The 84,598-nt window shown below is 71.4% G+C and carries 80 protein-coding genes and 1 pseudogene; 54 read left to right on the top strand and 27 right to left on the bottom strand.

Annotated elements, in window-relative coordinates; genetic code table 11:
* Nucleotides 1-261: 261 nt before the first annotated feature.
* Nucleotides 262-1,041 (bottom strand): class I SAM-dependent methyltransferase, encoded by a 780-nt coding sequence (locus tag AB0F81_RS03460; RefSeq protein ID WP_360190246.1) that lies wholly within the window; start codon nt 1,039-1,041, stop codon nt 262-264.
* Between the two features lie 245 nt (nt 1,042-1,286).
* Between AB0F81_RS03460 and AB0F81_RS03455 the strand changes: the two genes are divergently transcribed.
* Entirely contained in the window at nt 1,287-2,411 is a 1,125-nt protein-coding gene (locus AB0F81_RS03455) for a histidine kinase (protein WP_360190243.1), read from the top strand.
* The gene (locus AB0F81_RS03450; RefSeq protein ID WP_360190240.1) at nt 2,402-3,040 is read left to right on the top strand and encodes a response regulator transcription factor; all 639 of its coding nucleotides are present in this window, start codon (nt 2,402-2,404) and stop codon (nt 3,038-3,040) included. Before AB0F81_RS03455 ends, AB0F81_RS03450 begins: the two co-directional genes overlap by 10 nt.
* Nucleotides 3,041-3,162: 122 nt before the next feature.
* On the opposite strand, the gene AB0F81_RS03445 is transcribed toward AB0F81_RS03450, so the two are convergent.
* The 3 genes from AB0F81_RS03445 to AB0F81_RS03435 all read right to left on the bottom strand — a co-directional run bounded on the left by AB0F81_RS03445 (nt 3,163) and on the right by AB0F81_RS03435 (nt 7,020).
* A complete protein-coding gene (locus AB0F81_RS03445; protein WP_360190237.1) occupies nt 3,163-5,691 on the bottom strand; it encodes an FtsX-like permease family protein in 2,529 nt (842 codons plus the stop codon).
* Nucleotides 5,691-6,449 (bottom strand): ABC transporter ATP-binding protein, encoded by a 759-nt coding sequence (locus tag AB0F81_RS03440; RefSeq protein ID WP_360190234.1) that lies wholly within the window; start codon nt 6,447-6,449, stop codon nt 5,691-5,693. Before AB0F81_RS03440 ends, AB0F81_RS03445 begins: the two co-directional genes overlap by 1 nt.
* Nucleotides 6,450-6,576: 127 nt before the next feature.
* On the bottom strand, nt 6,577-7,020 hold the full coding sequence (locus tag AB0F81_RS03435) for a hypothetical protein (protein ID WP_360190231.1): 444 nt from the start codon (nt 7,018-7,020) through the stop codon (nt 6,577-6,579).
* 163 nt (nt 7,021-7,183) lie between these two features.
* Between AB0F81_RS03435 and AB0F81_RS03430 the strand changes: the two genes are divergently transcribed.
* The 4 genes from AB0F81_RS03430 (at nt 7,184) to AB0F81_RS03415 (ending at nt 9,386) form a co-directional block, all read left to right on the top strand.
* On the top strand, nt 7,184-7,747 hold the full coding sequence (locus AB0F81_RS03430) for a GAF domain-containing protein (protein WP_360190228.1): 564 nt from the start codon (nt 7,184-7,186) through the stop codon (nt 7,745-7,747).
* A gap of 138 nt (nt 7,748-7,885) precedes the next feature.
* Entirely contained in the window at nt 7,886-8,668 is a 783-nt protein-coding gene (locus tag AB0F81_RS03425; RefSeq protein ID WP_360190225.1) for a hypothetical protein, read from the top strand.
* A gap of 41 nt (nt 8,669-8,709) precedes the next feature.
* The gene (locus AB0F81_RS03420; RefSeq protein ID WP_360190222.1) at nt 8,710-9,039 is read left to right on the top strand and encodes a hypothetical protein; all 330 of its coding nucleotides are present in this window, start codon (nt 8,710-8,712) and stop codon (nt 9,037-9,039) included.
* Nucleotides 9,036-9,386 (top strand): hypothetical protein, encoded by a 351-nt coding sequence (locus AB0F81_RS03415; RefSeq protein WP_360190219.1) that lies wholly within the window; start codon nt 9,036-9,038, stop codon nt 9,384-9,386. Before AB0F81_RS03420 ends, AB0F81_RS03415 begins: the two co-directional genes overlap by 4 nt.
* A gap of 16 nt (nt 9,387-9,402) precedes the next feature.
* On the opposite strand, the gene AB0F81_RS03410 is transcribed toward AB0F81_RS03415, so the two are convergent.
* Together AB0F81_RS03410 and AB0F81_RS03405 are read right to left on the bottom strand one after the other, a co-directional pair.
* Nucleotides 9,403-10,200, bottom strand: a complete 798-nt coding sequence (locus tag AB0F81_RS03410) for an alpha/beta fold hydrolase (protein ID WP_360190216.1) — start codon at nt 10,198-10,200, stop codon at nt 9,403-9,405.
* 51 nt (nt 10,201-10,251) lie between these two features.
* A complete protein-coding gene (locus AB0F81_RS03405) occupies nt 10,252-10,731 on the bottom strand; it encodes an LURP-one-related family protein (protein ID WP_360190213.1) in 480 nt (159 codons plus the stop codon).
* An 84-nt stretch (nt 10,732-10,815) separates the two neighbouring features.
* Here AB0F81_RS03405 and AB0F81_RS03400 point away from each other — a divergent pair, with 84 nt between their 5' ends.
* From AB0F81_RS03400 to AB0F81_RS03390, 3 genes are all read left to right on the top strand, one after another.
* The gene (locus AB0F81_RS03400) at nt 10,816-11,202 is read left to right on the top strand and encodes a DUF6394 family protein (RefSeq protein WP_360190210.1); all 387 of its coding nucleotides are present in this window, start codon (nt 10,816-10,818) and stop codon (nt 11,200-11,202) included.
* A gap of 7 nt (nt 11,203-11,209) precedes the next feature.
* On the top strand, nt 11,210-12,970 hold the full coding sequence (locus tag AB0F81_RS03395) for an NAD-binding protein (RefSeq protein ID WP_360190207.1): 1,761 nt from the start codon (nt 11,210-11,212) through the stop codon (nt 12,968-12,970).
* 189 nt (nt 12,971-13,159) lie between these two features.
* Complete coding sequence (locus AB0F81_RS03390; protein ID WP_360190204.1) at nt 13,160-14,008, top strand: formate/nitrite transporter family protein; 849 nt, start codon at nt 13,160-13,162, stop codon at nt 14,006-14,008.
* Between the two features lie 13 nt (nt 14,009-14,021).
* Here the strand turns inward: AB0F81_RS03390 and AB0F81_RS03385 are convergent, their stop codons facing one another.
* Nucleotides 14,022-14,441: a hypothetical protein gene (locus tag AB0F81_RS03385; RefSeq protein ID WP_360190201.1), complete on the bottom strand. Its 420-nt coding sequence runs from the start codon at nt 14,439-14,441 to the stop codon at nt 14,022-14,024.
* 129 nt (nt 14,442-14,570) lie between these two features.
* Entirely contained in the window at nt 14,571-16,640 is a 2,070-nt protein-coding gene (locus tag AB0F81_RS03380; protein ID WP_360190198.1) for a galactose oxidase-like domain-containing protein, read from the bottom strand.
* 120 nt (nt 16,641-16,760) lie between these two features.
* Here AB0F81_RS03380 and AB0F81_RS03375 point away from each other — a divergent pair, with 120 nt between their 5' ends.
* A complete protein-coding gene (locus AB0F81_RS03375; protein ID WP_360190195.1) occupies nt 16,761-18,104 on the top strand; it encodes an MFS transporter in 1,344 nt (447 codons plus the stop codon).
* A 10-nt stretch (nt 18,105-18,114) separates the two neighbouring features.
* Here AB0F81_RS03375 and AB0F81_RS03370 read toward each other — a convergent pair whose 3' ends face one another.
* On the bottom strand, nt 18,115-19,188 hold the full coding sequence (locus AB0F81_RS03370) for a bifunctional NAD(P)H-dependent oxidoreductase/GNAT family N-acetyltransferase (RefSeq protein ID WP_360190192.1): 1,074 nt from the start codon (nt 19,186-19,188) through the stop codon (nt 18,115-18,117).
* Nucleotides 19,189-19,488: 300 nt separating this feature from the next.
* Here AB0F81_RS03370 and AB0F81_RS03365 point away from each other — a divergent pair, with 300 nt between their 5' ends.
* Nucleotides 19,489-23,994, top strand: coding sequence for a HAMP domain-containing protein (locus AB0F81_RS03365; protein WP_360190189.1), 4,506 nt, complete (start codon nt 19,489-19,491; stop codon nt 23,992-23,994).
* Here the strand turns inward: AB0F81_RS03365 and AB0F81_RS03360 are convergent.
* Both AB0F81_RS03360 and AB0F81_RS03355 read right to left on the bottom strand, forming a co-directional pair.
* On the bottom strand, nt 23,952-25,601 hold the full coding sequence (locus tag AB0F81_RS03360) for a TlrC/CarA/OleB/SrmB family ABC-F type ribosomal protection protein (protein ID WP_360190186.1): 1,650 nt from the start codon (nt 25,599-25,601) through the stop codon (nt 23,952-23,954). The genes AB0F81_RS03365 and AB0F81_RS03360 overlap by 43 nt on opposite strands.
* A gap of 108 nt (nt 25,602-25,709) precedes the next feature.
* Nucleotides 25,710-26,747, bottom strand: a complete 1,038-nt coding sequence (locus tag AB0F81_RS03355; RefSeq protein WP_360190183.1) for an alcohol dehydrogenase catalytic domain-containing protein — start codon at nt 26,745-26,747, stop codon at nt 25,710-25,712.
* 70 nt (nt 26,748-26,817) lie between these two features.
* Here AB0F81_RS03355 and AB0F81_RS03350 point away from each other — a divergent pair, with 70 nt between their 5' ends.
* The 7 genes from AB0F81_RS03350 (at nt 26,818) to msrA (ending at nt 32,161) form a co-directional block, all read left to right on the top strand.
* Complete coding sequence (locus tag AB0F81_RS03350) at nt 26,818-27,447, top strand: hypothetical protein (RefSeq protein WP_360190180.1); 630 nt, start codon at nt 26,818-26,820, stop codon at nt 27,445-27,447.
* A 67-nt stretch (nt 27,448-27,514) separates the two neighbouring features.
* The gene (locus AB0F81_RS03345) at nt 27,515-28,054 is read left to right on the top strand and encodes an RNA polymerase sigma factor (RefSeq protein ID WP_360190177.1); all 540 of its coding nucleotides are present in this window, start codon (nt 27,515-27,517) and stop codon (nt 28,052-28,054) included.
* Complete coding sequence (locus AB0F81_RS03340) at nt 28,051-28,851, top strand: hypothetical protein (protein WP_360190174.1); 801 nt, start codon at nt 28,051-28,053, stop codon at nt 28,849-28,851. Before AB0F81_RS03345 ends, AB0F81_RS03340 begins: the two co-directional genes overlap by 4 nt.
* A gap of 11 nt (nt 28,852-28,862) precedes the next feature.
* Nucleotides 28,863-29,663 carry an ATP-binding cassette domain-containing protein gene (locus AB0F81_RS03335; RefSeq protein ID WP_360190171.1) on the top strand — a complete coding sequence of 267 codons (801 nt, stop codon included), beginning with the start codon at nt 28,863-28,865 and terminating at the stop codon, nt 29,661-29,663.
* Complete coding sequence (locus AB0F81_RS03330; protein WP_360190168.1) at nt 29,660-30,982, top strand: hypothetical protein; 1,323 nt, start codon at nt 29,660-29,662, stop codon at nt 30,980-30,982. Before AB0F81_RS03335 ends, AB0F81_RS03330 begins: the two co-directional genes overlap by 4 nt.
* Nucleotides 30,979-31,584, top strand: a complete 606-nt coding sequence (locus AB0F81_RS03325) for a hypothetical protein (protein WP_360190165.1) — start codon at nt 30,979-30,981, stop codon at nt 31,582-31,584. The genes AB0F81_RS03330 and AB0F81_RS03325 overlap by 4 nt, the downstream gene beginning before the upstream one ends.
* A gap of 73 nt (nt 31,585-31,657) precedes the next feature.
* Nucleotides 31,658-32,161, top strand: coding sequence for a peptide-methionine (S)-S-oxide reductase MsrA (gene msrA, locus AB0F81_RS03320; RefSeq protein WP_360190162.1), 504 nt, complete (start codon nt 31,658-31,660; stop codon nt 32,159-32,161).
* Between the two features lie 43 nt (nt 32,162-32,204).
* Here msrA and AB0F81_RS03315 read toward each other — a convergent pair whose 3' ends face one another.
* Entirely contained in the window at nt 32,205-32,666 is a 462-nt protein-coding gene (locus AB0F81_RS03315) for a methyltransferase (RefSeq protein WP_360190158.1), read from the bottom strand.
* Between the two features lie 136 nt (nt 32,667-32,802).
* The gene (locus tag AB0F81_RS03310; protein WP_360190155.1) at nt 32,803-33,975 is read right to left on the bottom strand and encodes a DUF418 domain-containing protein; all 1,173 of its coding nucleotides are present in this window, start codon (nt 33,973-33,975) and stop codon (nt 32,803-32,805) included.
* A 221-nt stretch (nt 33,976-34,196) separates the two neighbouring features.
* Between AB0F81_RS03310 and AB0F81_RS03305 the strand changes: the two genes are divergently transcribed.
* From AB0F81_RS03305 to AB0F81_RS03295, 3 genes are all read left to right on the top strand, one after another.
* Complete coding sequence (locus AB0F81_RS03305) at nt 34,197-35,168, top strand: GntR family transcriptional regulator (protein ID WP_360190152.1); 972 nt, start codon at nt 34,197-34,199, stop codon at nt 35,166-35,168.
* 43 nt (nt 35,169-35,211) lie between these two features.
* Entirely contained in the window at nt 35,212-35,637 is a 426-nt protein-coding gene (locus AB0F81_RS03300; protein ID WP_360190149.1) for a DUF234 domain-containing protein, read from the top strand.
* A gap of 132 nt (nt 35,638-35,769) precedes the next feature.
* Nucleotides 35,770-36,693: an aminoglycoside phosphotransferase family protein gene (locus AB0F81_RS03295; protein ID WP_360190146.1), complete on the top strand. Its 924-nt coding sequence runs from the start codon at nt 35,770-35,772 to the stop codon at nt 36,691-36,693.
* On the opposite strand, the gene AB0F81_RS03290 is transcribed toward AB0F81_RS03295, so the two are convergent.
* On the bottom strand, nt 36,690-37,517 hold the full coding sequence (locus tag AB0F81_RS03290) for a peptidoglycan-binding protein (protein WP_360190143.1): 828 nt from the start codon (nt 37,515-37,517) through the stop codon (nt 36,690-36,692). The genes AB0F81_RS03295 and AB0F81_RS03290 overlap by 4 nt on opposite strands.
* A gap of 121 nt (nt 37,518-37,638) precedes the next feature.
* Here AB0F81_RS03290 and AB0F81_RS03285 point away from each other — a divergent pair, with 121 nt between their 5' ends.
* The 5 genes from AB0F81_RS03285 to AB0F81_RS03265 all read left to right on the top strand — a co-directional run bounded on the left by AB0F81_RS03285 (nt 37,639) and on the right by AB0F81_RS03265 (nt 42,733).
* Nucleotides 37,639-38,718 (top strand): histidine kinase, encoded by a 1,080-nt coding sequence (locus tag AB0F81_RS03285; RefSeq protein WP_360190140.1) that lies wholly within the window; start codon nt 37,639-37,641, stop codon nt 38,716-38,718.
* The gene (locus tag AB0F81_RS03280) at nt 38,715-39,389 is read left to right on the top strand and encodes a response regulator transcription factor (protein WP_360190137.1); all 675 of its coding nucleotides are present in this window, start codon (nt 38,715-38,717) and stop codon (nt 39,387-39,389) included. The genes AB0F81_RS03285 and AB0F81_RS03280 overlap by 4 nt, the downstream gene beginning before the upstream one ends.
* Before the next feature lie 58 nt (nt 39,390-39,447).
* Nucleotides 39,448-40,806, top strand: a complete 1,359-nt coding sequence (locus tag AB0F81_RS03275; protein WP_360190134.1) for a prolyl oligopeptidase family serine peptidase — start codon at nt 39,448-39,450, stop codon at nt 40,804-40,806.
* A gap of 23 nt (nt 40,807-40,829) precedes the next feature.
* A complete protein-coding gene (locus AB0F81_RS03270; RefSeq protein ID WP_360190131.1) occupies nt 40,830-41,498 on the top strand; it encodes a hypothetical protein in 669 nt (222 codons plus the stop codon).
* A 116-nt stretch (nt 41,499-41,614) separates the two neighbouring features.
* A complete protein-coding gene (locus tag AB0F81_RS03265; protein ID WP_360190128.1) occupies nt 41,615-42,733 on the top strand; it encodes a hypothetical protein in 1,119 nt (372 codons plus the stop codon).
* A gap of 177 nt (nt 42,734-42,910) precedes the next feature.
* On the opposite strand, the gene AB0F81_RS03260 is transcribed toward AB0F81_RS03265, so the two are convergent.
* From AB0F81_RS03260 to AB0F81_RS03250, 3 genes are all read right to left on the bottom strand, one after another.
* Nucleotides 42,911-43,999, bottom strand: coding sequence for a glycoside hydrolase family 19 protein (locus AB0F81_RS03260; protein WP_360190125.1), 1,089 nt, complete (start codon nt 43,997-43,999; stop codon nt 42,911-42,913).
* A gap of 88 nt (nt 44,000-44,087) precedes the next feature.
* Complete coding sequence (locus tag AB0F81_RS03255; RefSeq protein WP_360190122.1) at nt 44,088-44,942, bottom strand: sigma-70 family RNA polymerase sigma factor; 855 nt, start codon at nt 44,940-44,942, stop codon at nt 44,088-44,090.
* Entirely contained in the window at nt 44,915-45,742 is an 828-nt protein-coding gene (locus tag AB0F81_RS03250; protein ID WP_360190119.1) for an alpha/beta hydrolase, read from the bottom strand. Before AB0F81_RS03250 ends, AB0F81_RS03255 begins: the two co-directional genes overlap by 28 nt.
* A gap of 86 nt (nt 45,743-45,828) precedes the next feature.
* Between AB0F81_RS03250 and AB0F81_RS03245 the strand changes: the two genes are divergently transcribed.
* From AB0F81_RS03245 to AB0F81_RS03150, 20 genes and pseudogenes are all read left to right on the top strand, one after another.
* Nucleotides 45,829-47,103: an ROK family protein gene (locus tag AB0F81_RS03245; protein ID WP_360190116.1), complete on the top strand. Its 1,275-nt coding sequence runs from the start codon at nt 45,829-45,831 to the stop codon at nt 47,101-47,103.
* 363 nt (nt 47,104-47,466) lie between these two features.
* Entirely contained in the window at nt 47,467-48,708 is a 1,242-nt protein-coding gene (locus tag AB0F81_RS03240; protein WP_360190113.1) for an extracellular solute-binding protein, read from the top strand.
* Nucleotides 48,709-48,710: 2 nt separating this feature from the next.
* On the top strand, nt 48,711-49,658 hold the full coding sequence (locus tag AB0F81_RS03235) for a sugar ABC transporter permease (protein WP_360190111.1): 948 nt from the start codon (nt 48,711-48,713) through the stop codon (nt 49,656-49,658).
* An 11-nt stretch (nt 49,659-49,669) separates the two neighbouring features.
* Nucleotides 49,670-50,503, top strand: coding sequence for a carbohydrate ABC transporter permease (locus AB0F81_RS03230; protein ID WP_360190108.1), 834 nt, complete (start codon nt 49,670-49,672; stop codon nt 50,501-50,503).
* 66 nt (nt 50,504-50,569) lie between these two features.
* Entirely contained in the window at nt 50,570-51,637 is a 1,068-nt protein-coding gene (locus AB0F81_RS03225; protein ID WP_360190105.1) for a Gfo/Idh/MocA family oxidoreductase, read from the top strand.
* Nucleotides 51,638-51,660: 23 nt separating this feature from the next.
* The gene (locus AB0F81_RS03220; protein ID WP_360190102.1) at nt 51,661-52,566 is read left to right on the top strand and encodes a hypothetical protein; all 906 of its coding nucleotides are present in this window, start codon (nt 51,661-51,663) and stop codon (nt 52,564-52,566) included.
* Nucleotides 52,563-52,883 (top strand): hypothetical protein, encoded by a 321-nt coding sequence (locus tag AB0F81_RS03215; RefSeq protein ID WP_360190099.1) that lies wholly within the window; start codon nt 52,563-52,565, stop codon nt 52,881-52,883. The genes AB0F81_RS03220 and AB0F81_RS03215 overlap by 4 nt, the downstream gene beginning before the upstream one ends.
* Nucleotides 52,880-53,749: a thioredoxin family protein gene (locus AB0F81_RS03210; RefSeq protein ID WP_360190096.1), complete on the top strand. Its 870-nt coding sequence runs from the start codon at nt 52,880-52,882 to the stop codon at nt 53,747-53,749. The genes AB0F81_RS03215 and AB0F81_RS03210 overlap by 4 nt, the downstream gene beginning before the upstream one ends.
* A complete protein-coding gene (locus AB0F81_RS03205; protein ID WP_360190093.1) occupies nt 53,746-54,726 on the top strand; it encodes a TIM barrel protein in 981 nt (326 codons plus the stop codon). Before AB0F81_RS03210 ends, AB0F81_RS03205 begins: the two co-directional genes overlap by 4 nt.
* Complete coding sequence (locus tag AB0F81_RS03200; protein ID WP_360190090.1) at nt 54,726-55,103, top strand: DUF6379 domain-containing protein; 378 nt, start codon at nt 54,726-54,728, stop codon at nt 55,101-55,103. The genes AB0F81_RS03205 and AB0F81_RS03200 overlap by 1 nt, the downstream gene beginning before the upstream one ends.
* Complete coding sequence (locus AB0F81_RS03195) at nt 55,100-56,572, top strand: GMC family oxidoreductase (RefSeq protein WP_360190088.1); 1,473 nt, start codon at nt 55,100-55,102, stop codon at nt 56,570-56,572. Before AB0F81_RS03200 ends, AB0F81_RS03195 begins: the two co-directional genes overlap by 4 nt.
* A complete protein-coding gene (locus AB0F81_RS03190; RefSeq protein WP_360190085.1) occupies nt 56,569-58,068 on the top strand; it encodes a GMC oxidoreductase in 1,500 nt (499 codons plus the stop codon). Before AB0F81_RS03195 ends, AB0F81_RS03190 begins: the two co-directional genes overlap by 4 nt.
* Entirely contained in the window at nt 58,065-59,432 is a 1,368-nt protein-coding gene (locus AB0F81_RS03185; RefSeq protein ID WP_360190082.1) for an MFS transporter, read from the top strand. Before AB0F81_RS03190 ends, AB0F81_RS03185 begins: the two co-directional genes overlap by 4 nt.
* Nucleotides 59,429-60,358, top strand: a complete 930-nt coding sequence (locus tag AB0F81_RS03180; RefSeq protein WP_360190079.1) for a sugar phosphate isomerase/epimerase — start codon at nt 59,429-59,431, stop codon at nt 60,356-60,358. The genes AB0F81_RS03185 and AB0F81_RS03180 overlap by 4 nt, the downstream gene beginning before the upstream one ends.
* A complete protein-coding gene (locus tag AB0F81_RS03175) occupies nt 60,355-61,314 on the top strand; it encodes a sugar phosphate isomerase/epimerase (RefSeq protein WP_360190077.1) in 960 nt (319 codons plus the stop codon). The genes AB0F81_RS03180 and AB0F81_RS03175 overlap by 4 nt, the downstream gene beginning before the upstream one ends.
* The gene (locus AB0F81_RS03170; protein ID WP_360190074.1) at nt 61,301-61,702 is read left to right on the top strand and encodes a DUF6379 domain-containing protein; all 402 of its coding nucleotides are present in this window, start codon (nt 61,301-61,303) and stop codon (nt 61,700-61,702) included. Before AB0F81_RS03175 ends, AB0F81_RS03170 begins: the two co-directional genes overlap by 14 nt.
* The gene (locus AB0F81_RS03165; protein WP_360190071.1) at nt 61,699-62,697 is read left to right on the top strand and encodes a TIM barrel protein; all 999 of its coding nucleotides are present in this window, start codon (nt 61,699-61,701) and stop codon (nt 62,695-62,697) included. The genes AB0F81_RS03170 and AB0F81_RS03165 overlap by 4 nt, the downstream gene beginning before the upstream one ends.
* A 2-nt stretch (nt 62,698-62,699) precedes the next feature.
* Nucleotides 62,700-63,470, top strand: coding sequence for a TIM barrel protein (locus tag AB0F81_RS03160; RefSeq protein WP_360190068.1), 771 nt, complete (start codon nt 62,700-62,702; stop codon nt 63,468-63,470).
* Nucleotides 63,467-64,477 (top strand): sugar phosphate isomerase/epimerase family protein, encoded by a 1,011-nt coding sequence (locus AB0F81_RS03155; protein WP_360190065.1) that lies wholly within the window; start codon nt 63,467-63,469, stop codon nt 64,475-64,477. Before AB0F81_RS03160 ends, AB0F81_RS03155 begins: the two co-directional genes overlap by 4 nt.
* A gap of 283 nt (nt 64,478-64,760) precedes the next feature.
* Nucleotides 64,761-65,792, top strand: a pseudogene (locus tag AB0F81_RS03150) (ROK family protein); the annotation flags it as partial.
* On the opposite strand, the gene AB0F81_RS03145 reads toward AB0F81_RS03150, so the two are convergent.
* Nucleotides 65,747-67,120 carry an MFS transporter gene (locus tag AB0F81_RS03145; protein WP_360190062.1) on the bottom strand — a complete coding sequence of 458 codons (1,374 nt, stop codon included), beginning with the start codon at nt 67,118-67,120 and terminating at the stop codon, nt 65,747-65,749. The pseudogene AB0F81_RS03150 and the gene AB0F81_RS03145 overlap by 46 nt on opposite strands.
* Nucleotides 67,121-67,232: 112 nt before the next feature.
* Here AB0F81_RS03145 and AB0F81_RS03140 point away from each other — a divergent pair, with 112 nt between their 5' ends.
* The 4 genes from AB0F81_RS03140 (at nt 67,233) to AB0F81_RS03125 (ending at nt 72,459) form a co-directional block, all read left to right on the top strand.
* The gene (locus tag AB0F81_RS03140; protein WP_360190059.1) at nt 67,233-68,168 is read left to right on the top strand and encodes a LysR family transcriptional regulator; all 936 of its coding nucleotides are present in this window, start codon (nt 67,233-67,235) and stop codon (nt 68,166-68,168) included.
* A gap of 117 nt (nt 68,169-68,285) precedes the next feature.
* Nucleotides 68,286-71,309 carry a glycosyl hydrolase gene (locus AB0F81_RS03135; RefSeq protein ID WP_360190056.1) on the top strand — a complete coding sequence of 1,008 codons (3,024 nt, stop codon included), beginning with the start codon at nt 68,286-68,288 and terminating at the stop codon, nt 71,307-71,309.
* 71 nt (nt 71,310-71,380) lie between these two features.
* Nucleotides 71,381-71,713 carry a PadR family transcriptional regulator gene (locus tag AB0F81_RS03130; RefSeq protein WP_360190054.1) on the top strand — a complete coding sequence of 111 codons (333 nt, stop codon included), beginning with the start codon at nt 71,381-71,383 and terminating at the stop codon, nt 71,711-71,713.
* Complete coding sequence (locus tag AB0F81_RS03125; protein ID WP_360190051.1) at nt 71,713-72,459, top strand: hypothetical protein; 747 nt, start codon at nt 71,713-71,715, stop codon at nt 72,457-72,459. The genes AB0F81_RS03130 and AB0F81_RS03125 overlap by 1 nt, the downstream gene beginning before the upstream one ends.
* Before the next feature lie 45 nt (nt 72,460-72,504).
* On the opposite strand, the gene infA is transcribed toward AB0F81_RS03125, so the two are convergent.
* The 3 genes from infA to AB0F81_RS03110 form a co-directional block, all read right to left on the bottom strand.
* Nucleotides 72,505-72,717 (bottom strand): translation initiation factor IF-1, encoded by a 213-nt coding sequence (gene infA, locus AB0F81_RS03120; protein ID WP_360190048.1) that lies wholly within the window; start codon nt 72,715-72,717, stop codon nt 72,505-72,507.
* Nucleotides 72,717-73,451, bottom strand: a complete 735-nt coding sequence (locus tag AB0F81_RS03115; protein WP_360190045.1) for a GNAT family N-acetyltransferase — start codon at nt 73,449-73,451, stop codon at nt 72,717-72,719. Before AB0F81_RS03115 ends, infA begins: the two co-directional genes overlap by 1 nt.
* A 145-nt stretch (nt 73,452-73,596) precedes the next feature.
* Nucleotides 73,597-74,487 carry a helix-turn-helix transcriptional regulator gene (locus AB0F81_RS03110; protein ID WP_360190042.1) on the bottom strand — a complete coding sequence of 297 codons (891 nt, stop codon included), beginning with the start codon at nt 74,485-74,487 and terminating at the stop codon, nt 73,597-73,599.
* 122 nt (nt 74,488-74,609) lie between these two features.
* Here AB0F81_RS03110 and AB0F81_RS03105 point away from each other — a divergent pair, with 122 nt between their 5' ends.
* Nucleotides 74,610-75,596 carry an aldo/keto reductase gene (locus AB0F81_RS03105; protein ID WP_360190040.1) on the top strand — a complete coding sequence of 329 codons (987 nt, stop codon included), beginning with the start codon at nt 74,610-74,612 and terminating at the stop codon, nt 75,594-75,596.
* Between the two features lies 1 nt (nt 75,597).
* On the opposite strand, the gene AB0F81_RS03100 is transcribed toward AB0F81_RS03105, so the two are convergent.
* From AB0F81_RS03100 to AB0F81_RS03090, 3 genes are all read right to left on the bottom strand, one after another.
* Nucleotides 75,598-75,954, bottom strand: coding sequence for a hypothetical protein (locus AB0F81_RS03100; protein ID WP_360190037.1), 357 nt, complete (start codon nt 75,952-75,954; stop codon nt 75,598-75,600).
* 112 nt (nt 75,955-76,066) lie between these two features.
* Nucleotides 76,067-77,743 carry a ThuA domain-containing protein gene (locus tag AB0F81_RS03095; protein ID WP_360190034.1) on the bottom strand — a complete coding sequence of 559 codons (1,677 nt, stop codon included), beginning with the start codon at nt 77,741-77,743 and terminating at the stop codon, nt 76,067-76,069.
* On the bottom strand, nt 77,740-80,529 hold the full coding sequence (locus tag AB0F81_RS03090; protein WP_360190031.1) for a PQQ-dependent sugar dehydrogenase: 2,790 nt from the start codon (nt 80,527-80,529) through the stop codon (nt 77,740-77,742). The genes AB0F81_RS03095 and AB0F81_RS03090 overlap by 4 nt, the downstream gene beginning before the upstream one ends.
* A 218-nt stretch (nt 80,530-80,747) precedes the next feature.
* Between AB0F81_RS03090 and AB0F81_RS03085 the strand changes: the two genes are divergently transcribed.
* Nucleotides 80,748-81,629, top strand: coding sequence for a bile acid:sodium symporter family protein (locus tag AB0F81_RS03085; RefSeq protein WP_360190028.1), 882 nt, complete (start codon nt 80,748-80,750; stop codon nt 81,627-81,629).
* Here AB0F81_RS03085 and AB0F81_RS03080 read toward each other — a convergent pair.
* Nucleotides 81,607-82,086, bottom strand: coding sequence for a hypothetical protein (locus tag AB0F81_RS03080; protein WP_360190025.1), 480 nt, complete (start codon nt 82,084-82,086; stop codon nt 81,607-81,609). The two genes, AB0F81_RS03085 and AB0F81_RS03080, sit on opposite strands and share 23 nt — an antisense overlap.
* A 99-nt stretch (nt 82,087-82,185) precedes the next feature.
* Between AB0F81_RS03080 and AB0F81_RS03075 the strand changes: the two genes are divergently transcribed.
* Complete coding sequence (locus AB0F81_RS03075) at nt 82,186-82,659, top strand: GNAT family N-acetyltransferase (protein WP_360190022.1); 474 nt, start codon at nt 82,186-82,188, stop codon at nt 82,657-82,659.
* 7 nt (nt 82,660-82,666) lie between these two features.
* On the opposite strand, the gene AB0F81_RS03070 is transcribed toward AB0F81_RS03075, so the two are convergent.
* Together AB0F81_RS03070 and AB0F81_RS03065 are read right to left on the bottom strand one after the other, a co-directional pair.
* Entirely contained in the window at nt 82,667-83,227 is a 561-nt protein-coding gene (locus AB0F81_RS03070; protein ID WP_360190019.1) for a hypothetical protein, read from the bottom strand.
* Between the two features lie 86 nt (nt 83,228-83,313).
* Complete coding sequence (locus tag AB0F81_RS03065; RefSeq protein WP_360190016.1) at nt 83,314-83,973, bottom strand: lytic polysaccharide monooxygenase; 660 nt, start codon at nt 83,971-83,973, stop codon at nt 83,314-83,316.
* A gap of 99 nt (nt 83,974-84,072) precedes the next feature.
* Between AB0F81_RS03065 and AB0F81_RS03060 the strand changes: the two genes are divergently transcribed.
* Complete coding sequence (locus AB0F81_RS03060; protein ID WP_360190014.1) at nt 84,073-84,537, top strand: FAD-dependent oxidoreductase; 465 nt, start codon at nt 84,073-84,075, stop codon at nt 84,535-84,537.
* Nucleotides 84,538-84,598 lie beyond the last annotated feature (61 nt).

The following is an 84,598-nucleotide window of genomic DNA, read 5'->3' as shown; positions in this document are numbered from 1 at the left end:
GCAGCCGCCCCGTGCGGCTGACACCCAGAGTCCCCTCACCCCACACGAAACAGCCCTCAACAGCAGCCGCCCCGTGCGGCTGACACCCAGAGTCCCTGCACTCCCTCGGAAACAGCCCTGAGCGGCAGCTGACTGGAGGGCTCCGGGGTGGGCTCTTCCTGCCTCGCACGGCTGGTCACAGCAGACCTGGCGTGGAAGCTGCTCTAGAGGTGAGCAGCGCGAGCGTAGGGGGAAATCGGCACGCCGGTTCCCCGCTCCGCTTCAGTTCTCGGCTTTCCTTTTGGCGAGCAGCTGCAGGGCGTTCGCCGGGTTGGCGTTCATCGTTTGGACGGCGATCTCGCGGGTGGCGGCGATCGCGAAGCTGTCGCGCAGGAGATCATGCAGCCACTCGGCGCTGTGGTGCCGGCAGACAGCGCCGTCGCTGGTCTCGAAGACGCCGTAGGTGCCGTAGGCCGCCGCGTCCCGTTCGTATCGGGCCACGTTGCGCCGGTCGGCCTGCAGCAGCAGATCGCTGACATACAGCAGACCGCCCGGCCGGAGAACACGGGCGAGCTCACCCACGAGTTGCTGCTGTCCCGCATCGCTGGGGACGCAGGTGAGCACGGCGATGAGAAGCACCGCGTCGACGCTGCCGTCCGGGTACGGCAAAGCCGGCGGGTCGAGCAGCACGCGGAAGCCGAGTTCGGGATGACTGCACCGGGCGCGTTCGATGAGGCTCGGCGACGTGTCGACGCCCTCCACGTCGCGGAATCCTTGCTGCCGCGCCAGCCCGGTGACCCGCCCATAGCCGCAGCCGTAGTCAACGATCCGGGCCGAGGCGGCCAGCCCCGACAGCCAGGTGAAGTCGATCGGATGGGTGAAGGTCTTCGCAGCGCCCGAGGTGTCCCAGTAACCGCGTTGATTGTCCAGCTCCGGCACGCCAGCGATCGTCTCATGCGGAATCACTGCGACGGCCCCGTCAGAACGGTCCGCCGTCGTACGCATCCCGGATTTTCTCCCCGTGCAGATCCGCCGCCGACCTGTAGAACGTGCCGCCTTCATTCGCTTGAGCGCCGCGATGGCCGGGTGTGGCGGCAGAACCGCGCGGCAGTCGTGGAACCGGTCGGCGCAACAGGGCGCTGAGCAGCACATACAGCCTCCCGGTGTCGACCGTCACCACGCCCGCCAACGCCCAGTTCGACGTGCCTCGATGCACAACCGGACGCCAGCCCGTACCTGCTGGTGCCGAGCGACACTGGGAGGCCTGTGGTTCGTGCATCGAGTGCCGTTCCAGGTACAAGTGGAGCGTGCTGAAACGGGGTGTGCGGGCTACGGGTTACCTGCTGGGCACGCTGGGCACCGCCGCGGTGACGCTGGTGGGGCTGCCGCTGTTGTGCGTGCCCGCCGTCGGGCGGCCGTGGGCAGGCCGGCACCGCCGGTGGGCCGGGCGGATCCGCGGCGTCACGGTGCCGCCGGGCCAGCCGCTGCGCCGCTGGTACTGGGTCTGGCTTCCGGCACACGTGGTGGCCGGGCTGGCCGCCGGGCTGCTCACGGTGCTGGCCGTCGGCAACCTGCTGACCGCCATGGTGGTGACCCCGCTGTGGTGGGCGTTCCCGGCCGACGAGCCGGCCAAGCTCTTCTTCGACGTGCCGGTGCGGGACTGGGGCACTGCCCTGGCCCTCGGTGCGGCGGAGATCGTCGTACTCTCCGCGGTGGTGTTCCTGCTGTTGCCGCTGCTGGCCGACGGGTATGCCAGGGCCACGCTGGCACTGCTGGCCCCGTCGCCGGCCGAGCGGCTCGCCGACCGGGTCGAGGTGCTGACCCGGACCCGGGCGGACGTGCTGGAGGCGCACAGCGCCGAACTGCGCCGCATCGAACGGGACCTGCACGACGGCACGCAGGCCCGGCTGGTCGCGATCGCGATGCGGCTGGCGGTGGCCCGGGACGCGCTGCCGGACGACCCGGCGCTGGTGGATCGGCTGCTGCGGGAGGCACACGAGAGCACCGAGGAGGCAATGACCGAGTTGCGGGACGTGATCCGTACGATGTACCCGCCGATCCTGGCCGACCGTGGACTGGCCGGCGCGCTCCGCACGGTGGCCGCCCGCAGCGGGATCCGCACCGACGTGGAGGTCGGCGAGTTGGGGAAGGTGCCGGCGGCGGTGGAGGCGGTGGCGTATTTCGCGGCCGCTGAGGCGCTCACCAACGTGACCAAGCACAGCCGGGCCGATGCGGCCGTGGTCCGTGCTCACCGGCACGGCGACCAGCTCTCGATCGTGATCCGCGACGACGGCGCCGGCGGTGCGGACGAGGCGGCCGGCAGTGGCCTGGCCGGGATCCGCCGCCGGGCGGAGGCTCTGGACGGCGTCGTCACCGTTTCCAGCCCGCCGGGCGGGCCGACCACACTCACCGTGGAGTTGCCGTGCGGGTAGTCATCGCCGAGGACAACGTGCTGCTCTCCTCCGGCCTGGAGCTGCTGCTGGCCCGCCGCGGTTTCGAGGTCGTGGCGACCGCCACCGACGCGGACGCCTTCCTCGCCGCGGTCGGCGAGCACCGCCCGGACGTGACGATTGTGGACGTACGCCTGCCGCCGTCGTTCCGCGACGAGGGCATCCGTGCCGCGCTGCGCGCCCGCCGCGACCATCCCGGTCTGCCCGTGCTGGTGCTGTCCCAGTACGTCGAGCACGAGTACGCCTCGGAGCTGCTCGCCAGCGCCCCGACCGGGGTGGGCTATCTGCTCAAGGACCGGGTGAGCCGGGTCGACGAGTTCGTCGACGCCCTGCGACGGGTTGCCGCCGGCGGCACCGCGCTGGATCCGGAGGTGGTCGCCCAACTGCTGAACCGCCGCAGCGACCCGCTCGCCACGCTGACCCGCCGGGAGCGGGAGTTGCTGGCATTGATGGCGCAGGGACACGACAACGCCACGATCGCGGCCCGGCTGTTCATCACCGACAACGCGGTGCACAAACACATCAGCAACATCTTCGCCAAGCTGGGCCTGGCAGCCACCGACAGCGGTCACCGCCGGGTGCTCGCCGTCCTCGCCTACCTGCGAGCCTGACCGCCACCCGAGCCCGACTAGGAAGTAAACGAGCCGCAGCCCGCCGCCCGAGCCCGACGGCGAGTCAGCGGGCCGCAACCCGCCACCCGAGCCCGCCGAGCGCGTCAGCGAGCCGCAACCCGTCACTCGCGTACGCCGATCGCGTCGACGGGCTGGGGCCGCATGGCGAGCCGAGTCGCGATCATGATGCCGGACCAGCCGAGCAGCGCGGCGACACCGACGATGCCCAAGTAGGCCAGCGGTGGGACGGAAGGCAACACCGTCCGGGTCAGCCCGAGACTCGTACCGATCAGCGCCGGAATCGCGGCCAGCGTGCCGATGAGGACGGCCGCAACCACGATGATCCGTGTCTCGCTGCGCATCATCGCGCGCACCTGCCGCCGGGTGGCGCCGACCAGTTGCAGCAGGGCGAACTCGCGGATGCGTGCCGCGGTGGCCATCACCAGCGTGTTCACGACGGCAATCGCCAGATAGCCGAGCAGAACCGCGTTGAGGAGGTAACCGACCGCCGACTCACCGGCGGCGGCTTCCCGCTGTGCGGCGGCGAACGCCTCACGGTCGTCGACCCGAACCGTCGGAAAAGGCTCGACGGCGGAGCGCAGCTCATCCGCCGCCCCATCAGCCGCCGCGACCAGCATCGCGAAGTCCAGCCGGTTGGTCGTGTGCTCCAGGACCAGGTCGTGCGGCAGGGTGACGTCGCCGAGGCCGAGTCCCCGCTCGTAGACCGCCACCACCGTGGGCCGGATCGGCGTGCCGTCACCCAGATACAGATCGACGGTGTCACCGAGCCCCACGCCGAGGGTGCCGGCCGCGATCCGGCTCACCGCCACCGTGTCGCCCCGCAGCCGCGCCACGTCGCCGTCGAGCACGTCGGGGTCCATCGTTTCGGCGAGCCGCTCGCCGCTGACGCCCTGCACCGCATAGGGCCGGAACTGCCGGTCGTCCCCCGAGCCGAACGTCGCCAGTGCCCGGGTGCGCACCACCGGGGTGACCGCCGAGACACCGGGCACACCCCGCAGCACCTCAGCGATCTCGGGCGACAGTCCGGCCGATGTGGACGTGACGACATAGTCCGCACGCAGCCCGTCGACCGCCTGATCCCGCGCGGCCGCGCTCGCCGTCGTACCACTGAACAGCTGGCCGGCGGCGAGGGTGATGCCCATGATCAGCGGGGTGGTCGCGGCGGCGAGCCGCCGCGAGTTGGCGTGCGCGTTCGCCGTTGCGAGGAACCCGCTGGCGCCCGCCCGGCGGTTGAGCCACGGCCCGAGCAGTGTGACCGCACCGCCGAGCAGCCGCGGCCCCAGCAGCGCGATGGCGAAGACCAGCAGGAACGCCGAGAAGGCGGCGCTTTCCGCGGCCCCTTCGCCGGGAAGCTCCAGCGGCAGCCAGATCGCGGCGGCGAGACCGGCCGGGATCAGCAGCACGCCGACGGTCAACCGCACCCCTCCGAGCTCGGGCGGTTCCACGGCGGCCTCGCCGAGCGCGTCCACCGGCTTGAGCTTGGCCGCACGCCGCGCGGCTATCCAGCCGCCCGAGCGAGCGGCGACCAGGCACAGCACGATCGCCACCAGGACGGGCAGCGGCCCGATCGTCAGTGCGAAATCCCCGGGTACGGCGCCGACCAGCACGAACGCCTCACGGAGGAGGATGCTCAGCCCGATGCCCGGGATCGCCCCCAGCACCGCCCCGAGCGTGCCCACCACCGTCGTCTCGGCGGCGATCAGGCCGAGCACCTGTTTCGGGGTGGCGCCGATGGCTCGCAGCAGTGCCACTTCGCGCAGCCGCTGCCGCACCGACAGGGCGAGCGTGCTCGCCACAACGATCATGATGATCAGGACCATGCTGCCGCCGAACGCCAGCGCCAGCTCGCTGACGAACGACCGTGTGCTGCCGATGTCGAGAAATTCCGCCTCGCTGCGGTCGCCGCCGGTGTGGACGACCACCCCGGGAACGGCCGCCTCGATCGCATCCGCCAGCTGTGCGCCGCCGGCACCGGGCGCGGCCAGCACGCCGATCGTGTCCACCCGGTCTGGTCGGCCGGTCAGTTCCCGGGCCCGGTCGTCGGTGAAGAACAGCGCAGACTGCCGGCCGGTTTCTCCGCCGGGCAGGCCGGCGATGCCGCTCACCCGGTAGGTCGAGGCGTGGGAGCCGACCGCGAGCCGAACCGATCCACCGACGGTGACGCCGGCGCGCTCGGCCAGCGCGGCATCCAGCGCGACCTCCTCCGGCCCGGCCGGAGCCCGGCCGGCGGTCATGGTGAACGGGGCGAGCGCCGCCGACTGCCAGCCGTGCCCGAGCGCCGGGGCTCCCTCCCCCGTCAGGACGCTGACCGGCACCGAGACGTCGGCGATCGCCGCCCGCACGCCCGGCACACGCGCGATGTCGCCGACCCGGCCGACCGGCAGGGTGGCCCGCTCGCTGAACCGCGGATCCACGTCGTCGGCCACCGGCAGCGCCTGCGGAGCGGCGACCACCAGATCGGCGGCCCGGTAGCGCTCGGCCGGCACACCGGCTCGTTCGCTGCTCTCCAGCAGGATGCCGCAGGCCGTGATCACCGCTGAGCCGAACAGCACCGCGACGAACGCGGCGACGAACCCGCCCCGGCGTCCCCTGATCGTGCTCCAGGCCAGCGCCAGCGTGCGCCTCGACATCACGCCGGCTCCCCCAGGTGCGTCATCCGCTCGGCGATCTGCTCGGCGGACGGGCGGACCATCTCGCCGGCCAGCCGTCCGTCGGCGAGGAAGAGCACGGTGTCCGCATACGCCGCCGCGACCGGATCGTGCGTCACCATCAGGACGGTCTGCCCGAGCTCGTCGACGATCCGCCGCAGCAGCGCCAGAACCTGCCGGCCACTGCGGCTGTCCAGCGCGCCGGTCGGCTCGTCGGCGCAGACCAGGTCGGGCTGGTTGACGAGGGCCCGGGCGATGGCCACCCGCTGCTGCTGCCCGCCGGAGAGCTGACTCGGCCGCCGGTCGCGATGCTCGGCGAGCCCGACCGCGGCCAGGACACGCGCCAGGTACTCCTCGTCGACCGGCCGCTCGGCAAGCCGGACGGGCAGCGTCACGTTGTCGGCCACACTCAGCGCCCCGAGCAAGTTGTACGCCTGGAAGACGAACCCGATCCGATCACGCCGCAGCTCGGTCAACTCGGTCTCCGACAGGCCGGACAGGTCGGTGTCCCCGAGCAGGACCCGCCCGGACGTCGGCCGGTCCAGCCCCGCCGCGCAGTGCAGGAACGTGCTCTTGCCGGACCCGGACGGCCCCATCACGGCGGTGAAGGACCCGCGCGCGAACCCGGTCGTCACCGCGTCGAGCGCACGGACCGATCCGTACTCCTTCGAAACCGCATCCAGTCGCACTGCGGTGAGCGTCTGCCCGGCATGGTCGGTGGTCGGTGACAGCAGTTCCATGCCGTTCGACGCTAGGCCGTAGGCGCGGCGGATCCGCTACCCCGAGCAACCGGGAATCTCCTACAGCTGGCTGTAGTGCCCGAGGCAAGCTGGTGTGCAGCGGACGGCGCCGCGCCGATGGTTGCGGTCAGCGCCAGACCGTGAAGCGAACCCGCTGCGGTGCGGGGTCGATGTAGTCGACCTGGTACAGCACTCGGAACTCGGTCCCGTCGGGCACATCGGTGGCCAGCACCGTGCGCTGACGCGGCCGTACGGAACAGGCCTGCACCGGCTCGCTGTAGGTGGCCTCACCGTCGGCGCCCAGGTACGCGATCAGGAACGTCTGGCATTTGTCGGCCGGATTGCGAACGTCGCGGATGTGCGAGACGGAGATGGTGGAGCAGGCGGAGTCCGGCACGGTCACCGGGGTGGAGGCGATCCGGCCGCCCTCGTAGAAGGCGGTGCCGGGCCGCGCCGGCGCACACCGGGATCCATCGGCGGTCGAGGGATGCGCAGCGGCGGCGGTCGCGGACGCGAGCAGGGCCGCGCCCGTCACGGTCAGGATGGTGATGATGCTTGCGGGTCTTCTCATGCAGCGAACAGTCCTCCGATCCCGGCAGATCATGACGAAGCGGCCGGACCGTGGCACGTAGCCGGGAGGCCGCCGGACCGGACACGGTGTGCGACATTCCGGCTCACCATGCTCACTACGCTCAATGTGACTGTGAGTGATCATTTGAATGAGGAGGGTTTCCATGAGGTGCAGCGGTACCTATGAGTACCTGGACAGCACCGGCCCCGAGGAGCAGGCACGGCTCCAGGCCGTACGCCGCTATCAGCTGGTGGACGAGCCGGTCGAGGACACGTACGAACGGATCGCGTTCATCGCCGCCGCGCTCTTCGACACTCCGATCGCGACGGTGTCGCTGGTCGAGCAGCATCGCGTCTGGCTGGTCGCCACCTACGGGCTGCCCGGCGTCCGCGAGGTCGGCCCCGAACCCGGCCTGTGCGGGTCGGCGATCGCGCAGGACGGCGTCTACGTGGTCACCAACGCGGCCACCGACCCGCGGACGCACGCGCATCCGCTGGTCCGCGGTGAGCTGGGCCTGCGGTTCTACGCGGGCGCGCCGATCCGCGCCCACGACGGCTACCGGCTGGGCACCGTCAACGTGATCGACAGCCGGCCACGCGAGGCGCGCGAACACCAGGTGACCGCACTGCAGCACCTGGCCGCGACCGTGTCCGACGAGCTCGAACTGCGCCTGATGGTGATCCGCAGTGCGATGGCCGAGCAGCGGATGCGCGACACGCTCAACTGAGCCAGGACTGCCCCAGGGGTCACATCGACACGCAAGCGGTTTTAGACCGCCTTCCACTACGATTCCTCGCCCATTCCCAGGGCTTCTCAGGGTGGGACGCGCACGTTCGCGGGTTACCGGCTTGCGTAAGATCCGACGATGCAACTGAGCAAAGTCCTGGAACAGCACATTGCCGTGTTCGGGGAGAGCGGCAGCGGTAAGACCGTTCTGCTCTCCTCTTTCTACGGGGCCACCCAGGAGCCGGAATACCTCAAGCGGAATCTGTTCCACATCCTGGCGGACGATATCGGCCAAGGGAATCGGTTGCACCGGAACTATCTGGGCATGAGAAATTCGGCGCAGGTGCCCCAAACCAACCGATTCTCCGCCACGTCCTACTCCTTCTCGGTCAAACTGCGCGACGACCCCAACGCCGCGACGATGAAGGCCAGGCCGTTCGACGCCGTGCGCCTCGTCTGGCACGACTATCCGGGGGAATGGTTCGAGCAGGGCGTGAGCGGGACTGAGGAGGCCCAGCGCCGGGTCGACACGTTCAAGTCTCTGCTGAGCTCCGACGTCGCTCTCCTGCTGGTCGACGGTCAACGGCTGCTGGACAACGCCGGCGAGGAGGAGCGATACCTGAAGTCGCTGCTGACCAATCTCCGCAACTCGCTGCTGTTACTCAAGGACGACCTGCTGGAGGACGGCAAGCCGCTCGTCGAGTTCCCGCGGATCTGGATGCTGGCGCTGTCGAAGGCCGATCTGCTCCCGGGCATGGACGTGTTCGCGTTCCGCGAGCTGCTCGTCGAGAAGGCCAGCGACGAGATGGAGGAACTGCGAAAGGTCCTCGCCGGACTGGTGGAGGGCAGCGACGCGCTGTCGGTGGGTGAGGATTTCGTCCTCTTGTCGTCGGCGAAGTTCGAGCGGGCCGGATCGAGCTGACCGAGCGGGTCGGGCTGGATCTGGTCCTGCCGCTGGCCGCCATGCTTCCCTTCGAACGGCACGTCCGGTGGACGCAGATGCAGCAAGTCCCTGGGAAAGTGCTCGCAAGTCTGCTCGCCGGCGCCGGAGGCCTGGCCGCCGGGCTGATCGGGCGCAAAGGGATCTCGCTGCCCGGCCCGCTCGGTCAGCTGATGAGTCGCTTCGGCCCGGATCTCGTGAACGAGGCGGTCAGGGTCGCCGGGGACAAACTCAAGGAGATGAACGCCGAGGCGCTGGTCAAGCATGAGTACCTGACCGCCACGTTGACCGGTTTCCGGATGGACCTGGACAAGGCTGAAGAAGAGCGCATCCTTTTCCGGAGCCTGCGATGAGTCTCATCTGGGCCACTCGTGGGCGGACCTGGGGTTTCCGGTTTCTCCTGAAAGGGGGATTCGAGGATCCGCTCCCGGAATACGACGCCGCCTTCTCCGGAGCCGGGGATGACCCGGAGATCTGCCACCGTGCCGGCGCGCGGGTAGCGCTGCGCTTCCCGGACCCCCAGGGCCGGAAAGACGCGGCCGGTCGGGTCATCCCGCATGAATTCGTCGTCTCCGGGCCCCTGACCGAGCAGATCGCAACCGTGGAGGACGGATTTCGGGTGATCTGGGGCCGGCCCGAGGTGGCCGGCGAATTCGAGCGAATCTGGCAGTCGCCCGAACCGCCTCCGGCTCACGGATGAGTCATTACGCCCCGGCTCATCCCGTGGTGGGCGGGTGGGACAGCGACTCACCGGGTGCCTCCCCGGCCGGCGTCGTCGCGGCCCACCAGGTGAGGACGCGGTCGACCACCGGCTCGGGGTTGCGCACCCAGTAGATGTGATCGTTGCTCGCGCCCTCCGGGACGTCCTCGTGGCGATAGAGCCACGTCGTCACCGACTCGGGCGCGAACAGGCGGTCGCTGAAGCGGGAGACCGCCGGCGGCGGCGCCAGGCGGTCGCCCTCCAGGGCGACCACCAGCGCGGGCGTGCCGACCGGCGCCGCGACCGGGAACGGGGTGCGGCCGGTCACGGCCATCCGGGCCCACTCACGCATCAGGGTGCGGGCGCCGGGACCGCCGAAAGCCGGCTTGGGCAGGTGGCCGAAGAGCGCGGTCAGCACGGGCACGATCACCCAGCCCATCACGACCAGGTGCGGGCCGCCGTACGGATAGTCCCGGTGATAGGGCAGGCACGTGCCGACCGTGACCATCCCGTCGGCCGGGAGCTGGTTGATCTGGTGGCCGGCGGCCAGCTGGCCGCCCAGGCTGTGACCGAGCAGGATCACCGGGCGGCCAGGCGTCCCGGCGCGCGCCGCGGCCACCGCCGAGGCGATGTCGGCGATCTCGTCGCGGTAGGACCAGTCATGCCGGCGCGACGCCGCGGGCGAGCCGGGTTCAAAACCGCGGCGTGGCAGGGCGCGGGCCGCCCAGCCGCGTGCCTCGAACGCCTCGACGAGCGGCCGGTAGTACCGCGAGCCGATGCCCATCGCGGGTGAGATCAGCACGATTGGCGTCAACGTGGTCGTTCCCTTGGTCCGGCGGAAGGATCAAGGCGCCACGGTAGCCGATCATGCGTCCCGGGACATCGCCACGTCCAGGGCCAGCACCGACGCCAGGATCAGCAGGTGGTCCTCGCCCTCGGCGATCCGCACGCCGTAGGTGTCGCGGATGCTGAACCAGCGCTTGGACACCGAGGCGACCTCGGCGCCCTCGCGTTCGATGGTGAACTCGTGGTCCAGCAAGTTGCCCGTGACCTCGAGGTCGCCCGGCCCCGGGACGTCGACGGTGAACTTCTCCCGGAACGGGGTGAACAGCTTCTTGCGCAGCTCAGCTGCCTTCTGGCCGCCGATGCTGATCTCGTACGTCGGGCGCAGCGCCACCAGGTGCCGGTGGACCTGGGCGAGTTCCTGGCCGTCGAGGTCACGGATGACGAGCCGATTCCGCAGGGTCAGCACCTTCCCGTCGACGCGGAGGAGCTTCTGACCGTTCTCGTCCGTGATGTCGAAGTCGTTGCCGATGTCGAAGAAGCGCTCCCGGATCAGATACATGTCCCCATCCTCGCGGCAGTGCGCCAGGCGTGCAGCGCGGCTACCGGGGCGTTAGCGTGAGTCGTCCGACTCCCGGGAGTGTTCATGAGTCTGGAAAAGGTGATCTTCGGGTTCTTCGTCCTGCTGGCGGCGACCCTGAACTTCGGCTTCTTCATCGGCGACATCGACGACCCGACGCTGCACAACGAGTACGAGTTGTTCGCCGCCGTGGTGGTGAACCTGATCGCCACCGTGCTGAAGTTCGGCGACCGCACCCAGATCGGCGCGGTGCACCTGGCCACCAGCCTGGTGGCCGACCTGCAGCTGATCGCGGCGACGCTGGCCTGGACGTGGGCGACGCAGATCTCCTCGAACGGCCTGGACGGCGAGGCGATGGCCAGCGTCGTGTCGCTGTCCGGCGGCGCCCTGCTGGCCAACATCGTCTCGGTGGTCCTGCTGGTCGTCGAGACCGTCTCCTTCCAGCGGCGCTGAGGCGACGATGTTCGGCCAGGACGAGGCCCGGCCCCGCAAGGCACGCCGGTGGACGCGGATCGCCGCGGCCGTGCAGGGCCCGCCCACCGTGTTCCTGATCCTGCGCCGCATGCGGGCCCCGTTGATCGTGCTGATCGCGATCTTCGCGATCAGCGTGCTGGGCCTCACCCTGATCCCCGGGCGGGACGACGCCGGCCAGCCGGCGCGGATGGGCTTCTTCGACGCGTTCTACTTCATGAGCTACACGGCGACGACCATCGGGTACGGCGAGATCCCGCACGAGTTCACCGGCGCCCAGCGTCTCTGGGTGATCGCGAGCATCTACCTCACCGTGATCGGGTGGGCTTACGCGATCGGGTCCCTGCTGACGCTGCTGCAGGACCGCGCATTCCGGCAGGCACTCGCCTTGCGGCGGTTCACGCGTACGGTGGCGCGCATCCGTGAGCCGTTCCTGCTGATCGCCGGGTACGGGCAGACCGGTCGGCTGCTGGGCCGTTCGCTGGACATCCTGGGCCGGCGGATCGTGGTGGTGGACACCAGCGCGGAACGGGTCGACGCGCTGGACATCGACGCCTACCGCGCCGACGTGCCGGGACTGGCCGGGGACGCCCGCAACCCGCGGACGCTGGACCATGCCGGGCTGGGCCACCCCTACTGCGAGGGGGTGCTGGCGCTCACCGACGACGACGAGGTGAACCTGGCGGTCACGATGACGGCCGCGCTGATCCGCCCGGACCTGCCGGTGATCGCCCGGACGGTGTCGCCGGCGATCGAGTACCGGATGGCCGCGTTCGGCTCCCCCACCGTGGTGAACGCGTTCGACCGGTACGGCGATCACCTGCGGATCGCCCTGCGCGCGCCGGCGTCGTACCAGTTGATGGTGTGGCTGGAGAGCGGGCCGGGCGCGCGCCTGCCGCGGCGGGGCCGGCCGCCGCGGGCCGGCCGCTGGGTGTTGTGCGGCTACGGCCGCTTCGGGCGGGAACTCACCGCGGACCTGCGCGCCGAGGGTCTCTCCGTCACGGTGATCGACATCGTGGCGGGTCCCGAGCCGGAGCCGTGGGTCGTCGTCGGCGACGGGTCGGAGCCGGGCGTGATGGCCCGCGCCGACCTGGTGAACGCGGTCGGTTTCGTGGCGGGCACCGACAACGACACCACGAACCTGTCGCTGGTGGCCGCCGCCCGGCGCATCAATCCGGAGCTGTTCGTCGCGTCCCGGCAGAACCGGCCGGAGACGGCGCCGCTGTTCGCCGCCATGGAGATCGACTCGCTGCTGGTGCCGGCCGAGGTGGTCGCGCACGAGATCTACGCGCAGTTGAGCACCCCGCTGCTGTGGCGGTTCCTGCGGGAGATGCCGGACCTCGGCGACCGGTGGGCCGCCGACATGATCGAACGCCTGCACCTGCACTGCGGCAACCGCCTGCAGGCGCTGTGGCGCACCACGCTGGACGCTGAGGACGCGCCGGCGCTCACCCGCTGGCTGCGGGACGGCCCGGCGACGATGCGCGACCTGCTGCGCCATCCCGACGACCGGGACCAGCGCCTCGACATCGTGCCGCTGCTGATCCTGCGGGACGGGCAGGCGACGCTGGGGCCCGATGACGACGTCGCGCTCCGGCCCGGTGATCAGATCCTGTTCGCCGGCCAGCCGTGGGACAAGCGGGCGCTGCTGGAGACGCTGACCATCAACTCGGTGAGCCAGTACGTCCTCCACGGCCGGCGCGTCCCGTCGAGCTGGGTCTGGCAGCGGCTGACGCATTCACCGCGCTGACCGGCGCGGTGTTACGCCGACGTTACGCAGTTCCCCATCAGCCCGTGACGCCGCGGTGAGCGCAACGTGACGGGAGCATCGATGCGCCGCAACACGCCGGAAATCGACGGTTCTCACACTACGAACCCGGGCGACCCGCCCTTTCCGACCAGTGTGGAGGAACGGCGCATGTACGTACCGCCAAGGGACTTGGCCATCAAGATGATCGACGCCGGTGAGGCGAAGGTCTTCATGTCCACCCGCGACACGTTGATCCGCGCCTACATGGCCGGCGCCATCCTCTCGCTGGCCGCGGCGTTCGCGGTCACGGTCAGCGTGCAGACCGGTGAGCCGATCATCGGCGCGATCCTCTTCCCGGTCGGCTTCTGCATGCTCTACCTGCTCGGCTTCGACCTGCTGACCGGCGTGTTCACCCTGGCCCCGCTGGCGCTGATCGACAAGCGCCCGGGCGTACGGCTGCGTTCCGTGCTGCGCAACTGGGGCCTCGTCTTCGTCGGCAACTTCGCCGGGGCGCTCACCGTGGCCCTGATGATGGCGATCATCTTCACGTTCGCCTTCACCGTCGACCCGAACGAGGTCGGCCAGGCGATCGGCAACATCGGCGAGGGCCGCACCGTCGGTTACGCCGACCACGGCGCCGCCGGCATGCTCACCCTCTTCATCCGCGGCGTGCTCTGCAACTGGATGGTCTCCACCGGGGTGGTCGGCGCGATGATGTCGAACAGCGTCACCGGCAAGGTGCTCGCCATGTGGATGCCCATCCTGGTCTTCTTCTACATGGGCTTCGAGCACTCGGTCGTGAACATGTACCTGTTCCCGTCCGGCCTGATGCTCGGCGGCGACTTCTCGATCATGGATTATCTGGTCTGGAACGAGATCCCGACGGTGATCGGCAACCTGGTCGGCGGCCTGACCTTCGTCGGGCTGACCGTTTACGTCACGCACGTCCGCACCGGTTCACGGAAGGGTTACCCGGTCTCGCCGGCGCCGCAGGGCTCAGCCAGCGTGCCGGAGAAGGTCGGTGCCGGCCGGTCCTGACCGGCACCGTTGATCAGCTGACGACGTGTGACGCATTGCCGCGGACCTGGTGAATCTGGTAGGTCTGCAGGGCTCCGGCCGGTCCGGGCGGAACGGTGAAGGCCCCGGACCGGTCGACCGTCTCCACGAGGACCGTGCTGAACTCCACCTCCTCACCCATCGACAGCCGGACGACCGGCACCAACAGGGTCATGGTCCGGCGGAACGCGTCCACCACGTCCTGGACGGTCACGGTGACCAGTTCGCCGACCGCGGTGCCGAGCCGGGTGATCTCGTCACCGCGGAAGTTGAGCTCGACCTCGGCGTCCCGGTAGGACAGCAGCGGCGCACCGGTGATGCTGGTGCTCGAGTAGTTGATGCGGATCGGTCCGGTGATGTCGAACTGGTTGGCGTCGGCAAGTGGCTTGGCGGCCGCCTCGGTGTCGTAGTTCATCGTCGCAGCGTGGCACGGTGGCGACCGGACCGTCCGACAGCCATCCGACAGCGAGTCGGATACCCGCCTGACGCGCGGCGGTTGGCGCTGCTGGTGGACCGCTTCAGCCCACCCGCCTGAGCAGCGCCGTCACCAGGTCCACTTCTGGATCGCGCTGCCGTTGCAGGTGGCGATGAGCAGCGCCGCCTTGCTGGCCGTCGAGGCCGGCGCCAGGCACAGGGTGGTGGCGGCGATCGGGCGGATCGTGCCGTCCGACCGGAACTGCCAGGTCTGCGCGGGTGTGCCGTTGCAGGTGTAGGCCCAGATGGTGCGCCCGGGTGTGTAACTGGCCTGCGGCACGTCGAGGCAGTTGCCGAGCACCCGCAGCGTGTTGTCGTCCGGCAGCCGGGTCAGCGCCTGCGCCTTGGTGTTGTTGCAGGTGTAGGCATGCAGGTAGGTGCGGATCGCGGTCGTCGCCTGCGGCACGTCGACGCACAGGCCGGCGTTGGTGCGCAGCGGGCTCATCAGCGGGTTCGGTCCCTTGGCGACCTGGACCATCTTCGCCACCGACGGGACGCCGGCCGCGTCGACGATGAACAGCATGTAGTAGCCGGGCGGCGCCACTCCCCCGTTCGGCGGGCCGGTGACCGTCAGGTTCGTGCCGCTCGTGGTGAAGCGCAGCGGCACATAGCGCTGGCCCTGGTCCACCCCGTGGGTCACGTCGGCGAGCCCGACCAGCCCGACCTTGCGGATGCCGGCGGCCTGCGGCGTCGAGACGGTGAAACTGCCGCCGATGCCGATGCCGGCCGGCGCCGTGGCGATGACCGGCCGGTCGGCCGGTGCGCCGCTGCCGTCCTTCTTGAACAGGTACGGCGGGCTGAAGTACTCGACGTTCTTCTCCAGATATCCCGCCTGCTGACAGGGCAGGCAGATCCCCCCGCCCCCGGTCATGATCCGCCCGTCCGGCAGCAGCGCGGCCGTCGAGTGGTACTGCCGGACCCGGCTCGCGCTGGACAGCACCGTCCACTGGCCGGTCGCCGGATTCCAGACCTCGGCCGCGGTCGCGGCGTTGCCCAGGTCGACCAGGCTGAACTCGGCACTGGTCATCCCGCCGGTGACCAGCACCGTGCCGTCGGGGAGCACGGTCACGTTGTGCTGGCGGCGCCCGGCCGTCATCGGCCCGGTCGGTGTGACCGCCGGGACGAGCCCGGCGTTGCTGTTCACGATCACGGCGCTGCGGGTGGGCACGTTCGCCACCCCGTTCTCGGTGATCCGGCCGCCGCCGACCACGATCGACTTGCCGATGTCGTACGTGGCGAAGCCGCCGTAGTCCCGGAAGATGTCGTCGCGCCGGCCGACCCCGGTGAGCGCGCCGACCCCCGAGGTGACCGCGATGTTCTGGGTGACGTAGGGCCCGAACAGTCCCAGCTGCGTGTCGGGCCGCGACCCCATGAACGGGTAGAGCCGCGCCATGTAGCTGGTGAACCCGGTGAGCGGCCGGACCGCGCCGTTGGTCTGATACACCTCGGCCGTCGACGGGCCGCCGCCGACGATGGCCTCCTCGCCGTTCGCCATCGTCGCGACCGACGGGTACCAGCGGGCGGCGGCCATGTCGTTGCCCCGGCTCCAGGTCTCCGCCCGCCAGTCGAAGACATAGGTCCGGACCGTGCCGGCGAGCTGGGCGTTCGCGTTGCCGCCGGCGATCAGGATGTTGCCGTTCGGCAGGTGTGCGAAGCCGGCGCAGAAGAGGTTGGTGCCCTGCAGGTCGACGCGGCGGAACGTGTCGTCGGCCGGATTCCACACCATCGCGCGGGTGAAACTGTGGTCCGGGTAGGACTCGGCCGGGTTGTCGCCGACGGAGTCCCAGATCAGCACCTTCCCGTTCGGCAGCACCGCCTCGAAGACCGGGACGACCTCGGTGGGGGTGACCCGGCTCCACTGGCCGGACTGCCCGGGGTCGGGGGCCACGGCCGCCATCGGCTCCGCGAGGCCGGGGCGCTCGCCGGTCTCCCGCTGGATCCGGTTCGCGTTTTCCCTGGTCCGCTGCTCGATGACCCGCATCGGTGTGCCGACGAGGTCCTGCGCGAGGTGGTCGGCGTCGTGGTGGTCGTGCACGTGGGCCGGCTCGCCGGCTGCCCGATGTCCCTCCCCGGGCAGGGCACCGAGCAGGAACACGGCTGCCCCGAGGCCTGCCGCAAAGAAGGCGCGACGCATACGCATCAAACACGACCCTCTGTGTTGGAACAGGGTGTGCCACCTTAACGCGCCATCAAGTCACCCATCAATGCCCCGGCACGTGTCCTCTAGCGAAACACCGTTTCCCGAAGGTAGGGTTCCGGCATGATCCAGTCCGCGCAGGTCAGACAGGTGACGGCCTATCCAGGGCAACCTCCGGTCGCCGTCCGGCGCGGTGCGGCCGCCCCGTTCGGCTGGTGGCCGGCGATCTGCGTGGCGCTCGTCGCCGCCATCGACCGGATCGAGTACAACCTGTTGGCCGGCGCCCTGCCGACGATCCAGGAGGAGTTCGGTTTCAGCGACAGCGCGGGCGGCGCGATCGCCACCGCCGGCGCGCTCGCCGCGATCGTGCTGCTGCTGCCGGCCGGCAAACTCGCCGACACCGGCAAGCGCACCTGGACCATCGCGGCGATCGTCGCGATCTGGGCGCTGCTCACCGTCGGCACCGGACTGGCCGGCACCTACGCGACGCTCTTCGCGGTGCGGGTGCTGCTCGGCGCGGCCGGTCAGCTCTACAACCCGCCGTCCTCCAGCCTGCTCGGTGACCTCTACCCGGGACCCGGCCGGGCCCGCGCCTACGGGTACGAGCGGATGGCCTACTTCGCCGGCCTGCCGATCGGGGTGATCGCCGGCGGCGCGCTCGCCCAGACCGTCGGCTGGCGTACCGGATTCTTCCTGGTCGCCGTGCCCGGCATCATCATCGCGGTGCTCGTGCTGACGGTCCGCGAACCGGTCCGTGGCCTCGGCGACCAGCTCTCCCGCTGGTACACCGACTCCTCCGCGGTGGAGCAGCCGGCACCCGAGCCGCCCGCGCCGATGCGGGCGCAGCTGGTGACGCTGCTGCGGATCCGCACCCTGCGCTCGGTGATCATCGGCCTGAGCATCCTCTTCTTCGGGCTCGGCGGCCTGTTCTTCTGGATGCCGTCGTTCTACGCCCGCGAGTTCGACCTGCCCGAGGCGTCCGCGGCGGCCATCGGCGGCGGCGCCGGGCTGGTCGGCATCGTCGCCGGCATCCTGGCCGGCAGCTGGCTCGGCGACCGCCTGCACCAGCACCGGGTCGCCATCGGCGGCTGGTCGCTGCTGTTCGGCACGGTCTTCCTGGCCGGCGCGGTCAGCGTGCCGGTCCTGGCGCCGCAGGCGATCTGCTTCACCCTCGCCAACGTCGGCTTCGCCGGGGCCATCGCCAACCTCACCGCCGCCAACGCCGACGTGGTCGCCGCGCACCGCCGCGGGCTGGGCTTCGCGGTGCTGCAGATGCTGGTCACCCTCGGTGGCGCCCTCGGGCCGTGGCTGATCGGCCTGGCCTCGGACGCCACCGGGTCGCTGCGCTGGGCCTACACGGTGGTGCTGGCGCCCCTGGTGATCGGCAGCCTGATCGTCCTGGGTGGACAGCGCACCTACCGCGACGACGCGGCGGCCGCTCTCGGGACGGTGCCCGGGCAGCGGTAGGACGCCCCGCTCAGCGCGTACCGGAAAGGTCCTTGGCGAAGGTGACCGTGCCCTCCGGGCCGGCGGCGGAAGCCGCCTGATATCCCTCGCTGCGGTAGAGGTCGATGTTGCCCAGGCTCTTCGCGCCGGTGAACAGCACCATCCGGCGGGCCTGCCGGCCCGCGGTCGCCTCGGCGGCGCGCAGCAGCCATCGGCCCAGGCCATGACCCCGCAGATCGGGTACGACGGCCAGCCGGCCCAGGTGGCAGTCCGGGCCGTCGTCCTGGGTCCGCACCATGCCCAGCAGCCGGCCGTCGAGCCAGAGGCCGAGCGTGTGCCAGCTCGCCAGCCACTCCGCCACCTCCTCGACCGACTCGTGCAGCGCCGGGATGGCCATGGTGTCGTTGCGCAGCGCCTCCTCCACCCAGCTGCACCGCTGCAGCACGGTCACCTGCGCCGCGTCGTCCGGGGTCAGCCGCCGAACGTAGCTTCCCGGCAGCGGGCCGGCCATCGCCCCGGGACGGCCGCTCTCCCGCATCGGCCGCAGCGAGCGCGCGAGCCGGACCAGTTCGTCGAGCAGGGCGACACCCTGCTGGTCACGGGCGGCGTCCGGGCACAACCGGCCGTCCCGCACCGTGTCACCGATCCGCATCGCGACGGTGGCGCCCAGCGGGACCAGGCACAGCGTCGACACCACCTGCTTGGCGTGCTGGACGGAACGGGTGCCGGCCGCGGTGTGGCCGTAGCTGACGAAACCGATCGGCTTCCACGCCCACTCGCTGCCCAGATAGTCCAGGGCGTTCTTCAGCGTCGCCGGCATCCCGTAGTTGTACTCCGGGGTCACCGCGATGAATCCGTCCGCCGCGTCGACGACGGCGCTCCACCGGCGGGTGTGCTCGTGCTGGTAGACGCCCGCGGACGGGTGCTCCTCCTCGTCGAGCAGCGGCAGGTCGAGGTCGGCCAGGGCCACCGGCACCAGCTCGGCGCCGAGCTCCGCGGCTCGTGGGGTGATCGCGTCGAGCAGCCACCGCGCCACGACGGGGCCGAGAGCGCCCGGGCGGGTGCTGCAGGTCAGGACCAGGACACGGAGCGGTTTCGTCGACATGGGAACGAAGGGTAGATGGATGATCGGTGGACCCGGCATCCCCCGCCCCGGCCCCGGCGGCACGCGAAGAGGCTTACCCCGGGAGTCTCGACTACGACGGCGGCCGCCGGCACGCACGGCCTGCCGCGGACCTGCCTCGTTTGCCGCGGCGACCAGCGGGTTCGCCCAGCACAGCGCGGCCGCCGGACGGGGGTGGGTCGCGCGGCTGTGCGATTGCCGCCCGGCGCGGTCTGCGCTACTCACTGTCGAGAGTTGTTTCCCGCCACCAGCGTGTGGCCGCCGGCTAGGGACGGGCTTTCGATGGTGCAGAGCGTGGTGGGCAAGCCGAGGCAGTCGAGCCGAGCTTCCCGGGCGGTGGCCGACGGCGACCTGCGGCAGCTCTTGGGCGGCCTGACCGCGGTGCGTGACGGTGACTTCCGTACCCGGCTGCCGGAGAGCGGTGACGGCCTGCTGGGCGAGATCGCGACGGTCTTCAACGGCATGGTGGACCAGCTGTCCCTGTTCACCTCCGAGGTGACCCGGGTGGCCCGCGAGGTGGGCACCGAGGGCCAGCTCGGCGGGCAGGCCGAGGTGCCGGGCGTCTCCGGCACCTGGAAGGACCTGACCGACTCGGTGAACGCGATGGCCGGCAACCTGACCGACCAGGTCCGCGACATCGCCCAGGTGGCCACCGCGGTCGCCACCGGCGACCTGTCCCAGAAGATCACCGTGGACGTGCGCGGCGAGATCCTGGAACTCAAGAACACCATCAACACGATGGTCGACCAGCTGTCGTCGTTCGCCGACGAGGTCACCCGGGTGGCCCGCGAGGTCGGCAGCGAGGGCCGGCTCGGCGGGCAGGCCGAGGTGCCCGGGGTGGCCGGCACCTGGCGCGACCTCACCGACTCGGTGAACTTCATGGCCGGCAACCTGACCAACCAGGTCCGCAACATCGCCCAGGTCACCACGGCGGTGGCCCGCGGCGACCTGTCCCAGAAGATCACCGTGGACGCGCGCGGCGAGATCCTGGAACTCAAGAGCACCGTGAACACCATGGTGGACCAGCTGTCGTCGTTCGCCGACGAGGTCACCCGGGTGGCCCGCGAGGTCGGCACGGACGGCCGGCTCGGCGGGCAGGCCCAGGTCAGCGGGGTGGCCGGCACCTGGCGCGACCTCACCGACTCGGTGAACTCGATGGCCGGCAACCTGACCAACCAGGTGCGCTCGATCGCCCAGGTGGCCACGGCGGTGGCCCGCGGCGACCTGTCCCAGAAGATCACGGTCACCGCCCGCGGCGAGATCCTGGAACTCAAGAACACCATCAACACGATGGTGGACCAGCTGTCGTCGTTCGCCGACGAGGTCACCCGGGTGGCCCGCGAGGTCGGCACCGAGGGCCGCCTCGGCGGGCAGGCCGACGTGAAGGGCGTCTCCGGCACCTGGAAGGACCTGACCGAGTCGGTCAACGTGATGGGCGACAACCTGACCGCGCAGGTGCGCAGCATCGCGGAGGTGACGACCGCGGTCGCCCAGGGCGACCTGACCCAGAAGATCCGGGTCGACGCGCGCGGCGAGATCCTCGAGCTGAAGGACACCATCAACACGATGGTCGACCAGCTCTCCGCGTTCGCCGATGAGGTCACCCGGGTGGCGCGCGAGGTCGGCACCGAGGGCCGCCTGGGCGGGCAGGCCCGGGTGCTCAACGTGGGCGGCACCTGGAAGGACCTGACCGACAACGTCAACGTGATGGCCTCCAACCTGACCAGCCAGGTGCGCTCGATCGCCCTGGTCGCCACCGCGGTGGCGCAGGGCGACCTGGGCCGCAAGATCACCGTCGAGACCAAGGGCGAGGTCGCCGTCCTGGCCCAGACCATCAACACCATGGTGGACACGCTGTCCGCGTTCGCCGACGAGGTCACCCGGGTGGCCCGCGAGGTCGGCACCGAGGGCCGCCTGGGCGGGCAGGCCCGGGTCCCCAACGTCGCCGGGACCTGGAAGGACCTGACCGACAACGTCAACTCGATGGCCAACAACCTCACCGGCCAGGTCCGCAACATCGCCCAGGTGACCACCGCCGTCGCGCAGGGCGACCTGACCAAGAAGATCGACGTCGACGCCCGCGGCGAGATCCTGGAGCTCAAGACCACCATCAACACCATGGTCGACCAGCTCTCCAGCTTCGCCGCCGAGGTGACCCGGGTGGCCCGCGAGGTCGGCAGCGAAGGCCGCCTCGGCGGCCAGGCCGAGGTCGAGGGCGTCTCCGGTACGTGGAAGCGGCTCACCGAGAACGTCAACGAACTCGCCGGCAACCTCACCCGTCAGGTCCGGGCCATCGCCGAGGTGACCAGCGCGGTGGCCACCGGCGACCTGACCCGCTCGATCAACGTCGACGCCTCCGGCGAGGTCGCCGAACTCAAGGACAACATCAACTTCATGGTGGAGTCGCTGCGCGAGACCACCCGCGCCAACCAGGAGCAGGACTGGCTCAAGACGAACCTGGCGCGCATCTCCTCGCTGATGCAGGGCCACCGCGACCTCGAGGTGGTCGCCGGCCTGGTGATGAACGAGCTGACCCCGCTGGTCAACGCCCAGCTGGGCACGTTCCTGCTGATGGACGACTCCGGCGGGGACACCCAGCTGCGGGCGGTCGGCAGTTACGGCCACCACGGCGCCGGCCGGCGGTTCACGCTCGGCGAGTCGCTGGTCGGGCAGGTCGCGGTGGCCAAGCGCGGCATCGTCGTCGACGCGGTGCCGCCGGAGTACGTCACCGTGCGCTCCAGCCTCGGCTCAGCCGCCCCGCTGCAGCTGGTGGTCCTGCCGATCGTGGTGGAGGACCAGGTGCTCGGCGTCATCGAGCTGGCCAGCATGGCTCCCTTCACCGACGTGCACCGCGACTTCCTGAACCAGCTGATGGAGACGATCGGGGTCAACGTCAACACGATGGTGGCCAACGCGCGTACCGATGTGCTGCTCACCGAGTCGCAGCGCCTCGCCGCCGAGCTGCAGGCCCGTTCGGAGGAGTTGCAGGCCCGCTCCGAGGAGCTGCAACGCTCCAACGCGGAGCTGGAGGACAAGGCGTCCCTGCTGGCCCGGCAGAACCGCGACATCGAGACGAAGAACTCCGAGATCGAGCAGGCCCGCCAGGAGCTGGAGGCGCGCGCCCAGCAGCTGGCCCTGGCCTCGAAGTACAAGTCCGAGTTCCTGGCGAACATGAGCCACGAGCTGCGCACCCCGCTGAACTCGCTGCTGATCCTGGCCCAGCTGCTGGCCCAGAACCCGGCCCGCAACCTCACCGCCAAGCAGGTCGAGTACGCGACCGTCATCCACTCCGCCGGCGCCGACCTGCTTCAGCTGATCAACGACATCCTCGACCTGTCCAAGGTCGAGGCCGGCAAGATGGACATCGCGCCGGAGGCGTTCGAGCTGCGCAACCTGGTGGAGTACGTGGAGGCCACGTTCCGCCCGCTGACCACCTCACGCGGCCTGGCCTTCGAGGTGTTCACCGCCGACGACGTGCCCACCGGTCTGCTCACCGACGAGCAGCGGCTGCGCCAGGTGCTGCGCAACCTGCTCTCCAACGCGGTCAAGTTCACCGAGTCCGGCCGGGTGCGGCTGAGCATCGAGCGGGCCCGCCCGGAGGAGCTGACCGAGGCGCTGGCCGGGCACGAGACGGTCATCGCGTTCCGGGTGACCGACACCGGCATCGGGATCGCCGAACAGCAGCTCTCCGCGATCTTCGACGCGTTCCAGCAGGCCGACGGCACCACCAGCCGGCGTTACGGCGGCACCGGCCTGGGCCTGTCGATCAGCCGGGAGATCGCCTACCTGCTCGGTGGCGAGATCCGGGCGCAGAGCGGCCTCGGCCAGGGCAGCACGTTCACCCTCTACCTGCCGGCCGAGGCGCCGCCGAACCACCCGAAACCGACGGCCGGCGAGCCGGCCGAGATGCTGGTCGCGGGCACCGAGGTCACCCGCCGGCTGCTGGTGGTGGAGAGCGACCCGCACGGGCTGCTCACCATGATCGCCCGCCGGGCCGCAGCCGCTGTCGCGGAAACCCACGGTCTCGTACGGGTGACCACCGCGGTAGACCCGGACGCGGCGATCGCCGAGCTGCTCGCCCGGCCGTTCCGCGCCGTGGTGCTGGATCTGTCGATGCCCGCCGACAACGGCTCGGTCTTCCTCAAGGCCCTGCACGATCAGGCGAACCTGCGCCACCTCCCGGTGCTGGCACACTGCGCGCACCGCCTGTCGCCGAACCACGACACCCTGCTGCAGGTGCTGGCCCAGACCCGGCCGCTGGAGATGCTGTCCAGCCTGGACGAGATGCGCGAACGCGTCGTCCTGCACCTGTCGGCGGACGCCGGCACCCCGGTCCTGCCGCCGACGATCGACGCCGGCACGGTGAACGACCGCACCGCGTCCTCCGACCGGCTGGCCGGGCGCAAGGTGCTGGTGGTCGACGACGACGTGCGCAACGTCTTCGCCCTCACCAACATCCTCGAACTGCACAGCCTGGAAGTGATCTACGCGGAGAACGGCCGCAAGGGCATCGACGTCCTGGCCCAGCACGACGACGTCGATCTGATCCTGATGGACGTGATGATGCCGGAGATGGACGGTTACGCGGCGACCGCCGCCATCCGGGCCATGCCGAAGTACGCCCAGCTGCCGATCATCACGGTCACCGCGAAGGCCATGCACGGCGACCGGGAGAAGAGCCTGGCCTCCGGCGCCACCGACTATGTGACCAAGCCGGTGGACGCCGACGACCTGCTGCACTGCATTCACCGCTGGCTGCAAACCGACGCCACGGTCCCGCCCGCCTGATCACGGCCGGGTGCCGCCATCTCGAGATGGGCCCCGGTGAACCCGGCCCGCAGGCGCCGGTCGTGGGTCACCACGACCAGCGCTCCCGGGTAGCCGGCCAGCGCCTGCTCCAGCTGCTCGACCAGCATCGGTGACAGGTGGTTGGTCGGCTCGTCGAGCAGCAGCAGGTCCACCGGCTCGCTCACCAGCCGGGCCAGCTCGATCCGGCGCCGCTGCCCGTACGACAGGTCGCCGACCCGCAGCGCCAGGTCGGCCGGGCGGAACAGGCCCAGCGCGAGCAGCGCCTCCGCGTGCTCCTCCCGGGTCCCGGGACGCCCGTGCGTGTAGGCGTCCAGCACGGACTGGTCGGCCGTGCCGCACCGCCCGTCCTGCCGGAAGTACCCGATCCGGCCGAACCTGCGCACCTCGCCCTCGTCCGGGCGCAGCTCCCCCGCGAGCACCCGCATCAGGGTGGTCTTGCCCGCCCCGTTCGGGCCGGTGACCAGCAGGCGCTCCCCGGCGCGAACGGTCAGGGACTCCAGGTGGAGCCGACCGGTGACCGTCACGCGGTCGAGCGCGGCCACCTCGTCGCCGGCCGCCGCCTGCGCGGTCGCCACGGCGGCGGTGAAGCGCAGCGGCTCCGGCGGGGGCGGCGCCGGATGGTCGGTGAGCCAGCGCAGCCGCTGCTGCGACTGCCGCAGCCGGCCGGCGGCCCCGTGGGTACGCGACCGGGCCCGCCACGCGCCGGTGCCCATGCCCGCCTTGTCGGTCTTGCGGGGGATGGCGGCGAGCCGGTCCGCGTTGGCCGTCACCAGTGCGGCATGCCGGTCCACCTCCGCCTTCCACTGCTCGTGGGCCTGCGCCTGAGCGGCGCGTTCGGCGGCCTTGGCGACCAGGTAGCCGCCGTACCCGTCGCCGTAGCGGCGCACCCGCCCGTCGGCCACCTCGGTGACGGCGGTGGTGACCCGCTCCAGGAACATCCGGTCATGGGTGATCGCGACCAGCGTGCCGCGATGGGCGCGCAGGCGCTCCTCGAGCCAGGTGATGGCCTGGTCGTCGAGGTCGTTGGTGGGTTCGTCGAGCAGCAGCAGTTCCGGTGCGGCGGCGAGCGTCGCGGCCAGCGCCAGCCGGGACCGCTCGCCGCCGGACAGGGTGCCCAGCCGGCGGCCGCGGTCGAGCCCGGGCAGCCCCAGTCCGTGCAGGGCGGTCTCGACGCGGGTGTCGGCCTCGTAGCCGCCGCGTGCCTCGAACTCCGCGGTCAGGGCGGCGTAGGCCGCCAGGTCCGGGCCGGTCGAGCCGAGCGAGCGTTCGGCCGCTCGCAGCCGGGCCTCCAGCCCGCGCAGGTCGGCCAGCGCCAGATCGACGGCGTCGGCGACGGTGGCGCCGGCCGGCAGCGCGAGCGATTGCGGCAGGTAGCCGACGCCGCCGGGCGCGACGACGACGAGGTCGCCGTTGTCCGGGCGCTCCGCCTTCGCCATGAGTCTGAGCAGGGTGGACTTGCCGGAACCGTTGTCGCCGATCACGCCGAGCCGTTCGCCGGGCTTGACGGCGAGCGACACCCGGTCCAGGACGACCTGCGTGCCGTAACGCTTGGTGACTTCGTGGAGGGCCAGTTGGGCAGCGGGCATGTGCGGCTCCTCTCAGACGAGACGAGACGGCTCGTCTCGTTATGGAACGAGCATGACGCCCACCCGGAGCATTGTCAAGACGAGACGTATCGTCTCGTTTAAAAATCTCTACCGGGTCGGGTCGATCATGGTCATGCCGGCGACGGTCGCCCGGTCGAAGCCGGGCAGCAGCCCGGCCGCGGCCTCGAGCCCGACGGTGCGCTCGATCAGTCGCTCAGGCCGCAGCGCGCCCCGCTCGATGAGCGCCATCATGGCCGGATAGTCGGCCGCCGCCATCCCGTGGCTGCCCAGCACGTCGATCTCCCAGCCGATCACCCGCGCCATCGGCACCCGCGGGTGGCCGTCCACCGGCGGCAGCAGCCCGACCTGGACGTGGCGGCCGCGCCGGCGCAGGCTGAGGATCGCATCGGCGCAGGTCTGCTCGCTGCCGACCGCGTCGACGGAGACGTGGCTGCCGCCGCCGGTGAGGTCCGCGACAACGGCCGGAACGTCAGCGCCGGCACTCAGGGTGTGCGTGGCGCCCAGCGCGGACGCGGCGGCGAGCGCCTGCTGGTTGCGGTCCACGGCGATCACCCGCGCGCCCAGGGCCCGGGCGATCATCACCGCGCTCAGCCCGACGCCGCCGGCGCCGACGACGGTCACCCACTCGCCTTCGGCGAGCCCCGCACGGCCCACCAGAGCCCGGTACGCCGTGGCGAACCGGCAGCCGAGACTGGCGGCAGCCGCGAAGCCGACCTCGTCGGGGACCGCGATCAGATTGGTGTCCGCGGCGTGCAGGGCGACCCGCTCGGCGAACGACCCCCAGTGGGTGAAGCCGGGTTGCTGCTGGTCGGGGCAGACCTGGGCCTGGCCGGACCGGCACCAGTCGCACCGGCCGCAGCCGCAGACGAACGGCACCGTCACCCGGTCGCCGGCCCGCCAGCGGCTGACCCCCTCCCCCGTCTCGGCCACGACACCCGCCAGCTCGTGGCCGGGCACGTGCGGGAACACGACGTCCGGATCATGGCCCGCCCAGGCGTGCCAGTCGCTGCGGCACAGCCCGGTCGCCATCACCCGCACCACCACACCGCCGGGCGGCGCGGTGGGTTCGGCGACCTCCCGCACCTGGGGCCGGGAACGGACGGCATCAAGAATCACGGCACGCACAGCAGCATCCTGCCAGCCGGCCGCGGGCACTCCCGCACGGCTGCGGCCAGCGGGAACCTACCCTGACCGGGTGACTTACTGGGACATCATCGGCTGGGCGGGGTCCGCCCTGCTCGTCTGGTCTTTATTGCAGAGCCGGCTGCTGCGCCTGCGCGCGCTCAATCTCGCCGGCTGCCTGGTGCTGCTCGGCTTCAACGCGGCGATCGGCGTCTGGCCCATGGTGGGCCTCAACGCGGTGCTCGCTGTGATCAACATCTGGTACCTGTGGCGGATGCTGGCCACCCGCCACGACGACAAGACGTACCAGGTGGTCGAGGTCCGCACCGACGACGAGTTCCTCGCCCACACGCTGCGGCTGCACCACGACGACATCGCCCGGTTCAACCCGGGCTTCACGTGGGACGACACGGTACGCCGGGACGCCGCCGCGTTCCTGGTGGTCAGCGGCGACGAGGTGGTCGGCGTGGTGCTGTTCCGCTCGGCCGGGGACGGGGTGGCCCAGGTGCTCCTGGACTACGTGACCCAGCGGTACCGGGACTTCACCCCGGGCGAGTTCGTCTACCGGCAGAGCCGGTTCTTCGCCGACCGTGGCTGCCACACCGTGGTCACCCCGCCGGGGATGCGGTCGCCGTACTACGCGCGGCTGGGCTTCCAGCCCCGCGGCGACTCGTACGTGTGGGAACTGACCGCCACAAAGTGACTCAGGTCACACCCGCTCGCGCACCGTACGCGATCTTCGCGTCGTCTTGCTGGATGTGAAACGGAGTATGAGCGCGGCCGACGAGGAGGAACTCGTGCGCCGCACCGCCGCCGGGGACCGGCGCGCGTTCGACGAGCTGTACCGGCGCACGTCGCCGTGGCTGCTCGCCCGGCTGCGGCGGCGGTGCGCCGACGACGACGTGGTCGCCGACGTGATGCAGGAGACCTACCTCGCCGTCTGGCGGGCGGCGGACAGCTTCGCCGGATCGGCCGCGTCGGGCAGCGCGGTCGGCTGGCTCTGGACCATCGCCGCGCACCGCCTCGTCGACGCATTCCGCCGGCGGGCCCGGCAGAACCAGATGCCGGCCGTGCCGCCGGCCGAGACCGTCGCCCCGGCCGCCGAGGACGAGGTGATGGCCGGCCGGGTCGGCCAGGAACTGGAACAGGCGCTGCTCGAACTGCCGCCGGAGGCACGGCAGGTGCTGCGCGCGATGGTCCTCGACGGCCTCTCGGTCCGCGAGACGTCGCTGCTGCTCGGCCTGCCGGAGAACACCGTCAAATCGCGGGCCCGCCGGGCCCGGCTCGCCCTGCGGGAGGCCCTCTCATGACTGCTCACCCCAGTCCCGCGGTGATCGCCCGCTACGCCGACCGGGCGGCGAACCTCGACGAGGTCACGGCCTGGTCGGTCGAGGTGCACCTGGAGGACTGCGCCGACTGCCGGGCCCTGGTGGCCGACAGCACCACCGACGACTCGCGGGCCCTGCTCGCCCGCATCGGCACCGCCCTCGACGACGACATCGCCGCCGGACCGGCCCCGGCCCGGCGCCGGCGCTGGTCCGCGGCACGCCACCGATGGCTGGTCTGGCATCTCGTGCCGTGGACGACGATGACCGTGGCGGTGCTGGTCTGCGCGGTCCTGCTGGAGGCGCTCCAGCCGAGCCTGCCGTCCCTGGTCGCGCTGCTGGCCCCGGTGGCGCCGCTGCCCGGGGTGGCGATCGCCTGGAGCCGGCGCCACGACCCGGCCTGGGAACTGATCGCCGGCACCCCGGCGGCCGGCCTGGCGATGCTGCTGCGGCGTACGGCTGTGGTGCTGGCCGTGGTGGTGCCGGCGCTGGCGGTGGCCAGCTCCCGTACCGGAGTGTCGCTGGCCTCGACGCTGCTGCCGTGCCTGGCCTTCACCGCCGCGACCATCGCCCTGGGTGGCCTGGTCGGCGTGCACCGGGCCGCGCTCGCCCTCGGCGCCGCCTGGTCCCTGGCCGTGATCGTCCCGGCCGTGCTCACCGCCGAGCTGCCGGTGCTGCTGCAACCCGGCAGCTCGCTGGGCTGGGCGCTGCTCACCCTGGCGCTGGGCGGCCTCGCCGCGGCCCGGCCCGACAACTTCCGCAGGCTCTCCAGCCTCAACTGAAGGGAATCACGATGCGTACGGTGAGCGCGGCCGAAACGGCCCCCACCACCTATCCCTGGGCGGTCCACGCCGAGGGTCTGCGGGTCCGCGCCGGCCGGCACCTGGCCGTGGACGGCCTGGATCTCGCGCTGCACACCGGCGTCCACGGCCTGCTCGGCCCCAACGGCGCCGGCAAGACCACCCTGATGCGGGCGCTGGCGACCGTGCTGAAGCCGGCCGGCGGCCGGCTGACGCTGCTCGGCGAGCCGGTGGACGGCCGCGGCGGGCTGGGCCGGATCCGCCGCGGGCTCGGCTACCTGCCGCAGCAGTTCGGCTTCTACCCGCGGTTCACGGTGCGGGAGTTCGTCGAGTACATGGCCTGGCTCAAGCAGATGCCCAAGACGGTCATCCCCGGTGCGACGCAGCGGGCGATCGAGCGGGTCGGCCTCGCCGACAAGGCCGGGGCGCGGATGAAGACGCTGTCCGGCGGCATGCTGCGCCGGGCCGGGATCGCGCAGGCGATCGTCAACGACCCGGCGGTGCTGCTGCTCGACGAGCCCACCGTCGGTCTCGACCCGGAACAGCGCATGGACTTCCGGGAGCTGCTGCGCGACATCGGCGTCGACAGCTGCGTGCTGGTCTCCACCCACCTCGTCGAGGACGTGGTGGCCGCGTGCACCGACGTGGTGCTGATCAGCGAGGGCCGGCTGGTCTACCAGGGCACCCCCGACGACCTGGTCCGGCAGGGCGGCGAGGGCTATCCCGGCGACAGCCCGGCCGAACGGGGCTACTCCGCGCTGCTGCGCCGCCACCGGACGGAGGCCGGCCGGTGATCCGCGTCCTCGGCATCGAGCTGCGCCGCTCCGCGGCCGCCGGATCCGCCCTGACGCTGCTGGTGGTCGGCGTCCTGACGCTGTTCTTCGCCGAACGGATCGGGTTCGCGTCCGGATGGATGCAGCTGGCCATGTCCCAGCGCCTGTTCCTGGCGCTGCTGTGGCCGCTGGCCCTGGCCGCCGGAGCCTGGCAGGCCCTGCGCGAACACCGGTCGAAGACGGCGGAACTGTTCGCCAGCACGCCGCGTCCCCGGGCGCAGCGGGCCGTGCCGACGCTGGCCGCGATGGCCTTCGCGGTGGTGACCGGATACCTGGCGACCGGCGCCGCCGGCGGTCTGTGGATCTTCGACACTGCCGAGTACCTGCCGGTCCAGTTCTTCACCGTCACCGCCGTCGGCCTGCTCGCGCTGGTCGCCGCCGTATGGCTCGGCCTGGCCGCCGGCCGGCTGCTGCCCTGGCGGGTGACCCCGCCGATGCTCGGCATCGCCGGGCTGGGCCTGCTGCTGCTCATCCCCGGCGCCACCCGGCCCCGCGGGTGGCTGGCCCTGGTGTTCTCGCCGATCTACGAGATGAACATGCCCGGCGAGTACGCGACCGTGCCCGCCCGGGTCAGTGCCGCCCAGACTGTCTGGCTGGCCGCCCTGGCGATCGCCGCGGTGCTGCTGTTCGTGTCCGACGGCTGGCGCGTCCGGGTGGCCGCGCTGCTGCCGGTGCTGGTCGGCGCCGCTCTGGCGATCACCGTCATGCCGCACCAGAACCGGGTGGTCACCGACGCGATCGATCCGGTGGCGCGGGAGCTGGTGTGCGCGCCGGACGAACCACGGGTCTGCGTCAGCCGGGTCCACTCCGGGTTGCTGCCGGAGGTCGTCGCGCCGGCCCGGGAAGCCCTGACGGTCCTCGCCAAGCTGCCGGATCCGCCCGTCCAGGTGAACGAGGACACCACCACGTACGGTCCGATGAGCTTCGCGCCGTGGCGCCCGGACATCGTCCTGGCGCGTATCGAGGTCGGAACGGACGGCCGCCTGGCAAACCGTGACACCGTGCTGACCGAGACTGTGGCGGCGGCGTTCGCCGGGGCGCCCGACTGCGAGCAGTACCCCGCCTCCCCGGACCGGCTGGCCGCCGCGTACTGGCTGATCGGGCGCGAACCGGCGGCGGTCACCACCTACGACCCCGAGGTCAACGAGGAGACCCGGCAGCTCTGGCGTGAGCTGCGCACCCTGCCCGAGACCGAGGCGAACGCCCGGGTGGTGGCGTTCCGCCAGGCCGCGCTGAAGTGCGCCGCCGGCGACGGCCTGTTTGCCGGGAGTTCCCGGTGAGGTGGCTGACGCTCTACCTGCGGTCCCGGCGGGCCCCGATCGCGATGGCCGCGGCCGCCGGCTGCACGGCGCTGATGTGGTCGCTGTGGTCGATCTTCTCCGACACCCGCGCCGCCGGCATCCCGCTGGTCATCCTGACGGTGCTGCTGCTGGTCGCGGCCCTGACCGTCACCCTCGGCGGTCCCGACGACGCGCTGGAGCAGACCGCCGCGTTCGACTGGCTGCCGCGCCGGGCCGCCCACCTGCTGGCGATCCTGCTGATCGTGGTGGTCCTGCTGCTGGCCACCCTGGTGACCGGCGCCCGGTTCGGCCCGGCCGGGCTGGTGATCCGCGACGCGGCCGGGCTGCTGGGACTGACCGCGCTGAGCGCCGCGGTGCTCGGCGTCGCCCGGGCCTGGTTCCTGCCGCTGGGCTGGACGCTGGCCGCCATCCTGTTCCCCCGCGACGAACCGCTGCTGGGGCGGATCCTGACCTGGCAGGCACAGGAACCGGCGAGCACCGCCGCCGCGGTCACGGCCGGGATACTGGCGGTCGGCGGGCTCGTCGCCTACGCGGTGGCCGGCCCGCTCCGGGTGGCGCCGGCCGAAGCCGCCCAGCAGTAACGGGCATGTTCGCGCGCCCGCCGGCGTTACCCGTACCGGATCCCGAAGCCCACGACGATGAACGGAGCTCGTGATGAGCACAGAGAAGGCAATCCTGGCCGGGGGCTGTTTCTGGGGAATGCAGGACCTGATCCGCAAGCGCCCCGGAGTGGTCTCGACCCGGGTCGGCTACACCGGCGGGCAGGTGGCGAACGCGACGTACCGCAACCACGCGGGGCACGCCGAGGCCATCGAGATCGTTTTCGACCCGGCGGTCACGTCGTACCGGGATCTGCTGGAGTTCTTCTTCCAGATCCACGACCCGAGCACGCTGAACCGGCAGGGCAACGACGTCGGCACGAGCTACCGCTCGGCGATCTTCTACGAGAGCGACGAGCAGAAGAGCATCGCGCTGGACACGATCGCCGACGTGGACGCCTCCGGGCTGTGGCCGGGCAAGGTGGTCACCGAGGTGACCGCGGCCGGGCCGTTCTGGGAGGCCGAGCCGGAGCACCAGGACTACCTGGAGCGCATCCCGAACGGCTACACCTGCCACTTCCCCCGCCCGAACTGGAAGTTGCCGCGCCGTAGCCAGTGACGTGCGCTGACATCGGCCGCGCAGCCTCGCTGCGCGGCCGATCTCATCTCCGCGATCGAGGGAGGAATCGCGGCGTCCGGCGCGCATACTCCTCGTACTCCGGGAACAGCGCCCGGAGCTGCCGCTCCTCCCATCGGGCCTTCACCGCCAGCAGCGCACACAGCGCGGCCGCCGAGGCAGGCCGGAGCCGGCCACCAGCGGTCAGCCCGCGTACGGCGCAGGCCGCCATCACACCGGTGTAGACCGGGTGCCGCACCACCGCGTACGCCCCGCCGGTGCGCAGGTGAGTGCCCTCCCGCGGCAGCGGCATCGGCGTGAGGTCCGCGCCGAGCTCACGAGCCCCCGCCGAGGCCACCACGGCACCCGTGCCCATGGCCAGCCCGGCAGCGACCCGCAGCGCGGGCGACCGGCGCGCCCCTCGGCGCGGCGAGAAGATCAGCACGAACAACACCGACTGGGCCGCCACGAAGGCGTATCCCAGCAGCCGCTCTCTCCGACTCGGCATGGCTGCCTCGCTTCCGCTCGCAGACCCCGAGCATACGAACCCCCGCGACCTCGGCCAGTCGGGCTCATGCGAAACGCCCAAGCCCTCGGGGGAAGGCCTGGGCATCTCGCGGCGCACGCCGCCGGGACGGGTTGGTTCAGCGGGACGGGCCGTAGGTGAGGCGGCGCAGGGCTGCCTCGGCCGGGCCGCGCAGGTCGTGGCGGCGCAGGAGGTCGGCGAGCAGCGCCGTCGCGGACCAGACGGCCACCGCGATCAGCACGCCCAGGGCGGGTGACGTCAGGTGCAGGTTCAGCGTGTACGAGGAGAACAGCACCGCCCACGCCACCGACTGGGCCAGGTAGAAGGTCATCGACCGCTGGCCGAGCGCGGTCAGGGCGTTGGTCACCGGGCCGCGCCGGTCGGTGAGGCGGACGGCCACCAGGGCGATGAGCGCGGCGTAGCCCAGGCCGCCCGCGTAGCCGGTCATCTGGTGCAGTGCGGTGGCGAGCATGAGGTCGCCGGGGGTGGCGCCGGCCCACACGCCGGCCTCGTGCAGGGCCAGGGCGAGACCGCCCAGCACGGACAGCGGGATGCCGGCGTACGCGGTCACGCGCAGCAGGTGCAGGTGCTTGTGGGGCTCCTCCAGGATCCGGTGCCGGGCGGCCAGGACCCCGATCAGGAACGGGACGAGCGTGCTCACGAACATCATCACGGCGAGGACGGCGAACAGGGAGAGGCGGAACGCCAGCTCGTTCGCGAACCCGTCGGGCAGCAGCGGCATACCGCCACCGGTCATGGCGTCGTCGGCGGCGACCAGGGCATGGAGGGCCGCGGCCACCGGGATCCAGGCCGCGGCGAGGATCATCAGGGTACGGTCGCGGAGCCGCAGCACGCCGACCAGCAGCAGCGCCACCAGGCCGTAGACGGCCAGGATGTCCGCCGGGAAGAGCAGCACCGTGTGCGCCAGCCCGAAGACGATCAGCCACAGCCCGCGCCGGCGCAGCAGGCGGCGTGTTCGGGGCCAGGCCTGTGCCTGTTCGCTGCGGCGGCGGTGGATCTGGGCGAGGCCGTAGCCGAACAGGGCCGCGAACATCGGATATCCGCGCAGGTCCACGAAGATCGCCGTGCCCGCGGTGACGATGCGGTCCGCGGTGGTGACGGCGCTCTGGGCGCCGCCGATGAACACGGTGAACAGGTGCGTGTGGGCGAGCGCGATGACCAGCAGCATGACGCCACGCGCGAGATCCGGTGCCAGCGAACGGCGGTGCAGCGGGAGCGGGCGGGCCGCGATGTCCGGCGTGTGCGGCTGGGCCATGAGCGTGAGCGACATGATGACCTCCGAAGCTGGTATACAGATGTACGCATCTGGTGACACTCGATGGGGCGACTGCCCTGTTGCGTACACCATAGGCATCGATTACCGCCCTGGTGAAGGCCGGTTTCGGCAGCCTTGAGGGGTAGTGCACTAGTGCACCAGTGCACTACTTCGAAGCGCCGGCGGCACTGTTCTGCGAGGAAGGTGCACTAGTACATTCGGCGGTGAGGTTCGGGATGGGGGTCGCTGTGCCGACGGATGCGAATCGTGACTTATCGCCCTACGAGCGGGTGGTCGCCGAGATCCGCGCGCGCATCCGCTCCGGGCAGCTGCGCCAGGGCGACCGGGTGCCCTCGGCCCGGGAGATCATCCGGGAGTGGGGGGTGGCCATGGCCACCGCCACCAAGGTGCTGGCGGCGCTGCGCCAGGAGGGCCTGGTCGTGGCGGTGCGCGGGGTGGGAACCATCGTGCGGGGCACGCCCGGCCCGCCCCCGGAGCCACCCGTGCCGGCGGCGACGGACGAACGCCCACGGCCGGCCGAGGTGGCCGCCAGGTCCTCGCTGTCCAAAGAGGCCATCGTCCAGGCCGCGATCACCATCGCCGACGCCGAGGGCCTCGAAGGCCTGTCGATGCGCCGGGTCTCCACCAACCTCGGGGTGAGCACCATGGCCCTGTACCGCCACGTCGCCAGCAAGAGCGCACTGGTGACGGCGATGATCGACCAGATCTACGCGGAACACGCGCTGCCCGAGCCGCCACCCGCCGGCTGGCGCACCGCACTCGAGGTGGCGCTGCGGACCGAGTGGGAGATCTACCGCAAGCACCCGTGGGCCATCCGCTTGACGCCCCTGGCCGGGGCGGTCCAGGCCACCGCGCTCTTCCGGAACGCCGAGTGGACGATGGAGGTGATCACGGCCGAGGGCCGCTCCCCCGACGAGGCCATGGCGATCCTCACCTTCATCTCCTCCTACACCTCCGGCATGGCCCTCCAGGGCACCCGCGCGGTGGTCGAGGAGTACGAGATCGGCGTCGACGCCGAACAGTGGTGGCGCTCCCGGGAAGCGGAGTTCCTGCGGATCGCGGCGCAGGGCAAATACCCGCTCACCTTCAGCATCTCCGGCCCGCCCGACGTGCAGGCCATCTTCGAACTAGGCATGAAACACCTGTTGGACGGCCTCACGCCCTTGATCGAGGGCCGCCGAACTTGAGGTGGATTGCATCTACGTAGATGAGGCCTACGTAGGAGGCGCCGTGTTCGTCGCCGGCACGGCCGGTGGCCGCGGTGGGCCGGCTGGTTCCGGCACCCTCTCCCCCTGTTACGGCAGCTCACCGAAGGCAAGCATGAGCTCCGCCGACCATCCGCTGTCCACCAGCGGCGGGAAGCCCACCCTGTACCGGGTCGCCGACACCAGCCTCCGCCTCCATCTCGCCATCCTTCGCGACGTTCAGACATTGACCCAGCGGGGCCGGTCCGACGCCGGGTATGCCCTGTTCAAGAACCGGTGGACCAGCTGGCGGGGCCGCGCCGTCGAACCTCTCATCCGGACATCGCTGGAGCAGGCCACGGTCACCGGGGCGGTGCCCTGGCCGGAGGCTCAGGTCGTCGGCGGCTGGTGGAACAGACAGTTCAAGGAGATCGACCTGGTCGGCGCCGACCGCGGACCCGTCGCGGACTGATCGTGGTCAGCCGCTCCGGCACCGGGCTGCCGGCGGATGCGGTCGATATCGTGCGGGGACCGGATGACGTTGTGGCCGCCTGGCCGGTTTGAGTTTCGAGCCGGCGGTGAGCGGCCCTCTACGGTGGGCCCCATGGGTGGAGATCGGCTCACCGTGCCGGAGGCGTATGCCGCGTGGCGGGGGCAGATCGACGGGGAAGCCGGGCGGGAGTGGGTGCGGGCGCTGCCCGCGTTGGTCCGGCGCCTGGCCGGACGCTGGGGACTGTCGATCGACGACGCCGCGCCGCTGCACGGCGCGGTCAGCCTGGTTGTTCTGGTGCATCGGGGTACGCGGCCGCTCGTGCTGCGGGTGGCCTGGCCGGACGGGACGAACGCGCAGGAGGCGCTCGCGCTGCGGGCCTGGCGCGGGCGGGGTGTGGTCGAGCTCGTCGACGCCGACCCTGAGAGTGGGGCGCTGCTGCTGGAACGCCTCGACCACACCCGGACGCTGCACTCGCTGCCGGTGTGGGAGGCCGCCGAGATCGCGGGGGCGCTGATCCGCACGCTCGCCGTCGAGCCGCCGGACGGGCTCGTGACGCTGCGTGAGGTCGCGGACGGGATCCACGACGGGCTGGGGCGGCGGCAGCGGGCCCTCGGTGACCCGGTTCCGCCGGCCTGGGTGGAGCGGGCGGTCCACTGTGCGCGGGAGCTTCGCAGTGCCGGTGAGCAGCGAATGATCCACGCGGACCTGCACTACGGCAACGTCCTGGCCGGGACTCGCGAAACCTGGCTGGCCGTCGACCCCCGCCCGCTTCGTGGGGCGCCTGAGTACGCCGTACCGGAATTGATCTGGAACCGGGCCGACCAGCTGCGGAGCGCAAGCGACGTGCGGCGCCTGCTCGAGGTGATCGTGCGAGCCGGCAGGCTCGATGCCGAGATCGCGGTCGGCTGGGTGGTGACCCGGTGTGTCGACTATTGGCTGTGGGGTGTGCAGCGCGGGCTCACCATCGATCCGGCGCGGTGTGCTCGCGTGCTGAGCGCCCTGCTGGAGCAGGCGCCCGGCACGCGAGGAACCTAACGGTTGTACTTCTCCCACCAGGTGAAGGCGGTCCGGTAGGCCGAGGGTGTGTCGTCGGCGGCGTGGTTGGCCAGGCCGTTCTTGCCGACGTAGTAGTCGTGGATCTGGTTGGCGGCCGGCGTGGACAGGTCCGTGTCGGCGACCGCCACCGCGTGGATGTGGTAGGGCCAGTTGCCCTGCGACGGGGTGCGCAGCCAGGCGGCGAAGCCGACCGTGCGCAGCGCCCGCACCGTCTCCCAGCGCTGCGTGGCGGTCAGCGAGGTCACCGTGACGTCGACCGCTCCCCCGCCGTCGTGCGTGCCCGCCGACGTCGGGTCCGAGGTGCTGTAGGAGCCCTGGTCGAGAAGGATGCTCCAGGACAGCATGGCGTCGGCCGCCGCGAGCATGTCGCGGGTACGCGCGTTGACCCGCTCGCCGCCGTAACTGCTGGACCGGGTGCCGGTGGAGACCGGCCTGGTCACGGTGAACCGGCCGTCGCCGAGCTTGGTCAGCGAGGTGGGGCCGGGGAAACCGTTCGCGTCCAGGCCGGAGTAGCCGAGCGAGCGCTGCCAGGCGGCGTAGGCCGAGATCGTCGACGTGCCGTAGTGGCCGTCCACCGCGGAGGCCGCGAGCAGGCCTTTCGCGTTGAGGGCGCGTTCCACCTCGAGCACGTGGGCGGCCGCCCCGGAGGTGGTGCCGGTGCCGGACTTGGGCGGGTCGACCTGGGCGGCCACCAGGACCATTTCCATGTCGACGGCGGGCAGCGCGTGGGCCCGGCCGCCGGTGAGCGTCGCGCCGCCGGCCGCGGCGGCAGCAGCGAGCAGGGTTCGCCTGGTTATTGACATGCGACCGAGACAACCAGCTGTCGCGCCCCGATGGACAGGTGTCGAATCGGCCACCTAATGCTCCCCACTAGCCTGTGGATCCATGGGGGATGGGATCGATCGGTTGCGCCGGTTACCGCCGATGGCGGTCGATGTCGGGCTGGCGGTGGCCGCGCTGGTCGCCCAGCTCGCGCCGTTCGTCTCCAAGGAGCCGTGGGCCGGCGACTCCTGGCCGGTGGCGAGCTATCTGGTGGTCATCGGGGTGTCGCTGCCGGTCGTCTTCCGGCGCCGGGCCCCGTTCGCCATGCTGCTGCTCAGCGAGCTCGCGGCGGTCCTCTACGACGTGGTCGGCGAGGGACCCAGCCAGCCGCTCTGGTACGGCGCGCTGATCGCCATGTTCACCGTCGCCGCGCAGGCGCCGCGCTGGCAGCGGATCAGCGCCATCGTGATCATCGTGTGGGGCGCGTTCATCTTCACCGGCTCCCTGGAGACCGCCGCCCGCGGGGCGCTGCTCTGGACCGCGGCCTACGCGCTGGGCCGTTCCTGGGCGGCCCGGCAGGAGCAGGTGCGCATGCTGCAGGAGCGGGCCCTGCACCTGGAGCGGGAACGTGAGCTGGAGGCGGAGCGGGAGCGGTCCCGGATCGCCCGGGACATGCACGACATCCTCGCCCACGCGGTGAGCATCACGATCGCGCAGGCCGAGGCCGGGCCGGTGGTGATGCGGCAGGGGCCGGAGCGCACCGAGGCGGCGTTCGACGCGATCGCCACCGCCGGCCGCGACGCCATGGGGCAGCTGCGCCGGATCCTCGGTGTGCTCAACGCCGGCGGTGAGGCCGACCGGGCGCCGCAGCCGACGCTGGCCGAGATCCCGAAGCTGGTCGATCAGGTTTCCCGATCAGGTTCGGTCACGGTGGGACTGACAGTGTCCGGCAGTCCCGGTACGGTGAGCGCCGACGTCGAGGTCGCGGCGTACCGGATCGTGCAGGAGGCCCTGACCAACGTGGTGAAGCATGCGCGGGCGACAACGGCCACGGTGACGCTCGACTGGCGCGACCGGGAGCTGGCCGTCACGGTCACCGATGACGGCGCCGGCCCGAACGGCGGCACCGGTCACGGCCTTCGGGGGATCCGCGAGCGGGCGCTGAGCTGTGGCGGGTCCGCGTCCGCCGGCGCGGTTCCGGGCGGGCGGGGGTTCCAGGTCCAGGCCAGGCTGCCCCGATGAGCATCCGGATCGTGGTCGCCGACGACCAGGAGCTGGTCCGCTCCGCGTTCGCGATGATCCTCGACGCCGAGCCGGACATGGAGGTCGTGGCCGAGGCCGGCGACGGCGCCGAGGCGGTGGCCGCGGTGGCCGAGCACGCGCCGGACGTGCTGGTGCTGGACATCCGGATGCCGGGCATGGACGGCATCGAGGCCACCCGGCGGGTCAGCGACCAGCCGGTGCGGGTGCTCATGCTGACCACTTTCGACCAGGACGAGTACGTCTACGACGCGCTCCAGGCCGGCGCCAGCGGCTTCCTGCTCAAGGATGTGCGCCGCGCCGAGCTGGTGCACGCGGTCCGGGTCGTCGCCGCCGGCGAGTCGCTGCTCGCCCCGGCGGTCACCACTCGGCTGATCGAGACGGCGGTCCGCAAGCGCCGCCCGGCCGCCGCGGGGCAGTGGGAGGGTCTGGACCGGCTCACGCCGAGGGAGCGGGAGTCGCTGGAGCTGCTCGGGCGCGGGCTGACCAACGCGGAGATCGCGGCGGCCATGACGGTCAGCGAGCACACCGTGAAGACGCACGTCAGCAGCGTGCTCGCGAAGCTGGGGCTGCGGGACCGGGCGCAGGCGGTGGTGGCCGCGTACGAGTCGGGTCTGGTGGTGGCCGGGCAGTCGTCTCCCTCTGGAGAGTGAGTCCGAAACCGCTCTCGGCGGCGATGTCCGGGCCCATCGATCTCAGCATGATCGACGTGTGTCCAGATACCTGCTCCTCCTCGCCTCATTGATCACCGCGCTCGTGGTGGCCGGCAGCCCGGCGGCCGCCAGTTCCACCGGCCTGACCATGACCGAGGTCAGCATCCCGGTCTCCGGCGGGAAGACGCTGACCGGAACGGTCTACGCGCCACGCACCGCGGCCGGTCCGCTGCCGGGTCTGGTGCTGGTGCACGGCTCGGGCAACGGCAAGCGGGCCGGTCTCGCCGCCGAGGCGGCCGCTTTCGCCCAGCAGGGCATGGCGGTCCTGGCGTACGACAAGCGCCCGCTCGACCAGCCGGAATACTCGCTGCTGGCCGACGACGCGGTGGCCGCCGCCGGGGTGCTGCGCGCTCACCCGGGCGTAAACCCGGCCGCGGTCGGGCTCTGGGGCATCAGTGAGGGCGGCTGGGTCATGCCGATCGCCGCCGGACGGTCCCCCGAGATCGCCTTCCTGGTTCTGGCGTCCGCCCCGGCGCAGTCGCCGATCCGCGTACAGAACTGGAACATGCGCAACAAGCTGGCCGCCGCCGGCGTCGCCGGCGCGCTGACCGACACGCTGTCGGACCGGTTCTACCGGCTGGCGAACGACGCGAACCTGTTCGCCGAGGCCGACTACGACCCGCGACCCGCCCTGTCCGCGCTCACCCGGCCGGTCCTCGCGGTCTACGGGACGGACGACACCCAGGTGCCGCCCGCCGAGAGCATCGCCGAGCTGCGCCGCAGCGTCAGCGCGCCGCTGACCGTGCGCACCCTGCCGGGCGCCGGCCACACGCTGCGCGTCCTGGACGGGCACGGGATGTACACCGACCGGCTGTACCCCGGCTACGCGCAGCTCGTCGGCGAGTGGGTCCGGGCGACGGCCACCGGCACCGCACCGGCCGCGCACGCCGACCCGGCCCCCGCCCAGCAGGCGCTCAGCGCCGAGCTCACCCGCTCGCGCTGGTGGGAGTCGTGGCCCGCGCAGCTCACCGCACTCGGCGTGTTCCTGATCGGATTCCTCGCCTACCCGGTCGTCGCCGCGGTGCGCCGGCTGCGGCGGCGCACGGTCGCCGTCACCCGGCCGGCTCGGGTCCTCGCGGTGGCCGGCACGACCGCGGTGCTCGGCTTCGTCGCCTACTTCGTCACGGTCCTCGACGGTGCGAACTGGCGGGGCATCTCCCCCGGCCCGGCGATCGCCGGACGGCCGGTGATCTGGCTGGCCCTGCAGGCCGTGGCGCTGGTGACCGTGATCGCGGCCGTCATGACGGCGCACGCCTGGCGCACGGCCCGCGGCGACCGCCTGCGGCTCGGCTTCCTGCTCGCCGGCGGCGCGCTCTTCCTGCCCTGGGCCCTCTACTGGGGCCTGCTCCTTCCCTGAAGAAACCTCCGAAAGGATCGATCATGCGCAGAATCATGCTTGCCGGCCTCGCGGCCGCCGTCCTCCCGCTCGCCGCCTGCGACGAGCCACAGCAGAGCGAGACGCGATCGTACGAGGTCACCGAGTCGGTCACGGCCGCAGCGATCAACAGCTTCGGGGGTACGGTGACGGTCACCGCCGGTTCGGGCAGGGACGTCGTGGTGTTCGAGACGCTGCGGTACCGCGGCGCCAAGCCCGCCCCGGAGCACCGGCTCGAGGGCACGGATCTGACGTTCACCTCGGGGTGCCAGGGGCACCGGGGCGACTGCGGCGTCGACTACCGCATCGAGGTGCCGGCCACGGTGAACGTCACGGTGGACAGCGGCGGCGGCGCGGTCAGCCTCGACGGTCTGTCCGGCCGGCTCGACGTGTCGTCCGGTGGCGGCGCCGTCGACGCCGTCCGGGTCTCCGCGCCGGCCTTCACCGCCGCGACCGGTGGTGGCGCGGCGGACGTGGCGTTCACCGCGGCGCCCGCGACGGTGCGCATCGACAGTGGCGGCGGGGACGTGAAGGTCGGGCTTCCCGGCGGTTCCTACGCGACCGATGTGGACGCGGAGGGTGGCGAGGCGGCTGTCGGCGTGACTACGGATCCGGCAGCCGCGCACCGGATCGAGGTGCGGACCGGCGGCGGCAATGCTCGCCTCACCTCCTGACATTGGCGCTAGTCAATCGCCGTCAACAATGTTACAAACGTTGTGGGAGCGCTCCCAGAGGCGGAGCCGCACCGGCATGCGTGGGGAGAGAACACATGGGTCGATGGCGGCGTTTCGTGACGATCGTGGGAGCGGCGGTGCTCGCCCTGGGCGCGACAGCCGGCCCGGCCTCGGCCGCGCCCGGCGACAACGCCCGGATCACCACCGGATACGAGCACACCTGCACGATCCCCACCGACGGCACACTGTGGTGCTGGGGCGGCAACTTCAGCGGCGCGATCGGTGACGGCACCACCACCAACCGGACCGCCCCGGTGCGCATCGGCAACGCCACGAACTGGGCGAGCGTCGACGCCGGCACCCTCTACAACTGCGCGGTCCGCACCGACGGCACCCTGTGGTGCTGGGGCAGCAACCACAACGGCCAGCTCGGCGACGGCACCACCACGACCCGCAACGCTCCGGTGCGCGTCGGCGACGCCACCACGTGGGCCAGCGTCAGCGCCGGCGACAGCCACACCTGCGCCACCCGGACCGACGGCACGCTCTGGTGCTGGGGCTTCAACCGCTTCGGGCAGCTCGGCATCGACTCGGCGCCCTACTACACGACCGCTCCCGTGCGAGTCGGCACCGCGACGAACTGGGCCGGCGTCACCACCGGCTTCGCACACACCTGCGCCACCCGGACCGACGGCACCCTGTGGTGCTGGGGCGACAGCCGGACCGGGCAGCTCGGCCTCGGCATCCTCAGCTACCGGACCACGCCGGCGCAGGTCGGCACCGAGACCACCTGGACCGACGTGACCGCCGGATACCTGTTCACCTGCGGGGTCCGGGCCGCCGGAACGCTGTGGTGCTGGGGCGACAACGGTTACGGCCAGCTCGGCATGAGCGGCGGCTATCAGACCGTACCGACCCAGGTGGGCGCGGCCACCACGTGGTCGGGCGTGAACGTCGGCGACATCTCGGCGTGCGCGTCCCGCACCGACGGCAGCCTGTGGTGCTGGGGCAACAACATGGCGGGCCAGCTGGGCGACGGGACGACCACCACCCGCAACACGCCGACCCGGGTGGGCGACGCGAGCACGTGGACGGGCAACGTCGCCGTCAGCTACCACGGGTGCTCACTGCGCGCCGATGAGAGCCTCTGGTGCTGGGGCAACAACGGCAGCGGCCAGCTCGGCGACGGCACGACCACCCAGCGGCCGACGCCGGCGCGGGTCGCCCTGGCCTGATCAAACGACGGGGTACGGCCGTCCAGCCGCACCCACATTCCCGCCATGGGCGACGGCCCGCACGGCTCGGCCGTCGCTCATGCAGGGAACCGGGTCCGCAATACAGCCGTGAGCGACGGCCGGCAGCGCCGGCCGTCGCTCACGCAGGTCAACAGGGCCGCGATCGCCCGGGTCGTGTCAGCAGGAGAGGTTGCCGCCGGGTGCGACGCCCAGGATGCTGGTGAACCGCTGGTAGGCGTTGATCCGGCTCTGCACCTGGGCCGGGTTGCCGCCGTTGCACTCGAGCGACCCGTTGATGCTGCGGATCGTCTCGCCGAAGCCGCGGCTGTTGACCATGGCGTCGTGCGGGGTCATCGTGCCCGGCCCGCGCTGCGTCATCCAGTACCAGACGGCGGTCTGGTAGGCGACCGACGACTCGTTCTTGACCCGGTCCGGGTTGTTCAGCAGGTCGATGCCGAGCGCGTCACCGGCCGCCTTGTAGTTGAAGTTCCAGCTCAGCTGGATCGGCCCGCGACCGTGGTAGGCGCTCTGCCCGGCCGGGCACCCGTACGGCTGGCTGCGGTCGCAGTAGAGCGGCCAGTTCGCCTGGTTGATCTCCTCGACGTAGACCAGGCCGCCGGACTCGTGGTTGATGTTCGCCAGGAAGGCCGCCGCCTCCTGCTTGCGGACGGTGTCGCTGCCGGTCTTCGTGAACGCCGGGTACTTCTTGATCGCGTCGATCAGCCCGGCGTACGAGTAGAACGGGATCCGGTTCGGGAACATCTGGTTGAACTGCGCCTCGCTGACCGGGAAGCCGCCGGAGCCGGCAGGGGGCGGGGTGGTCGTGCCCCCACCACCGGTGCAGGAGTACGGCGCCCAGTACCAGGTGCTGATGACCGGGTCGTATCCCGGGTTCTCGTGCGTCGCCCGGTAGTACTGGCCGTTGGTGTAGCGCACGATCGAGCCGGCCGCGTAGAACTGGCCGGCGACCCAGTTCGGGTGGTTGCAGGTGGGCGTGGTGGTGCCGCCACCACCGCAGGCGCCGTTGTCGGCCCACACGCCGGAGCCGCCGGTGCTGGGCGTCTCGCCCTGGGTCCACCACTTGGCGGTCCAGTTCCGGCCGTTGTGCGAGGCACGCATGCCACCGGTGTAGACCGTCGAGCTGCTGTAGGCGGCGGCGCAGGCCTCGGCCGCGTTCGACGCCGTCATGGGCAGGATCGCCGCGGCCGCTCCGGCGACGGCGACACTGACGACGGCCAGGATCGACAATAACCGTTTTTTGGGCATGGTTCACCTTCCGTGCGCCGGGGGACGCACTGGTGCGAGGGGGACGGGAGTGCATCGACTCAACTAGATGCCGCCCGGCGAAGTCAAGCTATCTGTTAAGAAAGTTTTCCGCTAGCTTCGGATCGCCGAAGAGCGTGATCGCCACGATCCCGTCCTCGGCCACGGTCAGCACCGCCACCCCGAACGGCTCGCCGCGGAACCACGCCACCACCGCGGGCTGGCCGTTCGCCTCGATCGCCACCATCCGCCACTGCCTCGCGACACCCATCGACGGCACCGCGAACGCCAGGCACGACTCACGCCCGGCGTACGTGGTCCCCGAACCGACCGGCTCGATGGCCGCGTCCGCCCGCAGCACCTCGCGGAAGGCGTCGGCGTCGGACGCCTCCCACGCCGCCATGTATTCGGCGAGCAACTGCTGAGCCCGCGGCGAGGCGGCGTCCAGCACGTCGTCGCGGTCCGGCGCCACCTCGGCGAGCCGGGCCCGGGCCCGCTGCAGGGCGCTCTTGACCGCCGGCACCGACATGCCCAGCGTCTCGCCGGTCTCGGCCGCCGAGAACGCCAGCACCTCCCGCAACAGCAGCACGGCACGCTGCCGCGGGGCGAGATGCCGCAAGCCGGCCACGAAGGCGAGCCGCACACTCTCCCGTTCAGTGACCAGATCGGCCGGGTCCGTCGGGAACGGTTCGACGACGAAAGGTGTCTCCCGCCCGCGGCTCGCGATCACGGTGAGGCAGACGTTCGTGGTGATCCGGTAGAGCCAGGCGCGCACCGACGACCGGCCCTCGAAGGTGTGCCAGCCGCGCAGCGCCCGCACGTACGCGTCCTGCACGACGTCCTCGGCCTCGTGATAGGCGCCGAGCATCCGGTAGGCGTGGGCGAACAGCCCCCGGCGCTCGGCCTCGAACGCCTCGGTCAGAGCCCCAGCTGCGGGCGCACCCATGCGGCCAACCTCCCGATCGCCTCGTCGGCGACCGGTGCCCGCCCGGCGGCCATCTGGAACGTGTGCAGCTGCCCGTCGAAGACGTCCAGCCGGGCGCCGGTCAGCTTCGCCAGCCGCTCGCTGTCGCCCCGGCCGCTCTCGTCGCCGCCGCACTGCACGTAGACCGGCGGCAGCCCGGACAGGTCGGCGTGGAAGGCGTTCACCTCCGGGTCCAGGCCGCTCACCCCCTCGGGCAGGTACTGATCGATCAGACCCTGCACCATCGGCCGGGTGAAGAAAAGGTCGGTGGCGGCGCTCTGCTCGTACGATGTCGCGGTTTGTGCCGGGTCCATGTCGATCCAGGGCGAGAGCAGCAGCAGCGCGGCCGCGCCGCGCTCGCGGAGCGCGACCTGGACGGCCAGGCCGCCGCCGCAGGAATCGCCGGTCAGCGCCACCGTTTCGGTGCGGGCCACCACCCATCGGTACGCGGTGAGCGCGTCCTCGATCTGCGCCGGGTAACGGAACTCGGGCGTGTGCCGGTAGGTGGCGAGCAGCACCCGGACGCCGGCCGCCTTGGCGAGGTGCCCGTACATCTTGCGGTGGGTGTAGAGCGAGCCGCCCACGAAGCCGCCGCCGTGCAAGGCGACGATGACCCGGTCGGGGTCGGCGCCGTGCGGGCTCAGCCACATCGCCGGCACGCCGTCCGCCGACACCTCCAGGTAGTCGAGGCCGCGCGGCTCGGCCGTCACGTCACCCCACTGGTCGTCCGGTCCGAAGTCGCCGGCGGCCCAGCGGGCGTACATCTGCTTCATCGCATCCATGCCCGTACCGACCGCCGGCAGGCCCGAAAGGAATCGGTCGGGTGGGCTTCTGCATGCAATCGGAAGAAGTTGGCTAGTATTCGGCAATGGTTCGAATGGTGCCGCCGGGGAAGACCGCCGAGCGACTGGACGGTCTGGCGGCCGTCGTGGACGCGATCCGTTCCGGCGGCGGAGTGACGCAACCGCAGCTGGTGCAGCAGATCGGCCTGGGCCGCAGCGTGGTGTCGCAGCGGGTCGCCGAACTGGAGGCCGCCGGCCTGGTCGCCGCGGCGGGCCTCGGGCCCTCCACCGGGGGCCGGGCGCCGCGCAGGTTGCGCCTGCGGGCCGAGGCCGGCCTGGTCGCCGGTGTGGCGTGCGGCGCCACCGGCATGGCGGTGGGCATCGCGGATCTGAACGGAAGGATCCTGGCCCGCGCGGAGGAACCGACGGATGTCGCGGACGGTCCGGAGGCGGTGCTGTCACACAGCGAGAACGTGATCGACCGGTTGCTCGAGAAGCTGCCCGACCCGCCGCCGCTGTGGGGCATCGGGGTCGGGGTGCCCGGCCCGGTGGAGTTCGCGACCGGCTTCCCGGTGTCCCCGCCGATCATGCCGGGGTGGGACGGTTATCCGATCCGCCGGCGACTGTCCCGCCGCTACGCGGCGCCGGTCTGGGTGGACAACGACGTGAACCTGCTCGCCCTGGGCGAGCTGCGGTCGGACCCGCGCTACGCGGCGGTCGACGACATGCTGTTCGTCAAGATCGGCACGGGCATCGGCGCGGGACTGATCTCCGGCCGGCGCCTGCACCGGGGCACGAACGGCTGCGCCGGCGACATCGGGCACATCGCGGTGGCGCAGGCCGAGCAGGTCGTCTGCCGGTGCGGGAACGTGGGATGCCTGGAGGCGGTCGCCGGCGGCCCCGCGTTGGCCCGCGACGCACGCCGTCTGGCCGAACGCGGGGAAGGCCCGCAACTGACCGCGATCCTGGCGGCGCAGGGTGACATCACCGCGGCCGATGTCACCGCGGCGGCCGACCGTGGCGATCCGGCCGCCCGGGCCCTGCTGGCAGGCGCCGGGCGGCTCGTCGGCGACACCCTCGCCACCCTGGTCAGCTTCTACAATCCCGGCCTGGTGGTACTCGGCGGCGGCGTCGCCCAGGCCGGCGACTATGTGCTCGCCGCGATCCGGGAGTCGGTGTATCGCCGGAGCCTGCCACTGGCGACGCGGACGCTGCGGATCGAGCTGTCCGGTCTCGCGGAGACGAGCGGCCTGGCCGGCGCCGTGCATCTGGTTCTCGACGAGCTGTTCACACCGGAACGGATGTCCGCGTGGCTGCCGTTCTCGTCACCGGCGGGCCGGCCGGAACTGGTCGGCGCCTGATCCACTCGCTTCATCGGGGCATTCCGTGTGCCGGGCCGGCCTGACGCCGCCCGGCACTTCCCGCTGCGCCGATCACGCGCGGACGTGCGCAAACCCTCCACAGGGCACCCGCTCACGTCCCCGGTCATCGCCCAGGATTATGCCTGGCATCAGCGGTCTTTAGCCTTGAATCGATTGACTTCTTCCGCTTGTCTGCAGAAGCTGGTGACAGCCGTCACGGCGGTGTCACATCCCTGAAACGGAGTGTGGCTTCAGCGGCCGGTCCTCACGCCGCCCACTAAGTCCGTCACGAAAGGCTCCGATATGACAAAGCAGAATCACGGAAGACTTCGCCGCCTCAGCGCCATCGTGGCGGTGCCTCTCGTGGGCGCCCTGTCTCTGACCGCGTGCAGCACCAGCGGCGACGCCGACGACAGCGGCTCCGGCGGCGACACGCAGGGCTTCAGCTTCCTCTACCCGACGTCGACCACGACCGAGAGCCCCTACGAGGCGCTCGCCCGCAAGTACACCGAGGAGACCGGGGTCGCGATCGACGCCCGCAAGCTCCCCAACGACAGTTACGGCACCTCACTGCGCACCCAACTGCAGGGCGGCAATGCCGCCGACCTGATGGTCGTGGCGCCCGGCCGCGGTCAGGACTACGCCGTGCTGCCGCTCGCCGAGGCGGGCCTGCTCGAGCCGCTCAGCGCCGCCTCCACCGCGGTCGTGCCGGAGGCCTATCAGAGCCTGTTCGAACAGGACGGCAAGACCTTCGCGCAGCCCACCGACATCGTCCCGGTCGGCATGGTGTGGAACAGCGGCGCGGCCGGCGAGGCCGGCGCCCAGTTCCCGGCCGACACCACCGGCGTGCTCAGCCTCTGCAAGACCCTGGCCGGCGACGGCAAGTCGTTCCTCGCGGTCGCCGGCTCCGCCCCGCCGAACGTCGGCCTCATGGCGATGTCGATGTCGGCCAGCCGGGTCTACGCCCAGACCCCGGACTGGAACCAGCAGCGCACCGACGGCAAGGTCAGCTTCGCGCAGGACGCCGGCTGGAAGGACGTCGTCACCACCATCGACCAGATGAACAAGGGCGGCTGCTTCCAGAAGGGCGCCGCCGGCGGCGGCTTCGACGCGATCACCCAGGGCATCGCCCGCGGCACCTCGCTGGGCGCCTTCGTGCCAGGCGGCGCGGCCACCGAGATCATGAACAACGCCAAGGGCGTGACCCTGGAGATCCGGGCCTTCCCGCCGGCCACCGGCGGCAAGCAGTACCTGCTCGCCAGCCCGAACTACGCGATGGCGATCAACGCCGAGGCCGACGCCGAGAAGAAGAAGGCGGCTCAGGCCTTCCTGGAGTGGCTGGCCAAGCCCGCCAACGCCGCCGAGTTCACCAAGGTCGAGGGTCAGGTGCCGATCAGCGGCGTCGAGGGCGCCGAGCTGGCCCCGCAGTACGCCACGGTGAAGGACCTGCTGGCCGCCGGCGACTACGCGCCGCTGCCCAACCTGTCGTGGCCGAACCCGTCGGTCTACGACGAGCTCTCCAAGGGTCTGCAAGGCCTGATCGCCGGCCGCGGCGACGCCCAGTCCGTCCTCGAGTCCGCGGACAAGGCATGGGACACAAAGTAGTCATGCGCCCGAGCACCGAGGTCGTCACCGACGTCTCTCCCGAGGTCAAGGCCGAGACCGGGGGCGGGACCACCCGCCCCCGGCCCCGCCGGCCGCTCATCTCGTACGGTCACTGGTGGTGGGCCGTGCCCGCGATCGCCATGGTGCTGCTCGTGCACTACGTGGCCACCGCTGGGGGCGCCTTCTACGCCTTCACCGACTGGACCGGCATCGGCGCCTTCACCTGGGTCGGCCTGGACAACTTCCGCGCCATCATCGACGATCCGACGCTGCTCGGCTCGCTGAAGAACACGCTGTTCCTGGCGTTCGGCTTCCTGATCGGGACCAACGTGCTGGGCCTGCTGCTGGCCCTGGCGCTGAACCGGACACTGAAGAGCCGCTACCTGCTCCGCGTGCTGATCTTCATGCCGGTCGTGCTCAGCCCGCTCGCGGTCTCCTACATCTGGAAGTTCATCTTCGACTTCAACGGCCCGATCAACCAGTTCCTCGGCTGGATCGGGCGCGAGGACTGGCAGCGGCCCTGGCTGGCCGAGCCCGGCCTGGCACTGTGGGCGGTCCTGCTGGTGATGTGCTGGCAGACCACCGGACTCGTGATGGTGATCTACCTGGCCGGGCTGGCCACCGTACCGCTGGAGATCGAGGAGGCCGGGGCGCTGGACGGCGCCGGCACCTGGGGGCGGTTCTGGCACATCACGCTGCCGTCGATCCGTGCCTCGGTCGCCATCGCCGGAACGCTGATGCTGGTGCAGGGCCTGCGGGTCTTCGACCAGGTGATGGCGCTGACCGCCGGCGGGCCCGGCGGCGCCACCGAGACCCTGGCCACGCAGGTCTACAAGGAGACCTTCGCGCTGAGCAACTTCGGTTTCGGCGCGGCGCTGGCGCTCATGCTCACCCTGATCATCCTCGTGTTCTCGGCGCTGCAACAGGCCGCCACCCGCGACCGCACGTAGGGAGGCTCGCGATGTTCCGCTACACCAAGGCCACGCTGCTGCGCGAAGTGCTCGTCTGGATCGCCGCGCTGATCGGCCTGTTGCCCTTCTACTTCCTGCTCGCCACCGCGCTCAAGCCCGACGACGAGCTGCTGACCACCACGTCGTCGGCGCTGCCGGAACGGCCGACGGTCGCCAACTTCACCGACGTGCTGACCACCGGCGGCGACAACAACATCCTGTTCAGCCTGATCAACAGCGTGATGATCACCGTGGGCAGCATCGCCGGCCTGGTCGCCTTCGGTTCGCTCGCGGCGTACGTCCTGGCCCGCAGCACCCGGCGGTGGAGCTCGATCGCCTTCTACGGGTTCCTCATCGCGATCATCCTGCCCGCCCAGCTCGGCATCATCCCGCTCTACATCGGCGCCCGCACGATGGGCCTGGTCGGCACCCCGTGGGGAATGATCGTCCTGTACGTCGGCACGCTGATGCCGCTGGCGGTCTTCCTCTACTCCGGGTTCTTCCGGGCGCTGCCGCGTGACTACGAAGAGGCCGCCGCGATCGACGGCGCCGGACCCGGCCGGGTGTTCCTGCGCGTCGTGCTGCCACTGATGGCGCCGGCCACCGGCACCGTCGCGATCATGACCGGACTGATCGTCTGGAACGACTTCTTCACCGCCCTGATCTTCCTGGGCGGCTCCGACTACCAGACCCTGACCGTGTCGATGTACTACTACGTCGGCTCCCTGGTCTCGGCCTGGAACAAGATCTTCGCCATCGTGATCATCTCGATGGTCCCGATTCTCGCCTTCTACCTGTTCGCGCAGAAGAAGTTCATCCAGGGGTTCGCCGGCGGCGTGAAGTAGCCCCACCCCCTCATCCGGCCCACCAGCGACGTGGGCCTGGCCGAACGCACCCTGAAGGAGGCCGCAGTGGCCGATCGCATCCGTGCCGGCATCGTCGGCACCGGGTTCATGGGCGCGGTGCACGCACGCGCCGTCCGCCGGGCCGGCGGCACCGTCGCCCGGGTCCTGGGATCGACGCCCGAGTCCTCGCGGGCCGGGGCCGAACGCCTGGACGCCGAGGCGGCGGCGAGCACCGTCGACGAACTGATGACCGCCGGCGACATCGACGTCGTGCACATCTGCACCCCGAACGCCACCCACGCCCCGCTGGTGCGGGCGGCCATCGCGGCCGGCAAGTCGGTGGTCTGCGAAAAGCCCCTCGCCGTCGACCCGGCCGAGGCGCAGGACCTCACCGACCGGGCCGCCGCGGCGGGCGTGACCGCGACCGTACCGTTCGTCTACCGCTTCTACCCCACCGTGCGTACCGCGCGGGCCCGCATCGCCGACGGCCGCACCGGCCCGGTACGCCTGCTGCACGGCTCCTACCTGCAGGACTGGCTGGCCGAGCAGGGCGACGACAACTGGCGCGTCGACGCGGTCGCCGGCGGGCCGTCCCGGGCGTTCGCCGACATCGGCGTGCACTGGTGCGACCTGCTGGAATTCGTCACCGGCCACCGCATCGCCCGCCTTGCCGCGCGCACCGTGATCGCCGTGCCGGAACGCCACGGACGGCCGGTGACGACCGAGGACGCCGCCGTCGTGCTCTTCGAGACCGACTGCGGCGCGACCGGCACGCTGACCGTCAGCCAGGTCAGCCCGGGCCGCAAGAACCGGCTGTGGTTCTCGGTCGACGCGGCGAGCGAGTCGCTCAGCTTCGACCAGGAGAACCCGGAGTCGCTGTGGATCGGCGGCCGCGAGACCAACCAGGTGCACCTGCGCGGCGCCACCGGCGAACACCCCGGCGTGCTGCCGGCCGGACACCCGCAGGGCTACCAGGACTGCTTCGACGCGTTCGTCGCCGACACCTACGCCGCCCTCGCCGGTGACGCCCCGGACGGGCTGCCCACCTTCGCCGACGGCCTGCGCGCGGCCCGGATCACCGCCGCCGTGCTGGAGTCGTCGCGCACCTCGCAGTGGGTGGAGGTCACCTCGTGATATTCGGGACGACCCTGTTCTCGATGACCCCGCTGTGGCGTTTCGGCGCCACCCCGGTCGAGGTCCTGGAGCGGGTGGCACAGTGCGGGCCGGCGATCGAGGTCATCGGCCACCAGACGTGGCGCGGTTTCCCCCACCTGGACGCCGCCGACGAGCGGGACTGGCACGACGCCGTCGGCCGGCTCGGCCTGCGGCCGGCCGCGCTCGGCGTCTACACCGACCTCTATCGGTACGCCGGTCGCGCTCTCACCGAGGACGAGGCCCTCGACGAGCTGCTGCCCCAGTTCGAGGCGGCCGCCCGGCTCGGCTTCCCGGTGGTCCGCGCCACCCTCGGCATGACGCCCGGCCTGCTGCGGCGCGCGCTGACCGCCGCCGAACACCACGGCGTGGTGCTCACCTTCGAGATCCAGGGCACCACCACCCCCGACGCCCCGGCGATCCTCGACGTCCTCGCCCTGCGGCAGGCGACCGGCAGCCTGTACCTCGGGTTCACCCTGGACTTCAGCCTCACCACGCCGGACCTGCCGGCCGGCCTGCGGACCGCGCTGCTGCGACTCGGTCTGGCGCCGGAGAAGGTCGACGCCGTCCACCGGGCCCGCGGGGACATGGGCGCGGCGCTGGACATCGTGGCCGGCGACCCGATGCGGACCATGCTCGTGGCCGGGGTCCTCGGCCGCTGCGGGAACACCCACCCGGACGACTGGGCACACGTGCTGCCCGCGGTCCGGCACGCGCACGCCAAGTTCTGGGACCTGGACGTCGAGACGGTCCGCGAACCGCACAGCGCCTGGCTGAAGGCGCTGGCCGCGGCCGGTTTCGACGGAGCGGTGGTCAGCGAATGGGGCGGCCACGAACTGTACGACCGCGCCGACGCCGACCCGGTGGCGCTCACCCGCGCCCACCTCGACGTGCTGGAGGCGGCCCGATGACCATGCACGAGGGCATGCTGCGCCCCGGCTGCGCCACCGTCCGCGACGGCCGTCTGGTCGTCGCCGTCCACCTGCCCTGGTACCGGTCACTGCCGCTGTCCTGCCTCGAGTCCGTCGAGGTCAACGGCGAACCCGGCCGGATCTCCCCTGGGCACACGTGGGATCTCCGCGACCCGCTGGAGGTCTCCGTCACCGCGCCGAACGTCGACGGGCCGATCGAGGTCACCGTGGCGATCCGCATCCCCTACATCCAGCAGGCGCCCGGCGTGCCGCTCGTGCAGCGCGCCACCGCCCGAACGGAGGTGACAGTCCGATGAGACTCACCGTCGGTGAGCAAGCACCCGGGTTCACCCTGCCGGACACGGACGGCACTCCGGTGCCGCTGCGGCCCGCCGAGCACCCGGCCACGGTGGTGGTCTTCACCGCCAACGCCTGCCCGTACGCCCGCGCCTGGCACGACCGGATCCAGGCGGTGGCCCGCGACTACGCCGAGCGCGGCGTCACCGTCCTGCAGATCGTCAGCAACGACGAGTGCAGCGCGCCGCAGGACACCGCCGAGGCGATGGCCGCCCGTGTGCACGCCGGTGAGCTGGCCGGACCGTTCCTGCGTGACGCCACCCAGGCGGTCGCCCGGGCTTACGGCGCCACCGCCACACCCGAGGTGTTCGTCATCGACCGCGCCGGAACCATCCGGTACCACGGGGCGCCGGACGGCGACTACGACGACCCGGGACAGGACGCGCGGTTCGTACGCCAGGCTCTCGACGCCGTGCTGGCCGGCGGCGAGGTGGCCCGGCCGGTCACCTCGCCGGCCGGGTGTTCGATCAAATGGCGCGTCGAGCTGCTCTGGTGGGCCGGCTGTCCCAGCCACGACCGGGCCGCCGCAATGCTGCGTGAGGTGCTCACCGACGCCGGCCGCACCGAGGTTCAGGTCGTCGAACGGGAGATCCACACGCCGGTGGACGGCTTCCCCGGCTCGCCGACCTTCCACGTCGGCGGCGCCGACCTGTACCCCGACGGCGGCCCGCCCGCGCTCGGCTGCCGCGTCTACACCCGCCCCGACGGCCGTTTCTCACCGCTGCCCGACCGCGACGACCTGGCCGCCCGGCTGCGCGAGGCCCTCGCCCGCCCCTGGGACCTGCCGCACTGGGTCGACCACCGCAAAGAAAGGAAGACCGCATGACCATCAAGCGGGGCGTGAGCCTCTACTCGTTCCAGGAGGAGTACTTCCTGCGGACGCTGTCGCTGGAGGACTGCATCCGGGTGGCCGGGGAGATCGGCGCGCGGGGCATCGAGATCATCCCGGAACAGTCGATCCCCGGCTATCCGAAGCTGACCGACGAGTTCGTCGCCGACTGGTTCGGCTGGATGGACAAGTACGGCACCCACCCGGTCGCCACCGACCTGTTCCTCGACACCAAACGGCACCGCGACCGCTGGCTGACCCTCGACGAGCAGGTCGCCTCGGTGCGGCAGGACATCGACATCGCGGTACGGCTGGGCGCCACCGTCATCCGGGCGATCATCAACACGCCGCCGGAGGTGATGGCGGCCGCCGCCCCGTACGCCGAGGAGAAGGGCGTGCGGCTGCTGCTGGAGGTGCACGCGCCGTTCCACTACGAGCACCCGTGGATCCTGCAGCACCTGGAGGTCATGCACCGCACCGGCTCGCCGGCGCTGGGCCTGATGCCGGACATGGGCACCTACGTGCGGCGGTTCCCGCGGGTGGTCAGCGAGCGGGCGCTGCGCGACGGCGCGAAGCCGGAGCTGGTCGACCTGATCGTCAAGACCTACGACGACCACGGCGACACGCACGCGCTGATGGACATCGTCAACTACCGCGGCGGCGGGCCGGCCGACTTCGGTCTGGCCCGGCAGGCCACCCACTACATCTGGTCCGACCCGAAGGCGATGCTGGCGCACATGGGCCTGATCGGGCACATCCAGGCCAAGTTCTACGAGATGACCGAGGACCTCACCGAGTTCTCCATCCCCTACGACGAGATCGTGCCGGTGCTCGCCGCCGGCGGCTTCGACGGCTACCTGTCCAGCGAGTACGAGGGCAACCGCCACATCCAGGACGTCCACCCGGTGGACAGCGTCGAGCAGGTCCGCCGCCAGCACGCCATGTTCGCCCGCCTTCTGGGAGAGGAAGCCTGATGTTCGACAAGTACATCGTCTGCGAGGAGAGCCTGCGGGCCCGCGGCGACGGCGGCGTGGTCGAGGTGCGGATGCCCTACTACCGGGGTCTGGCGCTGTCCATGGTGGAGGCCGTCGACCTGGTCCTGGACGGCGAGCCGGTGCCCGCCGAGCGCACCACCTTCACGGTGCACGGCAACACGTACACCTTCGACCAGCTCCCGCGGGTCACCGACGACCGCTGGGAGATGGGCGAGCGCGCCGAGCTCGCCTTCACCACCGACGAGCCCCTCGCCGACGGCGAGCACGACGTCACCGTGGTCGTCCGGCTGCGGATCTCCTACATGCCCGTACCGGGCGGTGGCCGCGACAGCAAGCGGCTCACCCTGACGGCATGAGCCGCTACGACGTCGTGGTGGTCGGTTCCGGACCGGTCGGCACCGCCACCGCCCGCGAACTGGCCGACCGGGCTCCCGCGCTGCGTGTCCTCGTCCTCGACGCCGGGCAGGTGCTCGGCGACGTTCCCGGCGGCCACGTCAAGAACATCACCGATCCGGGTCCGGCGCTGGCCGGGCTGCCCTCCGGAGCGGCGCCGCCGCCCGGGGCGACCCCGGCGCGGCCGGGCACCGCGCTGGTCGGCACCCCGGCCATGCCGAACGCCGCCATCTCCACCAACGTCGGTGGGATGGGCGCGCACTGGACCGCGGCCTGTCCCCGGCCCGGCGACGACGAGGTGCCCGGCTTCCTCGACCCGGCGGTGCTCGACGAGGCGCTCCGCCGGGCCGAGGAGCTGCTGGCGGTGACCACGCACGCCTTCGACCGGGCCCCGCTGCGCGGCGCGGTCCAGCAGATCCTCGGTGAGCTGTTCGACCAGCCCGAGCGGCGGCCGGTGGGGCCGATGCCGGTCGCGGTCAGCGTCTCCGGCGACGGCAGCCTGCACTGGACCGGACCCGCGGTGATCGCCGGTGACCTGTGGGAACGGGAGAACGTCACACTGCGGGCGGGCACCCTCGCCCGGCGGATCCTCATCGACGGTGACCGGGCGACCGGTGTCGAGGTCGTCGACGTCGCGACCGGTGACCGCAGCGTGGTGGAGGCCCGTGCGGTCGTGGTGGCCGCGGACGCGTTCCGCACCCCGCAGCTGCTGTGGGCGTCGGGGATCCGGCCGGCCGCGCTCGGCCGTTACCTCAACGACCAGCCGCAGGTCATGACCGCGGCGCTGCTCGATGACCGGCACGTCACCGGCGATGCCACGGCCTCGGTCGCGGTGTCGGCGGCGACCACACCGGGCGGGGGCGCCATCGTCCCGCTGTCCGGGGTGTCCTGGGTGCCGTACGCCGCCGGCCGCCCCTTCCACGGCCAGGTCATGCAGATGGACGCCTCGCCGGTGAAGCTGGACCCGGGCGTCACCGTGCGCCCCGGCCAGGTCGTCGGGCTCGGCTGGTTCTGCCGCAAGCAGGTCCGCGCCGACGACCGGGTGTGGTTCGACGAGGACGCCGCCGACGAGCACGGCATGCCGGCGATCCGCATCGACTACACCCTGACCGAGGCCGATCAGGCCGCGATCGCGGCGGCCGTCGAGGAGCTGCGCACCGCGGCGAAAGCTCTCGGCCGCCCGCTCGGTGAGCCGTTCGTGCTGCCCGCCGGCAGTTCCCTGCACTACCAGGGCACCACCCGGATGGGCCCGGCCGACGACGGCACCAGCGTCTGCGACCCGGCCGGCCGGGTCTGGGGCACCGCCAACGTCTACGTCGGCGGCAACAACGTCATCCCGACGGCCACCGCCTGCAACCCGACGCTCACCGCGGTCGCGCTGGCCGTGATCAGTGCCCGCGCCCTCGCCGACTCCCTGGAGGCATCGCGATGACCTCGACCGTCCTGATCATCGGCAGCGGGCCCACCGGCGCCACCTACGCACGGCAATTGCTGGGCGCCGTACCCGATGTCGCCGTGCTGATGGTGGAGGCCGGGCCGGTCGTCTCGGATCCGCCCGGCATGAACGTCAAGAACATCGCCGATCCGGCCGCGCAAGCGGCCGCCCGGCTCGCCTCCCAGGGCAGCGCAACCGAGAGCGGCGTCTCCGGCATCCCCGGCGGCGTCGTGGTGGAGGGCACGATCACCGCCCGGCAGGGCACCTTCCTGATCGGCGACGCCGCCGACGGCTCCCCCGGCATGCCCGCGGCCGCGGCATCGTCCTGTGTCGGCGGTCAGGGCGTGCACTGGACCTGCGCCACCCCGCGCCCGGCCGGCAGCGAGCGGATCAGCTTCATCGGCCCGCACGAGTGGGACGAGCACATCACCGAGGCGGAGCGGCTGCTGCACACCACCCGGGCCGCGTTCGGCGACTCCCCGCAGGCGGCGGCGATCCTCGAGCTGCTCGGCAAGGAGTTCGCGCCGGACGGCATCGCGGTGCGGCCGCTGCCGGTCGCCGCCGACCCGCGACCCGACGGCACGCTGCGGTGGAGCGGTACGGACGTCGTGCTCGCCCCGGTCCTCGACGATCCCCGGTTCACCCTGCGCGCCGAGACGCTGTGCGTACGCCTGCTGCGTACCGGTGACCGGGTGACCGGCGCGGTGCTGCGCGACCAGCGCAGCGGCACCGAGCAGGAGGTGCACGCCGACGCCGTGGTCGTCGCGGCCGACGCGATCCGCACGCCGCAGCTGCTGTGGGCGTCCGGGATCCGGCCGGAGGCGCTGGGCCGTTACCTGACCGAGCATCCGCTGCTGTTCGGGGTGGTCGCGCTGCGCGAGGGCGCGGTGCCGCCGCGCACCGGCACGGTGGCGCCGGTCGACCCGATCCAGGCGGTCGTCGCGATCGGCTACGACGAGGAGAAACACCCCTACCACGCGCAGATCATGTTCAGCCCGATCTGCCCGGTCCCGCTGCCGGAGGGCAGCCCGCACCGGGACAACCCGGCCGGTTACGCCGGGATGGGCTGGGGCGTGCGCAAGTGGCCGCGCCCGCAGGACCGGCTGATCTTCGCCGACGACCAGCCCGACCGGAACGGGCTGCCGGGAATCCGGATCGCCTACGAGCTGACCGAGCGAGAGCAGGCCGAACTGGACCGTGCCCGGCAGCATCAGGCCCGCGCCGCGGCCGCGCTCGGCTCGTTCGTCGAGGGCATGCCGAAGGTGATGCCGGCCGGCAGTTCGCTGCACTACATGGGCACGGTGCGGATGGGCCCGGCCGACGACGGCACCAGCGTCTGCGACTCGTGGTCGCGGGTGTGGGGCGTACCCGGTCTGGTCCTGGCCGGTAACGGCCTGATCCCGACCGCGAACTCGTGCAACCCCACCCTGACCAGTGTCGCGATCGCCGTGCGCGGCGCCGCCGCGCTGGCCGCGGAGCTGACCTCCCGGTGACCGTCGCCCCCGCTCCGATCCTCACCCGGCGGCCCCGGGCGCTGCTGGCGGTCGCCTGCGCCGCCCAGTTCGTCGCCGTGCTGGACGTCTCCATCGTCAACGTGGCGCTGCCGCCGATCCAGGAGAGCCTGGCCCTGGACGCGACCGGGCTGCAGTGGGTGGTGAGCAGCTACACGCTCACCTTCGCCGGGTTCCTGCTGCTCGGCGGGCGCGTCGGGGACCTGTGGGGCCACAAGCGCGCGTTCATCGGCGGCCTGCTGGTGTTCTCGCTCGCGAGTCTGGTCTGCGGTTTCGCGCAGACGGGCTGGCAGCTGATCGCCGCTCGCTTCGTGCAGGGCGCCGGGGCCGCGGTGCTGGTGCCGACGACGCTGACCCTGGTCACCGCCGGGCTGACCGACCAGCGGGCTCGCGCTCGGGCGCTGAGCGTGCTCACCGCCGCGGCCGCGGCGGGCGGCGGGTTCGGCGCGATCATCGGCGGTGTCCTGACCGGGCTGCTGAGCTGGCGCTGGGTGTTCTTCGTCAACGTGCCGCTCGGTGCCGTTCTGGTCGCCGCCGCGGCCTGGGTGATGATCGGACAGGGGCGCCGGGACACCCGGGGCCGGCTGGACCTGCCCGGGTCGGTCACGGTCACCGTCGGCACCGCAGCCCTGGTGTCCGCGGTGATCCTCGCCGAGGACCAGGGTCTCGCCGTGTCGACCGTCGGCGCGCTGATGCTGGCCGTGGCCGCGTTCGCGGCGTTCGTGGTGGTCGAGCGGCGGGCGCCGGACCCGATTGTGCCGCTCGGGGTCTTCCGGGTCCGCGCGGTGAGCGCCGCGAACGGGCTCGCCGCCCTGGTCAGCGGTGTGCTGCCGGCGACCATGTTCTTCCTGAGCCTCTATCTGCAGCAGGTGCTCGGCATGGATCCGCTGCTGACCGGCCTGGCCCTGACCCCCGGCGCGATCGGTATCGCGCTGGGCGCCCGGGCCGCGTCGCTCGGCGTCGGCCGGCTCGGCCCGCGCCGGCTGTTCGTGATCGGTTCGTTGCTCGCCGCGGCCGGCCTGGTCTGGCTCTCCGCTATCGGACCGCAGGACCGGTACGAGTGGGCCGTCCTCCCGCCGCTGGTGCTGGTGATGGTAGGTCTCGGCGCCTCCGGGCTGCCGCTGACCCTGGCGGCCACCTCCGGCCTGCCCACCGAGCAGGCGGGCCTGGCGTCCGGCCTGCTCTCCGCCTCGAAACAGGTCGGCAGCGCGGTCGGCCTGGCACTGCTGGTCGCGGTCGCCAGCGCCGCGGCCTCCACCGGCGCCGGCCTGCTCACCGGTGCCGGGCTGCTCGCCGCCGGCTGCCTGCTCGCCTTCACCCTGCCCACCGAAAGGACCCCGCGATGAAATGGTCTTACATGGACCACTGGGTGACCGAGACGCCACAGGGGCCACAGCCCCCGTCGTTCAACCGCGCCCACATGGACCGCTACGTCAAACAACTGTCGGCGCTGGGTTTCCAGGGCTTCGACACGTTCTTCTTCTACCTGCCGATGCTGGCCGGCATGTACGGCTCGGTCGCCGCCTTCGAACGGTTCCTGCAGGACAACGGCTTCGACAAGATCACCGGGATCTTCTCGGCCTACCCGTACGCGACGAAGTACACCGCCCCGCACGTCCGTGAGACCCACGACCGCATCTTCGCCGACTGCGAGAACACCGTCCGCGCCGTGGAGGGCCTGTCGGTGGAGAACTTCATCGTCATGCCGACCACCACGTACTTCCAGGTGGAGCCGGTCACCCCCGACAAGATCAAGATCATGGCGGACCTGTGGAACCGGGTCGGCGCGATGACCCTGCGGCACGGCATGAAGACCACCTGCCACTTCGAGTTCTGGGGCGCCATCCGTACGCGGGAGCAACTCGACCTGTTCTTCGCCGAGACCGACCCCGCGCTGGTGCACTTCTTCTGCGACACCGCGCAGCACACGATCGCCGGGGTCGACCCGATCCAGATGTTCCGCGACTACCGGGAGCGGTGCACCGGCTTCCACTTCAAGGACACCCACACCGTCGACACGAACGAGGCGTACCGGACCCCGCCGGACCCGGAGCTGATGGCACCCGGCGTGGACCGCTGGTTCTACGAGATGGGCACCGAAGGCGGGCTGGTCGACTTCCCGGCGCTGATGCGCGAGATCGTCGCCTCCGGCTACGACGGCTGGCTCACCGTCGAACACGACAAGGCCGAGCTGGGCGGCGGCAGTTACGCCGAAGCGACCTGCGTCGCCAAGTGGTACATCGACAACGTCCTCGCGGAGGTGGCCGCATGAGGTGGGCGTACGCGCTGAACCAGTGGAACATCCGGATGGACGTCTTCGTGCGCCACGAGGACCAGCGCCGCGCCCTCAAGACGGTGTCGGCGTGCGGCTTCGACCACGTGGAGCTGGCCGCCGGCACCGGGCGCTGGGACAACCTCGGCCGGCCCGAGGTCATCCTGCTGAACCACGGGAGCCACGCCGGCTTCCTCGCGTTCCTCCGCGAGTGCTCCGTCCAGGGCGTGTCCAGCATGTACTGGGACCCCGGCCAGCCGGTCGAGGAGGAGGGCTGGGCGTTCCGGTCCGCCGCGAACCCGGCCGACCACGACGCGATCGTGGAGTCCGCGAAACCGTTCGTCGACTTCCTCGCCGGGGTCGGCGCCGAGCAGCTCGTGGTCCGGCCCGCCGGGTCGGCCTGGATGAGCCCGCCGCTCGACCACGACGCGATCAAGCACATCGGTCAGCTGTGGAACCGGGTCAGCGAGCTGGCCGCGGCGTCCGGTGTGCGGGTCGCCCTGCACTACGACTGCCTCGGCGCGGTGCACACCGAAGCCGACCTGGAGAGCCTGCTCGCCGCCACCGACGCCGGCCTGGCCCTGGACACCGCCGAGCTGACCATCGGCGGCATCGACCCGGTCGCCTTCTACCGCCGCCACCACGACCGGGTCACCCACGTGCACCTCAAGGACACCCGGTACGCCGACACCGGCACCGAGTACCTGATGCCGGGCGCCGAGACCACGATGCTGCGCGGCGGCGCCGGGCGGCACATCGAACGCTGGTTCTACGAGCTGGGCACCGACGGGGGCCTGGTGGACGTCAAGGGCTTCGTCGCGGCGCTGCGCGAGCACGCGTACCCGGGCTGGGTGGTGGTCGAGAGCGACCACGGCGGCAACCCGGCCGAGCTGGCGATGCTCAACAGCTGGTACCTGCAACACGAACTCGGATGGGAGCGACATGGCAACCGGTGACACCGTACTGAGCGAGGACAGCCTGGCCGCCCACCCCGACGGCCTCGCCATCGACGTGGTGCTGCCCTGGTACCGCAGCCTCTGGCTGTCCAGCGTCAGCGACATCGCCGTCGCGGTCGGCGGCGAGACCGTGCCCGCCGAGCGGCTGCGCGCCGAACTCGGTGGGCGCACCTACCGCATCGACGAGCTGGCCGAGCAGTGGGACGTGCTCTGGTTCATCCAGGACCGGCTCACCGTCGTGGCCAGGCTCGACGAACCCGTTCCGGCCGGTCAGGACGTCGACGTCGAGGTGACCGTCGACCTGCGGCTTCCCTACATGCAGATCGCCCCGCAGAAATACGTGACCAACCACGCCACCAGCCGCCGCACGTTGGGAGTCGGACAGTGACCATCAAGCTCGGCCTGACCCTCTACTCGCTCACCAGCGAGTGGGCGGCCCGCCGTTACGACCTCGCCGGGCTGCTCGACACGGTCGCGAAGGCCGGCATCGGGCCGGGCGTCGAGATCGTCGCCTCGCAGACGCTGCGCACCTACCCGTACGTCACCGACGAGTTCGTCCGCGAATGGCGCGACGCCTTCGACCGGCACGGCCTGGTGCCCAGCTCGTTCGGCTGCAACCTGGACATGGGCCGGCGCCGCGACCGCGACATGACCCCCGACGAGGAGTACGAGTTCACCGTCGCCCAGTTCCGCAGCGCCCGCGCCCTCGGCTTCTCGCTGGTGCGGATCCAGAGCGCCAAGCCGGAGCTGATCCGCCGTCTCATGCCGGTCGCCGAGGAACTCGACCTCACGCTCGGCTGGGAGATCCACGCGCCGCTCGGCCCGAACTCGCCGAAGGTGCTGGAGATCCGCGAGCTCTACGACGAGATCGGCTCACCGCGGCTCGGGTTCGTCGCCGACTTCAGCTCGACCATGCGCCGGATGTCGCCGACGCTGCTGCGCAAGCTGGTGAAACTCGGCCTCGCGCCCGCGGACCTGGACCGGCTGCAGGAGATCTGGGCCACCGACGCGGACATCAACGCCCGCCACGGCGAGTTCATCGCCTACCTGCACTCGCGCGGCATCGCACCGGAGAGCCTCGGCTCGTTCGCCCGGCTGGCGTTCAACATGCACGGCCACGTCGACCCGCGCGAGTGGGCCGACATCATGCCGCGGATCGTCCACGTGCACGCCAAGTTCTACGACATCGACGACAAAGGCGACGAACCCGCCATCGACTACCCGGCGATCGTGCGCGAGTTCGTCCGCGGCGGCTACGACGGCTTCTTCTCCAGTGAGTGGGAGGGACACGCCTTCGCCGACCTCGACGAGGCCGACCCCGTCGACCTGGTGCGCCGCCAGCACGACCTCATCCGCCGATCCATCGCCGCGACTCAGGAGTGACCGTGTTCCAGCTCTCCCCCAACATCGAACTGCTGTTCACCGAGGCCGGCCCGGACGCCGCCGACCGGATCCGCGCCGCGGCCGCGGCCGGCTTCGACGCCGTCGAGATGTGGGGCACCCTCGACAAGGACATCACCGCGATCCGTACGGCGCTCGACGACACCGGCGTCACGATGACCTCGGTGATCGCCGAGCCGCGGACCAACTTCACGCTGCCCGGCACCGATCTGAAGCCGTTCTTCGACGGGCTGGACCGCGGGGTGGAGAACGCACGCCGGCTCGGCTGCCCGCGGATCGTCCTCGGCTCCGGCATCGGCTTCCCGGGCGCCAAACGGGCGCAGAACCTGGACAAGCTCGTCGAGGTGTTCCGGGAGGCGGTGAGCCGCACCGAGGGCTCCGGCGTCAAGCTCGTGCTGGAGCCGGTCAACACCCGCGTGGACCACCCGGGCGCGCTGCTGGACCGCACCGCGGAAGCCGTCGCCGTGGCCCGCGCGGTCGGCGCGGACTCGTTCGGCATCCTCTACGACCTTTATCACTCGGTCACCGAGGGCGAGGACCCGGCGGCCGTCCTGGCCGACGCCGGTGAGCTGGTCGACTACGTGCAGATCGCCGACGCGCCCGGCCGCGGCGAACCCGGCAGCGGCGCCCTGGACTGGGCGGCGCAGCTGCGTGTTCTTCGCGAATCTGGATATGACGGGCCGATCGGACTGGAGTACTTCCCCACCGTCGACACGGTCACGTCCGTTCGCCACATCCGGGAGAAGCTCGGATGACCGCCCGCCAACCCGTCACCCTGTTCACCGGCCAGTGGGCCGACCTGCCGTTCACCGAGGTGGCCCGGCTGGCCGCCGATTGGGGTTACGACGGCCTGGAGATCGCCGCCTCCGGCGACCACCTCGACCTGGAACGCGCCGAGGCCGATCCCGGCTATCTGCAGTCCCGGCTGGACATCCTCGACAAGTACGGCCTGCGCTGCTGGGCGATCTCCCACCACCTCACCGGCCAGGCCGTCTGCGACGACCCGATCGACTTCCGGCACCAGGCCATCCTGCGGCCCGGCACGTGGGGCGACGGCGACCCCGAGGGGGTACGGCAGCGCGCCGCCGAGGACATGAAGCGTGCCGCCCGGGTGGCCCGGCGTCTCGGTGCCGACGTCGTGGTCGGGTTCACCGGCTCGAAGATCTGGAAGTACGTCGCGATGTTCCCGCCGGTCCCGCAGTCGGTGATCGACGACGGTTACGAGGACTTCGCCCGGCGCTGGAACCCGATCCTCGACGTCTTCGACGCCGAGGGCGTGCGGTACGCCCACGAGGTCCACCCGTCGGAGATCGCCTACGACTACTGGACCTCGGTGCGCACCCTCGAAGCGATCGGCCGGCGCCCCGCGTTCGGCTTCAACTGGGACCCCTCGCACCTGATGTGGCAGGGCGTCGACACGGTCGGCTTCATCACCGACTTCGCCGACCGCATCTACCACGTCGACTGCAAGGACACCCGGATCCGCCCGGCCACCGGCCGCTCCGGCATCCTCGGCTCGCACCTGCCCTGGGGCGACCCGCGCCGCGGCTGGGACTTCGTGTCCACCGGCCACGGCGACGTCCCCTGGGAGGACGCGTTCCGGGCGCTGGCCGCCATCGGCTACACCGGCCCCATCTCGATCGAGTGGGAGGACGCCGGCATGGATCGCCTGCACGGGGCGGCCGAAGCGGTCGGGCGGGTCCGCTCGATGCTGTGGCCGCTGCCGTCGGCCGCCTTCGACGCCGCCTTCAGCAACCAGTGACGTCAGGCGGGATAGCCGACGTACGCGAAGGACCCCGAGCCGGGCCGGTCCCGTCCGGCCGGATCGGGCGATCTGCGCGTGCCCCGGCGCGGTCGAGAACCGCCCGGTGTTGGTAGATCCGACGGCCGTCCGGGTGGTATTCGGGGCCGTCGGCCGGCATGCTCCACAGCACCCCGTGACCGCTGAGCGGGCTGGATAGGCTGACGCCGTGGCAAGTGAACGGATCAATGGCCTGGCGGCCGTGCTCAGCGCGGTGCGGGCCGGCACCGGCGTCACCCAGCCGATGCTCGTCGACCAGGTCGGCCTGGGCCGCAGCGTCGTCGCCCAGCGGGTGTCCGAGCTGGAGGCGGCCGGCCTCATCGAGGGCGCCGGGCTCGGTCGCTCCTCCGGCGGCCGGGCGCCGCGGCGGCTGCGGCTGGCCGCTCAGCGAGGGCTGGTGCTGGGTGTGGACATCGCCACCACCGAACTCGTGGTCGGGCTCGCCGACCTGACCGGCGCCGTGCTCGCCACCCGCCAGCAGCCCATCGACGTGGCCGACGGACCCGAACCGGTGCTGTCGCTGGCCGAGAAACTCGCCGACGAGCTGCTCAGCACCCGCACCACCGAGGTGTGGGCGATCGGGGTGGGCGTGCCCGGGCCGGTCGAGTTCCGCACCGGCCTGCCGATCGTGCCGCCGACCATGCCCGGCTGGGACCGCTACCCGATCCGTGACCGGCTCACCGCCCGCTACCGCGCCCCGGTTTGGGTCGACAACGACGTCAACCTGATGGCTCTCGGTGAGCTGCGCTCGGACCCGGACGCAGCCGCCGCCGGACACCTGCTCTACGTCCGTATCGGCGTGGGCATCGGCGCCGCCATCGTCATGGACGGCAAGCTCTACCGGGGCGCCAACGGCTCGGCCGGCGACATCGGTCACGTCGCCATCCCGGAGGGCGGCACCCTTCTCTGCCGGTGCGGCAACCTCGGATGCCTGGAGGCCGTCGCCGGCGGGGCCGCCCTCGCCCGCGAGGGGCGCATGCTCGCCGAGTCCCGGCAGAGTCCCGCGCTCGCCGCGGTCCTCGCCCAGCACGAACAGATCCGGCCGTACGACGTGACGCAGGCCGCCGAACGGGGCGACTTCGCCGCCCGTGCCCTGCTGCAACGAACGTCCGCACTGCTCGGCAGCACACTGGCCACGCTGGTCAGCTTCTACAACCCGAACCTGCTGGTCATCGGCGGCGGTATCGCCCGGGCCAAGGCGCACGTGCTGGCCGCGCTCCGCGAGGCGATCTATCGCCGGGCGCTGCCCCTGTCGACCCAGGACCTGCGGATCGAGGTCTCCACGGTGCCGGAGGAGATCTCCGGCGTGACCGGTGCCGTGCATCTGGCACTGGACGAGATCTTCTCCTCCGCCAACCTGGAACGGTGGCTGGAGGCCGGCTCCCCCGTCGGGCTCCCGGCGGTTCCCTGACGATCACGTCCCAGCCTGCGCGGCAGCAGCAGCGGGCCGGCGAGGATGAGCACTCCGGCAACCATGATGGCCGTGCGCGGACCGGTGGCTTGCGCGAGCCATCCGGCAAGCGCGCTGAGCAGCGCGATGGCCGCGCTGCTGCCGATGGACCAGGCAGCGAGGGTACGGGCGACGCGCTCCCTCGGGGTGCGCTCCAGCCGGTACGTCGCGAGCACCGGGTTGTACAGGCTCATGCCGAGGACGATCGCCAGCTCGACCACGATCACCGTGGCGAGACCGGCGGGCCCGGGCTGGACGAGGGCGAGCCCGATCAGCCAGACCGCCCGCAGCGTGCCGACGGTTCGCAGGATGAGGTGCCGGCCGTAGCGGGCCACCGCGCGCGGGGCCAGGCGGGAACCGATCAGCCCGCCGGCGCAGGGCACAGCGAAGGCCAGGCCGTACTGCCAGGGCGGGAAGCCGAGCTCGCCGAGCATCAGCACGGCCAGCAGCGGCTCGGTGGCCATGATCAGCCCGCTGACCAGCAGCTGGTTGAGGTAGAGCCCGCGCAGCCCGGGATGGCCGAACAGGTGCCGCCAGCCGTCGAGCAGGTCACCGCCCCGCATCCGGCGTTCGCCGGTGCGCTGCGGGGGTTCCTCGTGGCCACCGATCGCGGTGAGGCTGAGCGCGGAGAGCAGATAGCTGACCGCGTCGGCCACCACGGTGACGACCGGGCCGAACACGCCGACGGCCGCCCCGCCCAGCGGCGGCCCGATCGCGATGGAACTCCACGTCGTCGATTCGAACCGGGCGTTCGCCACCAGCAGGTCGCCCGGCCGGACCAGGCTCTTCAGGTAGGCGCCGCCGGCCGCGCCGAACGCGATCCTGGCAGTGGCGACCACCGCCGAGACGGCCAGCAGCTGCCCGAAGCTGAGCCGTCCGAGGGCGTACGCGACGGGGATGCTCAGCAGGGCCGCGAACCGGGTCAGGTCCATCGCGATCATCACCGGCCGTTTGCGGTGGAACTCCACCCACGGCCCGAGCGGCAGGGCGATCAGCGCGCCGAGCGCCGGCCCGATCGCGGCCAGGGCGGCGACCTGGGCCGGGCCGGCGTCGAGCACCAGCACGGCGATCAGCGGCAGCGCGCCGAATCCGAACCCGGAACCGTAGGCGCTGATCGCGTACGCCGTCCAGAGCCATCGGAACTGCCGTCCCATCGCCACATCCCCTCGTTGACTGCCGAGATCGAAGCAGGGACGGTGAGCAGGAATCAAACAACGCGTACGGCGGCGAGCCACAACCGATGGTTGTGAATATAGGGTCGGGACCGTGGATCTCGACGCTGTCCGTACGTTCGTCGCCGCCGCCGACGGCGGCCAGTTCCAGGACGCCGCCACCGCCCTGTCGATCACCCAGCAGGCGGTGTCCAAGCGCATCGCCGCGCTGGAGAGGGATCTGGGCGTGCGACTGTTCACCCGCACCGCCCGGGGCGCCCAGCTCACCGTCGACGGCCAGGCTTTCCTGCCGCACGCCCGGGAACTGCTCCGGGCGGAGGCGCGCGCCGACGCCTCGGTGCGGCCCGGCCGGCGCGCTCTGCGCATCGACGTGCACAGCCGGCGCACCGCACCCGCGGTGCTGCTGCAGGACTTCCACCGGGCTCACCCGGGGATCGAGCTGGACGTGGTGACCCTGCTCGACGCCGACGTCCAGGCCGCCACCGCCGCCGTGGAGGCCGGGACGGTCGACGCCACCTTCCACGCGGTGACCGTTCCGGCTCACCGGTTGCCGAGCGCGATCAGGACCGCCCGGGTGATCGACGAGCACCACGACCTGCTGGTCGGGCCGCGCCACGCGCTCGCCAACGCCCGCACGGTCACGCCCGCACAGCTCGCCGGGCACCGTATCTGGATGCCCGGCATGGCCGCCGGCACCGAGTGGAGCGACTACTACGACGAGCTCGCCGCCGCGTTCGGCCTCACCATCGACCGGGTCGGCCCGGTCTTCGGCAACGAGGCGCTGCTGGCCGAGATCGCCGACTCCGCAGAGCTGGCCACGCTGGCCGGCGAGCGCACCCGGTACCTGTGGCCGGACAGCTGGGACCTGCGGCGCATCCCGGTCCGCGACCCGGCGCCGATCTACCCGATGTCCCTGATCTGGCGCGACGACAACCCGCATCCGGCGCTCGCCCAGCTGCGCGGCTACCTCAGCTCACGCCGGCCGCCGGATGACGGGGAGGGCACCTGGACTCCGCGGTGGGCCCGTTAATTCTTTGGAAACATTGACCGGCCTATCTGGCGACGGTTAGCCTCACGGCCGAGAGAGCGCTCTCACAACCCCCGTTCGCAGCGCCTGGCTCCGCCGTCCCCACCGGAGGCTTCGTTCATGAGTTCACCCGTCACGCCTGCCCGCAGGCGTACCCGATTGGCCGGTCTGGCCGCCGCGACCGTGGTCGCGGTCGGCTCCGGCGTGCTGGCCGTCTCGTTCTCGGGCACCGCCAGCGCCGGCACGATCGGCGCCGGCAGCTACACCGAGACCCTCCCGGCCGGCGCCAAACTCCCGTCGGGATGCGGATCGATCTCGACCAACCCGCGCGAGAACGTCACCGCCAACGCGCCCAAGGGCGCGGTGCCGACCAACGACTGGTGGTCGTCGCTGCTGTTCAAGAAGGGCGACGAGTGCAACTTCTCGCAGCCGCTCTACGGGCACCCGGCCGCCTACAAGCCGGTCGCCAGTGGCCTGGGCTTCTCCTACGAGCAGACCCCGGCGATCAGCGGCAGCCCGACCGGGCTGGGTGAGTACCACTACCCGTACGCACAGAAGGTCGTTGCCGGCGTCGCCGGCCTGAACGCGCCGAAGGCGCTGGTCGACAACTGGACCGACTGGACCGTCACGCCCTCGTGGAGCGACGGCGCGCGCACGCTGAAGGCCACCATCGGGCACGGCCTGCCGCTGACCTACTTCCAGGCGACCGGCGGCGACGCGCTGCTCACCGTGACCGGGCCGCCGACCGCCTGGTCGAACAGCGGCAACCGGCTCGGCTTCTCGATCGCCGGCCAGGACTACGTGGCGTGGGCGCCGGCCGGGGCGACCTGGAGCGCGAGCGGCAACACGTTCCGCTCGAACCTCGCCGGCAAGGGCTACTTCACCGTCGGCGTGCTGCCGACCACGTCGGCGACCAGCACCGCCGAGAAGATCGCGCTCGCCGACGCGTGGAACCAGTACGCGCACAACCACGTGACCGGCACCCGGGTCTCGTACTCCTACAACCAGGCGTCCGGCACGGTCAACACGACCTACGCGTTCACCACCACGGCGCGCGAGGGCAGCGGGTCGGGCACGGTCATGGCGCTCTACCCGCACCAGTGGCGGTATCTGACCGGCTCCAGCCCGGCGGCGCAGACGTACGTCTCGCCGCGCGGCCGGATGAAGATCGTGACCGGGACGCAGTTCCAGACCACGATGAAGTACACCGGGGTGCTGCCGGAGATCCCGGCGGTCGCGGACAACAGCGGCGCCGACCTGACCACGATCACGAACTACCTGAACGCCGAGCTGAACAACCCGGCCGACTTCCGCGGCGACGACACGTACTGGACCGGCAAGGGCCTCGGCCGGGCCGCCCGGATCGCGGAGATCGCCGACCAGCTGAACCTCACGGCCGTGCGGGACAAGGCGCTCAGCGTGATCAAGACGCGGCTCACCGACTGGTTCACCGCGTCGGCCGGCAAGACGTCGCGGGTGTTCTACTACGACAAGAACTGGGGCACCCTGATCGGCTACCCGGCGTCGTACGCCTCCGACGAGGACCTCAACGACCACCACTTCCACTACGGCTACTACGTGGCCGCGGCGGCGACGCTCGCCAAGTTCGACCCGGCGTGGGCGGCCGGCAGCCAGTACGGCGGCATGGTCGACCTGCTGATCCGCGACGCCAACAACTACGACCGCACCGACAGCCGGTTCCCGTACCTGCGGGACTTCGACATCTACGCCGGCCACGACTGGGCGTCCGGGCACGGCGCGTTCGGCGCGGGCAACAACCAGGAGTCGTCGTCGGAGGGGCAGAACTTCTCCAACGCGCTCATCCAGTGGGGTCAGGCCACCGGCAACACCACCGTGCGTGACGCCGGCATCTGGCTGCACACCACCCAGGCCGCGGCGATCAACGAGTACTGGTTCGACGTCACCGGCGAGAACTTCCCGTCGCAGTGGGGACACAACTACGCGGCGATCGTGTGGGGCTCGGGTGGCGCGTACGCCACCTGGTTCAGCGGCGAGCACGCGCTGATCGTCGGCATCAACATGCTGCCGATGACCGGCGGCCAGCTCTACCTGGGCGACCACCCACAGTCGGTGCGCGACACCTACGCCGAGCTGGTACGCAACAACGGCGGTGAACCGCAGCAGTGGCGCGACATGCACTGGCAGTTCCTCGCCCTCGGCGACCCGGACGCGGCGCTGTCCAAGTTCCGGGCCAGCGGCGGCAACTACACCTCCGAGGAGGGTGAGAGCAAGGCGCACACCTTCCACTGGATCCGCAACCTCGCGGCCCTGGGCACGATCGACAAGACGGTCACCGCGAACCACCCGCTGGCGAAGGTGTTCACGAAGAACGGCGTCAAGACGTACGTCGCCGCGAACATCACCAACAGCGCGCTCACGGTGACGTTCTCCGACGGCCGGGTGCTCACCGTCGCCGCGGGCAAGACCGCCACCACCGGCGGTCTGACCTGGAGCGGCGGCAACGCCAACGGCGGCGGGGTGGTCACCCCGCCGACCACGACGCCGCCGCCGTCGCCCACCACGCCGCCGCCGCCGAGCTGCACCACCGGGCCGCTGCTGTCGCAGGGCCGGCCGGCCACGGCGTCCTCGACCGAGGCGGACTACGTGGCGGGCAACGCGGTCGACGGCAACGCCGCCACCCGCTGGTCGAGCGCCTTCGCCGACCCGCAGTGGCTGCAGGTCGACCTCGGCTCGGTCCAGACGCTGAGCCGGGCCGAGCTGACCTGGGAGGCGGCGTTCGGCCGGGCGTACACCATCCAGACCTCGACCAACGGCACCACCTGGACCACCGCGGCCACCGTGACCACCGGTGACGGCGGAACGGACACGCTCGCCCTCTCGGGCAGCGGCCGCTACGTCCGGATGAACGGCACGGCGCGGGGCACGGCCTACGGTTACTCGCTGTTCGAGTTCAAGGTGTTCGGTGCCTGCGGCACCACGACGGCGCCGCCGACGACCTCACCCACCACGGCGCCGGCGGGCACCACGTGGGCGGTCAACACGGCGTACGCGGTCGGCACCGTGGTCACCTACAACGGGGCGCGTTACCAGTGCCGCCAGGCCCACACGTCGATCTCGGGCTGGGAGCCGCCCAACGTACTGTCGCTGTGGTTGCCGCTGTAAACCGCTGCGGATGACGGCCGGGAGCGCAAGCTCCCGGCCGTTGTTCTTGACACCCTATATAGAGTACGAGCATGCCGAGGATGACCCTGCAGGTGCGGCTCGTGCTCCAGGCCCTGGCCGAGGATCCCGGCCGGGAGCGCTACGGCCTGGAGATCGTCGATTGGACCGGGCTGATGCCCGGGACGATCTACCCGATCCTGGCCCGGCTCGAGCAGGCGGGCTGGCTGAGCAGCGAGTGGGAGACGGTGGACGAGAGCGCCGCCGGGCGGCCGCGCCGGCGCTACTACCGGCTCACCCCCGACGGTCTCACGGCCGCGGCTGCCGCAGCGACGACAGCGCCGCGTGCCGCCACCCGGCTGCGCCCGTCGCTCGGCCGGATCCTTCCCGGGGAGGCTTGGTCGTGATGAGGTTGCTGCGTGGTCTTCTGGCGCTCGCCGCGCTGATCCTGCCACCGGCCCACCGCCCGCGCTGGCGCGAGGAGGCCCTCGCCCTGCTGGCCGAGGTCCGCGGGGTCCGGCGCTGGTGGTTCGCTCTGGACACGGTCGTCAAGGTTCCCGTGCTGGCCCGGCAGTTCCGGGAGCCGGTCCCGCCGCCGGGCCGGTGGCTGTCCGTGCTGACCGGTCTCGGTCTGCTCGGCGCGTCGGGGGCGATCGCACTGGCGGTCCTGGCGCCGGCCGGGCTCCCCGAGGACGCCGCCGAGTTCCTGTTCCTGATGGCACCGTGCGCCATGGTGGGCGTCGTCGCCGTCCGGTCCTTCTGGACCGCCCGGTCCTACGGTGGCGGTCCCCTCGCCTACCTGATAGCCCTGCTGATCAGCGTCTTCGCGGGCACCGGACCGGTTGCCGCGGGCGCCCTGTCGGTGGCCACCGGCTTCCACGCCATCGCGGTGGCCGGCGCGTTCCTCCCGGGACTGTGGCTGATCACGGTCAGCGGCGCCGCCCTGCTGCGGCGAACGAGCCCACCGGCCCTGGCCCTCATGGGCGTACTGTGCGGCATCGGCCTGCTCGGCGTCCTGCTCGGCCTGCAACTGTGGCCGGCTTCCCCGCTCAACGGCCTCTCCGTGATCCTGCTGGTGCCCGCCTGGACCGTCTGGTCGGTGTGGACCGCGGCCCGGCTCATCCGGGCCCGCCCACAGCAGCGGCTGGTCTGACCGAGCCGGCCGGAAGCATCCTGCTCCCGGCCGGCGTCGTCCGCGTCAGTTCCGGTAACGGAAGAGGATCCGGCCGCGGGTCAGGTCATACGGACTGACCTCCACCAGCACCCGGTCCTCCGGCAGCACCTTGATGTAGTTCTTCCGCATCTTCCCGCTGATGTGCGCCAGCACCTTGTGCCCGTTCACGAGCTCGACCCGGAACGTGGCGTTGCGCAGGCACTCGACCACGGTGCCCTCGAACTGGATGCCGTCCATCAGCGCAGCACCAACTCGAGGTTGCTGCCGGCCCGGCGGGCGCCGGCGCCTTCGAACAGCGCCACCGCCGCCGCGTTGGACTGGTGCACGTCCGCGGACGCGGTCGCGATCCCGCGACGATGCGCGGACCGCAGCACCTCGGCCAGCAGGGCACGCGCGATGCCGCGACGACGCAGATCCTTGCGTACGGCGATCAGGCCGATCCGTGGCTGCCGGGGCAGGGGGGCCACCCGCACCAGCCCCACATAGTCGCCGGACCGTTCCGCCACGGTGAACGCCGCGGGATCCAGCAGCGGCCGGACCAGCACCTCGGCCGGCATGTTGTGCCAGCCGACGGTGGCCTCGACCTCGTCGCGGATGTCCTGGTCGAGCGCGCGGAGCCGGCCCTCGTCGGCCTCCCCCGCCGCGATGATCGTCACGCCCGCCGGTGGGGGCGCCGCGCCGGGTCCGGTGGGCACCACGTACTCCCACTCGCGCCGCCGTGGCGCGAAGCCGATCCGCTCCCAGCTGGTCAACAGGTCGAGGTCGGCCTCGTCGACGACCGTGTACAACGGCTTCGGCAGCTGCGTGAGCATGGCGCCGGCGAGCCGGTCGAAAGCCGTCTCCTGCCACGCGTCGATGCTCAGGAACAACCGCCCGTCGGGCCTGCGGGACGCCTCGCCGCGGCCGACCACCCGGTCGTCGCCCAGCGCGTGCCAGTGCCGCTCGGAGACCTGTGTGACAACAGAGTCCATAGATATCGCCTCTCGGAGTGCTTGTCTCAGCGCTCCCCGGCGACACCTACGTCAATCGCCCAACCGTGACGACGGGGGGAGAGCCCACATCGGAACAACGTTCACGGGACTCACCTCCTCCAGCAGTGCCACGGCCGGCCAAAGCTTACCCCGGGTGCGTGCCGTCGGTGGGCGCGGCCTGCGGCCGGTCAGCGGTGGCTGCCCAGCTGGCCAGCAGAGTGAGGGCGTCCGCGCTGGGCGAGCCGGGCTCGGCGGTGTAGGCGAGCATGGTCAGCCCCTCGTCCGCGATCAGTTCCATCGCCTCGTACTGCAGGTCCAGCTCGCCGACGACCGGATGGCGCAGCCGCTTGCCACCGGTGCGGTGGAACTTGACGTGGTGCGCGGCCCACCGGACGCGGAAGTCCTCGCTGCGGGTCGACAGCTCCCCGATCAGGGCGGTGAGGTCCCGGTCGTAGGGGTGGCGGCCGGCTTGCGCGCGCAGGATGGCGACGATGTCACCGGCGGTACGGTCCCAGTCGGCGTAGAAGTCGCGGGACGCCGGGTCCAGGAAGGTGAAACGGGCAGTATTCGCCGGCCGCGCGGGGCTGTCGAACACCGGCGCGTACAGCGCACGGCCGAGCGCGTTGGCGGCGAGCAGGTCGAGGCGGCCGTTACGGACCCACGCGGGGATGGCGACCATGCTGTCGAGGATGCGCTGCACCGCGGGCCGGACGCGCCGCCCGCCGGCCGGGCGGCGCCGGGTGGCCGGGGAGGCGTTGGCGGTGCGGGCCAGGTCGAACAGGTGGGCGTGCTCGGCGTCGTCCAGCTGCAGGGCCCGGGCCAGCGACTCGAGCACACCGTCCGAGACGCCGGCGAGGTTGCCGCGCTCCAGCCGGGTGTAGTAGTCGACGCTGACACCGGCGAGCATGGCGACCTCCTCGCGGCGCAGCCCGACGACGCGCCGGGTGCCGCCGAACACCGGCAGCCCGGCCTGCTCCGGGGTCAGTCGCGCGCGCCGGGTGGTGAGGAAGTCGCGGATCTCGCTGCGGTGGTCCATGCCCCCGACGGTAGGCCCCGGCCCAGCGGCTTGGGAGGGTCTGCCAGTACCGGGCACGGCAGAAACTGCCACACCGGTACCGGCCCCGCCTATCGTCGTGGCACCTCACGAAGGGAGTCGTCGTGCAGAAACGCATCCTCGGTCAGGGACTGGAGGTCTCCGCGCTCGGGTTCGGTGCCATGGGCATGAGCCAGAGCTACGGGCCCGGACCGGACCGCGCCGCCAACATCGCCCTGCTGCGCGCCGCGGTGGACCGCGGCGTCACCTTCTTCGACACCGCCGAGGTGTACGGGCCGTTCGTCAACGAGGAACTCGTCGGCGAGGCGCTGCAACCGGTGCGGGACCGGGTCGTCATCGCCACCAAGTTCGGGTTCGCGTTCGGCGCCGACGGCAAGCAGGCCGGCCTGTCCAGCCGCCCCGAACACATCAGGCAGGTCGCCGACGCGTCGCTCCGGCGGCTGCGCACCGACCGGATCGACCTGTTCTACCAGCACCGCGTCAACCCCGACGTGCCGATCGAGGAGGTCGCCGGCGCGGTCCGGGAGCTGATCGAGGCCGGCAAGGTGAAGCATTTCGGCATGTCGGAGGCGGCCGCGGCCACCGTGCGGCGCGCGCACGCCGTGCAGCCGGTGACCGCCCTGCAGAACGAGTACTCGCTGTGGTGGCGCCGGCCGGAGGCCGAGATCATCCCGATGTGCGAGGAGCTCGGCATCGGGCTGGTGCCGTACAGCCCGCTCGGCAAGGGCTTCCTCACCGGGAAGATCGACCAGAACACGGCGTTCGCGGAGGGCGACATCCGTACGCTCATCCCCCGCTTCGACGCCGAGGCGCGGCGCGCCAACCAGGCCCTGGTGGACCTGCTGGCGGTAATCGCCGCGCGCAACAACGCCACCGTCGCCCAGATCGCGCTGGCCTGGCTGCTCGCCCAGAAGCCGTGGATCGTCCCGATTCCCGGCACCCGCCGCCTGGAGCGCCTCGAGGAGAACCTCGGCGCGGCCGGCGTCGACCTGACGGCCGGCGACCTGCGGGAGATCGAGGCCGCCGCCGCCAGCATCGAGGTGCGGGGCGAGCGCTACCCCGACCACATGGAACGCCTGACCAACCGGTAGCTCACCGCGGCACGTCGAAGCCGGTCTCGTTGACCCGGCGGAACCGGCCGTCCTCGGCATACTCGCCGAACACGTAGATCTCCCGGTGCAGCGTCGTGCCGTCGGTCAGCGTGGCCTCGTAGAGGTGCCGCTCCGCATACCGGTTGCCGTCGATGTGCTCGTCGAGCACGGTCACGCCGCCGCTGACGATCTGTGACTGGAGACCGGCGACCATCGCGCCGAAGGCCGCCCGGTCCTTCACCACACCGTCCGAACGCCACTCCAGGTCCGGCGCGTAATACCGGTCGAGGGCCACCTCCACCGGCTCCCGCGGCGCGAACGCCAGATCGTTGACGGCGTCCCTGATGTGCACCACCATCGTCTGTCCCCTTCCCGATGTTGCGATCAATCAGTTCGACGCCTGCGGCCGGCGATAGTTCAGCGACCCCGGCCGCAAGGGGTTGCGGCCGGGGTCGTGGTGGGGAACGGAATCAGGCTGGGAGGGTCCATTTCTGGTTGGCGCCGGTGTGGCAGTCCCAGATGTGGATCTGCTGGCCGTCGGCGGAGCTGTTCTGGCTGACGTCCAGGCAGCGGCCCGACTGCGGGTTGCGGATCGTGCCGTCGGCCTGCGGCGCCCAGTTCTGCGCGCCGGTACCGTTGCAGGTCCAGAGCTGGACCTTCGTGCCGTTGGCGGTCGCGCCACCGGCGACGTCGAGGCACTTGCCGAGGGCGCGGAACGTGCTGCCCTGCCGGGTCCAGTTCTGGGCGCCGCTGCCGTTGCAGGTCCACAGCTGGATCTTCGTGCCGTCGGCGGTGGCCGCGCCGGAGACGTCCAGGCACTTGCCGGCCAGGCCCTTGATCGGGCCGGACGCGGCCGGGCCGCCGAGCTCCTTGATCCGGATGTTGCGGAAGGACGCCTCGTCGCCGTCGCCGTGGTTCTGGATGCCGATGTGACCGGCCAGTGAGCGCGCCGGGTCGGTGTTGGTGAAGTCGTTGATCTGCACGCCGTTGAGGTAGACCCGCAGCCGCTCCCCCTCGACCAGCAGCTCGTAGGTGTTCCACGCGCCCGGCGGGTTCAGCGCGGCGTCGCGCGCCGCCAGGTCCGCGGACTTGAACCCGTAGACCGCGCCGGTGGTGCGATCGGCGGCGTCGGTGGCGTCGATCTGCACCTCGTAACCGTTGTTCACCGCCGACCACGGGTCGCTCGACGGCGGGAAGCCGAGGAACACCCCGGTGTTGTCGTCGCCGGCGAGCCGCCAGTCCAGCTTCAGCGAGTAGCTGGTGAACTGCTTCGCGCTGTACCAGAACAGGCCCATCCCGCCGGTCGAGGTGAGCGTGGCGTCAGCGTTGGTGAACCCGCCCGGACCGGCCTGCGACCAGCCGGCGGTCGAGCCGCTGTAGAGCGGGGTGTAGCCGGCCTCCGGCCGGCAGTCGGCCTTGGCCTGGCCGGCCGCGTACCGGATGCCGCCGAGCAGGTGGGCGCGGAAGGCGGCTTCGGCGTACGACGCCACGGTGTGCCCGCCCCCGGTGTAGAAGGAGCGGCCGCCCTGGTACGTCTTGCACCACGCGTGCGGGTGGTCGGCGCCCATCGTGCCGCCGGAGTAGGACGACTCGTCCAGGGTGGCCAGCACGTGCGCGGTGGAGCGGGCGTTGGTGCGGTAGTCGTACCACTCGTCGGTGCGGTTCCAGACCTGCGGCAGGTGCGCGGTGGCCGGGTGCGCCCGGTCCTCGACCTTGACGTTCGCGGGCTGGATCGCCGGGTGCGAGGCGAACCAGGCGCCGACCAGTTCGCCGTAGAACGGCCAGTCGTACTCGGTGTCGGCGGCGGCGTGCACCCCGACGAAACCGCGCCCGGAGCGGATCCAGCCCTCGAAGGCGGTCTGTTGGGCCGCGTTCAGCACGTCACCGGTCGTGTTCAGGAAGATCACTGTTTCGTACGGGGAAAGCCCGGCCGCCGTGAACACGGCCGGGTCCTCGGTGGCCGTGACCGTGAACCCGTTGGCCGCGCCCAGCTCGCGCACCGCCTGGGTGCCGGCCGCGATGGAGTCGTGCCGGAACCCGGCCGTGCGGGAGAAGACCAGCACGTCATAGGGGGTGTCGGCCTGCGCCACCGTGGGCGTGCCCAGCGTCGCCGCGATCATGGCGAGGATCAGGAGGGTCCTTCTCATGAGAGCACCCACTTCTGGTTGGCTCCGGTGTGACAGTCCCAGATGTGGATCTGCTGGCCGTCCACGGAGCTGTTCTGGCTGACGTCGAGGCAGCGGCCCGACTGCGGGTTGCGGATCGTGCCGTCGGCCTGCGGCGCCCAGTTCTGTGCGGCGGTGCCGTTGCAGGTGTAGAGCTGCACCTTCGTGCCGTTGGCGGTGCCGCCTCCGGCGATGTCGAGACACTTACCCAGCGCGCGGAACGTCTGACCCTGCCGGGCCCAGAACTGGGCTGCCGTGTTGTTGCAGGTCCACAGCTGCACCTTCGTACCGTCGGCGCCGGCGCCTCCGGAGATGTCGAGGCACTTGCCGGCCAGGCCGGTGATCGGGCCGGCGGTCTGGGTGTTGAGGGTGAAGGCGTCCACGTCGAAGAGGGCGCCGGTGCCGCCGGCGAAGGTGAGGTACAGCGTGGTGGTTCCGGCCGGCGCGCCGCTCACCGTGCCGCTGACGTTGGTGAAGGTCTCCCAGCCACCGGTCACCGGTACGGTGGCCGACCCGAGAACCGTCCCGGTCGCCGAGCCGGCCCGGATCTGCAGCGTCCCGCCGACTCCCGCCGAGGAGACCCGGGCGGTGAAGGACGTGACGTTGCCCAGCTGGTAGGGGTTGAAGGCGATCCAGTCGCCGTTGTGGATGTCGCCGACCGTCTTGCCACCCTCGGCCGGCGTCTTGGTGAACGTGTTGATCCCGGACGAGGTCGCGAAGTGCTCGGCCTGCCGGTGCTTCGGCTGCAGGATGTGCTGCTTGTGGGTGGTGAGCCCGGCCGCGTCGGTGTACTCGGCGTCGAAGACCGCGAAGATGTTCGCCGCCTCGTCGTGTTCGCCGTCGACCGGGATGGTGATGACACCGGTGCAGCCGTTCACCGAGGTGATCTGGTGGCCGTGGCTGTCGTGGCCCAGCACGTAGGTCATCTTGGCGCGGGCACAGTTGACCGTGCCGTCCTCCGGGTCGCTCGGGGTGAACGTGAACGGCACGCTGTCCCCGTACGAGAAGAGCTGTCCGTTGCCGGGCGTGCCGATGCTGATGGCCGGCGCGGTGTTGCCGACGCCGATGGGCACGCTCGCCGTGCCGGACGCGCCCTGCGGGTCGGTGACCGTGAGGGTCGCGGTGTACGTGCCGTTCGCGGTGTAGGTCTTGGTCGGGTTGGCCGCGGTCGAGGTGGTGCCGTCGCCGAAGTTCCACGAGTAGGTCAGCGCCCCACCTTCCGGATCCGAGGATCCGGCGGAGGAGAACGTGACGGTCAGCGGCGCCTGCCCGGTCGTCGGGGTGGCCGCGGCGACCGCGGTCGGCGCCCGGTTGCCGCCGCCGACGTAGTCGTAGCGGTAGAGCGCCGAGTTGGCGTCGCCGTTGAAGTAGCCGGTGCCGTAGTCCAGCACGTAGAGCGAGCCGTCCGGCCCGAACGCCATGTCCATCACCTGTTTGCCGTTCCAGGTGAAGTCGGAGATCGCGCCGACCGAGCCGTCGGTGCCGACGTGGATCGGCTTGATCCAGCCCCGGCCGAGCTCACCGGCGAAGAAGTGCCCGTCGAGCGACTGCGGGAACTTGGTGGCCGACGGGTTGGCGGCGTTGTAGCGGTAGACCGGTCCGGCCATCGGCGATTCGGAGCCGCCGCCGAACTCGGGTGGGCTGCCGGCGTCCCCGGCGTAGCGGATCCAGGCCGGCCGGGCCGGCGGCAGGGTGGCCTGCCCGGTGTTGCGGAACGAGTTGTTGGTCGCCCCGCCGGTGCAGTTGTACTTGGCGCCGGTGGTGCCGGTGGCGAAGTTCCACTCGTTGTAGGTCTCGGTGGTGGTGTTCGTCCCGGTGCAGTACGGCCAGCCGTAGTTGCCCGGGCTGGTGATCCGGTTGAACTCGACCTGCCCGCTGGGCCCGCGGTTCGGGTCGGTGGAGCCCGCGTCCGGGCCGTAGTCGCCGAGGTAGACCACGCCGGTGGCCTTGTCGACGCTCATCCGGAACGGGTTGCGGAAGCCCATCGCGTAGATCTCCGGGCGGGTGTTCGCGGTCCCCGCCGGGAACAGGTTGCCGCTCGGGATCGAGTACGACCCGTTCGCGTTCACCTTGATCCGCAGCAGCTTGCCGCGCAGGTCGTTGGTGTTCGCCGAGGTGCGCTGCGCGTCGTAGGCGGGGTTGCGGTTGGTGCGCTCGTCCAGCGGCGAGTAGCCGGCCGAGTCGAACGGGTTGCTGTCGTCTCCGGTGGAGAGGTAGAGGTTGCCGGCCGCGTCGAAGTCGATGTCGCCGCCGACGTGGCAGCAGATCCCCCGGGTGGCCGGGACGTCCAGCACGGTGACCGCGCTCGCGGTGTTCAGCGTGAAGTCGGCGTTGAGGGTGAACCGGGACAGCCGGTTGACGCCGTTCCACGCGGAGAAGTCGGTGCCGGTGGTGGGCGCGTCGCCGGCCGGGGTGGACAGCGGCGGCGCGTAGTAGAGGTAGATCTGCCGGTTGGTGGCGAAGCCGGGGTCGACGCCGACGCCCTGCAGGCCCTCTTCGTCGTGGGTGTAGACCGGCAGCGTGCCGATCACGGTGGTGTTGCCGGCGGCGTCGGTGCGCCGCAGCGTGCCGTTGCGGGCGGTGTGCAGCACGGACCGGTCCGGCAGCACCGCGATGGCCATCGGCTCGCCGACCTCGGCCACGCCCTTGGCGAGGGTGACCTGCTGGAAGTCGGTGGGATCGACGGGATGGGCGAGGGCCGGCCGGGGCACGGCCAGGATCAGTGAAGCGGCGAGGAGCAGCGACCCGAGGACGGGTTTCAGGGGCATGGCAGGTCCACTTTTCGTGACGGTTGCCAGGTGCGGGGACCTGCGCCGACTCACCGGCCTGGCGGGGGAAGCGGGACCGAGGGAGGGTCTCGCGGTAGCCCAGACGTTAATGACTTTCGATGAACGTGTCCATAGTTCCATCGACATCGACGAAAGTTCCGGAACCTGGCTGAAATGAGGATTCCTCGCGTCTGTGACGTGGGGCACAATCCTGCGCCATGGACTCGCCAATGACGGCTGTCGGGCTGCCTGTCGCGCTCGGCATCATCATGCTCGGCCTCGGTCTCGGACTGACCGTCGCCGACTTCCGCCGCGTCGTGAGCTACCCGCGACCGGCTCTGATCGCGCTCGCCTGCCAGGCGCTGCTGCTTCCCGCGCTCTGCTTCGGGCTCGTCGTCGCCCTGGACCTGCGACCCGAACTGGCGGTCGGCATGATGCTGCTCGCCGCCTCACCCGGCGGCACCACCGCCAACCTGTACAGCCATCTGTTCGGCGGGCACGTGGCGCTCAACGTCACCCTCACCGCGGTCAACTCGGTGCTCGCGGTCGTCACCCTGCCGGTGATCGTGAACCTCTCGGCCGCGCACTTCCTGCCCGGCGCCGGATCCCTCGGCCTGCAGTTCGACAAGGTGCTGCAGGTCTTCGCCATCGTGCTGGTGCCGGTCGCCATCGGCATGGCGCTGCGCGCCCGTTTCCCCGAGCTCGCCGGGCGCCTGGCCCGGCCGGTCAAGATCCTGTCGGTCGTCGTGCTGGTCGCGGTCATCGCCGGCACGATCATCAAGGAACGTGACAACGTCGCCGACTACGTCGTCGCCATCGGCGTCGCCGTCCTCATCTTCAACATCATCAGCCTCGCCATCGGGTACGGCGCGCCGCGCCTGGCCGGGGTCGGCCGGCGCGAGTCCATCGCCGCCGGCATGGAGATCGGCATCCACAACAGCACCCTGGCGATCACCATCGCCGTCAGCCCCACTCTGCTGAACAGCACCGAGATGGCCATCCCGGCCGCCGTCTACGGCATCGTCATGTTCTTCACCGCCGCGGCCTTCGGCTTCCTGGTCACCCGGCGGGCGCCGGTCAGCGCGGAGTCAGTTCCGTGAGCCTCGACATGAGCTGCCGCAACTCCTCCCGGAAGTTCTTGCGGCACTCCTCGACGATGGCGACCTGAATACCGGCGGGCAGGTCGGCCCGGTGCTCCTGGGTGAGCCGGCACGAGCCGGGCCCGAGCGGCTCGATGGTGAGCACGCTGAGGTTGGGCACGGCGGACACCAGGCTGCGCGTCACGGCGCGCCGCCCGGGCTCGAACTCGACCACCTCGATGAGGCTGGCCTGCCGCCGGCCGTCCGGCAGCCGATGGAGGAACACCTGGATCTCCCCGAGACCGTAACTGGTGCCCGGCAGCGTGAGGCCGACCTCGGTGTGCTCGCCGAGCTCCACGCTGGAGGCCGGGTTCCACATGTAGGACCACATCGCCGCGGCGTCCCACCGGAGCTCCACGGTCGCCGACTCGCTGACCTGGATGGGTTTGGCCGTCGTCCGCACGAGTTTCACAGGCATCCGCGCATGATCTCAAACACGTCGATGTCCCGTCCGGCCGCCCGGCGTGGTGGGATGCGAGGGACAGTGGCCTTTGTCGCGTAACGGGGGTAACGACCAGTGGCAGATCCGACCGACCAGCGCACGGAGATTCGCATCGACCGGGGCGGCCTCGCCGACCTCGATGCCATCACCGCGCTCTTCCAGGGCTACCTCGCCTTCTACGAGGCGCCCGGGGACCACTCCGACGCGCGCGCGTTCCTGAGCGAGCGGCTCACCCGCGGGGAGTCGATCGTCTTCCTGGCACGTGTCGACGGCGCCGCGGCCGGCCTCGCCCAGATCTACCCCACCTTCAGCTCGGTCAGCCGCGCCCCGGTGTGGACGCTCAACGACCTCTACGTGGACGCGGAGTTCCGCCGCTTCGGGATCGGCCGCGCCCTCATCCGGGCGGTCGCCGAACAGGCGCGCAAGGCCGGGGCGATCCGGGTCGAGCTGTCCACCGACGAGACCAACAGGTCGGCGCAGGCGCTGTACGAGGACGAGGGTTTCGTGACCGGCCAGCCGGTTCGCCACTACACCAAAGACCTGGGCTGAGCCGGGCTCACAACCCGGCCGCGTCGTCGTACCGGCTGCGCAGATCAGCCATCTCGGCGTCGGACAGCGCCTCCTTCTGGGCCAGCTCCGCGTACTTCTCCGGGAACATCTGCCGCAGCCGGTCGATGTACTTGACCTCGGCGGTCGCCTCCACCACCTGGATGCCCACGGGCTCGGTGGTCAGGTCCAGGATCACCGGGCCGGCCAGCTTGACCGCCACGTCCCACGGGCGTTTCTGCTCGGCGACGCCGCACAGGTGGAAGCCGTAGACCGTGCGTACCCCGGCGAGCGTGGTCGCCTCGGCGGGCTCGTGGCCGTAGACGTAGACCCCGCAGATCACCGGGGGCTTCGCCTGCTCACCGCCGGCCGCCGCCTGGGCCTGATGCCCGGCGTGGTGGTGCTGTCCCGGGTCCGCCTGCTCCAGCGTGGTCCGCATGCGGGCCATGATCGACCCCCGCAGATCCGCCGGCTTGGCTTCCGGCCCGTCCGGCTTGTCCAGGACGACGACCGCGGCCGTCACCGCGAGCAGGACCGCTGCCACCCCGGCGTAACGGTATCGGTTGTTCATGATCGCTGCCTCACCTCGTTGCCGTTCCGGGTCGCACCGCCCCGGCCCAGGACGCCGGCTGACGTCCTGGGCCGAAGCCGTGCCGATCAGGCGAAGGTCACGTCGCTGCACCACATGTAGGCCTGGTCCAGGTGCGAGGCCTGCCAGATGACGAACACGATGTGGTGCCCGGTGTAACCCGAGGTGTTGACGTTGAACGAGATGTTCTGCGCCGGCGCGTACCGGCCGGTCTGCGTGATGAAGTCGAGGTTGCCCCAGCCGAGTTTCTGCGTGGCCGGGTTGAACCCCTGCTTGCTGACGTAGACGCGGAAGTAGTCCGCGCCGTGACTGGCCTGGTCGTACAGCCGCACGGTGAAGTTACGGCTGATCGTGGTGGTCTTCCAGGCGCCGGGCTGGTTGAGGCTGTCGTTGCGGGTGAGCCCGTTGCTGCACAGCTGCCCGTCCGGGGTCCGGGCCTGGAACTGACCACCGAGGCCGTCCCGCAGCGCGCTCATCCAGTTCCACATGGTGTCCGGGTTGGCCTGGAAGGCCCGGTAGCACATCGGATCCTGCGTCTGCATGGCCGGATTCATGTGCTGGCTGCCCCAGGTCTGCCAGCACTGATAAGCGCGGGTAGCCGGGCTGACGATGGTGCCGTGCGCCTGGGCGGCGCCGGACCACGGCAGCAAGCTGACCATCGTGGCGAGCACCACGATCAGGATCTGGACAGGCTTGCGGCCGGATCGCTGGGACTCGTGTGGGGGCACGGTTCGTCCTCCGTTCTTCGGCGTTCGGGGTATGGGAGCGCTCCCGGGGTTAGCATCACACCAATGCGTCCAGATATCAACCGATGTCTATCGAGGCCGGTGGTTGTGGCCGGAGCCGGGATCGTCGGCGCCTGCGTCGCCTACGAGTCCGCCCGCGCCGGTCTGCCGGTCGTTCTCCTCGACCGCGGCGACCGCGTCCCACCGGCGACATCCCGCTCGTTCGGCTGGCTCGGCGGCACCAGCGGCGGCGACTGGCCCGGCGCCTCCGAGGACCTGCGCCCTTTCGTGCTCGCCGACCACCACCGGCTCGCCGCCGAGGTGCCGGGGATCGCACACCGCTGGACCGGGTCCCTCTCCTGGCCGTCGCCGGCCACCGCCGCGCCCGGCCAGCACCTGATCGACCGGGCGGCGGTGGCCTCGATGGAACCGCACCTGCGCGACGTACCGGACTCGGCCCTGCACATCCCCACCGACGGCGGCCTCGACCCGCTGACCGCCGTCCCCGCGCTCATCCGGGCTGCTCAGGCGCTGGGCGGTTCAGGACCTTGGCGATCTTCGTCGTGATCGCGGTCGTCCTGCTGTTCCTGTTGCCGGTGCACGAGACCGATAACGAGACCTGGGTGAA

The organism is Actinoplanes sp. NPDC024001 (assembly GCF_040638955.1).
Taxonomy (GTDB): domain Bacteria; phylum Actinomycetota; class Actinomycetes; order Mycobacteriales; family Micromonosporaceae; genus Actinoplanes.
Note: the sequence above shows the minus strand (reverse complement) of the source record. Positions and strands in the feature narration are given on the sequence as shown.

Excerpts from the sequence above, each read along its gene's own strand:
- AB0F81_RS03190 (WP_360190085.1), top strand. The coding sequence starts at position 56,569 with ATGACCTCGACCGTCCTGATCATCGGCAGCGGGCCCACCGGCGCCACC.
- AB0F81_RS03085 (WP_360190028.1), top strand. The coding sequence starts at position 80,748 with ATGGACTCGCCAATGACGGCTGTCGGGCTGCCTGTCGCGCTCGGCATC.
- AB0F81_RS03205 (WP_360190093.1), top strand. The coding sequence starts at position 53,746 with ATGACCATCAAGCGGGGCGTGAGCCTCTACTCGTTCCAGGAGGAGTAC.
- AB0F81_RS03310 (WP_360190155.1), bottom strand. The coding sequence starts at position 33,975 with ATGTCGCTCACGCTCATGGCCCAGCCGCACACGCCGGACATCGCGGCC.
- AB0F81_RS03345 (WP_360190177.1), top strand. The coding sequence starts at position 27,515 with ATGAGCGCGGCCGACGAGGAGGAACTCGTGCGCCGCACCGCCGCCGGG.
- AB0F81_RS03365 (WP_360190189.1), top strand. The coding sequence starts at position 19,489 with ATGGTGCAGAGCGTGGTGGGCAAGCCGAGGCAGTCGAGCCGAGCTTCC.
- AB0F81_RS03360 (WP_360190186.1), bottom strand. The coding sequence starts at position 25,601 with ATGCCCGCTGCCCAACTGGCCCTCCACGAAGTCACCAAGCGTTACGGC.
- AB0F81_RS03090 (WP_360190031.1), bottom strand. The coding sequence starts at position 80,529 with ATGCCCCTGAAACCCGTCCTCGGGTCGCTGCTCCTCGCCGCTTCACTG.
- AB0F81_RS03370 (WP_360190192.1), bottom strand. The coding sequence starts at position 19,188 with ATGTCGACGAAACCGCTCCGTGTCCTGGTCCTGACCTGCAGCACCCGC.
- AB0F81_RS03180 (WP_360190079.1), top strand. The coding sequence starts at position 59,429 with ATGAAATGGTCTTACATGGACCACTGGGTGACCGAGACGCCACAGGGG.
- AB0F81_RS03445 (WP_360190237.1), bottom strand. The coding sequence starts at position 5,691 with ATGTCGAGGCGCACGCTGGCGCTGGCCTGGAGCACGATCAGGGGACGC.
- AB0F81_RS03170 (WP_360190074.1), top strand. The coding sequence starts at position 61,301 with ATGGCAACCGGTGACACCGTACTGAGCGAGGACAGCCTGGCCGCCCAC.
- AB0F81_RS03270 (WP_360190131.1), top strand. The coding sequence starts at position 40,830 with ATGCGCAGAATCATGCTTGCCGGCCTCGCGGCCGCCGTCCTCCCGCTC.
- AB0F81_RS03340 (WP_360190174.1), top strand. The coding sequence starts at position 28,051 with ATGACTGCTCACCCCAGTCCCGCGGTGATCGCCCGCTACGCCGACCGG.
- AB0F81_RS03395 (WP_360190207.1), top strand. The coding sequence starts at position 11,210 with ATGTTCGGCCAGGACGAGGCCCGGCCCCGCAAGGCACGCCGGTGGACG.
- AB0F81_RS03250 (WP_360190119.1), bottom strand. The coding sequence starts at position 45,742 with ATGGATGCGATGAAGCAGATGTACGCCCGCTGGGCCGCCGGCGACTTC.
- AB0F81_RS03430 (WP_360190228.1), top strand. The coding sequence starts at position 7,184 with ATGAGGTGCAGCGGTACCTATGAGTACCTGGACAGCACCGGCCCCGAG.
- AB0F81_RS03290 (WP_360190143.1), bottom strand. The coding sequence starts at position 37,517 with ATGTCAATAACCAGGCGAACCCTGCTCGCTGCTGCCGCCGCGGCCGGC.
- AB0F81_RS03135 (WP_360190056.1), top strand. The coding sequence starts at position 68,286 with ATGAGTTCACCCGTCACGCCTGCCCGCAGGCGTACCCGATTGGCCGGT.
- AB0F81_RS03130 (WP_360190054.1), top strand. The coding sequence starts at position 71,381 with ATGCCGAGGATGACCCTGCAGGTGCGGCTCGTGCTCCAGGCCCTGGCC.
- AB0F81_RS03200 (WP_360190090.1), top strand. The coding sequence starts at position 54,726 with ATGTTCGACAAGTACATCGTCTGCGAGGAGAGCCTGCGGGCCCGCGGC.
- AB0F81_RS03215 (WP_360190099.1), top strand. The coding sequence starts at position 52,563 with ATGACCATGCACGAGGGCATGCTGCGCCCCGGCTGCGCCACCGTCCGC.
- AB0F81_RS03400 (WP_360190210.1), top strand. The coding sequence starts at position 10,816 with ATGAGTCTGGAAAAGGTGATCTTCGGGTTCTTCGTCCTGCTGGCGGCG.
- AB0F81_RS03125 (WP_360190051.1), top strand. The coding sequence starts at position 71,713 with ATGAGGTTGCTGCGTGGTCTTCTGGCGCTCGCCGCGCTGATCCTGCCA.
- AB0F81_RS03415 (WP_360190219.1), top strand. The coding sequence starts at position 9,036 with ATGAGTCTCATCTGGGCCACTCGTGGGCGGACCTGGGGTTTCCGGTTT.
- AB0F81_RS03380 (WP_360190198.1), bottom strand. The coding sequence starts at position 16,640 with ATGCGTATGCGTCGCGCCTTCTTTGCGGCAGGCCTCGGGGCAGCCGTG.
- AB0F81_RS03230 (WP_360190108.1), top strand. The coding sequence starts at position 49,670 with ATGTTCCGCTACACCAAGGCCACGCTGCTGCGCGAAGTGCTCGTCTGG.
- AB0F81_RS03295 (WP_360190146.1), top strand. The coding sequence starts at position 35,770 with ATGGGTGGAGATCGGCTCACCGTGCCGGAGGCGTATGCCGCGTGGCGG.
- AB0F81_RS03440 (WP_360190234.1), bottom strand. The coding sequence starts at position 6,449 with ATGGAACTGCTGTCACCGACCACCGACCATGCCGGGCAGACGCTCACC.
- AB0F81_RS03315 (WP_360190158.1), bottom strand. The coding sequence starts at position 32,666 with ATGCCGAGTCGGAGAGAGCGGCTGCTGGGATACGCCTTCGTGGCGGCC.
- msrA (WP_360190162.1), top strand. The coding sequence starts at position 31,658 with ATGAGCACAGAGAAGGCAATCCTGGCCGGGGGCTGTTTCTGGGGAATG.
- AB0F81_RS03145 (WP_360190062.1), bottom strand. The coding sequence starts at position 67,120 with ATGGGACGGCAGTTCCGATGGCTCTGGACGGCGTACGCGATCAGCGCC.
- AB0F81_RS03405 (WP_360190213.1), bottom strand. The coding sequence starts at position 10,731 with ATGTATCTGATCCGGGAGCGCTTCTTCGACATCGGCAACGACTTCGAC.
- AB0F81_RS03175 (WP_360190077.1), top strand. The coding sequence starts at position 60,355 with ATGAGGTGGGCGTACGCGCTGAACCAGTGGAACATCCGGATGGACGTC.
- AB0F81_RS03425 (WP_360190225.1), top strand. The coding sequence starts at position 7,886 with ATGCAACTGAGCAAAGTCCTGGAACAGCACATTGCCGTGTTCGGGGAG.
- AB0F81_RS03235 (WP_360190111.1), top strand. The coding sequence starts at position 48,711 with ATGCGCCCGAGCACCGAGGTCGTCACCGACGTCTCTCCCGAGGTCAAG.
- AB0F81_RS03245 (WP_360190116.1), top strand. The coding sequence starts at position 45,829 with ATGGTTCGAATGGTGCCGCCGGGGAAGACCGCCGAGCGACTGGACGGT.
- AB0F81_RS03260 (WP_360190125.1), bottom strand. The coding sequence starts at position 43,999 with ATGCCCAAAAAACGGTTATTGTCGATCCTGGCCGTCGTCAGTGTCGCC.
- AB0F81_RS03460 (WP_360190246.1), bottom strand. The coding sequence starts at position 1,041 with ATGAAGGCGGCACGTTCTACAGGTCGGCGGCGGATCTGCACGGGGAGA.
- AB0F81_RS03280 (WP_360190137.1), top strand. The coding sequence starts at position 38,715 with ATGAGCATCCGGATCGTGGTCGCCGACGACCAGGAGCTGGTCCGCTCC.
- AB0F81_RS03095 (WP_360190034.1), bottom strand. The coding sequence starts at position 77,743 with ATGAGAAGGACCCTCCTGATCCTCGCCATGATCGCGGCGACGCTGGGC.
- AB0F81_RS03155 (WP_360190065.1), top strand. The coding sequence starts at position 63,467 with ATGACCGCCCGCCAACCCGTCACCCTGTTCACCGGCCAGTGGGCCGAC.
- AB0F81_RS03420 (WP_360190222.1), top strand. The coding sequence starts at position 8,710 with ATGCTTCCCTTCGAACGGCACGTCCGGTGGACGCAGATGCAGCAAGTC.
- AB0F81_RS03385 (WP_360190201.1), bottom strand. The coding sequence starts at position 14,441 with ATGAACTACGACACCGAGGCGGCCGCCAAGCCACTTGCCGACGCCAAC.
- AB0F81_RS03220 (WP_360190102.1), top strand. The coding sequence starts at position 51,661 with ATGACCCCGCTGTGGCGTTTCGGCGCCACCCCGGTCGAGGTCCTGGAG.
- AB0F81_RS03115 (WP_360190045.1), bottom strand. The coding sequence starts at position 73,451 with ATGGACTCTGTTGTCACACAGGTCTCCGAGCGGCACTGGCACGCGCTG.
- AB0F81_RS03195 (WP_360190088.1), top strand. The coding sequence starts at position 55,100 with ATGAGCCGCTACGACGTCGTGGTGGTCGGTTCCGGACCGGTCGGCACC.
- AB0F81_RS03435 (WP_360190231.1), bottom strand. The coding sequence starts at position 7,020 with ATGAGAAGACCCGCAAGCATCATCACCATCCTGACCGTGACGGGCGCG.
- AB0F81_RS03305 (WP_360190152.1), top strand. The coding sequence starts at position 34,197 with ATGGGGGTCGCTGTGCCGACGGATGCGAATCGTGACTTATCGCCCTAC.
- AB0F81_RS03110 (WP_360190042.1), bottom strand. The coding sequence starts at position 74,487 with ATGGACCACCGCAGCGAGATCCGCGACTTCCTCACCACCCGGCGCGCG.
- AB0F81_RS03335 (WP_360190171.1), top strand. The coding sequence starts at position 28,863 with ATGCGTACGGTGAGCGCGGCCGAAACGGCCCCCACCACCTATCCCTGG.
- AB0F81_RS03070 (WP_360190019.1), bottom strand. The coding sequence starts at position 83,227 with ATGAACAACCGATACCGTTACGCCGGGGTGGCAGCGGTCCTGCTCGCG.
- AB0F81_RS03080 (WP_360190025.1), bottom strand. The coding sequence starts at position 82,086 with ATGCCTGTGAAACTCGTGCGGACGACGGCCAAACCCATCCAGGTCAGC.
- AB0F81_RS03255 (WP_360190122.1), bottom strand. The coding sequence starts at position 44,942 with ATGGGTGCGCCCGCAGCTGGGGCTCTGACCGAGGCGTTCGAGGCCGAG.
- AB0F81_RS03210 (WP_360190096.1), top strand. The coding sequence starts at position 52,880 with ATGAGACTCACCGTCGGTGAGCAAGCACCCGGGTTCACCCTGCCGGAC.
- AB0F81_RS03285 (WP_360190140.1), top strand. The coding sequence starts at position 37,639 with ATGGCGGTCGATGTCGGGCTGGCGGTGGCCGCGCTGGTCGCCCAGCTC.
- AB0F81_RS03375 (WP_360190195.1), top strand. The coding sequence starts at position 16,761 with ATGATCCAGTCCGCGCAGGTCAGACAGGTGACGGCCTATCCAGGGCAA.
- AB0F81_RS03100 (WP_360190037.1), bottom strand. The coding sequence starts at position 75,954 with ATGGTGGTGCACATCAGGGACGCCGTCAACGATCTGGCGTTCGCGCCG.
- infA (WP_360190048.1), bottom strand. The coding sequence starts at position 72,717 with ATGGACGGCATCCAGTTCGAGGGCACCGTGGTCGAGTGCCTGCGCAAC.